The 112626-nt window shown below is 61.8% G+C and carries 109 protein-coding genes and 2 tRNA genes (2 of these 111 only partly in view); 44 read left to right on the top strand and 67 right to left on the bottom strand.

Annotated features, from left to right (window positions below; all coding sequences use genetic code 11):
* The 4 genes in view from dnaQ to AB7783_RS23100 are tightly spaced (at most 32 nt apart) and all read right to left on the bottom strand, a layout consistent with a single transcriptional unit that may run on beyond the window.
* Nucleotides 1-174: the 5' portion of a DNA polymerase III subunit epsilon gene (gene dnaQ, locus AB7783_RS23115; protein ID WP_089263111.1), read on the bottom strand. It extends 528 nt beyond the left edge of the window; 174 of the gene's 702 nt are visible here — the first part of the coding sequence; its start codon is at nt 172-174; its stop codon lies off the left edge, out of view.
* A gap of 32 nt (nt 175-206) precedes the next feature.
* A complete protein-coding gene (coaE, locus tag AB7783_RS23110; protein ID WP_439060250.1) occupies nt 207-806 on the bottom strand; it encodes a dephospho-CoA kinase in 600 nt (199 codons plus the stop codon).
* 16 nt (nt 807-822) lie between these two features.
* Nucleotides 823-1431: a Maf family protein gene (locus AB7783_RS23105; protein ID WP_439060249.1), complete on the bottom strand. Its 609-nt coding sequence runs from the start codon at nt 1429-1431 to the stop codon at nt 823-825.
* A complete protein-coding gene (locus AB7783_RS23100; RefSeq protein ID WP_089263669.1) occupies nt 1428-2267 on the bottom strand; it encodes a pyruvate, water dikinase regulatory protein in 840 nt (279 codons plus the stop codon). The genes AB7783_RS23105 and AB7783_RS23100 overlap by 4 nt, the downstream gene beginning before the upstream one ends.
* Before the next feature lie 472 nt (nt 2268-2739).
* On the opposite strand from AB7783_RS23100, the gene hemJ reads away from it, so the two are divergent.
* The 4 genes from hemJ (at nt 2740) to mnmG (ending at nt 8443) form a co-directional block, all read left to right on the top strand.
* Complete coding sequence (gene hemJ / locus AB7783_RS23095; protein WP_116659673.1) at nt 2740-3162, top strand: protoporphyrinogen oxidase HemJ; 423 nt, start codon at nt 2740-2742, stop codon at nt 3160-3162.
* Between the two features lie 274 nt (nt 3163-3436).
* Nucleotides 3437-4702, top strand: coding sequence for a transcription termination factor Rho (rho, locus tag AB7783_RS23090; RefSeq protein ID WP_068730228.1), 1266 nt, complete (start codon nt 3437-3439; stop codon nt 4700-4702).
* Nucleotides 4703-4935: 233 nt separating this feature from the next.
* A complete protein-coding gene (gene mnmE / locus AB7783_RS23085; RefSeq protein ID WP_441278887.1) occupies nt 4936-6270 on the top strand; it encodes a tRNA uridine-5-carboxymethylaminomethyl(34) synthesis GTPase MnmE in 1335 nt (444 codons plus the stop codon).
* Between the two features lie 301 nt (nt 6271-6571).
* A complete protein-coding gene (gene mnmG, locus AB7783_RS23080; RefSeq protein WP_441278886.1) occupies nt 6572-8443 on the top strand; it encodes a tRNA uridine-5-carboxymethylaminomethyl(34) synthesis enzyme MnmG in 1872 nt (623 codons plus the stop codon).
* A gap of 32 nt (nt 8444-8475) precedes the next feature.
* Here the strand turns inward: mnmG and AB7783_RS23075 are convergent, their stop codons facing one another.
* Nucleotides 8476-8664 carry a hypothetical protein gene (locus AB7783_RS23075; protein ID WP_441278885.1) on the bottom strand — a complete coding sequence of 63 codons (189 nt, stop codon included), beginning with the start codon at nt 8662-8664 and terminating at the stop codon, nt 8476-8478.
* A gap of 86 nt (nt 8665-8750) precedes the next feature.
* Nucleotides 8751-9284 (bottom strand): DUF4269 domain-containing protein, encoded by a 534-nt coding sequence (locus AB7783_RS23070; protein ID WP_441278884.1) that lies wholly within the window; start codon nt 9282-9284, stop codon nt 8751-8753.
* Between the two features lie 102 nt (nt 9285-9386).
* On the opposite strand from AB7783_RS23070, the gene rsmG reads away from it, so the two are divergent.
* From rsmG to AB7783_RS23055, 3 genes are all read left to right on the top strand, one after another.
* Nucleotides 9387-10097 (top strand): 16S rRNA (guanine(527)-N(7))-methyltransferase RsmG, encoded by a 711-nt coding sequence (gene rsmG / locus AB7783_RS23065; protein ID WP_093757800.1) that lies wholly within the window; start codon nt 9387-9389, stop codon nt 10095-10097.
* A complete protein-coding gene (locus tag AB7783_RS23060; protein ID WP_068730223.1) occupies nt 10084-10938 on the top strand; it encodes a ParA family protein in 855 nt (284 codons plus the stop codon). The genes rsmG and AB7783_RS23060 overlap by 14 nt, the downstream gene beginning before the upstream one ends.
* A gap of 148 nt (nt 10939-11086) precedes the next feature.
* The gene (locus AB7783_RS23055; protein ID WP_441279753.1) at nt 11087-11977 is read left to right on the top strand and encodes a ParB/RepB/Spo0J family partition protein; all 891 of its coding nucleotides are present in this window, start codon (nt 11087-11089) and stop codon (nt 11975-11977) included.
* Here AB7783_RS23055 and holA read toward each other — a convergent pair.
* The 4 genes from holA to AB7783_RS23035 all read right to left on the bottom strand — a co-directional run bounded on the left by holA (nt 11974) and on the right by AB7783_RS23035 (nt 18037).
* Entirely contained in the window at nt 11974-13002 is a 1029-nt protein-coding gene (gene holA / locus AB7783_RS23050; RefSeq protein WP_441278883.1) for a DNA polymerase III subunit delta, read from the bottom strand. The two genes, AB7783_RS23055 and holA, sit on opposite strands and share 4 nt — an antisense overlap.
* Nucleotides 13003-13010: 8 nt before the next feature.
* On the bottom strand, nt 13011-13562 hold the full coding sequence (locus AB7783_RS23045; RefSeq protein WP_089263131.1) for an LPS assembly lipoprotein LptE: 552 nt from the start codon (nt 13560-13562) through the stop codon (nt 13011-13013).
* On the bottom strand, nt 13549-16158 hold the full coding sequence (gene leuS / locus AB7783_RS23040) for a leucine--tRNA ligase (RefSeq protein WP_441278882.1): 2610 nt from the start codon (nt 16156-16158) through the stop codon (nt 13549-13551). The genes AB7783_RS23045 and leuS overlap by 14 nt, the downstream gene beginning before the upstream one ends.
* A gap of 181 nt (nt 16159-16339) precedes the next feature.
* Nucleotides 16340-18037, bottom strand: coding sequence for a diguanylate cyclase domain-containing protein (locus tag AB7783_RS23035; RefSeq protein WP_184512500.1), 1698 nt, complete (start codon nt 18035-18037; stop codon nt 16340-16342).
* Between the two features lie 75 nt (nt 18038-18112).
* On the opposite strand from AB7783_RS23035, the gene AB7783_RS23030 reads away from it, so the two are divergent.
* Nucleotides 18113-18841, top strand: a complete 729-nt coding sequence (locus tag AB7783_RS23030) for a YggS family pyridoxal phosphate-dependent enzyme (protein ID WP_089263137.1) — start codon at nt 18113-18115, stop codon at nt 18839-18841.
* A gap of 9 nt (nt 18842-18850) precedes the next feature.
* On the opposite strand, the gene AB7783_RS23025 is transcribed toward AB7783_RS23030, so the two are convergent.
* Complete coding sequence (locus AB7783_RS23025; protein ID WP_441278881.1) at nt 18851-19360, bottom strand: L,D-transpeptidase family protein; 510 nt, start codon at nt 19358-19360, stop codon at nt 18851-18853.
* Nucleotides 19361-19609: 249 nt separating this feature from the next.
* On the opposite strand from AB7783_RS23025, the gene AB7783_RS23020 reads away from it, so the two are divergent.
* Complete coding sequence (locus tag AB7783_RS23020; protein WP_068730214.1) at nt 19610-20296, top strand: response regulator transcription factor; 687 nt, start codon at nt 19610-19612, stop codon at nt 20294-20296.
* Between the two features lie 72 nt (nt 20297-20368).
* Entirely contained in the window at nt 20369-20818 is a 450-nt protein-coding gene (locus AB7783_RS23015; protein ID WP_439078823.1) for a cyclic nucleotide-binding domain-containing protein, read from the top strand.
* A 6-nt stretch (nt 20819-20824) separates the two neighbouring features.
* On the opposite strand, the gene AB7783_RS23010 is transcribed toward AB7783_RS23015, so the two are convergent.
* The 8 genes from AB7783_RS23010 to tesB all read right to left on the bottom strand — a co-directional run bounded on the left by AB7783_RS23010 (nt 20825) and on the right by tesB (nt 30491).
* Entirely contained in the window at nt 20825-21640 is an 816-nt protein-coding gene (locus tag AB7783_RS23010; RefSeq protein ID WP_441278880.1) for an exodeoxyribonuclease III, read from the bottom strand.
* Between the two features lie 66 nt (nt 21641-21706).
* Nucleotides 21707-22561 (bottom strand): outer membrane lipoprotein carrier protein LolA, encoded by an 855-nt coding sequence (locus AB7783_RS23005; protein WP_349633095.1) that lies wholly within the window; start codon nt 22559-22561, stop codon nt 21707-21709.
* Between the two features lie 193 nt (nt 22562-22754).
* The gene (locus AB7783_RS23000; RefSeq protein WP_441278879.1) at nt 22755-25241 is read right to left on the bottom strand and encodes a DNA translocase FtsK; all 2487 of its coding nucleotides are present in this window, start codon (nt 25239-25241) and stop codon (nt 22755-22757) included.
* Between the two features lie 38 nt (nt 25242-25279).
* Entirely contained in the window at nt 25280-26509 is a 1230-nt protein-coding gene (locus tag AB7783_RS22995) for an aminotransferase class I/II-fold pyridoxal phosphate-dependent enzyme (protein WP_441278878.1), read from the bottom strand.
* A gap of 296 nt (nt 26510-26805) precedes the next feature.
* Nucleotides 26806-28245, bottom strand: a complete 1440-nt coding sequence (locus AB7783_RS22990) for an ammonium transporter (protein WP_089263149.1) — start codon at nt 28243-28245, stop codon at nt 26806-26808.
* Nucleotides 28246-28299: 54 nt separating this feature from the next.
* Entirely contained in the window at nt 28300-28638 is a 339-nt protein-coding gene (locus AB7783_RS22985) for a P-II family nitrogen regulator (protein ID WP_068730208.1), read from the bottom strand.
* A 469-nt stretch (nt 28639-29107) separates the two neighbouring features.
* Nucleotides 29108-29446: a P-II family nitrogen regulator gene (locus AB7783_RS22980; RefSeq protein WP_089263151.1), complete on the bottom strand. Its 339-nt coding sequence runs from the start codon at nt 29444-29446 to the stop codon at nt 29108-29110.
* A gap of 169 nt (nt 29447-29615) precedes the next feature.
* On the bottom strand, nt 29616-30491 hold the full coding sequence (tesB, locus tag AB7783_RS22975; RefSeq protein WP_089263153.1) for an acyl-CoA thioesterase II: 876 nt from the start codon (nt 30489-30491) through the stop codon (nt 29616-29618).
* A 142-nt stretch (nt 30492-30633) separates the two neighbouring features.
* On the opposite strand from tesB, the gene AB7783_RS22970 reads away from it, so the two are divergent.
* Nucleotides 30634-31854, top strand: a complete 1221-nt coding sequence (locus AB7783_RS22970) for a ubiquinone biosynthesis hydroxylase (RefSeq protein ID WP_120287663.1) — start codon at nt 30634-30636, stop codon at nt 31852-31854.
* 25 nt (nt 31855-31879) lie between these two features.
* Here AB7783_RS22970 and AB7783_RS22965 read toward each other — a convergent pair whose 3' ends face one another.
* Complete coding sequence (locus AB7783_RS22965) at nt 31880-32842, bottom strand: LysR family transcriptional regulator (RefSeq protein WP_441278877.1); 963 nt, start codon at nt 32840-32842, stop codon at nt 31880-31882.
* On the opposite strand from AB7783_RS22965, the gene gstA reads away from it, so the two are divergent.
* From gstA to AB7783_RS22950, 3 genes are read left to right on the top strand one after another with little or no spacing between them, the layout of a single operon-like run.
* On the top strand, nt 32823-33569 hold the full coding sequence (gene gstA, locus AB7783_RS22960) for a glutathione transferase GstA (RefSeq protein ID WP_441278876.1): 747 nt from the start codon (nt 32823-32825) through the stop codon (nt 33567-33569). The genes AB7783_RS22965 and gstA overlap by 20 nt on opposite strands.
* Complete coding sequence (locus AB7783_RS22955; protein ID WP_441278875.1) at nt 33566-34264, top strand: glutathione S-transferase family protein; 699 nt, start codon at nt 33566-33568, stop codon at nt 34262-34264. The genes gstA and AB7783_RS22955 overlap by 4 nt, the downstream gene beginning before the upstream one ends.
* A 7-nt stretch (nt 34265-34271) precedes the next feature.
* A complete protein-coding gene (locus AB7783_RS22950; protein ID WP_231078656.1) occupies nt 34272-34601 on the top strand; it encodes a DMT family transporter in 330 nt (109 codons plus the stop codon).
* Between the two features lie 17 nt (nt 34602-34618).
* Here the strand turns inward: AB7783_RS22950 and AB7783_RS22945 are convergent, their stop codons facing one another.
* From AB7783_RS22945 to trxA, 3 genes are read right to left on the bottom strand one after another with little or no spacing between them, the layout of a single operon-like run.
* Nucleotides 34619-34819: a Trm112 family protein gene (locus AB7783_RS22945; protein ID WP_068730204.1), complete on the bottom strand. Its 201-nt coding sequence runs from the start codon at nt 34817-34819 to the stop codon at nt 34619-34621.
* 47 nt (nt 34820-34866) lie between these two features.
* A complete protein-coding gene (locus tag AB7783_RS22940) occupies nt 34867-35541 on the bottom strand; it encodes an LON peptidase substrate-binding domain-containing protein (protein WP_089263165.1) in 675 nt (224 codons plus the stop codon).
* Between the two features lie 30 nt (nt 35542-35571).
* Complete coding sequence (trxA, locus tag AB7783_RS22935) at nt 35572-36510, bottom strand: thioredoxin (RefSeq protein WP_414716828.1); 939 nt, start codon at nt 36508-36510, stop codon at nt 35572-35574.
* A gap of 298 nt (nt 36511-36808) precedes the next feature.
* On the opposite strand from trxA, the gene AB7783_RS22930 reads away from it, so the two are divergent.
* From AB7783_RS22930 to AB7783_RS22915, 4 genes are all read left to right on the top strand, one after another.
* Nucleotides 36809-36883, top strand: a tRNA-Gly gene (locus AB7783_RS22930).
* A 160-nt stretch (nt 36884-37043) separates the two neighbouring features.
* Nucleotides 37044-37493, top strand: a complete 450-nt coding sequence (locus tag AB7783_RS22925) for a hypothetical protein (protein WP_170849625.1) — start codon at nt 37044-37046, stop codon at nt 37491-37493.
* A 258-nt stretch (nt 37494-37751) separates the two neighbouring features.
* Nucleotides 37752-39020 (top strand): PQQ-dependent sugar dehydrogenase, encoded by a 1269-nt coding sequence (locus AB7783_RS22920; RefSeq protein ID WP_441278874.1) that lies wholly within the window; start codon nt 37752-37754, stop codon nt 39018-39020.
* Between the two features lie 76 nt (nt 39021-39096).
* Entirely contained in the window at nt 39097-39687 is a 591-nt protein-coding gene (locus tag AB7783_RS22915; RefSeq protein WP_441278873.1) for a c-type cytochrome, read from the top strand.
* A gap of 55 nt (nt 39688-39742) precedes the next feature.
* On the opposite strand, the gene panE is transcribed toward AB7783_RS22915, so the two are convergent.
* The 5 genes from panE to AB7783_RS22890 form a co-directional block, all read right to left on the bottom strand.
* Complete coding sequence (gene panE, locus AB7783_RS22910) at nt 39743-40666, bottom strand: 2-dehydropantoate 2-reductase (RefSeq protein WP_441278872.1); 924 nt, start codon at nt 40664-40666, stop codon at nt 39743-39745.
* 152 nt (nt 40667-40818) lie between these two features.
* Nucleotides 40819-41556 carry an SDR family oxidoreductase gene (locus AB7783_RS22905; RefSeq protein ID WP_120287656.1) on the bottom strand — a complete coding sequence of 246 codons (738 nt, stop codon included), beginning with the start codon at nt 41554-41556 and terminating at the stop codon, nt 40819-40821.
* Between the two features lie 13 nt (nt 41557-41569).
* The gene (locus tag AB7783_RS22900; protein ID WP_184512485.1) at nt 41570-42184 is read right to left on the bottom strand and encodes a 2-hydroxychromene-2-carboxylate isomerase; all 615 of its coding nucleotides are present in this window, start codon (nt 42182-42184) and stop codon (nt 41570-41572) included.
* Nucleotides 42185-42287: 103 nt separating this feature from the next.
* Nucleotides 42288-43643 carry an MATE family efflux transporter gene (locus tag AB7783_RS22895; RefSeq protein ID WP_441278871.1) on the bottom strand — a complete coding sequence of 452 codons (1356 nt, stop codon included), beginning with the start codon at nt 43641-43643 and terminating at the stop codon, nt 42288-42290.
* A gap of 26 nt (nt 43644-43669) precedes the next feature.
* Entirely contained in the window at nt 43670-44275 is a 606-nt protein-coding gene (locus tag AB7783_RS22890; RefSeq protein ID WP_441278870.1) for a DUF2239 family protein, read from the bottom strand.
* Between the two features lie 109 nt (nt 44276-44384).
* On the opposite strand from AB7783_RS22890, the gene AB7783_RS22885 reads away from it, so the two are divergent.
* Entirely contained in the window at nt 44385-45050 is a 666-nt protein-coding gene (locus AB7783_RS22885) for a glutathione S-transferase family protein (RefSeq protein ID WP_441278869.1), read from the top strand.
* On the opposite strand, the gene AB7783_RS22880 is transcribed toward AB7783_RS22885, so the two are convergent.
* The 3 genes from AB7783_RS22880 to ggt all read right to left on the bottom strand — a co-directional run bounded on the left by AB7783_RS22880 (nt 45047) and on the right by ggt (nt 49064).
* On the bottom strand, nt 45047-45946 hold the full coding sequence (locus AB7783_RS22880) for an amidohydrolase family protein (protein ID WP_441278868.1): 900 nt from the start codon (nt 45944-45946) through the stop codon (nt 45047-45049). The genes AB7783_RS22885 and AB7783_RS22880 overlap by 4 nt on opposite strands.
* Entirely contained in the window at nt 45933-47237 is a 1305-nt protein-coding gene (locus tag AB7783_RS22875) for an MFS transporter (protein WP_089263183.1), read from the bottom strand. Before AB7783_RS22875 ends, AB7783_RS22880 begins: the two co-directional genes overlap by 14 nt.
* A gap of 81 nt (nt 47238-47318) precedes the next feature.
* Nucleotides 47319-49064, bottom strand: a complete 1746-nt coding sequence (gene ggt, locus AB7783_RS22870) for a gamma-glutamyltransferase (RefSeq protein WP_441278867.1) — start codon at nt 49062-49064, stop codon at nt 47319-47321.
* Between the two features lie 106 nt (nt 49065-49170).
* On the opposite strand from ggt, the gene AB7783_RS22865 reads away from it, so the two are divergent.
* Nucleotides 49171-50562 carry an MFS transporter gene (locus tag AB7783_RS22865; RefSeq protein WP_120287649.1) on the top strand — a complete coding sequence of 464 codons (1392 nt, stop codon included), beginning with the start codon at nt 49171-49173 and terminating at the stop codon, nt 50560-50562.
* A 12-nt stretch (nt 50563-50574) separates the two neighbouring features.
* On the opposite strand, the gene purH is transcribed toward AB7783_RS22865, so the two are convergent.
* The 3 genes from purH to AB7783_RS22850 form a co-directional block, all read right to left on the bottom strand.
* Nucleotides 50575-52167, bottom strand: coding sequence for a bifunctional phosphoribosylaminoimidazolecarboxamide formyltransferase/IMP cyclohydrolase (gene purH / locus AB7783_RS22860; RefSeq protein WP_441278866.1), 1593 nt, complete (start codon nt 52165-52167; stop codon nt 50575-50577).
* A gap of 99 nt (nt 52168-52266) precedes the next feature.
* A complete protein-coding gene (locus tag AB7783_RS22855) occupies nt 52267-53958 on the bottom strand; it encodes a heparinase II/III family protein (protein WP_093758202.1) in 1692 nt (563 codons plus the stop codon).
* Nucleotides 53959-54141: 183 nt separating this feature from the next.
* A complete protein-coding gene (locus AB7783_RS22850) occupies nt 54142-55482 on the bottom strand; it encodes an RsmB/NOP family class I SAM-dependent RNA methyltransferase (protein WP_441278865.1) in 1341 nt (446 codons plus the stop codon).
* A 195-nt stretch (nt 55483-55677) separates the two neighbouring features.
* Here AB7783_RS22850 and AB7783_RS22845 point away from each other — a divergent pair, with 195 nt between their 5' ends.
* Nucleotides 55678-55908: a DUF1674 domain-containing protein gene (locus tag AB7783_RS22845; RefSeq protein ID WP_441278864.1), complete on the top strand. Its 231-nt coding sequence runs from the start codon at nt 55678-55680 to the stop codon at nt 55906-55908.
* Between the two features lie 111 nt (nt 55909-56019).
* The gene (locus tag AB7783_RS22840) at nt 56020-56535 is read left to right on the top strand and encodes a thermonuclease family protein (RefSeq protein WP_244628355.1); all 516 of its coding nucleotides are present in this window, start codon (nt 56020-56022) and stop codon (nt 56533-56535) included.
* Nucleotides 56536-56598: 63 nt separating this feature from the next.
* Here the strand turns inward: AB7783_RS22840 and AB7783_RS22835 are convergent, their stop codons facing one another.
* From AB7783_RS22835 to acs, 3 genes are all read right to left on the bottom strand, one after another.
* Entirely contained in the window at nt 56599-57114 is a 516-nt protein-coding gene (locus AB7783_RS22835) for a L,D-transpeptidase (RefSeq protein ID WP_093757775.1), read from the bottom strand.
* 273 nt (nt 57115-57387) lie between these two features.
* The gene (locus tag AB7783_RS22830; RefSeq protein ID WP_439060210.1) at nt 57388-58509 is read right to left on the bottom strand and encodes a Kelch repeat-containing protein; all 1122 of its coding nucleotides are present in this window, start codon (nt 58507-58509) and stop codon (nt 57388-57390) included.
* Nucleotides 58510-58549: 40 nt separating this feature from the next.
* Nucleotides 58550-60499, bottom strand: coding sequence for an acetate--CoA ligase (gene acs, locus AB7783_RS22825; protein WP_441279752.1), 1950 nt, complete (start codon nt 60497-60499; stop codon nt 58550-58552).
* Between the two features lie 351 nt (nt 60500-60850).
* Between acs and AB7783_RS22820 the strand changes: the two genes are divergently transcribed.
* Complete coding sequence (locus AB7783_RS22820; protein WP_089263196.1) at nt 60851-61957, top strand: DNA topoisomerase IB; 1107 nt, start codon at nt 60851-60853, stop codon at nt 61955-61957.
* Here AB7783_RS22820 and AB7783_RS22815 read toward each other — a convergent pair whose 3' ends face one another.
* Genes AB7783_RS22815 through tsaD form a run of 5 tightly spaced genes read right to left on the bottom strand, consistent with a single transcriptional unit; the run spans nt 61958 to nt 65673 of the window.
* Nucleotides 61958-62665: a class I SAM-dependent methyltransferase gene (locus AB7783_RS22815; protein WP_441278863.1), complete on the bottom strand. Its 708-nt coding sequence runs from the start codon at nt 62663-62665 to the stop codon at nt 61958-61960.
* The gene (locus tag AB7783_RS22810) at nt 62632-63048 is read right to left on the bottom strand and encodes an EVE domain-containing protein (protein ID WP_441278862.1); all 417 of its coding nucleotides are present in this window, start codon (nt 63046-63048) and stop codon (nt 62632-62634) included. The genes AB7783_RS22815 and AB7783_RS22810 overlap by 34 nt, the downstream gene beginning before the upstream one ends.
* A 12-nt stretch (nt 63049-63060) precedes the next feature.
* Nucleotides 63061-63612 (bottom strand): L,D-transpeptidase family protein, encoded by a 552-nt coding sequence (locus AB7783_RS22805; protein WP_439074172.1) that lies wholly within the window; start codon nt 63610-63612, stop codon nt 63061-63063.
* Entirely contained in the window at nt 63609-64589 is a 981-nt protein-coding gene (locus tag AB7783_RS22800; protein ID WP_441278861.1) for an NAD(P)H-dependent glycerol-3-phosphate dehydrogenase, read from the bottom strand. Before AB7783_RS22800 ends, AB7783_RS22805 begins: the two co-directional genes overlap by 4 nt.
* A 10-nt stretch (nt 64590-64599) precedes the next feature.
* Nucleotides 64600-65673: a tRNA (adenosine(37)-N6)-threonylcarbamoyltransferase complex transferase subunit TsaD gene (tsaD, locus tag AB7783_RS22795; RefSeq protein ID WP_441279751.1), complete on the bottom strand. Its 1074-nt coding sequence runs from the start codon at nt 65671-65673 to the stop codon at nt 64600-64602.
* A gap of 146 nt (nt 65674-65819) precedes the next feature.
* On the opposite strand from tsaD, the gene AB7783_RS22790 reads away from it, so the two are divergent.
* The 4 genes from AB7783_RS22790 (at nt 65820) to AB7783_RS22775 (ending at nt 69739) form a co-directional block, all read left to right on the top strand.
* Complete coding sequence (locus tag AB7783_RS22790) at nt 65820-66566, top strand: uroporphyrinogen-III synthase (protein WP_441278860.1); 747 nt, start codon at nt 65820-65822, stop codon at nt 66564-66566.
* Nucleotides 66567-66622: 56 nt separating this feature from the next.
* On the top strand, nt 66623-67786 hold the full coding sequence (locus AB7783_RS22785; protein ID WP_441278859.1) for a COG4223 family protein: 1164 nt from the start codon (nt 66623-66625) through the stop codon (nt 67784-67786).
* Between the two features lie 7 nt (nt 67787-67793).
* On the top strand, nt 67794-69509 hold the full coding sequence (locus AB7783_RS22780) for a heme biosynthesis protein HemY (RefSeq protein WP_441278858.1): 1716 nt from the start codon (nt 67794-67796) through the stop codon (nt 69507-69509).
* A gap of 154 nt (nt 69510-69663) precedes the next feature.
* Nucleotides 69664-69739: transfer RNA gene (locus AB7783_RS22775), tRNA-Thr, on the top strand.
* A 56-nt stretch (nt 69740-69795) separates the two neighbouring features.
* Here AB7783_RS22775 and AB7783_RS22770 read toward each other — a convergent pair.
* Genes AB7783_RS22770 through AB7783_RS22745 form a run of 6 tightly spaced genes read right to left on the bottom strand, consistent with a single transcriptional unit; the run spans nt 69796 to nt 74368 of the window.
* Nucleotides 69796-70611 carry an ABC transporter ATP-binding protein gene (locus tag AB7783_RS22770; protein ID WP_439060196.1) on the bottom strand — a complete coding sequence of 272 codons (816 nt, stop codon included), beginning with the start codon at nt 70609-70611 and terminating at the stop codon, nt 69796-69798.
* On the bottom strand, nt 70608-71408 hold the full coding sequence (rutD, locus tag AB7783_RS22765) for a pyrimidine utilization protein D (protein WP_093757766.1): 801 nt from the start codon (nt 71406-71408) through the stop codon (nt 70608-70610). The genes AB7783_RS22770 and rutD overlap by 4 nt, the downstream gene beginning before the upstream one ends.
* Before the next feature lie 31 nt (nt 71409-71439).
* Nucleotides 71440-72231, bottom strand: a complete 792-nt coding sequence (locus AB7783_RS22760; protein ID WP_439060194.1) for an ABC transporter permease — start codon at nt 72229-72231, stop codon at nt 71440-71442.
* 1 nt (nt 72232) lies between these two features.
* A complete protein-coding gene (gene rutC, locus AB7783_RS22755) occupies nt 72233-72619 on the bottom strand; it encodes a pyrimidine utilization protein C (protein ID WP_093757765.1) in 387 nt (128 codons plus the stop codon).
* A gap of 7 nt (nt 72620-72626) precedes the next feature.
* Complete coding sequence (rutB, locus tag AB7783_RS22750; RefSeq protein WP_089263220.1) at nt 72627-73355, bottom strand: pyrimidine utilization protein B; 729 nt, start codon at nt 73353-73355, stop codon at nt 72627-72629.
* Nucleotides 73355-74368, bottom strand: coding sequence for an ABC transporter substrate-binding protein (locus AB7783_RS22745; RefSeq protein WP_231078678.1), 1014 nt, complete (start codon nt 74366-74368; stop codon nt 73355-73357). The genes rutB and AB7783_RS22745 overlap by 1 nt, the downstream gene beginning before the upstream one ends.
* Before the next feature lie 82 nt (nt 74369-74450).
* On the opposite strand from AB7783_RS22745, the gene AB7783_RS22740 reads away from it, so the two are divergent.
* From AB7783_RS22740 to AB7783_RS22695, 10 genes are all read left to right on the top strand, one after another.
* On the top strand, nt 74451-75425 hold the full coding sequence (locus tag AB7783_RS22740) for a LysR family transcriptional regulator (protein WP_175369300.1): 975 nt from the start codon (nt 74451-74453) through the stop codon (nt 75423-75425).
* 77 nt (nt 75426-75502) lie between these two features.
* On the top strand, nt 75503-76795 hold the full coding sequence (locus tag AB7783_RS22735; protein ID WP_441278857.1) for a glutamate-5-semialdehyde dehydrogenase: 1293 nt from the start codon (nt 75503-75505) through the stop codon (nt 76793-76795).
* A 30-nt stretch (nt 76796-76825) separates the two neighbouring features.
* Nucleotides 76826-77455 (top strand): nicotinate-nucleotide adenylyltransferase, encoded by a 630-nt coding sequence (locus AB7783_RS22730; RefSeq protein WP_256461223.1) that lies wholly within the window; start codon nt 76826-76828, stop codon nt 77453-77455.
* A 360-nt stretch (nt 77456-77815) separates the two neighbouring features.
* Complete coding sequence (gene rsfS / locus AB7783_RS22725; RefSeq protein ID WP_244558251.1) at nt 77816-78181, top strand: ribosome silencing factor; 366 nt, start codon at nt 77816-77818, stop codon at nt 78179-78181.
* A 46-nt stretch (nt 78182-78227) separates the two neighbouring features.
* The gene (gene rlmH / locus AB7783_RS22720; RefSeq protein ID WP_089263230.1) at nt 78228-78710 is read left to right on the top strand and encodes a 23S rRNA (pseudouridine(1915)-N(3))-methyltransferase RlmH; all 483 of its coding nucleotides are present in this window, start codon (nt 78228-78230) and stop codon (nt 78708-78710) included.
* Nucleotides 78711-78895: 185 nt separating this feature from the next.
* On the top strand, nt 78896-80167 hold the full coding sequence (locus tag AB7783_RS22715; protein ID WP_441278856.1) for a murein hydrolase activator EnvC family protein: 1272 nt from the start codon (nt 78896-78898) through the stop codon (nt 80165-80167).
* Nucleotides 80164-81540, top strand: a complete 1377-nt coding sequence (locus tag AB7783_RS22710) for a S41 family peptidase (RefSeq protein ID WP_120287632.1) — start codon at nt 80164-80166, stop codon at nt 81538-81540. The genes AB7783_RS22715 and AB7783_RS22710 overlap by 4 nt, the downstream gene beginning before the upstream one ends.
* Nucleotides 81541-81686: 146 nt before the next feature.
* A complete protein-coding gene (locus AB7783_RS22705) occupies nt 81687-82892 on the top strand; it encodes a divergent polysaccharide deacetylase family protein (RefSeq protein WP_441278855.1) in 1206 nt (401 codons plus the stop codon).
* Nucleotides 82893-82997: 105 nt separating this feature from the next.
* Complete coding sequence (locus AB7783_RS22700) at nt 82998-83501, top strand: RNA pyrophosphohydrolase (protein WP_068730156.1); 504 nt, start codon at nt 82998-83000, stop codon at nt 83499-83501.
* A gap of 7 nt (nt 83502-83508) precedes the next feature.
* Nucleotides 83509-84003 carry an RNA pyrophosphohydrolase gene (locus AB7783_RS22695; RefSeq protein ID WP_439078783.1) on the top strand — a complete coding sequence of 165 codons (495 nt, stop codon included), beginning with the start codon at nt 83509-83511 and terminating at the stop codon, nt 84001-84003.
* Between the two features lie 43 nt (nt 84004-84046).
* On the opposite strand, the gene AB7783_RS22690 is transcribed toward AB7783_RS22695, so the two are convergent.
* From AB7783_RS22690 to AB7783_RS22670, 5 genes are all read right to left on the bottom strand, one after another.
* A complete protein-coding gene (locus tag AB7783_RS22690; protein ID WP_093757757.1) occupies nt 84047-84454 on the bottom strand; it encodes a F0F1 ATP synthase subunit epsilon in 408 nt (135 codons plus the stop codon).
* A 120-nt stretch (nt 84455-84574) separates the two neighbouring features.
* Nucleotides 84575-86017, bottom strand: coding sequence for a F0F1 ATP synthase subunit beta (atpD, locus tag AB7783_RS22685; RefSeq protein WP_089263243.1), 1443 nt, complete (start codon nt 86015-86017; stop codon nt 84575-84577).
* A 76-nt stretch (nt 86018-86093) separates the two neighbouring features.
* A complete protein-coding gene (locus tag AB7783_RS22680; protein WP_068730146.1) occupies nt 86094-86969 on the bottom strand; it encodes a F0F1 ATP synthase subunit gamma in 876 nt (291 codons plus the stop codon).
* 121 nt (nt 86970-87090) lie between these two features.
* Nucleotides 87091-88626: a F0F1 ATP synthase subunit alpha gene (gene atpA / locus AB7783_RS22675; protein WP_068730144.1), complete on the bottom strand. Its 1536-nt coding sequence runs from the start codon at nt 88624-88626 to the stop codon at nt 87091-87093.
* A complete protein-coding gene (locus AB7783_RS22670; protein ID WP_089263247.1) occupies nt 88626-89186 on the bottom strand; it encodes a F0F1 ATP synthase subunit delta in 561 nt (186 codons plus the stop codon). Before AB7783_RS22670 ends, atpA begins: the two co-directional genes overlap by 1 nt.
* 693 nt (nt 89187-89879) lie before the next feature.
* On the opposite strand from AB7783_RS22670, the gene AB7783_RS22665 reads away from it, so the two are divergent.
* Entirely contained in the window at nt 89880-90371 is a 492-nt protein-coding gene (locus AB7783_RS22665) for a septal ring lytic transglycosylase RlpA family protein (RefSeq protein ID WP_175369293.1), read from the top strand.
* 190 nt (nt 90372-90561) lie between these two features.
* Here AB7783_RS22665 and AB7783_RS22660 read toward each other — a convergent pair whose 3' ends face one another.
* Complete coding sequence (locus AB7783_RS22660; RefSeq protein WP_441278854.1) at nt 90562-92760, bottom strand: primosomal protein N'; 2199 nt, start codon at nt 92758-92760, stop codon at nt 90562-90564.
* 145 nt (nt 92761-92905) lie between these two features.
* On the opposite strand from AB7783_RS22660, the gene AB7783_RS22655 reads away from it, so the two are divergent.
* The 3 genes from AB7783_RS22655 to AB7783_RS22645 all read left to right on the top strand — a co-directional run bounded on the left by AB7783_RS22655 (nt 92906) and on the right by AB7783_RS22645 (nt 95118).
* Entirely contained in the window at nt 92906-93382 is a 477-nt protein-coding gene (locus tag AB7783_RS22655; RefSeq protein WP_441278853.1) for a hypothetical protein, read from the top strand.
* 43 nt (nt 93383-93425) lie between these two features.
* A complete protein-coding gene (locus AB7783_RS22650) occupies nt 93426-94424 on the top strand; it encodes a tyrosine recombinase XerC (protein ID WP_441228288.1) in 999 nt (332 codons plus the stop codon).
* Nucleotides 94425-94527: 103 nt separating this feature from the next.
* A complete protein-coding gene (locus tag AB7783_RS22645; RefSeq protein WP_068730131.1) occupies nt 94528-95118 on the top strand; it encodes a DUF4337 domain-containing protein in 591 nt (196 codons plus the stop codon).
* A 4-nt stretch (nt 95119-95122) separates the two neighbouring features.
* On the opposite strand, the gene AB7783_RS22640 is transcribed toward AB7783_RS22645, so the two are convergent.
* From AB7783_RS22640 to AB7783_RS22605, 8 genes are all read right to left on the bottom strand, one after another.
* Nucleotides 95123-96016 (bottom strand): alpha/beta fold hydrolase, encoded by an 894-nt coding sequence (locus AB7783_RS22640; protein ID WP_441228979.1) that lies wholly within the window; start codon nt 96014-96016, stop codon nt 95123-95125.
* A gap of 27 nt (nt 96017-96043) precedes the next feature.
* Nucleotides 96044-96574, bottom strand: coding sequence for a hypothetical protein (locus AB7783_RS22635; protein WP_441278852.1), 531 nt, complete (start codon nt 96572-96574; stop codon nt 96044-96046).
* Nucleotides 96575-96612: 38 nt separating this feature from the next.
* Nucleotides 96613-98016, bottom strand: a complete 1404-nt coding sequence (gene lpdA, locus AB7783_RS22630) for a dihydrolipoyl dehydrogenase (protein ID WP_120287627.1) — start codon at nt 98014-98016, stop codon at nt 96613-96615.
* A gap of 45 nt (nt 98017-98061) precedes the next feature.
* Nucleotides 98062-98808, bottom strand: coding sequence for an SDR family oxidoreductase (locus AB7783_RS22625; RefSeq protein ID WP_441231050.1), 747 nt, complete (start codon nt 98806-98808; stop codon nt 98062-98064).
* Complete coding sequence (locus AB7783_RS22620) at nt 98805-99236, bottom strand: VOC family protein (protein WP_441231049.1); 432 nt, start codon at nt 99234-99236, stop codon at nt 98805-98807. The genes AB7783_RS22625 and AB7783_RS22620 overlap by 4 nt, the downstream gene beginning before the upstream one ends.
* Nucleotides 99237-99248: 12 nt before the next feature.
* The gene (gene odhB, locus AB7783_RS22615; RefSeq protein ID WP_441231048.1) at nt 99249-100493 is read right to left on the bottom strand and encodes a 2-oxoglutarate dehydrogenase complex dihydrolipoyllysine-residue succinyltransferase; all 1245 of its coding nucleotides are present in this window, start codon (nt 100491-100493) and stop codon (nt 99249-99251) included.
* Nucleotides 100494-100609: 116 nt separating this feature from the next.
* The gene (locus AB7783_RS22610; protein ID WP_093757752.1) at nt 100610-103567 is read right to left on the bottom strand and encodes a 2-oxoglutarate dehydrogenase E1 component; all 2958 of its coding nucleotides are present in this window, start codon (nt 103565-103567) and stop codon (nt 100610-100612) included.
* 174 nt (nt 103568-103741) lie between these two features.
* Nucleotides 103742-104425, bottom strand: a complete 684-nt coding sequence (locus tag AB7783_RS22605) for a TetR/AcrR family transcriptional regulator (RefSeq protein WP_120287622.1) — start codon at nt 104423-104425, stop codon at nt 103742-103744.
* A 235-nt stretch (nt 104426-104660) separates the two neighbouring features.
* Here AB7783_RS22605 and AB7783_RS22600 point away from each other — a divergent pair, with 235 nt between their 5' ends.
* The 3 genes from AB7783_RS22600 to AB7783_RS22590 all read left to right on the top strand — a co-directional run bounded on the left by AB7783_RS22600 (nt 104661) and on the right by AB7783_RS22590 (nt 107416).
* Complete coding sequence (locus tag AB7783_RS22600; RefSeq protein WP_441278851.1) at nt 104661-105203, top strand: OsmC family protein; 543 nt, start codon at nt 104661-104663, stop codon at nt 105201-105203.
* Nucleotides 105204-105272: 69 nt separating this feature from the next.
* Nucleotides 105273-106412 (top strand): acyl-CoA dehydrogenase family protein, encoded by a 1140-nt coding sequence (locus AB7783_RS22595; RefSeq protein ID WP_158596731.1) that lies wholly within the window; start codon nt 105273-105275, stop codon nt 106410-106412.
* A gap of 125 nt (nt 106413-106537) precedes the next feature.
* Nucleotides 106538-107416: a sulfurtransferase gene (locus AB7783_RS22590; protein WP_441278850.1), complete on the top strand. Its 879-nt coding sequence runs from the start codon at nt 106538-106540 to the stop codon at nt 107414-107416.
* Nucleotides 107417-107538: 122 nt separating this feature from the next.
* On the opposite strand, the gene sucD is transcribed toward AB7783_RS22590, so the two are convergent.
* The 5 genes from sucD to thpR all read right to left on the bottom strand — a co-directional run.
* The gene (sucD, locus tag AB7783_RS22585; RefSeq protein ID WP_093757749.1) at nt 107539-108423 is read right to left on the bottom strand and encodes a succinate--CoA ligase subunit alpha; all 885 of its coding nucleotides are present in this window, start codon (nt 108421-108423) and stop codon (nt 107539-107541) included.
* A gap of 4 nt (nt 108424-108427) precedes the next feature.
* The gene (gene sucC, locus AB7783_RS22580) at nt 108428-109624 is read right to left on the bottom strand and encodes an ADP-forming succinate--CoA ligase subunit beta (protein ID WP_089263274.1); all 1197 of its coding nucleotides are present in this window, start codon (nt 109622-109624) and stop codon (nt 108428-108430) included.
* Nucleotides 109625-109830: 206 nt separating this feature from the next.
* A complete protein-coding gene (gene mdh / locus AB7783_RS22575; protein ID WP_175369281.1) occupies nt 109831-110796 on the bottom strand; it encodes a malate dehydrogenase in 966 nt (321 codons plus the stop codon).
* A 207-nt stretch (nt 110797-111003) separates the two neighbouring features.
* The gene (gene zapE, locus AB7783_RS22570; RefSeq protein WP_120287618.1) at nt 111004-112188 is read right to left on the bottom strand and encodes a cell division protein ZapE; all 1185 of its coding nucleotides are present in this window, start codon (nt 112186-112188) and stop codon (nt 111004-111006) included.
* A 65-nt stretch (nt 112189-112253) separates the two neighbouring features.
* A protein-coding gene (thpR, locus tag AB7783_RS22565; RefSeq protein WP_231078692.1) for an RNA 2',3'-cyclic phosphodiesterase crosses the window boundary here: on the bottom strand, nt 112254-112626 show its 3' portion. The gene runs 164 nt beyond the window's last position; only the last 373 of its 537 coding nucleotides appear in the window; its start codon lies off the right edge, out of view — the gene reads right to left on this strand; it ends in the stop codon at nt 112254-112256.

The following is a 112626-nucleotide window of genomic DNA, read 5'->3' as shown; positions in this document are numbered from 1 at the left end:
CCCGTGCACGTTGAATGCTTCCTGAGGCATGTCACGCTCGGGATTGACGTAGACATGGAAGGTCTGGCCGGTCGGCATCCGGTTGAAAATTTCGAGGCAACCGATTTCCACCAGCCGATCGCCCCGGAGGGGATCGAGGCCGGTTGTTTCGGTATCCATGACGATTTCGCGCATCGCAGTAAGCCGGTTGTCGAATCAGGGGGCGGTTACGGTCGCCGTTGCGGCATCTTAACAGCCTCGGCGAGAATTTCACGGATCTGCTCCCGCACGGGATCCAATCCGTTCGATGTATCCACCACGAAGTCGGCGCGCTTGCGCTTTTCGGCGTCAGGCAGCTGCCGCGCCAGAATGGCGTCGAGTTTCTCGGCCGTCATACCCTCGCGCGCCAGGATACGCTCGCGCTGCTGCTCGGGATTGGTGGACACGACGACTACAGCATCGACCCGCTTTTCTCCGCCGGTTTCATAGAGCAGGGGCACATCGACGACTGCCACCGGCGCACCCGACTTCTCTGCATCGTCCAGGAATTTTCTGTGATAGGCGCCGAGCAGCGGATGCACGATCTGCTCGAGCCTCTTCATCGCGGCGGCATCGTGCACCACCAGCGGCGATAGCTTCGCGCGGTCGACCTTGCCATTCACGGTGGTTCCGGGAAACGCCGCCTCGATCAGCGGTGCAGCTTCGCCCTCATAGATCATGTGCACGGTGGCGTCGGCGTCATAGACCGGCACGCCGGCTTCCATGAACAACTTCGCCGTGGTGGATTTCCCCATTCCGATCGAACCGGTCAGCCCCAATACGCGCATCAAGTCCTCATCAAAATCAGATCGCGATCATCTCTTCGCCGCGCAGGAAACTCAGCAGTGGCAGTAGTGGCAGACCAAGAATGGTGAAGTGATCGCCTTCAATCAGCTCGAACAGATGCACACCCAGACCTTCGAGCTGATAGGCGCCGACACTCGTCGTCACCTTGTCGCCCGCAGCGTCCAGATAGGCATTGATCGCCGTACCATCCAGCTTGCGCATGGTCATATGCGCCACGGAGACATTGGAGAACAACGTCGCACCATCGCAAACGACGGCAAGCGCTGAATGCAATTCGTGGGTCCGACCGGCGAGGATCGCAAGTTGTTCGGCCGCCTGTTCGCGTCCGGCGGGTTTGCTGAACATCCGATCACCGAGCGCCAGGATTTGATCGGCGCCAAGAACATAGCGGCCGGGATGACGCAGCGAGATAAAGGCCGCCTTCCGCTCGGCGAGCAAGGCTGCGATCTCGCCCGGCGCCTTCAACCCGGATTTCTGCTGGATGCCGCGCTCGTCGATATCCGCCGGCATCGCGTCAAACGTAATGCCAGCATTCGCCAGCAACTCACGACGCGCCAAACTTTGCGACGCCAGGATCAGCGGTTGCACGCCACGCCAAATGGTCATTCGGACATCCTCTGACGCTGGCGATCGGCCAACAGTTTCATGATGGCCGCCGCGGTTTCCTCGATGGAGCGACGTGTCACTTCCAACAAAGCCCAGCCGTATTTGGCGCTAAGCTTGCGCGCATAGGTGACTTCGTCCGTGACCGACTGGCGATCGATATAATCGTCATTGGCCGTATCGCTGCCAATGCTGAGAAGCCGGTTCTGGCGAATCTGAATCAAGCGCTCCGGCGTCGCGTGCAGGCTGACCACCAGCGGATTTTTCAACGTCTCAAGCTGATGGGGAATGGGGATGCCCGGGACGAGCGGCACATTGGCCGTGCGCACACCACGATTGGCAAGATAGATCGATGTTGGTGTCTTCGATGTGCGCGAAACGCCGACCAGAACCACGTCCGCTTCTTCGAGGCCTTCCACATGCTGGCCGTCGTCATGCATCATCGAATAATTCAGCGCGTCGATACGCTTGAAATATTCGGCGTTGAGCGTGTGCTGCGCACCGACGCGGCCGGTGGTCGACGCACCGAGATAGGCCTGAAAAAGCTGCATCACCGGCCCGATGATCGACAGGCTCGGGCTGTTGATCTCCTGGCACTTGGCTTCCAGCCGGCCGACCAGATCTTTTTCCAGCAGCGTGAAGAGAACAATGCCCGGCGCTTCCTCGATTTCGGAAAGCACACGATCGAGTTGCTTTTGGCTGCGGACCAGTGGGTAGACATGTTCGACCGGGGTGACGTTGGCATATTGCGCCGCGACGGCGCGGGCCACCGTGATCAACGTCTCACCGGTCGAATCGGAGACCAGATGAAGATGAAAATAGCTGCCGGTGGTGGGCACCATGATCGTGTATGTCCTGTGAATCTCTGTGGAGCTTTTCCGGGAAATCGACCATCGCCTCGGCGGGCCCGGGATAACTCGGTTTTTTCTTCACAGGGCTCATGAAGAGGAAAAGCTCTGAGGCTGCTCTGAATGATAATGGGGTTATCCGGGTTTGTCTTGGGATAATCCAGTGCACAGCGAGGGTAAGCCTTTGCGCTGCATATCGAACTTGGATGCAGGCCCCTTTGGGGAAATCACGTGGCCATGTGCATAAGCGTGGGACAGTTCCGGGATTGTTTTGGGCGGCTGAAATCCACTGTCACTTAGACTCAAACCTAAGATTCTATAAATATTATTTAAGAGAAGGATGCCTTGCGGATAGTGCGGTGATCCGCTCTGTATCGGCGCGTCCTGCAACGCGGCTTTCCGGTGAAATGTTCCGGTGTCTGCACGTGCGGTGTGACGCAGTGATGCTGGAAAGAACTTTCGAATGTATGAATGGGCCAAGGCGCTGCATGTGATCGCCGTCATCTCCTGGATGGCGGGGATGCTCTATCTGCCGCGACTGTTCGTCTATCACTGCGATGCGGAGATCGGCTCGAAGCAATCCGAAACCTTCAAGGTGATGGAGCGTCGTCTGCTCAAGGCGATCATCAATCCGGCGATGATCGCCACCTGGATCCTCGGCCTGTATCTCGCCTGGGCCGGTCACTGGTTCAGCTCGGGCTGGTTTCACGCCAAACTGACGCTGGTGCTGCTGATGTCTGGCGTTCATGGCTTCCTGAGTGCCCGGGTGCGTGATTTTGCTCAGGACAAAAATACGCGGACTTCGAAATTTTATCGAATTATCAACGAGGTACCGACAATTTTGATGATCCTGATCGTCATTTTGGTGATCGTGAAGCCGTTCTAGGCCAAATTTGTCATCGCAACCGCCGTTTCGGCTCCTTGCGCGACACCCTGCGATTTTCTATATTCGCGTTATCCCACCCCACGCAGGCGGATGTGGTTTGTACCGGTTTCGCTTTTTGAACCGGCCACCGCATCAGGTTTGAAGCTCCTTCAGCACCTTCCTCGCTCAAGACTTCCTGGCCAGAGACCTGCGGACTTTCCTGATCTTTTCCAGCGTCCGCATCCGTCTTGGCTACCTCGCGCTCCCTCCCCGACTTTCCACAGGATCCCTCCCAATGCGGGAAATGAAACTCCAGGACCTCAAGGCCAAGACGCCAGCCGAGCTTGTCTCGTTTGCGGAAGAGCTCGGGGTCGAAAATGCCAGCACCATGCGCAAGCAGGAGCTGATGTTCGCGAGCTTGAAGCAGCTGGCGATCAAGGAAACCGACATCATCGGTGAAGGCGTCGTCGAGGTTCTCTCCGACGGCTTCGGCTTCTTGCGGTCGCCCGATGCGAACTACCTGCCAGGTCCGGACGATATCTATGTCTCGCCCTCGCAGATCCGCCGCTTCGGCTTGCGCACTGGTGATACGGTCGAAGGCCATATCCGCAGCCCAAAGGAAGGCGAACGTTATTTCGCTTTGCTCAAGGTCAATACGCTCAACTTCGAAGATCCCGAGAAGTCGAAGCACAAGGTCAATTTCGACAACCTCACCCCGCTGTTTCCGGACCAGCGCTTCCGCCTCGAGCTGGAAGATTCGACCCGCCGCGATCTCTCGGCGCGTGTCATCGACATCGTCGCGCCGATCGGCAAGGGTCAACGCGCACTGATCGTTGCGCCGCCGCGTACGGGTAAGACCGTGCTGATGCAGAACATCGCGCATTCGATCACCGCCAACCACCCGGAATGCTATCTGATCGTTCTTCTGATCGACGAACGTCCGGAGGAAGTCACGGACATGCAGCGTTCGGTGAAGGGTGAGGTCGTTTCCTCGACCTTCGACGAACCGGCGGTGCGTCACGTTCAGGTCGCCGAAATGGTGATCGAGAAGGCCAAGCGCCTGGTCGAACATGGCCGCGATGTGGTCATTCTGCTGGATTCGATTACCCGCCTCGGCCGCGCCTACAACACGGTGGTCCCGTCGTCCGGCAAGGTGCTGACCGGTGGTGTCGACGCCAACGCGCTGCAGCGTCCGAAGCGCTTCTTCGGTGCTGCTCGTAATGTGGAGGAAGGTGGTTCGCTGACCATCATCGCCACCGCGCTGGTCGATACCGGCAGCCGTATGGACGAAGTTATCTTCGAAGAATTCAAGGGCACCGGTAACTCGGAACTCATCCTGGACCGCAAGGTCTCGGACAAGCGGACTTTCCCGGCGATCGATATCTCGCGCTCGGGCACCCGCAAGGAAGAGCTCATCACCGATCCGCAGCTGCTCAAGAAGATGTATGTGCTCCGCCGGATCCTCAATCCGATGGGTACGATGGACGCTATCGACTTCCTGCTCGACAAGCTTCGCAACACGAAGAACAACTCGGAATTCTTCGATTCGATGAATACGTAAGTTTCGAGGCTGTTCGAGCGAACAGCTTCAGGACTGCAAACGCGCCGTTGCGAAAGCAGCGGCGCTTTTTTGTGTCGGTTCTTTGTACTGACCGTTGACCGTCATTCCGGGATGTACGGAGGTCGGCGAAGACGCCTGATGCACAGACCCGGAATCACGGATTGTTTAAATATCTCGGGATTCTGGGTTCAGAATCCCCATTGCATCGCATCGCCCCCATCGGCAAATAGGCGATGCATCCACGCGACCAGACGATCTACGCTTTGTCCTCCGGCCGCCCGCCGACGGCGATTGCGATTGTCCGCGTGTCAGGTCCTCAGGCAGGTGAGGCGCTGACGCGTCTGGCAAGGAAGCTGCCGGCGCCGCGGATGGCCACCCATGTTCTCCTCTCGGATGACCGGCGCGGCCCGATCGACGATGCGGTGGTGCTGTGGTTTCCGGGGCCAGCGAGCGCGACCGGCGAGGACATTGCCGAGTTTCATATCCACGGTGGGCGCGCGGTACTGGCCTCCTTGTTCGAGGTGCTGGGCGCTATCGACGGCTTGCGGCCGGCGGAGCCCGGCGAATTTACACGCCGAGCGTTTGAGAACGGCAAGCTCGATCTGACCGAGGCGGAAGGCCTCGACGATCTGATTCACGCGGACACTGACCGGCAGCGGCGTCAGGCGCTGCGGCAGCTCAAGGGACTGCTCGGCGACAAGGCGCGCAACTGGCGACAGCAGATCATCGAGGCGCTGGCCCTGGTCGAAGTCGGCATCGATTTTTCTGACGAAGGCGACGTATCCGCCGAATTGCTGGCGCCGGCTTTGGCGAAAGCATCGGCGCTGCATCGGGAGATCGAGGAGGTGCTGGCGGCGCAGGGTCGAAGCGAGCGGTTGCGCGACGGTCTGGTGGTGGCGATCGCGGGTCAGCCTAATGTCGGCAAATCGACGCTGATGAATCAGCTCGCCCGGCGCGACGTGGCAATTGTTTCACCGCATGCCGGCACCACCCGGGACGTTATCGAGGTGCAGCTGGACCTCGACGGTTATCCGGTGACGATCATCGACACCGCCGGCATCCGCGAGACAGCGGATCCGGTGGAAGAGGAGGGCGTGCGCCGGGCGCGGGCTCGGGCGGCCGAAGCGGATCTGGTGCTATGGCTGGTCGACTCCGGCGCGGAGGCGTCCAATCCGGGGCAATGGTTGGCGGAATCTGAAACGCCGGTCTGGGTGGTCCGGAACAAGGTCGATCTGATCCAGGGTGCGTCGGCCGGGCCAGACTTGTTGATCGCGATCTCTGCAGAGCGCGGCGATGGCCTCGCACAATTGTTAGCCCTGCTGGTCGATTTCGCCGGTCGGTACTTCGGGAGCGGTGAGGCCGGGCTGATTACCCGGGAGCGGCAGCGTCTTTTGCTGCGCAACACATCGGATTTGCTGCGGCATGCTGCAGCATCGGCTGAGCAAGGCGAAGAATTCGTTGCCGAAGATATGCGTGCTGCGGCGCAGCAATTGGGGCGGTTGCTTGGCCGTGTCGATGTGGAAGATATCCTCGATAGCATCTTCCGGGATTTTTGTATAGGTAAGTAATATTTCTTTGTTCATTTTTTAATGAAATGAATATTGAATCAACTCGGGCGTGGAACTCGGTAAAGCATAGAGATTTCAGCCATCATTGCGAGCGGAGCGAAGCAATCCAGAAGGGTAGCTGACTTGGAAAAGACAAGACTGCTTCGTTGCAATATGCCCCTCGCAATGATGGCCGAAGAAGGATGTGTTTCACGTGAAACAGTCCGGCCTCCATTCTTCCAAAGACACTGTTGTTTCACGTGAAACAGTGCCTGTGGATTTCTCTTCAATCCCGGCGGCGCCCGCGCTAGAAGCTGCGGCCATGCAGGACAAGTTTGACGTCATCGTAATCGGGGGAGGCCATGCCGGCTGCGAGGCCGCGGCTGGTGCTGCGCGCATGGGCGCGCTGACGGCGCTGGTCACACACCAGTTCGCGACTATTGGCGCGATGTCCTGCAACCCCGCCATCGGCGGTCTGGGCAAGGGTCATCTGGTCCGCGAAGTCGATGCGCTGGACGGCTTGATGGGCCGCATCGCCGATGCCGGTGGCATCCAGTTCCGCATGCTCAACCGCAAGAAGGGTCCGGCCGTTCGTGGCCCGCGCACCCAGGCGGACCGCAAGCTTTACGCTGCAGCGATGCAGGCAGCGATCGTGGCGACCGAGAATCTGAGCGTGATCGAGGGCGAAGCCGACGATCTGCTCACGGCCAATGGTCGAGTCACCGGCATCCGTCTGGCCGACGGCCGCGAACTCTCCGCCGGATCGGTGGTCATCACCACTGGGACGTTTCTGCGCGGCCTGATCCATCTCGGCGAGAAGAGCTGGCCCGCTGGCCGGATCGATGAAGCTCCCGCACTCGGCCTGTCCAAGGCGTTCGAGCGCGTCGGTTTTACCCTCGGACGGCTCAAGACCGGTACGCCACCGCGGCTCGATGGGACCACCATCGACTGGGCGGGGGTAGAGATGCAGTCCGCCGATGATCCGCCGGAGCCGTTCTCGGTCATGACCGAGCGGATCACCAATCCGCAGATTCAGTGCGGCATCACGCGCACCACACCGGCGACCCATGAGGTGATCCGGGCCAATGTGCATCGCTCGCCGATGTATTCCGGCCAGATCAAGAGCTCAGGGCCGCGCTATTGCCCGTCCATCGAGGACAAGATCGTCCGCTTTGGCGATCGCGATGGTCACCAGATCTTCCTGGAGCCGGAAGGCCTCGATGACTCCACGGTCTATCCCAACGGCATCTCTACCTCACTGCCCGAGGAGGTTCAGGCTGCGATCCTGGCCTCGATCCCCGGTCTTGAGCGGGTCCGAATGGTCCGCCCCGGTTATGCGATCGAATATGACCACGTCAATCCCCGCGAACTCGATCCGACGCTGCAGACCAAGCGCGTCCCCGGCCTGTTTCTGGCCGGGCAGATCAATGGCACCACAGGATACGAAGAGGCCGCCGCCCAGGGTCTGGTCGCCGGTCTGAATGCGGCCCTGGCTGCGAGTGGGAGCCAGTTGACCGTGTTCGACCGGGCTGACGGTTATCTCGGCGTGATGATTGACGATCTGGTCACCCGCGGAATTACCGAGCCCTATCGAATGTTCACGTCGCGGGCCGAATATCGTCTCACGCTGCGTGCCGACAACGCCGATCAACGCCTGACCGACAAGGGTATCAGCCTGGGATGTGTCGGCAGCGCTCGTTCGGTCCGGCATGGCGCCAAGATGGAAGCCCTCATCGTCGGTAAGACGCTCACGCAGGCGCTTTCGATCACTCCTAACGGGGCGGCGAAGCATGGTCTGGTGCTCAATCACGACGGTCAGCGTCGCTCTGCCTTCGATCTCCTGTCCTACCCCGAGACCGAATGGGCCACTGTGACCCGGATCTGGCCAGAATTGTCGGCCATTGACCCAGCGATCGGCACCCATATCGAGATCGACGCCAAATATGATGTCTATCTGAAGCGTCAGACCGCGGATGTGGAGGCTTTTCGCCGTGACGAGGGTCTCTCGCTGGTGGATGTCGACTATGATGCGGTCCCCGGCCTATCCAATGAGGCCCGGGCGAAGCTCAAGGCAGCGCTTCCTCACACGGTGGGGCAGGCGGGACGTCTGGATGGTATGACTCCGGCCGCATTGGCCATTCTCGCGGCCTATCTCCGCCGCGAAGCACGCAAGCCGAAGGCTGCTTTGGCCTAGCTGGTTGTTTCACGTGAAACAGGAAGCTGAAATCAACGCGGCTCTGTTGAAGATGGCTTCGCTGGCCGGCTGGGCCAGAAGGCAGCAGCTGCTACGGCCAATGTAAAGAGAATCACGGCGACGATTGTCTGGACCACGTCGAAATTGAGTGCATCACGCGAGACGAATAGCGCAGTGACGGGTGCTGCCAGCATCAGGAAAAGCCGTACGATCACACTCATGGTCAATCTGCCTCCAACGATGATTCATTGGAGGCCGGACTCGTCCTGCTCGCATTGATCCTGGTCAACTCACTGTCCTGAATCCTCTATACTGCAAACCCTTGCGCCCCCAGGACGGCATTCAGCTGGTTATCAGAGGTGCTGAACAGGTCGTACAGGACGGCGTAAGGATCGCCTTCAAGCTTGAGCGCACGCGCAAAGGCAGGCTCTGTCTTTGCTCCTCCGGCCCGTAACGCGCAGATGGCGGTGTGGAAGGCGGGTCCGCCCAGGGTCAGCAGTCGCTTCTCGACTTCGAAGTGCCGCCAGCCAGCTTGATCCTGTACGGGAGTCGAGCTGACAAAGATCTCGAACGGCCATCCATACGCTTCGAATGTCGCGATCACCGGTCGGCCTTTGGCCGACCATTGATAGATGGCAAAGCTTTCGGACTCTCCGAAGTGCTTCCAGACAAGTTCAACAGCCGCGGACAGGTCGGCGGTGCAACAGACGATATCGATGTCACTGTCGGGCCGGGCGACACCGAGCGGCAGCGTGCCGATCACATGCGGGTCAAATGGCTCGAGGATACGGAGCAGGCCGGTGCGTCGAAGGACATCCTGATAGGTCGGGCGCTCATTCATCGGCAATTCCCGCCCGGATTCGTCGCCTCAATCCGGCAATTTGATAGCGGCTGTAATGGACTCAGAGTATGGATGGGTCCCAATAGCTTTTCAGACAATCCAATGGCGCAACGATCCCAGCAAGCGGCTCCCGCTCCCCGGCTCGATGCCGATAAGGCTGCGGCCTTGCGGCTGACACCTGTTTCACGTGAAACGGAAGACAGGCTCGATCGCTATGTCGACCTGTTGCTGCAGTGGCAGGCCAAGACAAATCTGATTTCGCCGGCCACGCTTCCAAATCTCTGGACGCGCCATATCTCGGATTCGCTGCAGCTTCTGAACCTCGCGCCTTCAGCCATGACCTGGCTCGACTTCGGCAGCGGCGGAGGTTTCCCAGGCGTGGTTCTGGCCTGTGCCATGGGTGATGTTGCTGGCGGGCATGTTCATCTCGTCGAGCGAAACGCCAAGAAGGCGGCGTTCCTGCGCGAAGCGTTACGTGTGACGCAAGCCCCCGGCACGATTCATCTGGCTGACATCGGGGATAATGTGGATAGATTTCCCGAGCATGTCGATTGCATCACCGCGCGTGCCGTTGCCTCGTTACATATCGTTATCGGTTTCGCCGAGCCCCTGATGAAGCCGGGCACAAAAGCCTTATTTCTCAAGGGTCAAGATGTAGAATCGGAATTGACCGAAGCTACTAGATATTGGAATATAAGCCCGCGCCTGCATGCCAGCCTGACCGGCGGACAAGGCTGGATCGTCGAACTCGACCGGATCGAGCGACTGACCCCGTCCGTAAACCAAAATGGCCACACCAATGACCGTAATTGATCAGCAATATCAAGAGCATACGTCAAATACGGTGCCCGGCCATCCGCGCATCCTGGCGCTGGCGAATCAGAAGGGCGGCGTTGGCAAGACCACCACCGCGATTAATCTCGGCACCGCACTCGCCGCGATCGGCGAGCGCGTGTTGATCGTCGATCTCGATCCGCAGGGCAATGCATCCACCGGTCTCGGCATCGATCGTCGCAATCGCAACTGCTCAACCTACGACGTCCTGATCGGCGAAGCGCCGCTGCGCGATGCGGTCGTTGTCACCGCCGTGCCGCGTCTGCACATAGCCGCCTCGACCATGGATCTGTCGGGCCTCGAGCTTGAACTCGGTTCGGCCCGCGACCGCGCCTTCCGGCTGCGCGATGCGATCGGCGAGTTGAACAACAATGTCTCGCCGGGCTCCGACTATACTTACGTGCTGATCGATTGCCCGCCATCGCTCAACCTTCTCACCGTCAATGCCATGGCCGCGTCGGATGCGATTCTCGTTCCGCTGCAGTGTGAGTTCTTCGCGCTCGAAGGTTTGTCTCAATTGTTGCAGACCGTGGAGCAGGTACGCTCGACGCTGAATCCGAACCTGTCGATCCATGGCATCGTGCTGACCATGTTCGACTCGCGCAACAACCTGTCAAACCAGGTGGTTGCCGACGTACGCGAATTCATGGGCAGCAAGGTCTACGAGACCATGATTCCGCGCAACGTCCGCATTTCGGAAGCGCCGTCCTACGGCAAGCCGGTACTGGTCTATGACCTGAAGTGCTCGGGCTCTGAAGCCTATCTGCGGCTCGCGACCGAAGTGATCCAGCGCGAGCGCGACCTGCGCACCGCTCACTGAGCAAGTAGGGTGGGCAAAGCACAGCGTGCCCACAACAGCGGATCGCAAACGATAATGGCAGGCACGGCGCAAGTACGCCTTTGCCCAGCCTGCAACCGAATTTCAAGTTTGAGTACGGAGTGGCGCGATGAGTTCGAAGGGATTGGCGATGGCTGATGAAGCGCGTTCGCGGCTGGGCCGCGGTCTTGCAAGTCTGATCGGCGATGTCGGCGGCGAAGCCGCGCATGTCGAGCGTCCTTCGCGTAACCAGCGCAAGGTGCCTATCGAATTTCTCAAGGCCAATCCGCGCAATCCGCGGCGGGTCTTTGCGGATGCGGAACTCAGCGAACTCGCGGCGTCGATCAAGCAGCATGGCGTGATCCAGCCGATCGTGGTGCGGCCGGTGAAGGGTAGCAACGATCGCTTCGAGATTATCGCCGGCGAACGTCGCTGGCGCGCGTCGCAGATCGCCGGTCTACATGAAGTGCCGATCGTGCCGCTCGACGTGACGGATTCGGCCGCGATGGAAATCGCGATCATCGAGAACGTCCAGCGCGAAGATCTCAATGCGATGGAAGAGGCGCAGGGCTATCACGCGCTCGCCGAGACCTACAAACACAGCCAGGACGAGATCGCGAAAATCGTCGGCAAGAGCCGCAGCCATGTCGCCAACATGATGCGCCTCACCAAGCTGCCGGAGGACGTGCAGGGCCTGATCGCTTCCGGTCAGTTGTCCAACGGTCACGCTCGCGCGCTGATCAACCTGCCGGACGCATCGGGCGCTGCGAAGCGGATCATCGCCGAGGGACTGAACGTTCGTCAGACCGAAGCACTCGCGCACGAAGAGGGCGTACCGGAACGCGCGCCGCAGAAGCCCCGCACGTCTTCTCCCAAGGCGGCGAAGGATGCCGACACGATCGCGCTGGAGAAACGGGTCAGCGATGTGCTCGGGCTGAAAGTGTCGGTGGATCACCGTGATCCCGGCGGCACCGTGATCATCAAGTATCGTGATCTCGATCAGCTCGACGAAATTCTGAAGCGGCTGGATTCGGAGAACTAACCGCGCCGCCTTGCATTCACGGCAATCGACATCAACGCCCTCTGTGCGATCACCGCGCCGAGGGCGTTTTGCTTGCGGACATCGAGGGCGGCAACGGCGAGCTGGTCGATGATGTTGACCAACCGTTGTGCGGAGAAATTTCGCAGCGCTGCTTCCACCGTTCCCTTGCGGGAAAAATGCAGCCGCGGAAATCCGCTTTCCACGGCTGCTGATGCCGAACTACCAGCCTCCACCAGCAGGCTGGCTTTGTGCAGCAATGCGGCCTGGCGCTGCGCGGCCATCATGATCATGCCCGGATAAGTTCCGGCGATCATCGCCTTGTTGAACTCGACTTCCACTGCGGCGGGATTTCCGGCAAAGGCGCCATCGACGATCGGGTCGATCTTCAGTTCGGACGCGTCGGCGACGACGGCCATCACGTCGTCGAGCGTGACTTCGCCGGTACCATGCGCATAGAGCGTGAGCTTGCGGAGCTCGTTACGCGATGCCTGCCGATCGCCGCCGAGCAGCGACATTAGTGTGGCGCGTGCATCCGGCGCCATGCGGAGATTGGAGACGCGGAGCTCTTCATCGATAAGCTTTGCGAGATCGCGCTCAGTGTCTGGATAGCAGGCGATGGCCACCGCGGTCCTGGCCTTCTCGCAGACTTTCCGCAATGGCGATTCCGGCCGAAGCTCACCAGCCTCGATGACGATGCGGCAATCCTTGATATCGGAGTTAGCGAGCGTGTCGACGCCGCTGGAAAAATTCTTCGAGCCTGCGCGCACACGGATCGCCCGCCGCCCACCGAACAGCGGCACCGTCATAGCTTCTTCGACGAGACGCGACGGCTCGGCGGCCAAATCATCGCCGTCCATGCGAACCAGCGAAAATGGATCATTGGGATCGTCGACCGCGGATTTCATCAGCGCGTCGGCGCGCTCGCGGACGAGTCCAGCGTCAGCTCCGTAGAGCAGAATGATCGGCCGGCCGGCATCCGGCCGCGCCAGAAACGTGTCGATGTCTTTTCCGCGAAGCGCGACCACGCGACGGCTTAGGTGCCGGCGTAGAAGAACGACGCCAGACGGGTATTGATGTTGTCGGCGATCTCACCGGCCGCACGGTCTTCGGCGTCCCGATAGGCGCGGGCTCGGGCGAAGCGCTGCAACTGGCCCGGGATGTCATAAGTGACGCGGGAGAAGGTGCTGCCGGTCAGGACCTGTTTGCCGGTGGCGATCTCGATCAGACCATAGGTCGCATCGATGCCGTAGTTTTCGCTGGTCGGCAGCGCGGTATTCGGATCGACGATCAGCGAGGTCCGGCTCGGATTGAAGCGAATCTTCAGCTGATAGGTCGGCGGCAGGCCGGTGGCGCTGCCGTACATCTTGAACATCAGTGCATTGCGGATATTCACGCCGACGCGGGCTTGCGGCGACGCGTTGGGATAGTCTAGCGGCGGCACCTCGACGCCCTGCAGCTTCTCGCGCAGGCCGGGTTTACCGTCGCCACGCTCGGCATACATCGGCTGGAAGCAGCCGGCCGTCAGCGCCGCCAGGGTGGCGACGACCATGAGCCGGGCGGCGATACGGGATTTAGCCGACAACATTCACGATCCTCTGGGCGACGACGATGACCTTCTTGACGGGTTTGCCGTCGAGAGCTTGTTTTACAGCATCGAGCGCCAGAGCGGCAGCCTCAATTTCCGGGTTCGTCGCTTCCCGGGCCACTGTGACTTCTCCGCGCTTCTTGCCGTTGACCTGTACCGGCAGGGTCATGGTGTCTTCAACCAGCAGATTGGGCTCGATTTGCGGCCAACGGGCTTCCGAGATCATGCCCGGTTGCCCCAGTACGCCCCAGCATTCCTCGGCCAGATGCGGCATCATCGGCGCAAACAGTTGAACAAGAATGACCGAGGCCTCGTGCAGCGCCCAGCAGACGTCCGGGGCCAGAGTTCCCGGTTTCGCTAAAGCTTCGCCCAGCACATTAGAAAATTCGCGGATATGGGCGAGGCAGACATTGAAATGCAGCTTTTCGATCTCGATCGAGACCTTGCTGAGCGCGCCATGGGCCGCCTTGCGGATCGCCAAGGCATCGGGGCCGAATTCAGCCGGCCGGGCTGCCGGCGCCGATTTGCCGTGCGCGGCTGATTCGTTGATCTGCCGCCACAGACGCTGCACGAAGCGCGAGGCGCCTTTGACGCCTTCTTCGCTCCAGATGACGTCGCGGTCGGGCGGCGAATCCGACAGCATGAACCAACGGGCGGTATCGGCGCCGTAGGTGCCCATGATGTCGTCGGGGTCGACTGTGTTGCGCTTCGACTTCGACATCTTTTCGATCGGGCCGATGGTGATGTCTTCGCCAGTGGCGATCAGCGTAGCGCGTTGGCCGTTACCGCCGATCTCGATGTTGATCTCGGCCGGTGAGGCGAAGGTGCCGTCCTGTTTCTTGTAGGTCTCGTGCACCACCATGCCCTGCGTGAACATGCCGGCGAACGGTTCGTCGAAATTGACGTGACCGGTGGCCTTCATGGCGCGGGTGAAGAAGCGGCTGTACAGCAGATGCAGGATCGCGTGTTCGACGCCGCCGATATACTGATCGACCGGCATCATTCGATTGGCAACGGCGGTCGTCGTGGGTGCCGACGTGTTCCATGGATCCGTGAAGCGCGTGAAGTACCAGGACGAATCCACGAAGGTGTCCATGGTATCGGTTTCGCGCCGCGCATCCGCGCCGCAGTTCGGGCACTTCACATGCTTCCAGGTCGGATGATGATCCAGTGCATTGCCCGGCTTGTCGAAGGAAACGTCCTCCGGCAGCACGACCGGCAGATCCTTGTCCGGCACCGGCACGATATCGCAGCTCGGGCAGTGGATGATCGGGATCGGGCAACCCCAATAGCGCTGACGCGAGATGCCCCAGTCGCGCAGGCGGAAATTGATCTCGCGCTTGCCCCAGCCGTCCTTCTCGAAAATCTCGAGCGACTTCTTCATCGCTTCTTCGCAGGTCATCACACCGGGTGCACCCACCCAACGGACATACTGCACAGTCTCACTTTTCGCCGGAGCGAAAGCGATGTTACCAACGCGCTCATCGCTACCGACGGGCACGAACACGTCGAGCACCGGCAGATCGTACTTGCGCGCAAAATCCAGGTCGCGTTGATCGTGTGCCGGGCAACCGATGATGGCGCCGGTGCCGTAATCCATCAGCACGAAGTTTGCGATATAGAGTGGCAGTGTCCATGACGCGTCGGCGGGATGCGTGACCTTGATGCCGGTGTCAAAGCCGAGCTTCTCGGCTGTGTCGATCTCGGCCTGCGAGGTGCCCATGCGATGGCATTCCTCGATGAAGGCGACAACGTTGGGGTCTTTTTCTGCCAGCGCTTTCGCCAGCGGATGATCCGGCGAGATCGCAGCGAAAGTCGGGCCATACATGGTGTCCGGGCGTGTCGTGAACACCGGCAGTTTGTCGAATCCCGCGGGTGCGCCGATCAGTCCGAACTGGAAATGCAGACCTTCCGACTTGCCGATCCAGTTGCGCTGCATCAGGCGCACCTTGTCGGGCCAGCGATCCAGCGTATCCAGCGCAGACAGCAGCTCGTCGGAATATTTACTGATCTTGAAGAACCACTGGGTCAGCTCGCGCTGCTCGACCAGCGCCCCTGAGCGCCAGCCGCGGCCGTCTATCACCTGCTCATTGGCCAGCACAGTGTGATCGACCGGATCCCAATTCACCTTGGACTTCTTGCGCTCGGCCAAACCTGCCCGCATGAAATCGAGAAACATCTTCTGCTGATGCTTGTAGTAGGTGGGATCGCAAGTTGCGAATTCGCGCGACCAGTCCAGCGACAGACCCATGGTCTGCAGCTGCTTTTTCATCGACGCGATGTTCTCATAGGTCCACGCTTTCGGAGCGACCTTGCGTTCGATCGCGGCGTTCTCGGCGGGCAGGCCGAACGCATCCCAGCCCATCGGATGCAGCACGTTCTTGCCTTGCGCGCGCTGGAAGCGCGCAACCACGTCGCCCATCGTATAGTTGCGGACATGGCCCATATGGATGCGCCCCGACGGATACGGGAACATCTCGAGCACGTAATACTTCTCGCGCGGATCGTCGTTCTTGGTGGCGAAGATCGCCTTGTTGTCCCAGACGCGCTGCCAGCGCGGTTCGGTCTCGCGGGCGTTGTAACGTTCGTTGCTCATGGTGCTTTTGAAATCCGCCGGCCGGTTCGAGCGCTTCTCAGATCATGGACGCGCGAACGAGGTCGCAAACCGGTGCTTGCTCGGGCTGAATTCGCGCTGAGGCGGGGGACTAGGCCATAAAAGGCCGCGTTAGGTCAATGGTTTAAGACAAGAAACGGGCCAGGGGCGGGGGCCCGCCGTCTCACCCCGCCAGCGACACGGCCGTGCCATATGCCCGGACGAAGCCGTGCTCCACCACGGTGTTGCGGCCACGCCGTTTGGCGGCGTAGAGCGAGGCATCGGCTGCCTCGATCAAATCGTTCGCCGTCTCCAGCGTAGCTGGCATCGTCGAGGCCACGCCGACACTGACCGTGACCCGCTGATGTGCGCTGGTGGCATGGGAGACCGCCAGGTTCCAGATTGCCGCGCGTACCATTTCGCCGATTTGGACGCCGCGGGCGACCTCGGTGCCCGGCAGCAGCAGGCAGAATTCCTCGCCGCCATAGCGTCCGGCAAAGCCCGAGCAGCGATCGGCCAGGCTGGAGAGAGCTTCGCCGACGCGCGCCAGGCAGGCATCGCCTTCGGGATGGCCATAGGTGTCGTTGAAGAGTTTGAAGTGATCGACGTCGATCATCAGCAGCGTCAGATGGTCGCCGGATTGCTGGGCCTTCAGCCATTCGAAATCGAGGCGGCTCTGGAAGCCGCGCCGATTGGCAAGGCCAGACAGCATATCGATGGAGGCAAGCACCGTGAGCTGCTCGTTGCTGGCGCGCAATTCGCGTTCGCGACCACGCAACTGCGCCGCCATGCCGTAAAATGCGCGTGCCAGCGGTACGAACTCGGCCGGCAGCTTGTTCCGCGCTACGCGGGCCGACCAGTCGCCGCGACCGAAGCGCTGCGCCATGGTCTCCATCATCTGGATCGGCTTGATGATTAGTCGCTCCGCAACCACCAGCGCGCCAAGCAGAACGAACAGGCAAACGAAGGCGAGCTGCAAATAGGCGGTGCGGATCTCGCGATCGGCAACCGCCGAGACTCGGGCCTCGTCGATGCTGACGATCAATTGCGCGCCGGTACCGGGGATTGTCGCGAATGATACGGTGCGCTGTGAACCGTCACTGGCGCTGAATGACAGCGAACCGGTCTGCTTATCCGTATTGCGCAGATGCGCTTCGATCATCGGCAATAGAGCAAGGTCTTCCATCGGCCGACCAATCGCGCTGGCGTTTGTCGGCGGCGCTGCAAGCACGGTGCCGGCATGATCGACCAGCAGTGTCGTGACACCGGGCCGGTCGCCGAGATTGCCCATGATCTTCGACATCCAGTCGAGATTCACCGCCGCCAGTACCACGGCATCGTCGCCCTTAGTCAGGCCCGGTGCGAGATAGGCAGCCATCACTGTCGGCTGGTTCGTTAAACGGCTGAACAGATAATCGCTGACGACAAACTCACCGGTCGCTATCGCTCTCTTGAAATAGGGGCGATCGCTGAAATCGAATCTCTGCTCGATGACTTCCGGCCAGGTCGAGCACATGGCGATGCCATCCGCGCCGGCCACCGTCAGGCTGCGCAGCCACGGCATATCGCCGCGGAGGCTCGCCCGCATGATGGCGCAGCTCCGATTCACCTGAGCGGCCGACGTATAGATGTAGGCGGATGATTTCAGCACGGCCTCGATCGAGGCGAAGACTTCGCGCTGTGCATCGGCGCTGTGCTGGGCGACGCCAGCGAAATCACGCGCGGCCGTCGCGATCTGGTGGGTACGCGTCGCATCGAGTGAGCGAATTCGCTCCGCCATTAATGGCCCGACCAGAATGAGGGCCAACAGGACCAGTCGAGCGCGAATACCGAGAGCTCCCCTAAGCCTCGCTTTATTGCGGTTAATACCGATGCGTGACATCTTCGATCCCTAAGCCCCGCGGACATAGGTACTCCAAAGCCTTCAAAAAGCCTTTCCCGGATTCGTTAAACTGCAATGGATCTCAAGAAAGTTCGCGCCTTGGTTGAAAATAAATCCGTGCAAGAGTCGTCGGGCGTAACGTCTTCTTTACCAACCGACGGACTCGCTTCGGTCGAGTACGATATCTTCCGCGCATGTAACGAAGCGCGGCGGGACCGCAGTTCTGTGACGTTGATCGCGGTGTCGAAGACGTTCGAGGCTGACGCAATTGCGCCCGTGATCCAGTCCGGTCAGCGTGTGTTCGGCGAAAATCGCGTCCAGGAGGCAAAATCCAAATGGCCGGCGCTGATCGCCACTCAACCCGCGATTGCGTTGCATTTGATAGGGCCTTTGCAGTCCAACAAGGCCAAGGAGGCGGTCGCCTTGTTCGATGCGATTCACTCGGTCGATCGACCGAGCATTTGCGAAGCGTTAAGCAAGGAGATGAAGGCGCAGCAGCGGACGCCGCAGCTCTTCGTACAGCTCAACACTGGTGAGGAGCCGCAAAAGGCCGGTATCGCGCCGGGCGAGGCTGATGATTTCTTGGCGCGTTGCCGCGATACCTATGGGCTGACGATTTCCGGACTGATGTGCATTCCGCCGGTTAACGATGCGCCGGCACCGCATTTCGCGCTGACAGCGAAGATCGCTGCACGCAACGGGCTCACGCAATTATCCATGGGAATGAGCGCCGACTTCGCCATCGCCATCCAGTTCGGCGCAACTCATGTGCGCGTCGGCTCGGCGATTTTCGGACGTCGCTAGGCCATCGGCCTAGCCGATAACGATCTTCGTCTTCGGTCCGATCCGGGCCAGCAGCCGCAGCATGGCTGGCTTGGTCATGGCCACACAGCCCGCGGTCGGTGCGAATTTCGGGCGGGCCAGATGCAGGAACACTGCACTGCCTCGCCCTGCGATCCGTGGTCGGGTGTTCTGGTCGATCTCGATGATGAAATCGTAGAGATGATCCTCGCGGGCCAGTCGGTCGCCGTCATTTCCATGATCGAGCCGGACCGGCCGATTGTAATGCCGGTCTGATGGATCTTCGCACCAGCCATCCATCGGCGTGATGGGGCGGATCGGCAGGAAGCTACGCGGACGTGGATTACGGTCGGCCCGCCACCACAGCCGGATGGGGCGAAACGTCCCACGCGGCGTTCCGCCATCGCCTTCGCGTTTGTTCGCCTTGATTCCGCCGCGGCCGAGCGCGACGGGTATGGTTGTGTGGTCGGTCGTCAGCCATCCACGGAGTCTGTCTCCGGCTGACGCGCGAATGTGAACCATAGTTAGCGGTCGATCACGCAAGCTTGTTCGATAAGTGTCTGAAATAACGAGACTTCCCATCCGAATCGCGAACTCCGCCTTGCTATTTACCGCAAATGTTCTATTTCGCGCTGCAGCAGTACATTCGCCGGGAATGTCGCTGATTTTGCGCTAGAATATGCGGTAACGGCGAAGCCTGTCACGATTTCTGACCCACTGTTTCAGCGCGGCAAACAACGCTCCGCCGCAGCCGTTCAAAGGATTGTCGCAATGCCCAATGCCCGCAAGATCTTGATCGTGGATGACGATACTGATTTGCGCGAGGCGCTGGTCGAGCAGCTATCGCTGCACGAAGAGTTCGAGGCCTCCGCTGTCGACACCGGCGCCAAGGGCGCTACTGCAGCCAAGGCCAATTCCCCCGATCTGGTGCTGATGGATGTCGGCCTGCCCGACACGGACGGTCGCGAAGTCGTGCGCAGCCTGCGCAAGGGTGGCTTCAAGGCGCCGATCATCATGCTGACCGGCCACGACACCGATTCCGACACCATTCTCGGTCTGGAATCCGGCGCCAATGATTACGTCGCCAAGCCGTTCCGCTTCGCCGTGCTGCTGGCGCGTATTCGCGCGCAGCTCCGTCAGCACGAAGCCAGCGAAGATGCCGTCTTCACCGTCGGTCCCTATAGTTTCCGGCCCGGCTCCAAGATGCTCACCGGCGCCAATGCTAAGAAGGTCCGCCTGACCGAGAAGGAAACCGCGATTCTGCGCTTCCTGTACCGCGCCGGCCAGTTGCCGGTGTCGCGCGAAACGCTGCTGCAGGAAGTCTGGGGCTACAATTCCGGCGTCACCACGCACACCTTGGAAACGCATATCTATCGGCTGCGCCAGAAGATCGAGAAGGATGCCGCCAATCCTGAAATCCTGGTGACGGAAGCCGGTGGCTACAAGTTGGTGCCGTGATACGATTGGGGAGCCGATTCGCCATTAGCTGTTCGGTGCCCTCCTTTGCGCGTCCCGATCACACGGTTCTACATGTCGATCGATGATGATGTAGCCCTGCTTGAGCGCGTCCCGACATTGCGCCTGTTGGGTATCGCCGCTTTGCGCGTGATCGCGATCGGCTCCGAACAGCAGGAATTTGCGCGGGGCTCCGTGTTGTTCCGGCAGGGCGACGATGCCGATTGCGGCTATGTCGTCCAGAACGGCGCATTCCGCATCAGCCTCGACAACGGCAGCGATCATGAGGTGATCGCGGGGCCCGGCACATTGATGGGCGAACTTGCACTGCTGGTAGCGATGCAGCGGCCATCGACGGCGGTCGCCACGGAATATTCCAGCACGATCCGGATCACGCGCAGCCTGTTTCAGCGCGTGCTCGACAGCGATCCCGCAGCCGCTCGCCGTCTGCGTGACGACATGGCGACTCGCGTCAGCCAGCTTGCCAGCGATGTGACGCTGATCGGCGCCAAGCTCAGCCAGTAACTGATATCAAAGCTCCAGCACCGTCGTGACCGGTACGTGGTCCGATGGCCGCTCCCAGCCGCGTGCATCTGACGTGACGGTGAAGTCGCGGATCGAATCTTTCAGCGCAGACGACACCCAGATGTGATCGAGGCGGCGGCCGCGATTCGACGCCACCCAGTCGGCGGCGCGGTAGCTCCACCACGTGTAGATCTTTTCCGACAGTGGAATGCGTTCGCGCGCGACGTCGATCCAGTTGCCCTCGCTTTGCACGGCGAGCAGCTTTTCGCACTCGATCGGCGTATGCGACACGATTTTCAGCATCTGCTTGTGCGACCACACGTCATTCTCATGCGGTGCCACATTGAGATCGCCGACCAGGATGTGACGCGCATCGCCGCGCGGATGCAGCGGCTCGCAGGTCTTCATCTCGTCGAGGAACGAGAGCTTGTGCGCGAACTTCGCATTCACGTCCGGATCCGGTACGTCGCCGCCGGCAGGCACATAGAAATCATGCACGATCAGCGGCACGGTCATGCCGGCCTTTTCGCCGAACGATACCGAGATGTGGCGTGAGTCCAGATTGTTGCAGAACACGCGGATGTCGCTGCTCTCGAATGGAAGTTTCGAGACGATGGCGACGCCGTGATAACCCTTCTGCCCGTTCAGCACGACATGGTCATAGCCGAGCTGTTTGAAGCGCTTGAGCGGAAAGGCATCGTCCGGGCACTTGGTTTCCTGCAGACACAGCACATCCGGCTGCATCTCTTCGAGAAACTTGGCGACAAGGTCGATGCGCAATCGCACCGAATTGATATTCCAGGTGGTCAGGGAAAAACGCATGGAAATCCGATGGTGAGACGGCGCAAGCGCGCCTGCTCATCATGAGGGCATCACCTGCAGCGAAAACTAATTCGCGCCGCTGGTGGGATACTTGGTGAAGTCGATTTTGAACAGCCCCGGGTCGGGCTTTTTCGCGGTATCGAGATTGTAGATCGCGACCGTGGTGTCATAGCCCTGCGGGTCGGTGACGGTCCACTGCTTGAGCTGTCCATCCTTGGTGCCGACCATCAGCATCAGGCGCGAGGTGCCGACCAGCGCGTTCTTTTCCTCAATGGTCACCGACGTATAGAGGTCGTCAGCGCTGACGGCGACCACATTGGTGTCCTTCATCAGATCGATGCGATCGGACAGCAGATAGCGCAACGGTGTCTGCGACAGCGGGTAGATGTCCTGGGTTGCCAGCTTGGAATCGCGGACGGCGAGCGACTGGCCGTCGGACACCATGGCGATGGTCGTCGGCGCATCATATTCGAAACGGACCTTGCCGGGCTTCTGGATGAAGAAGTCACCGGTGGTGCGGCTGCCGTCCGGGCCCACTTGAACAAAGTTACCGCTTAGATTGCTGAGCGATGACAGATAGCTGCTGACCTTGCTCGCCTGCGCCTTCTGATTGGCGTCGAAGCTCATGAAAATGCTGGCGGGAACGTTGCGGCGCGGATCCGGAATGATTGGATTCGGTGGCGTGGATGTCGTCGCCGATGTCTTGGGTGCGATTGCAACTGGCGGCCGAACGGCCTGGGGCTCGGAGGCCGACATCTGGAAACTGCCATTGCTGCGCGCTTGCGGTGCAGGTCGCGGCAATGGGATTGACTGGGCATAGGCCGAGGGCGCCACAATGGCGGCGACAAACGTCGCGACGAGGCCGGCTGCGCCGATGCGCAGGAAAGACCGGTCTGCGGCGTGATGGGTCGGGCGTCTCATCAAGGCGTCGTCCTGCTCGGCGGGTTCGGCGCATTTTACCGCGCTTTGCGTCAGAATGGGTACCGGTTTTGCGGTCCGGCCGGTGGTCTCTTGCGCCCCCGCCGCGGCTGGCGCCGCCAGCGCAGGCGCTAACCCGGAGGTGTGGCGATTTCGCGACTCAAAAGCGGGATTGTCCATCGGCGGGGTCAAACTCTCAGAACCCGCTTTCTTCTTCTTCGATCAGAATCTCGCGTTTACCGGCATGGTTGGGCTGACCGACGATGCCTTCATTTTCCATGCGCTCGATCAGCGACGCTGCGCGATTGTAACCGATCTGCAGCCGGCGCTGGATGTAGCTGGTCGATGCCTTCCGGTCGCGCTTCACGATGGCAACGGCTTGCTGGAACAGATCGCCACCACCGCCATCGGCGCCCATGCCGGTCGAATCGAATACCGCGCCGTCCTCGCCTTCCTCCGGTTCTTCGGCGGTGACCGCCTCGAGATATTCCGGCTCGCCCTGCGTCTTCAGGTGGCGCACCACCTTCTCGACTTCCTCGTCCGACACGAAAGGACCGTGTACGCGCGAGATGCGGCCGCCGCCAGCCATATAGAGCATGTCGCCGCGGCCGAGCAGTTGCTCGGCGCCCATCTCGCCCAGGATGGTGCGGCTGTCGATCTTCGACGTGACCTGGAAGGAAATGCGCGTCGGGAAGTTGGCCTTGATCGTGCCGGTGATGACGTCCACCGACGGACGCTGCGTCGCGAGGACGACGTGGAGACCGGCGGCGCGTGCCATCTGCGCGAGACGCTGCACCAGGCCTTCGATGTCCTTGCCGGCGACCATCATCAGGTCGGCCATTTCGTCGACAATGATGACGATATAGGGCAACGGCGCGAGATCGAGTTTCTCTTCCTCGTAGATCGCCTTGCCGGTTTCCTTGTCGAAGCCGGTGTGAACGGTGCGCGAGAGCTCCTCGCCCTTGGCCTTGGCTTCCACGAGGCGCGCATTATAGCCGTCGATGTTGCGGACGCCGAGCTTGGCCATGCGCTTGTAGCGCTCTTCCATCTCGCGCACGGCCCATTTCAGCGCGACCACGGCCTTCTTCGGATCGGTCACGACCGGCGTCAGCAGATGCGGGATGCCGTCATAGACGGAGAGTTCGAGCATCTTCGGATCGACCATGATCAGGCGACACTGATCCGGCCGCAGCCGGTAGACCAGGCTGAGAATCATGGTGTTGATCGCGACCGACTTGCCCGATCCGGTGGTACCGGCGATCAGCATATGCGGCGTACGCGCAAGATCGATGATGATCGACTCGCCGCCGATATTCTTGCCGAGGCAGAGCGGCAGCTTGATGCTGCCGTCATTGGTGTCCTGCACGGTCAGCAGTTCGCGCAAGTAGACGTTTTCGCGATGGGCGTTCGGCAGCTCGATGCCGATGGCGTTGCGACCGGGGACGACGGCGACGCGGGCGGACAGCGCGCTCATGGAGCGTGCGATGTCGTCGGCAAGGCCGATCACGCGCGACGACTTGATGCCGGGTGCGGGTTCGAGTTCGTACAGCGTGACGACGGGGCCGGGATTGGCTTTGACGATTTCGCCGCGCACGCCGAAGTCCTGCAGCACGCCTTCCAGCGCGCGCGAATTGGCTTCGAGTTCGGCCTTGCTGAGCGGCTTGCGATCGGCGGCCTTCGGCGCGGTGAGCATGCCGACGGAGGGCAGTTCGAACTTGCCGTTGGATTTGCGCACCGGCTCCTTGGCCGAGGATTTCTTGCGCGCCTTCGGGGCGGGCTCCTCTTCCTCTTCTTCTTCCTCGTAGTCGTGCTCTTCGTCTTCGTCGTGATCGCTCTCGTCTTCGTCGCGCGGCGCAATTGACGGGCTGTTACGACGACCGCCGAGGTTCGGTTCCTGACGTTCGAAGGAGGGCGCGCGCGCCTTGGGCTCGCTTGCAACCATCTTGCCATAGACCAACGAGAGGAAACGGCCGAGACGCGCCTTCGCGCTCATCACGGCATGCGCGGCCCAGCCAAGCGAGACCGAGATCGAGCTGCGATCGCGGGTTTCGTCTTCCTCGAATGGCTCGTCGTCTTCCTCGATGTCGATCTCGGCAAACTCTTCCTTCGCCTGCGCACCATAACCGCAGGCGATGAAGAAGGTCACGATCATCGCCGCGCAGAGAATAAAGCCGAGGACGAATCGATAGATGAAGCCGACGGGACCGAAGACTACCGCGGGCGCGCGAAACAGCGCGTCGCCGACCACGCCACCGACGCCGGTCGGCAGGGGCCACGACCCGCCATGCTGCCAGCAGCTGGCAAAGCCTGATGCGATGATGGTGCAAAGGACCCAGCAACCGATACGCAGCGCTTCGCGATCGAAATGCCGATGCGTCATCATCCGCCAGCCCCAGACGGCGATGGTGAGAATCATCATGATCGCGCCGAGGCCGAGGATCTGCATCAACAGATCGGCACCGATCGCGCCGGGATAACCGGCGACATTGCGGATCGCACGCGAGGTGGCATGGCTCAGGCTGGGATCCTGCACGGACCAGGTCATCATCGCTGCCGCCGCGACACCTGCGGCGCAGACCAGGCCAAAGCCTGCCAGTTCGCGCAGCCGTCGTCCCAGCATCTCGCGAATCGACGCGGGCAGATGGCCGACGAGAGGAATGACGCGTTCGATCGTGGTGCTCATACCGGAGTGCTCATGCGCCCTGCATCAATCCAGGATCTTCAATTCAAAATCTTCACCAGCCGATGCAAAGCCTCGGCTGTCGTTTCACTGTCCTGCACCATGGCCAAACGAATATAGCCGGCGCCGGGATTGCTGCCGTCGGCCTGCGGGCGCGCCAGATAACTTCCGGGCACCACGCGCACGCCGCCATCGCGATACAGTCTCACGGTTGCCTCTTCGTCGCCGCCATATGCGGAGACATCGAGCCACAGACAGAAGCCTCCGGCCGGTCGCTTGTAGCCGTAGCGATTGCCGAGGATCTGATCCGCAAGATCGAACTTCAAGCGGTAGAGCCTGCGATTCTCTTCCACATGTGCTTCGTCGCTATAGGCGGCAACCGCGACCTGCTGCAGCGGTACCGGAACCTGCGGCGCGGCCACATTGCGCAATTCGTGAAACGCGCTCAGGAATTTCTTGTCGCCGGCGACGAAGCCGACGCGCATGCCAGGCAGGTTCGAGCGCTTTGATAGCGATTGAAACGCAACGACATTGGCATAGTCGGGTCCGGCTGACGCCAGCATGCTGCCGGGCGCGGCCTGCGTGTAGATTTCCGAATAGCATTCGTCTGATAGCACGATGAAACCGTAGCGCAGCGCGAGGTCGTGCAGCTTCTTGAAGTAAGCGGGCGTCGCGACGGCGCCTTGCGGGTTGGCCGGGGATGCGACGTACATCGCCACCGTGCGCGCCAGCGTGGCCTCATCGAGTGCGTCGAGATCGGGAAGGAAGCCGTTGGCCACTGTGGTCGGCATGAAGATCGGCTCGCAACCCGCCGCGCGCGCACCGGCGCCGTAGGCTGGATAGAACGGATTTGGCAGCAGGATCGCTGGCGTGCCTTTGCGCGGGCCGACAAAGCGCGCGGCCGTGATCGCGGCGAAGAACAGGCCTTCTCGGCTGCCGTTCAGCACCAGCACTTCGGTTTCGGGATCGAGTGCGCGCGGGAGATTGAAGCGCGTACCCATCCACGTCGCGGCGGCGCGACGGAACGGCTCAATGCCCTTGGCGATCGGATAGCGGCCGAAATCGGCGGTGTGTTTGGCGAGGACCGGTCCGACGAAATCCGGCACCGGGTGCTGCGGTTCGCCCAATGACAGTGTGATCAGCGGTTGGCCGGGCTGATACGGCGCCAGCAATTCCGTCAGCCGCGCAAACGGCGAACGCTCGCCATCGGGCCCAGCCGAGGTCCGGCTGCCAGCGCCTTGCGCCGCGGAAGGAGGAGCGGTGAGTGCCATCAGGAAAACGCCAGTACTTTCAAGGCAGCCGATCGCCCCATGAGATCGGCCGAAACGAGATCAAACCACCATAGATACGGCGAGGTTAAGACGCGATTAACCATCGAGGGGCCGGCTTTGCTATCACGCGTTTAGCGCCCGTCCAGGCCTACGCGGGGATCAGAATGGCACCCCAAAAAGTGAAAGGCCCCAGCTTGCGCTGGAGCCCTTCGACGGTTGGGACATTGCCGGGTAGTGCCCCAACCGATCCCTTTGTGAGCCATCCCGGACCGATGATCCGGGATGGCTCGTGACGCTTACATGTTGTAGGCGCGTTCGGTGTGCTCGGTGACGTCGAGGCCTTCGCGCTCGACTTCAACATTGACGCGGAGACCGACGATCACGTCGACGACCTTGAACAGGATCGCCGAACCGACGCCCGACCACACCAGCGTGGTCGCGACAGCCTTACACTGCGCGATCATCTGGGTGACCATGTCGTAGTCGCCGATCTTGCCGGCGACGTAGTCCATGACACCCGTGCCGCCGAGGGCCGGGTTGACCAGGATGCCGGTGCCAAGCGCGCCGATGATGCCGCCGACGCAATGGACGCCGAACACATCGAGCGAGTCGTCATAGCCGAGCGAGTTCTTCACGACGGTGCAGAAGAACAGGCAAACGACGCCTGCGACCAGACCGAGAACCATCGCGCCCATCGGGCCCGAGAAGCCGCAAGCCGGGGTGACGGCGACGAGGCCGGCAACCGCGCCCGATGCTGCGCCGAGCAGCGACGGGTGACCCTTGGTCATCCACTCCGCGAACATCCAGGCCATCGCCGCAACCGCAGTTGCGAGGAAGGTGTTGGTCATCGCGAGAGCGGCAGTGCCCGAGGCTTCGAGGTTCGAACCGACGTTGAAGCCGAACCAGCCAACCCACAGCAGGGACGCGCCGATCATGGTCATGGTCAGCGAGTGCGGAGCCATCAGCTCCTTGCCGTAGCCGGTGCGCTTGCCGATGATCAGGCAGCCCACGAGGCCAGCAATGCCGGCGTTGATGTGAACGACGGTGCCGCCAGCGAAGTCGAGAGCGCCCCACAGGAACACCTGGCCGGCATCGGCCATGACTTCATCAAGCTTGGCCTGAGCCGCAGCCTTCGCATCGGGAGCCGCGGCCGCAACAGCCTTGGCGGCTGCAACGATGGCGTCCGGACCAGCCCAGTACCAGACCATGTGCGCGATCGGGAAGTAGATCAACGTCACCCAGAGCGGGATGAACAGTGCAATCGCGGCGAACTTGGTGCGTTCTGCGAAGGCGCCGACGATCAGGCCGGGGGTAATGGCGGCAAAGGTCATCTGGAAGCAGAAGTAGACGAGTTCCGAGATGTTGGCGTCTGCGGTGAACGAAGCAGCCATCGAGTCAGGCGTCACGCCGGCGAGGAACGCCTTCGAGAAGCCACCGATATAAGCCGAACCGCCAGTGAACGTGATGCTGTAGCCGTAGAGAGCCCAGATCACCATCACGATGCAAGCGGTGTAGAGGACCTGCATCAACACAGAGAGCATGTTCTTGGAACGAACGAGGCCGCCATAGAACAGGGCGAGGCCGGGGACGGTCATCAACAGAACCAGCACCGTCGAGGTCATCATCCAGGCGTTATCGCCCTTGTTGACCGTCGGATCGGCGTAAGCCGCAGTTGCGGCGAACAGGCCAACGGCGAGTGCCGCCAATCCCGCGCCAGAGGGACGCTTAAACGTCATTGTGTTTGACTCCTGATTGAAGAATGGGTGAGCGCGAAATCCGAGGAATTCGACTTAGAGGGCTGCAGCATCGGCCTCGCCGGTGCGGATGCGAACCGCGTGGTCGAGGTTGATGACGAAGATCTTGCCGTCGCCGATCTGGCCGGTCTTGGCGGCCGTGGTGATGGCTTCGATGGTCTTGTCGACCTGATCGGAAGCGACAGCCACCTCGATCTTGATCTTGGGCAGGAAGCTCACCGCATATTCAGCGCCGCGATAAATTTCCGTATGGCCCTTCTGTCGGCCATATCCTTTGACTTCCGTCACCGTCAAACCATGAACGCCAATGGCGGTCAGGGCATCACGGACTTCCTCAAGCTTGAATGGCTTGATGATCGCCATAACAATTTTCATGGGTCCTATCCCCGCTTGGGCCCGACCGAAAACCGACCGGGCGATCTCGACTGAGGTTCACCACGCGGAGAAGTTCACTACGCGGGCACAGCCAGACCAGATAGAATCAAATGCCGTGCCAGATCGGCGGAATTCTCTAACGGTTTATGAATCCCCAGCTTTTCGCGTTTCTCACGTGATGAGACAGAGTGCGCTATTCGGTCGCGCCCAAACTCTAGCCAATCCTGCCCAAAATGGAAGCATGACAGGCTCTCGACATATTCCTGCTTAGGCGGCGGGCAGCCCAGAGGTGCCCAAATACGTCAATCCGAGGCAAAAAACTCGAAATTGTCTAATCTGCAGGCCTTCCAACTGGCGCGCGTGGAATTGCCATGGCTCAACCGGGCAAGGCCGTAGAGCCCTTCGGGCGTATTCGAGCGGACTGTGAGAGCGGCTCTGGCTGAAAGCCCAGTGGGCGCTGGCTTATTGCCTAAAGCGCGTCGCTGTCGGTCTCGCCGGTGCGGATACGCAGGGCGTGGTCGATCGGGGTTACGAAGATCTTGCCGTCGCCGATCTGGCCGGTCCGGGCTCCGGTGGAGATGACCTCGACCGCCTTGGCCGCGAGGTCGGACGCCACAGCGATTTCGAGGCGCAGTTTGGGCAGGAAGTTCACAATATACTCGGCGCCGCGATACATCTCGGTATGGCCCTTCTGCCGGCCATAGCCCTTCACTTCGGTCACCGTCATGCCGTGGACGCCGATGGCCGTCAGAGCCTGACGCACTTCATCGAGCTTGAAGGGTTTGATGATCGCGACCACGAGCTTCATGCAGGATTCCTCTTCGGGGGCGGTGTACGACCCTGCTTACGCAATCAGACAGCTTTATGCCATCCCCGTTGGCATGGCGCGTGGAAATTGGGCGGCGATCCTGCCTTCGGGGCGGGCCGTTTGCACGCCAAGACGGCGAAGCGGGATTCATGGCTGGAAGCGGAGCAACTTACGTCGCCGGCTTCTCGCGGCGCTCGCGCACTGAGCCTTCCTGCGCCACGGTCGCCACCAGCGTGCCGTCGGGCTTGAAGATCAGGCCGCGCGCGAGGCCGCGACCGTTCTGGGCGCTCGGCGAATCCTGACTGTAGAGCAGCCATTCGTCGGCGCGGAACGGGCGGTGAAACCACATGGCGTGATCGAGACTGGCCGCCATCGCCTGACCGTCGAACAAAGTGCGGCCATAGCGGGCCATGATGGAATCGAGCAGCGAAAAGTCCGACGCATAGGCCAGCGCGCACATATGGAGCGCCGGATCGTCCGGCAGCTTCGCGGCGGTACGAATCCAGAAATTAATCCGCCCCTCCGGAATCTTCTCGCCAGCATAACGCTGGAATTCCACCGGACGCAGCTCGATCGGGCGATCGGACTCGTAATAGCGGCGGATGAAATCGGGCATCTTCTCGATGATCGGATGTTTCGACAGCTCTTCCGCAGTGAGCTTGTCCGGCGGCGGCACGTCCGGCATCGGATCCTGGTGGTTGAACGAGTCCTCCTCCTCGGCGTGGAACGACACCATCATCGAGAAGATCGCATGGCCGTGCTGGATCGCGGTGACACGCCGGGTCGAATAGCTCTTGCCGTCGCGCAGGCGCTCGACCTCGTAGACGATCGGAATCTGCGGGTCGCCGGGCAGAATGAAATAACAATGCAGCGAATGCGGCATGCGGCCTTCGACGGTGCGGCACGAAGCCACCATGGCCTGGCCGATCACCTGGCCGCCGAACACCCGCTGCCAGCGCGTTTTCGGGCTGCGCCCGCGGAACATGTTCACCTCGATGGTCTCGAGATCGAGGATATCGATCAGATCGATCAGGCTCTTGGACATGTCGGCATCTTTCGCTCAGCGGCAATATTAAGGGAGGTTTACCAAGACCTTGGCCGTGCAGGCCCCGGTCCCATTGCCGCCCTTGTTTCGCGATCCTGTTTCGCCCAGCTATAAGCGCGTGGCAACAGCGAGAACGGATATCATGGCGGCACAACGAGGCATTGTCATCGGCGGCGGAGCCTTCGCCGGACTGGCGCTGGCTTTGGCGTTGCGCCAGGGGCTTGGCCCCGATCTGCCGATTATTGTCGCCGATCCCGCGCTGGCGAACCGGCCAAGCCGCGATCCGCGTGCCACGGCCATCGTTGCTGCCTGTCGGCGGCTGTTCGATGCTCTCGGTGTCTGGGATGCTGTGGCTGCCGAAAGCCAGCCGATCCTCGACATGGTCGTCACCGATTCCAAGCTGGAAGACGCCACCCGCCCGACCTTCCTGACCTTCGGCGGCCATGTGGAGCCGGGCGAGCCGTTCGCACATATGGTCGAAAATCGCCGGCTGATCGACGAACTGGTGATCCGCGCCGAAGCGGCGGGCGTTGATCTGCGTGCGACCGCGGTGACGACATTCGATTCACGGGCCGATGGTGTCAGTGTCACGCTTGGGGATGGCAGTGTGATCGAGGCGGCTCTTCTTGTCGCCGCCGATGGCGCGCGCTCGAAGCTGCGCGAGCGTGCGGGCATCGCGACCCATGGCTGGGATTATGACCAGTCCGGTATCGTCGTCACCGTCGGCCATGAGCGCGATCATGACGGACGTGCCGAAGAACACTTCCTGCCCGCCGGGCCGTTTGCAATTCTGCCTCTGACCGGCAAGCGTTCGTCGCTGGTGTGGACCGAGAAGCGCACGGAAGCCGCACGCATCGTTGCGTTGCCGGACGATGAATTCCATGCCGAGCTCGAGCAGCGTTTCGGCCTGCACCTCGGCGAGGTCAAAGCGCTCGACAAGCCGCGGGCCTTTCCGCTCGGCTACTTCGTCGCGCGCTCCTTCATCGGCGAACGGTTGGCGCTGATCGGCGACGCTGCGCATGTGATTCATCCGATCGCGGGGCAGGGACTCAATATGGGTCTGAAGGATGTCGCGGCATTGGCAGAGACCATCGTCGATGCTGCGCGGCTGGGCATGGATTTCGGCCAGAGCGATGTCTTGGAGCGCTACCAGCGCTGGCGCCGCTTCGACACCATGACGATGGGTGTCGCCACCAATGTGCTGAACGTCCTGTTCTCGAACGATCTGCCATTCGTGCGTAGCATCCGCGACATCGGTCTCGGCATCGTCGATCGACTGCCGCCGCTGAAGGGTGCTTTCATCAAGCAGGCTGCGGGATTGTCGGGGGAAGTGCCGCGGCTTTTGAAGGGTGAGGCGCTGTAGTCAGCATGTCATGCGGTTACGCCGCTCAACGTGGTGAAGATGTCTGCTTCTTCTCGCCTTCGAACAGTGGGCGCTCGCGGATCAATCCTTCGCCGACGAGATCGAAGAAGGCCCTGACGCGCGCCGTATTCTTCAAACCCGCATGAGTCACGATCCAGAGTTCACCCTCAAGTTCCTTGAGGGGCTCAGATAGTGCTCTTGCCACCCCGGCGTCGTGATCTGCGAGATAGCACGGCATCAGCGCGAGCCCGATGCCGGCTTTCGCTGCGACGAGCTGGTTGACCAGACTGTTCGTCCGATAGACGAAGGCGTTCGATGGCGCTGCGCGTGACAACCAGTCGGCAGCCCCGATGCCTGATGTCGTTTCCTCCCAGCCGATCAAGGAATGGCGATCGATCTCGGATGGATTCGATAACGGGCCGCCAATTGCCTCGAGATAGGCTGGGGCGGCATAGAGCCCCCACGCGATGGCCGACAGTCTGCGTCCCCAAAGATCGCCTTCCTTCGGACGGATAGGGCGCAATGCAATGTCGGCTTCGCGGCGCGACAGGCTCAGTACGCGGTTGTCGATCACCAACTCCACGACAATGCCGGGGTGAGTCTGCTGGAAGGCGGCGAGAAGCGGCGTCAGCCGGCTATAGGCCAGCGTTTCGGACGACGTGACCGTCAGGCGGCCCGACAAACGATGGTCACGACCTGATATGTCGCGATCAAGCGCCAGCGCCTCGTCCTCCATGCGCTCCGCGCCGGCAGCCATCCGCGCACCGGCCTCCGTCGCCTGGTAGGCGCCGCCTGGAAGTCGCTCGAATAGCCGCACACCAACCTTGTCCTCCAACGCTTTCAGGCGGCGGAAGGCCGTGGAGTGATCGACGCCGAGTGTTATCGCCGCCGCCGTCAGGCTGCCCGCGCGTTGGATGGCGAGCGCCAGCCGAAGTTCGTTCCAATCATCCATGTTGACGAAGATAGCAGTGGGTTTGCTTGCAGTCACGCAAGCGCCGCTGGCGAAATGCCAATGGGACTTGCGTCTGTGCGCGCACTACCTTGCTGGTGCGATAGCGCCCACGACGGATGCAATGAAAGATCCAATTATGAAACTCTATTACGCCACCGGTACCTGTTCGCTCTCGCCGCACATTGTTGCGAACGAGGCGGGTATCCCGCTTGAACTCGTGCGGGTGGATATCCGGAAGTCGCCCCACGTCACCGAGGCAGGCAGCGACTATTCGGTGGTGAACCCGAACGGCTATGTGCCGGCGCTGGCGCTCGATGATGGGACAGTGCTGACCGAGGGCACCGCGATCGTTCAATACCTTGCGGACCTCAAACCCGAAAGCAGGTTGGTGCCACCTGCGGGCACACCGCAGCGTGTCGAGCTGCAATCCTGGCTCAACTTCATCGCCACTGAACTCCACAAGATGTTCAGCCCGTGGCTGTTTCACCCCGAATATGGCGCGCAGTCAGCAGATGTCGCGCGCGCAAAGATTGCAGAGCGGCTGGCGTCGGTTGAACGCCATCTGGCGGCGGGCAGGCCGTTCCTGCTCGCAGAAAGCTTCACGGCGGCCGACGCCTATCTGTTCACGATCGTCGGGTGGTCCAACTTCGCCAAGGTTGATCTGTCCAACTTTCCGCATCTGCGCGACTTCATGGCCCGCGTCGAAGCGCGGCCCGCCGTACAGCAGGCCATGCGCGCCGAGAGAATAAAGGTGAGCGCATGACCGTGGATCAGCCAGACGCGACAGCACTGACGCTCGTCAGCCATCATCTTTGCCCTTACGTGCAGCGAGCGGCCATCGTGCTTGCCGAAAAGGGTGTCCGTTTCGAGCGGTGCTATATCGATCTCGCGCACAAGCCGGACTGGTTTCACGCGATCTCACCGCTGGGCAAGGTTCCGCTTCTGCTTGTCCGGCGCGACGGCAATGACACTGCCGTGCTCTTCGAAAGTGCGGTGATCTGCGAATACATCGAAGAGACGCAGACGGGCGTGCGGCTTCACCCATCCGATCCGCTCGAGCGAGCCGGGCACCGTGGCTGGATCGAGTTCGGCTCGTCGATCCTCGCCGATCTGTGGGGGTTCGAGACGGCCACTGAAGCGAACAGCTATGAAGCGAAGCGGAAGATGTTGGCCGGCAAATTCGGTCGCATCGAGAACGTGCTAACCGCAGCGCCGTTTTTCGCGGGGCAGCACTTCAGTATGGTCGATGCGGTTTACGCGCCGATCTTCCGCTACTTCGATGTGTTCGATAGCATCGCTGACACGGAAGTCTTCGCCCAAACGCCCAAGGTTCGGGCATGGCGCGCAGCGTTACGCGGACGTCCGAGCGTAGCGAATGCCGTCACGGCCGACTACGCCGACCGGCTGCGCGCATTTCTCGCCGAGCGCGACGCACATCTTCTCAAGATCGCAGCATGAGGCAGCCATGAGCCAGGGCGTCGCATGGCTGCTACTGATCGTGGCCGGGCTTCTGGATGTGGGGTGGGCGATTTCGATGAAATATGCCACGGGTTACACCCGACCGGGCTGGACCATCCTGTCGCTGATTTTCCTCGCCGCGTTCGTCTATCTGCTCGGCCGGGTTCTGGAGGTTTTGCCGGTGGGGTCCGCCTACGCGGTATGGGTCGGGATCGGCGCAGCCGGGACGGTCCTGTTCGGAAGCGTGCTGTTTGGCGAGTCGATGAGTCTGCTGCGTGGCGGCGGGGTCGTCCTCATCGTCGCGGGAATCGTCGCCTTGAGATTTGCGCCGGCATGAGCCGCCACATCAGAAATTCAGTCGATCTTCCGCGCTTCTTCCGGCAGCATGATCGGAATGCCATCGCGGATCGGATAAGCAAGCTTGGCCTGGCGCGAGATCAGCTCCTGGCGGGCGGCATCGAATTCGAGTTGCCCCTTGGTCAGCGGGCACACCAGAATCTCCAGCAGCTTGGCGTCGACGGTGCTTTCGGCGCGCTCGATTGGCGGTGTGGTCATGGGTGCGCTCCGGTGATGCGGTCGTTGATCATGGTTATTTATCAGAATTACTGCAGCGGTGGGTCGCCGCTGGTGCGCTTCTTGGCCAGATCCATTTCAGTGACAGCGATCAGGATCTCGGCGCGGGTCTTGAGATCGGGCGCTTCGAGCATCGCCTGCTTCTCTGGCGGACCATAGGGCGACATCATCGCCAGCGCGTTCACCAGGGCCTCGTTGGGAGCCTTGTCGATGCCTTCCCAATCCACTTTCAGGTTGTTGGCCTTGAGGAAATCGGTGAGCACCGCGAGCAGCGCGGCCCGGTCGACATCATCTTCGCCCTTGCGTGCGGTGAAATCGTCGATGAAGGGGAAGTAGTCGACCTTGCACTGCCGATATGCCGTCAGCACCGAGAGTTCCCGCACCACTTCGAAACGGGAAACGCCGGTCAGTTCGAGGATATAGCGGCCGTCACCGGATTCGGCGAGCTGGGTGATGCGCCCGACACAGCCGACTTTGAACAGTGCCGGCTTGGCCTCATCCGGCGAATGCGCCGCATCGGGCTGGATCATGCCAATCAGCCGGTGCCCGTCGCGAAGCGAATCGTCGATCATCGCGAGGTAGCGCTGCTCGAAAATGTTCAGCGGCATCTGGCCGCGCGGCAGCAGCAGCGCGCCCGGCAGCGGAAACACCGGGATCACCTCGGGAAGTTCGGCAGGCCCGCGATAGTCGGCATTGATGGGCATGTCCGGTTCCGATTCGTCACGCGAGGAGAATTACGAGAACAGGATAGTCGATAACCGCCTGCGACCGTCAACCGTGGCCTCATCCGTCGGTCCCCAGGCGTCGAAGAACTGGATCAATTGCTTGCGGGCGCCGTCGTCATCCCATTTGCGATCACGCTTGACGATTTCAAGCAGGTGACCCGTGGCCTCACTGCGCTGATTGGCGCCATTGAGCGCGATCGCAAGGTCGAAGCGGGCTTGATGGTCGAGCGGATTCGCGGCGACCTTCTGTTCCAGTTCGGTGACCGGACCGAGCGCACTGGCCTGTTCGACCAGATCGATCTTGGCCTGCACGGCCTTGACCGCAGCGTCCTCACGCTTCGCGACCGGGACGAGCTCAAGGGTCTGCTTGGCCTGTTCGATGGCGCCGGTCTCGACGTAACAGCGGGCAAGGCCAGCAATGGCGGCGATATTGCCGGCATCGGCGGCAATCACCTCGCCATAGATCGAAGCGGCGGTGGCCGGATCGCCCTCAGCCAGAATCGCTTCGGCTTCCTGAAGCAATTCGGCAGCCGTGGGCTCGGCGCCGGGCATGCCGGCTGTCAGCTTGTCGATGAACGCATTAACCTGGCTCTCCGGAACCGCACCCATGAAGCCATCGGCCGGCTGGCCGTTGACGAAGGCGATCACGGCGGGGATCGACTGGATGCCCATCTGGCCGGGAATCTCCGGATTCTCGTCGATGTTCATCTTGACCAGCTTCACCTTGCCCTTGGCGGCGGTCACGGCTTTCTCGATGACAGGAGTCAGCTGGCGGCACGGACCACACCAAGGCGCCCAGAAGTCGATCAGGACCGGCTGGCGTTTGGATTCCTCGATAACGTCCTGCACGAAGGTGCGGGTGGTCGTGTCCTTGATGAGAGCGGTTGCTGCCTGCGGCGTCGAACCTGCCTGCGGCGCCTGTGCGCCGCCCTGATCCATGATGGTCACGTGAACCTCGCTCGATGTCTGAAAAATTTGGCTGCTTCTAGCATGGCCTGAGCGATTAAATGGCGTCCGTGACAGTAATTTGCAATCCGGTGAAATAGGTCCGGCAGGGACCGATTCGACCCGAGAGGCGACATTTCGCTGTTTTGACCCATTTTCTGGGCAAAATCGGGCTCAAAGGGCCATAAACCGCGATTAACTCGCCGCGATCCGAGATGCAGTCTAGCTGTTGCATTCGCCACCGGCATTTGGCATAGGTCTGCGCGTCGGCGGCGAGCAATCGCCGCCTGTCTTCTCGGATGCGGGTGTAGCTCAGTGGTAGAGCACGACCTTGCCAAGGTCGGGGTCGAGGGTTCGAATCCCTTCGCCCGCTCCAGAATTTTCCTGGTTTTTTGGCATCAGTTTTATCGATCACAGGCCGCCGTCCGGCGGCCTTGTCGTTTGTGATCCGCAGGCACGTAGATCCGCCCCGCATCGCTTGAAATCATCGGGCGTTGGGCAGACAATCCACGGGCGAAGCGGGTACGAGACTGACGATGCCGTCGACCACTGATTCCAACCTGGAAATTGCCAAGCGTGCCAATGACGAGGCGCGGGCGGATTTTGCGACCTGGGTGATGATGGCGAAGCTGAAAAGCCTCGACGCGCTGCCGCAGGAAGCCCAGACATTCTATGCGGGCTATCTCGCGCTGCTGGCGCGTGGCAAACAATCCGAGCCAGCCGCGGCCGAAGCCACCATCCAGACTGTCTACCGCAGCTATTATTCCCGCATGGGCGGCACCGGCATCGCGCCCATCATCAAGACGGCTTCGAGATCAAGACCAATGCCCGACGACAACAATAACAACGTCACGCCTTTTCGCCGGATCAAGCCCAACACGCCACCGCCCCCGCGCGAAAAGAAGAAGCTGCCGGTCGCGTTGATCTTCATCGGGTTGATCTTGCTGGCCGTGGCCTGGCGCTATCTCACCAAGGGTAGCCTTTAAAAAAACGTAGCAGTGATCGCGCGATGATGCGGTGCGATGCGCCAATTGCATCAGGCTACTGGAACTAACTTTCAAAATTTTTTTCAAGATGTCGTCGTGATGGCGACGTCTTTCATTTGCGCGAGCGTTAGTTGCGCTTTTCACCTGCGACATTTGTGCTAGCATCTCACTGTCTGAGAAAATCACAGACCAATAAAGTTCGTCTCGAACGTTCAATAAGACATAGCAGCCGCAACAAGCTGCACAGGGAGTGACGCGATGAAATCGATGACTGGTCGATCCGTTGTTGCGTGCGCCGCCATCCTCGCTACGGCGATCGGCATGGCCTCGCTCAATCAAGCGAGCGCACAGCAAAAGCTCAAGAGCTACAAATCCGATACCAAGGAATTCTGGACCAATCCGCCAGACGACTGGTTCCTCGGCGACGAAACTGAAGCGCAAAAGGGCCTCGCGCCGCCGTCGGGCCCGCCGACCGGTGCGTCCGATGCCGAACTCGCAGCCATGATGAAGAAGATCAAGCTGCCTGCCGGGTTCAAGATCGAGGTCTATGCATCCGGCGTGCTGGCGGCGCGGCAGATGGCCTGGGGCGATAAAGGCACACTCTTTGTCGGATCGTTCGGCCTCGGCAACGTCTATGCGATCACCGACAAGGGCGGCAAGAAAGAGGTCAAGACCGTCATCAAGGGCATGAAGATGCCGACGGGCATCGCCTTTCAGGACGGTGCGCTCTATGTGATCGATATCAACAAACTGATCAAATACGAGAATGCTGAGGCAAATATCGACAAGCTCGGTGACGGCAAGGTGGTCTATGACGATATGCCGTCATTCGCGGCACATGGCTGGAAGTATCTCGCGCCGGACAAGGACGGCTGGTTCTACGTTCCGTTTGGACCTCCCTTCAACATCGGCATTCCGCCGACCAGCCTCTCGCAGATCCGCCGTGTCGATCCCAAGACCGGCAATGCCGAAATCGTGGCGCTCGGCGTTCGCAATTCGGTGGGCGGCGACGTCGATCCCCGCACCGGCAAATACTGGTTCACCGAAAATGCGCGCGACTGGATCAGCGACGATATGCCGAGCGACAAGCTCAACATGATCTCGAAGCTTGGTGAGCATTTCGGCTATCCGCATTGCCATCAAGGCAACATGCCGGATCCGAAATTCGCCATGGGTCACAAGTGTTCGGAATTCACGCCGCCGGTGTTGAATCTCGGCGCCCATGTCGCGCCCCTGGGGATGAAGTTCTATACCGGCAGCATGTTTCCTGCCGAGTACAAGAACAACATCTTCATTGCCGAACACGGCTCGTGGAACCGGCACAAGTATCAGGGCGCACGTATCAAGCGTGTGATCGCCGGGCCGGATGGGAAGAACGCCAAGCAGGAGATCTTTGCCTCCGGCTGGATCGAGGGTGACCAGGGTTATCTCGGCCGCCCTGCCGATATCGTTCTAGCCAAGGATGGATCGCTGCTGATTGCCGACGATTGGGCAGGCGCAATCTATCGCATCAGCTACGCGAAGTAAGTCGCGAATTGCGTGAGGCTGGAGTTGCGTCATCCGCAGCTCCAGCCTCATGTATTCTGGAATGGGAATGTGGCTCATGCATCGTTCTGCAATCGCGGCTGTTCTTGTCTTTCTAGTTCTTGGTTCTGGGTCCAGTCCGGCTGATGCCGCCGATATCGCCGCGGGTAAGGAGAAAGCCGAGCTCTGCAGCGGCTGTCACGGCGAAAACGGCATCTCGCAAATGGAGAACATCCCTTCGCTCGCCGCACAGCCGGATCTGTTTATCCAGTGGCAGCTGGTGTTCTTTCGTTCAGGCACCCGCAAGAACGAACAGATGCAGCCGATCTTGGAGCAGATCGACAACAACGACATCCGTAATCTCGGCGCCTATTTCGCCTCGCTGAAGCCGCCGGAGGGCAAAAAGCCCGATGACAATCCGGATCTGTCGGCCAAGGGCGCGCAAGCGGCGGCCGGCCGTCGCTGTGCGTCGTGCCACACGGAAAGTTATGGTGGCACGAAGGCGGTGTCGCGTATCGCCGGACAGCGCGAGGACTATCTCGTCAAGGCGCTGCGCGATTACAAGTCCGGCGTCCGCGCCGGTGGCGGCATGGCAGCGATGGCTGAGGTTGCCTATTCGCTCAGTGAAGAAGAGATCACTGCGCTGGCGCATTATCTGGCGCATCTATGAGGGGAAATCCGTAGCCCGGATTGCGATTGGCCTGATCCGGGCTACGTCCCGATGCTTACGCTACCCGCTGATGCTCATACGCCTTGAGATGCGTATAGATCATCCGCAGTCGCGGCACGGCAACCTTGGCGGCATCGGCGCGGGCGATGACATCGCCGACGATCTGGTCGGCCTCGATCTGCGCCTTGTTGAGGATGTCGCGATACATCGAGGCGGTCATCTTCGAACCCTCTGCTGTCAGCATGCCCTCGGTGCGTTCGAGGAAGGCTGCCCGCGGTGCGAAGCCGTTGGCCTTGGCGACGCCGCTCATCTCATCGCGCACGCCGAGGATGAAGTCCCGACCGCCAGGTGCCGCGACGATGTCACCGACAGCGCCGCGCATGGCGCTGGTGGAGCCGGCGATTGTCGCCAGGAACACCCATTTCTCCCACATGTCCTGCATGATGTTGTCGGAGGCCGAGCCGCCGAAATTGCCGGTCGCCATGATCGCGGCGATCGCCTTCACGCGATCTGAACTGCCGCCCTTGCGTTCGCCGAAGCTGAGCACCTGCATCGGCGCCATCTGGACGACCTCGCGCGCGTCGTTGAGCGTTGCAGCGATCTGGCATTGGCCGCCCATGACGTTCTTGGCGCCGAACTTCTTCTCCAGTACGTCGAGATGCTTCATGCCGTTGAGCAGCGGAATGATCGCCGTGTTTGGCCCAACCGCGGGTGCAAAGGACGCGATGGCGTCGTCGAGGTCGAAGGCCTTGCAGCTCAGCAGCACGACATCGAATTTCTCCTTGATCGCATCTGCCTGCACCGTCGGCGGATTCTTCAGGGTCACGTCGCCGTGCGGGCTCTTGATGACAAGGCCGGCGCTTGCCAGCTCACCGGCGCGCTTCGGGCGAACCAGGAAAGTGATGTCATTGCCGGCCTGCAACAGCCTGCCGCCGAAATAGCCGCCGATGGCACCGGCGCCGACCACGAGAATACGCATTGGGATGAGTCCATGTTGGATTGGAACGTGAAGCTGTCAAACAGTAGCCCGTCATTGCGAGCGAAGCGAAGCAATCCAGTTCCTTGTCGATGCAGGGCTGGATTGCTTCGTCGCAAGAGCTACCTGCAATGACGGCTGCGAGAAGGTGCTCGCTACCACTTCTCCCCGAACGGGCGAATCTCCAGTTCAAACGTCCAGGCGCTACGCGGCTGCTGATAGAGCTGCCAGTATGACTGGGCGACCGACGCGGGCGGCATCAACAAATCGGGATTGTTGAGCGCCTCCTTGCCCCACATCTGCTCGCGGCGTTCGCGCACCCAGGCGGTGTCGACGCCGCTGTCGATAATCAGATGGGCGACATGAATGTTCTTCGGGCCGAGCTCGCGGGCCATCGCCTGAGCTACTGCACGCAACCCGAATTTGGCCGATGCAAAAGCGGCAAAACCACTGCCGCCACGCAAGCTCGCGGTGGCGCCTGTGAAGAAGATGTTGCCCTGGCCGCGCGGCATCATCAGCCGTGCAGCTTCGCGCCCGGCCAGAAAACCGGAATAGCAGGCCATCTCCCAGACCTTGCGAAACACCCGCTCGGTCGTCTCCAGAATTGGAAAATTGACGTTGGCGCCGACATTGAAGATGCAGACTTCCAATGGCGCGTGCGCATCTGCGTCGTTGAGAAAGGCGGCGATCTCGTCTTCCTTGCGGGCATCGAGCGAACGCGCCACGATCGTGCCACCCATGGCCTCGATCTCTGCCACCAAAGGCGCCAGCTTGTCGCCGTTACGGCGCCCGGCGAACACCGTAAAACCTTCAGCGGCGAATTTCTTGGCGATCTCCGAGCCGATAAAATCACCGGCGCCGATGACTGCGACAGTCGCGTTGCGCTTCTGCATGATGTGCTCTCCGCTATTTGCTGGCGCCGGTGATCAGTTCCTCGACTTCGCGCAACTGCTCCTTGCCGAAGAACATCTCGTTACCCACGAAGAAGGTCGGCGAGCCGAAGGCGCCGCGCTCCACGGCGGTCTGTGTGTTCGCCACCAGTACTGCCTTCACCTCGGGCTCCTGTCCGCGTGCGAACAGTCTTGCGCCATCGAGACCCGACTCGGTCAGCGCTTTGATGGCCACGTCGGGGTCATCCATCTTCTTTGGCTCACCCCACATATGATGGAATGCCGCCTCGACGTATTTCTCGAACACGCCGTCAAGCTGTGCCGCAACGGCGACGCGCATCAGGTTCAGCGTGTTGACCGGGAAGAACGGATTCATCGTGTAGGGCTTGACGCTGAAGCGCTTCACGAACCGCTCGGTCTCGATTTGATGAAATTCACGTTTGTTCTTGACGCCGGCATAGGTCTCCGCCGGCGAGCGATTATTGGTCGCCTTGAAGATGCCCCCCAGCAGGACCGGGACGTATTCGAATGTCACGCCGGTGCGCGCTTCGATCGCCGGGATCGCCAGATGGCTGAGATAGGCGTTGGGGCTGCCGAAATCGAACAGGAATTGTGGCGACGTCTTGGTCAAGGCGGTCTCCCGAATTTTTATTGGGTGCAGTGTGGCGCAGCACGTGCGATGCGTCCACATCTTTTATGATGACCGTAATGCTATGGCTTGACGGCGCACAGTGTCAGATCAGACGCTGTACGGTCCGTTTGCGCCACACCAGCATGTAATAGCTCATCTGCAGAACAAACATGGCGCAGAAGGTGATGGGGTAGGCGGCCCAGACGCCATCGAGACCGATAGTGCGGCTGAGGATGACGGCCGAGGGCACTTCGATGGCAACGATGGCGAAAACCAGAAGCGCCAATGGTGCGAATACCGTTCCGCTGGCACGCATCATTCCGGAGAAGGTTGTGGCCATGCCGAACAGGACCGAACTCCACAGTACAATGTGAAGCGATCGTTGTGCGAGTTCGAGGACCGCGGGATCGACAATGAAAAAGCTCATGAGAGTGCGGGAGAACAGGTAGGCGATCGCCACCAGTCCGCCGGTCAGGACGAGGTTCATCAGCAATCCGGTGCGGACGATGGCGCCGAGCCGGTCGGCCTGGCCGCGGCCGATGGCCTGCGCGCCGAAGATCGAGACCGTAATCGAGATCGAAATGGCCGGAAACTGCACATAGCTCAAAATCTGGTTGACCGCGCCATAAGCGGCGGTCGCGTTGGAGCCGAAGCCGTTGACCAGGCCGAGCAGCACAAGTTCGGCCACCGACATGACCGCCATGCCGATCGCGGAAGGGATACCGATCCGCAACACCTTGCGCAGCAGCGCGGGGTCAAGCCGTATTCTGCGCAGGAGCTCCGCGTCGGGCGCGAGCGCGTGTTTCTTGCGGCGCAGGTATATGGCGAGCCAGAGCAGCGTGAACGCGCTCGACGCGGCCGCGGCGCAGGCAGCGCTGGCCACGCCAAGTCGCGGCAGGCCAAACCAGCCCTGGATCAGCGCCGGTGTGACGGTGAGGCCTATGAATGTGGATAGTGCCAGCGCCCATAGCGGCGTCACGGTGTCGCCGACGCCGCGCATCATCGATGTCATCAGAATGAAGATGAAGGTCGCCGGCATCGCCAGCATCATGATCCGGGCATAGGCGCTGGCCTGGTCGAGAACATCTGCCGGTGTCGCAAGCGCAACCATCATTGGTCGGCTCAACAGGGCGCCGAACACCGCGATGATGACCGCTAGCAGAAGGGCGACAGCGAGAGTCGTGCCGGCCACCGCCTTTACCTTGTGGCGCTCGCCCGCGCCCCAGGCCTGGCCAATCAGCACCGACGCGCCCGCTCCCAATCCCACGACGAAGGAGATGAAGAAAAACATTATCGGAAAGAACACCGATGCCGCCGCGAGCGCATCGACGCCGATCATCTGGCCGACATAGATGCTGTTGATGGTGCCGAACAGCGATTGCAGAATATTGCTCAGCATCATCGGTGCAAGGAAGACGAGAAAGGTCTTCCAGAGGGGCGGAACGTTCGACACGGGCATTTCCTTGGGATGGACGTGACGGCCGATCAGGCCGAGGTCGATTCGGCGCGATCACTGAAGGCAAGCTTGATGACGTGGTCGCGAATATCTTCGGGCCATGGGGCGATCAGGCCGGCAAAGCGTCGCCGGTCGTCAGCGAACAAGGCCCGCGACGCTTCCTCGAAACCGGGCCGGTCGCCCGCCATGGTCGACATGAAGTGATAAGCGGCGTCACGCGCCGCACGAAGCCGATCCCGGTCACCATGGACGCGGCGCGCCTCCTCGACCAGTTTTCGTAATGCGACGGAAGCGCCGCCGGGTTGGGTGCCAAGCCACTCCCAATGGCGCGGCAACAGCGTTACCTCGCGGGCGACAACGCCAAGCTTCGGCCGGCCACGGCCACGGGGCTCGGTCGACGCCTCGACGTGGGGCTCGACCGCGGATAGCTGGGGCAGGCGGGCGACGACCTCGCGATGGCTGCCGCGCAAATCGATATCGAGTGACTTGCCGGTGGCATTGTCGAAAATGACGATCGGATCGGCGATTGCGCTGGTCGCGATCTTGATTGCGATCGCCACCTCGGCCAATGGCCCAGAAGCCAGCAGCTTCGGACCGGCAAAGGCGCTAAACGGAGGAACACTCATTTCAGTCATGGGAATAAGCCCGTCTCATCATCAAGATCGATGCTAATTATACCCGGATAATATATCTGTCAATATTACCCGGGCAATAATTAGGCGTGCCAGCCCGCAAAGGATCGCCATGCTCACTGTCCATCATCTCAATAACTCGCGCTCCCAGCGCGTCCTGTGGCTGCTCGAGGAGCTCGGCACTCCCTATGAGATCATCAGGTACAATCGGCAGCCCAACATGCTGGCGCCGCCGGAGCTGCGGGCGATCCATCCGCTCGGCAAGTCGCCTGTCATCACCGACAATGGCAACACGATCGCCGAGTCCGGTGCGATCGTCGAATATCTCGTCAAGACCTATGGCAATGGCCGGCTGATCCCCGCCGACAATACCCCGGAGCGTCTGCGCTTCGCCTATTGGCTGCACTATGCCGAGGGATCGGCGATGCCGCCGCTACTGTTGAAGCTCATCTTCATGATGCTGCCGAAGCGCGCGCCGCTACTGATGCGTCCGGTGGTCAATGCCATCGCCGCGAAAGCGCTGAACACGTTGGTGGATCCGCAGCTCAAACAGCATATGGCCTTCTGGGAAGGCGAGCTGTCGAAGAGCGAGTGGTTCGCGGGCAACGAATTCACCGCCGCCGATATCCAGATGAGCTTCCCGCTCGAAGCGGCCTCCGCGCGCGCCGGGCTGGAGCAAGGCCATCCGAAAGCGATGGCCTGGCTGGCAAAGATCCACGCGCGGCCCGCCTATCAGTGTGCGCTGGAGAAGGGCGGGCCGTATTCGGTGGGGCGCTAGACCGCGGGGAAGCCGAACAGCTTCTGCGGATTGTTCGTGAGGATACGATTGCGCGTCGCCTCATCCGGCACCCACTCTGCAAGCAGGTCGAGCAGCTCGCTCACGCCCATCATCACGTCCCAGTTTGCCACATGCGGCCAGTCCGAGCCCCAGATGCAACGATCCGGATTGGCGGCGACTAGCTTCTGCGCGAACGGAATCGTATCGCTATAGGGCGGGCCACCCTGAATGCTGGTGCGATAGGCGCCGGACAGCCGCACCCATGCGCCGTCACGAACGAGTCCGACCAGAGCGTCGAAGCCCGGATCGTTGATGCCGCGTGAGGTCGGGAAGTGTCCCATATGGTCAACGAGGAACGGCACCGGCAGTTTCGCAAAGCGCGAGGCGAGAGCCGGAATATCCTTGGCATCGATCAGGAATTGCAGATGCCAGCCCATCTCGCGGCAGAGCGACGCGTAGTCCTCAAGCTGCGCGAAGCCCATCCCGCCGCCATAAAGCACGTTGAGCCGAAGGCCGACGACGCCGGCTTCTTTCAGCGTCACCTTCTCCTTCTCGGGGCAATCCAGCCCGATCACCGCGATGCCACGCAACCGCTGGCGATTGGCGGTGAGCGCGTTCACCAGCAGGCGGTTGTCGGTGCCATGCACGCTGACTTGCGTTAGCACGCCGTAAGTCATGCCGGTCGCATCGAGCATCGATAGATAAGATGCCGCCGTGGCCTCCGGCGGCGTGTAACTCCGCCCGGCGACGAACGGATAGTCCGGCGGCAGACCGATCACATGGGCATGCGTATCAACGGCACCACGCGGCACGGTGAACCGTGTCGCGCTGCGCTGGGTCGGTTGCGGCCCCGGGCAAGCCCGGGGTTCGCTGGGGGATGAGTCAGGCGTCGGCATAGAGAATACGTCCGCGGGTTTCGGGCAACGCATAGGCTGCGAGGAAGAATAGGCCGTAAGCCAGCACTGCGAAGATCGCGATGGCATTGCCGAGGCTGGTGGTGTTGGACAGAGCGCCGACCAGGAACGGGAACAGAGCGCCGATGCCACGGCCGAAATTGTAGCAGAAGCCCTGGCCCGATCCGCGCAGACGTGTTGGATAGAGCTCCGTGAGGAACGCGCCCATGCCGGAGAAGTAGCCCGACGCAAAGAAGCCGAGCGGGAAGCCGAGGATCCACAGAACTTCGTTGGTGAGCGTCACCTGTGTGTAGATCAGGATGACTGCGATGGCGCCGAGCGAGAAGGTCAGGAACAGGTTGCGGCGACCGATGCGGTCGGCGAGCCAGGCGCCGACGAGATAGCCGATGAAGGAGCCGACGATCAGCGCCGAGAGATAGCCGGTCGATGAGACGATCGACAGCTTGCGCTCGGTGGTGAGGAAGCGCGGCACCCAGAAGGTGATGGCGTAATAGCCACCCTGGCAACCGGTCGCAGCAAGCGACGCAAGGATCGTGGTCTTCAGCATCGGGCCGGCAAAGATTTCGCTGAGCTTGGGGCGATCGCCGCTGGCGTTCTGCTTGGCGCGGGTCTCCGCGGCGATGACCGGCTCTTCGACGTAGCGGCGCAGATACAGCACCAGCAAAGCCGGCAGTGCACCGATGGCGAACATCCAGCGCCACGCTGTCTCTGGTGGAAGCCATGAGAACAAGACCGCTTGTGACAGCACGGCGAGACCCCAGCCGATCGCCCACCCGGATTGCACCGAGCCGACAGCACGGCCGCGATATTGCGGACGGATGGCTTCGCCCATCAGCACTGCGCCTGCGGCCCATTCACCGCCAAAGCCGATGCCGAGCAGCGCACGCGCCACCAGCAGCTGATCGAAATTCTGCACGAAGGCACAGATCAGCGAGAAGAACGAGAACCACAGGATGGTCAGCTGCAGCGTGCGGACGCGGCCGATACGGTCGGCAAGATAACCGCCGAGCCAGCCGCCGATGGCGGATGCGAGCAGTGTCACCGTGCCGGCGAGTCCGGCGGTGCCGGGATCGACCTTCCACATCACGATGATGGTGCCGATCACCAGCGGATAGATCATGAAATCCATGCCATCGAGCGCCCAGCCTGTGGCGCAGGCCCAGAATGTGCGGCGCTCCGGCGGGTTCATGTCGCGATAGAAGGCCAGAAGGCTGGTGTCTTCGATTTCCGCGCGCTCAATGGCGCCGGGATCGGTTGGTCGGTTGCCGCTCATGGTTGTTTCCCCCGTTTGTCATCTTGGTTCGGGGGGCGCTCACCCGCGCGCCCCTGGGGGCACCGGATATGTCATTGGACGTCAGTACCCAGATGCCTCAGCGCCACGCGTACGCGGATCAGGGGCACCAAGCAAGCCGTCTGGCGTCACCAGAATAGAATTGGCCGAAGTCTGGCCCATGGGCTCGACCACCTTGTGGCCCATGGCACGCAGGGCATTGAGGGTCTCTTCGCTAAAGCCGCGTTCGATGCGCACTTCATCAGGCAGCCACTGGTGATGCAGGCGAGAGGTCGCGACGGCCGACATCACATCCATTCTGTAGTCGATCACATTGACGATCACCTGCAGCACTGTCGAGATGATGCGGCTGCCGCCGGGCGAACCGGTGACGAGTACCGGCTTGCCGTCCTTCAGGACAATGGTCGGCGACATCGATGACAGTGGCCGCTTGCCTGGGCCGGGCAGGTTGGCTTCGAAGCCGACGAGACCATAGGCATTGGATGCGCCGGGTGCGGCGGTGAAGTCGTCAAGCTCGTTGTTGAGCAATACGCCGGTGCCGTCGGCGATCAGGCCAACACCATAACTGAAGTTCAGCGTGTAAGTGTTGCTCACCGCATTGCCGGCGCTGTCGACCACCGAATAGTGCGTCGTATTCTGTCCTTCGCGCGGCGGTACGGCCGAGAGGGCATCGGTCCACGGCGTTGCCTTGTTGGGATCGATCGAGGCGCGCTGCCCGGTAGCGTAGTCCTTCGAAGTCAGCGTCGCGATCGGCGCGTTGACAAAAGCGGGATCGCCCAGATAGCGCGCGCGATCCGCATAAGCACGCTTCATGGCCTCGACCAGCAGATGCAGCGACGGTGCGGAGGCCTGCCGCATCTCGCCCAGCGGAAAGCCTTCGAGAATATTCAGTGTCTCCAGCAGCACCGTTCCGCCGGATGACGGCAGCGGCATTGAGATGATGTCGTAGCCGCGATAGCTGCCGCGGACCGGCGTGCGAACCACGGGCTGATAGATCTTGAGGTCGTCTGCCGTGAAAATGCCGCCTGCCGCATTGATGCTGCTGACCAGCTTCTCGGCGACGGGGCCTTCATAGAAGCCGCGGGGTCCCTGCGCGGCAATCGCCGTGAGCGTTGTTGCGAGGTCTGTCTGGATCAACCGGTCGCCCTCGCGCAGCGAGGTGCCGTCGTCACGCGAAAAGATCTTCTTCGTCGCGGGCCAGCGCGCCAGGCGTCTGTGCCAATCCGGCAGCGTATCTGCGCCATCGTCAGTCAGGATGAAGCCGTCGCGGGCCAGCGCAATCGCGGGCTGTAACAGATCCGACAGCGTGAACTTGCCCGAGCCATATTTTTCCAGCGCCAGCGCCAGCCCTGCGACCGTGCCGGGGATGCCGATGCCCAAAGCGGAATCGCGGGATTTCGCGGTGTCCGGTTTGCCGTCGCTGCCGAGAAACATGGTGCGGGTGGCAGCGGCCGGCGCGGTCTCGCGATAGTCGATGGTGACGTCTTCGCCGGAGGCTGTGTGGATCACCATGAAACCGCCGCCGCCGATATTACCGGCGCGGGGATAGGTGACAGCCATGGCGAAACCGCTCGCAACAGCCGCATCGATCGCATTGCCACTGCGCGCCATGACATCCGCACCGACCTTGGCGGAGATCTTCTCCTGGGCGACGACCATGCCATGCTTGGCCGCGATGGGTTTGAGCGTGCCTGACGGTGCGGGGGTATAGAGGTCACGCGCCTGCTGCGCGTTTGTCGATGCCGGGACGACGAGTATAAATGCGAGTGCTGCGACGCACGTACAACGCAGGAAAGCAAACGGTACCATCGATCACTCCGGCTGACAGCGGACATGATCGCATCGCCGTCTCGAATGCTATATGGCTTGTGAAACGTACGAGACAACACTCTGTGATTCGCGGGGGATACCACGCATGGCGGTCGCCGCCGCTTCATCAGCCTCTGTGACAGCGGCGCCAAAGACCTATCCACCGCGCTCTGCGGTGATCAGCTGGATGTTTTTCGACTGGGCGGCCCAGCCTTACTTCAGTCTCATCACCACCTTTGTCTTCGCGCCCTATTTCGCCACGCGTGTGGCATCCGATGCCGCCACGGGACAATCGCTGTGGGGTTTCGCTACCGCTGCGGCCGGGTTGATCATCGCGCTGGCATCGCCGATGCTTGGCGCGATTGCCGATGCGAGCGGCCGCCGCAAGCCTTGGATCGCAAGCTTCGGTGCGATCTTCGTGATCGGCGCCTGCATCATGTGGATCGGCAAGCCCGGCGATCCCGCTATCATCCTGCCGCTGCTGATTGCCTATGGCTTGGCGACCATCGGCGTGGAATTTGCCACCGTGTTCAACAATGCGATGATGCCGACGTTGGTGCCGCCGGATAAAATCGGCCGCCTGTCCGGTTCGGGCTGGGCGCTCGGCTATGTCGGCGGCATTCTCAGCCTGATCATCGTGCTCGGCTTCATGGCTGCGAACCCGACCACGGGGCGCACATTGTTCGGTCTGGTCCCGATCCTCGGTCTCGACCCCGCGACGTTCCAGGGCGATCGCATTTCGGCGCCGCTGTCGGGCCTGTGGTTCGTCGTCTTCGTGCTGCCGATGTTTCTGCTGACGCCGGATTTTCCTGCAAAGGTTTCGCCCGGTCACGCCGTGCGTGCAGGTCTGACCGATCTCAGGCACACGCTAAGTGATCTGCCGAAGCATCGCTCGATGATGGCATTCCTGATTGCCAACATGATCTACACGGACGGGCTGGTGTCGCTGTTTGCTTTCGGTGGCATCTATGCGGCCGGCACGTTCGGTTGGAATACGATTCAGATCGGCACGTTCGGTATCATCCTGGCCATTGCCGGAACGTTCGGCGCCTTCGTCGGCGGCAAGCTCGACGATGCGTTCGGACCGAAGCGTGTGATCACCGGCAGCATCCTGCTGCTGCTGACCTCGATCATTGCGATCCTGCTGATTGATCGCGAAACCATCTTCTTCATCAAGGTCACGCCGCCAGTGCCTGGTGGCGGCCTGTTCGCGGCGCCCGCGGAAAAGGCCTATCTCGCGCTGGGTTGCCTGATCGGCATGGCGGGCGGTCCGCTGCAGGCGGCATCGCGCACGCTGTTGATCCGGCTGGCACCGCAGGACCGCATCGCGCAGTTCTTCGGCCTGTTCGCGCTAACCGGAAAGGTAACGTCCTTCATGGGGCCGCTATTGATCGGCCTCGTCACCGCAGTCACCGCCAGCCAGAAGGCTGGCATGGCAGTGCTGGTGCTGTTCTTTGTCGGAGGCCTCGGCCTGCTCGCGCGCGTGCGGGAAGCCTGAGCCTCGAAAGTCTCAGTGCTTGAAGTGGCGGACGCCGGTGAACACCATGGCGATGCCGGCATCATCGGCAGCCTTGATCACTTCGTCGTCGCGGATCGAACCGCCTGGCTGAATCACGGCCGTGGCTCCGGCCTCGATCGCCACCAATAGTCCGTCGGCGAAGGGGAAGAACGCATCTGATGCGACGACCGATCCTTTGGTCATAGGCTCGGCGAGTTTCAGTTCGGCAGCAGCATCCTGCGCCTTACGTGCGGCAATCCGAGCGGAATCGACCCGGCTCATCTGGCCTGCACCGATACCGACGGTGGCAAGGTCCTTCGCGTAAATGATCGTGTTCGATTTGACATGCTTGGCCACACGGAATGCAAATTTGAGATCGCGCAATTCAGCTTCCGTCGGCTGCCGTTTTGTAACCGGCTTCAGGATCATGTCATCGACCACCGCGTTGTCACGGCTCTGCACCAGTAGGCCGCCGGCCACCGTCTTGTAGGTCAGGCCCGGCGCGCGGGGATCAGGCAGACTGCCTGCCAGCAGCAGGCGGATATTCCGTCGTTTGGCGATGATGGCGATTGCTTCTTCGGTGGCGTCCGGCGCGATGATCACCTCGGTCAGGATCTCGGTGATGGTCTGCGCGGTCTCCGCGTCCAGCGTGCGATTCATGGCAATGATGCCGCCGAAGGCCGAAGTAGAATCGCAGGCCAGTGCCGTGCGATAGGCGTCGATCAGGTTGCTGCCTTCGGCCACGCCGCAGGGGTTGGCGTGCTTGACGATGACGCAGGCTGCGGTGCGCTTTGGATCGAACTCGGCGATGCATTCATAGGCCGCATCGGTGTCGTTGATATTGTTGTAGGAAAGTTGCTTGCCCTGCACCTGCCGCGCCGAGGATACGCCGGGGCGCAGTTCGGGCGTGCGATAGAATGCAGCGGTCTGATGCGGGTTCTCGCCGTAACGCAACGCTTCGACGAGCTTGCCGCCAACAGCCCGGAAATCCGGCGCATCGATTTTCAACTGATCGGCAAACCAGTTCGAGATCGCGGCGTCATAGGCCGCAGTGCGGGCATAAGCCTTGGCTGCCAGACGGCGGCGCAGCGTCAGCGTGGTCGCGCCCTTGTTGGTGGCGAGTTCGTCGAGCACCGACTGATAATCGGAGGGCTCAACCACGACGGTGACGTCGTCATGGTTCTTGGAGGCTGCGCGGATCATTGCCGGACCGCCGATATCGATATTCTCGATACAGTCCTCGTAGGACGCGTTCTTCGCGACGGTCTCCTCGAACGGGTAGAGGTTCACGACGAGCAGATCGATCTGCGAAATTCCGTGATCCTTCATTGCCTTGGCGTGTTCGGCATTGTCGCGGATCGCGAGCAGGCCGCCATGAACCTTGGGATGCAGCGTCTTGACCCGGCCATCCATCATTTCCGGGAAGCCGGTGAGATCGGACACGTCGGAGACTTTCAGGCCCGCCGCAGCGATCGCCTTGGCGGTACCGCCGGTGGAGACGAGGTCGATGCCGTGAGCAGACAGCGCGCGAGCAAATTCGATCAGCCCGGACTTGTCGGAAACGGACAATAGAGCGCGAGTAACCTTGCGCGGATGGTCGGTCATGATGCGTATCCCGTGGGAGAAGGACGCCGCGTAGCATGGTTTCGCGGTCCAAGAAACCGCAAGGGCTTGCATGCCAGCAATTCGTCGTGAAGGCCTGATTTACAACGGCAATTCCGGCTCGCGGCGGGCGTTGCGGCGGGCCGTGGTCTGCGACGGCGAGGAGGCCGAGCGGGCAAAACTCCAGCGGATGCTGGAGGTCTGCTGGGCGTTCTGGTGGATCACGATCTGGGCGGTTCGGCGCGGTCCGTCATTGCCGGCCAGGAACACGCTGTCCTCCAGCTCGACTTTGTCGTCGAGGGCTTCGAAGGTCCAGACGTCGCGGTTCGGCAATACCAGCATGACACCGCGGGCGTCGCTGAGCCGGCTGGCCTTTACCGACGGGTGCAGATGGAAGCGCAAGGCGTAGTCGGTATTACTGCCTTTCAGCCGCGCGCCGGGCGCGGCCGCGACGATGTCCTCGCCCTCGAGTTTCGATCCGTCCTCGGAGATCATCAGCACGCGCCGATGCGTGACACCGAAGCGTGGGTGATAGCCGTCATGCGAGGTGGTCAGGATGGTGCCGTTAGAGGTGATCTCGCGATAGCTCTCCACCACATGCGGGCCGTTGACGATCGGCGCACCCTGCAGAAACTTCTTCATCGCGCTGCGTTCGACGAACTGGCACGATGAGGTGTTGTGATAGGTCATCGTCGAATGCGCCGGCGTGCCCCGCGCGAAAGCGCGCCAGTTGTCGCGCCCGGTCGACGGCATGCCGCAATTGATGACGATGCGGCTCGGGCCGGACGACAGTTCGAACGACAACGTACCGGCATGGGCGTCGTGGCTCACACTGGACGGCGGTGGCGGGCCGGTGTCGATGATCACGGTCATCTGACCGGCCTCGAGACGCTGGAAGCCGGTATGCGGCATATGCGCCATCGGCACGCCATGCGTGTCGTCATAGGCCAGCAGCGTCGCCAGCAGATGCGATGGCGCATTGCTCATACCGTTGAACAGTGCGAACGAGCCGTCGCCATGACGGAAGAATCGCAGCATCGGCATCATGCGATCGATCGCATTCAGTAGCGCCGGCGGTGGCGCGATGTTGCGGGCGGCAAAGGTCTGCCGCAGCGGTAGCAGATCGATCAGCAATTCGATCAGCGCGCCGGGGTTGCGCGAGATATGTCCGCCATCGGGCAGGATCTGGCGCTGCAATTCGTCGGAGAGTTTGCGTGTGGCGGTACGGATGTGGCGCGCTTGATTGGCGAGGCAGAGCGATGCGTAGCACAGAGCAATGAGCACTTGCAGCTTTGGCACGCCGTCGGGTGCATGCGACAGCGCGTAGCGTAGCGAGCGAATCTCGCGGCTGAGCGAGCGCAGATAGCGGCGATAGAATTTGCCGTCGGTATCGCCGAGTACCAGCGGCGCCTGCGATAGCAGCGAGATCACGCGGCGGGCGATGACGTCGGCGCGGCGTCCGACCGGGCGCTTGCGCGACGTATTCGACATCCAGTCGTCGATCAGCGAGCGCGCATTGGCGCGGGTGATGGCAGTGTCGGCGGCGCGCAGATGCCTCAGCCAGCCAAAGCCGAGCAGTGAAACTTCCCAGTCCTCCGATGGCGGTTCCAGATCGAAGATCGAGCGACCGTGGCAGGTGACGATCTTGCCGGCGAAGACGAAGCGCCCGGCATAGATTTCGGCGGCGCGGGTGGCGTCGGTGGTGCGCAGATCATGCGGCGCGATGATCAGGCGATCAGTGCGTCCGGGCCACAGCCGGGCCAGCGCCGCCGATCCACCGGACGCGCGCGACATCGCGCTCCGCGCGAAGCGGCCGAGGATCAGCCCCGAGATACGTCTGCGATGTGCGACCACGCGCGCCTTGAACTGGAAGAGAAAGGGTTGTTGCGAATCCTTTTAGCCGGAAACGCGATCCGCACACAGTACAAGGAAGCTCCCTGTGGAAGCCTCGCGAATCGGGAGATTACTCTGTGAATATCAGGATTTAATGAGTCGCGCCGCATAGAAGCCGTCGAGCCCGCCGAGCCGAGGATCGGCATGGGGCAGATGGCTCGGCAAAGTGCGCAGATCGCCCTCGGGGGTGACGATCTCGGCCAGGCCGGCAACTTCACTGGCGTCGGCGGGGGCGCGGCGCATGCTGGAATCCTTGGCCAGCAGGTCGGCGATGGCTTGTTCGCCTTCTTCAGGCTCCAGCGAACAGGTGCAATAGACCAAGGTTCCGCCGGGCTTCAGGATGGAAGCCGCCTTCTGCAGCAGGCGCCGTTGCAGCGCCGTCAGCATGACGATGTCGGAGTCCTGTTTCAGCCAGGCGACGTCGGGGTGCCGCCGGATCGTGCCGGTGGAGGAGCAGGGCGCATCCAGCAACACGCCGTCAAAACCCTCGCCGGGATATTCGGTGCCGTCGACGACGACGGTTTCGGCCTCGAGCGACAGCCGCGCCAGATTTTCGCGCAGCCGCGCCACACGATTCGGCGAGCGGTCGATAGCAGTGACCTGTGCGCCGCCCTGGACCAATTGCGCAGTCTTGCCGCCCGGCGCGGCGCAGAGATCGACGATGCGTTTGCCCTTGAGGTCGCCGAATAGTCGTGCCGGCAGTGCCGCCGCGGCGTCCTGCACCCACCACTGGCCGTCATCGAAACCGGGCAACATGGTCACCGAGCCCTGCAGCAAGGTTCGGACGGAACCGGTTGGAAGCACTTCGCCGTGCAGGCGCGTGGCCCAGGCATCGGCTTCGGATTTGACGGTGAGATCGAGCGACGGCTCATGGCTCAGCGCCACGGCCATTTCCTTGGCTGCCGTCCCGCCGTAATGGACCGTCCAGCGCGCCATCAGCCAGGGCGGGATGTCGAGAGTCTGGGCGGCAACTTCGTCGATCAGCGGCTGGCCTTCACGGGCGCAGCGTCGCAACACGGCATTGACCAGTCCGGCATATTTCGCGGCGCGGCGGTCGGATTGCACCATGCGGACCGAGAGGTCGACGGCGGCGTGATCCGGCACATCCATCCAGAGGATCTGGGCAGCACCAATCAGGAGCGCGCTCTGCGCACGCGGGGCATCGGTGGGGACACCGCGGTCGAGCAGGCGGGAGAGAATATGGCCGAGCGTACCGAGCCGGCGCAGGATCGTCGCAACCAGACGTCGCATCAGCGCGCGGTCGCGGTCGGACAGCGTTTTCAGGCCGGGATGGGCCGCGGCGCCTTCGAGCTGGTCGTCGAGGGTCCGATGCTTGTGCAATACGCCGTCGAGAATATCCGCCGCAATCCGTCGCGCGGCGAGGCCGGGGACCTCGGTTGGCGGTGCGTATCTTACTTGCGACATGCGAAAACATCACGACGGAGGGCGGGCAATGGCGCGGGCAGGCTCAGCATGCGGCCACTGGATGGGAGCGATTCTGTCGCATGCGAATATGCCAAATGTAAGAATCGCCCTTATATGCTCACAGTCGAACGGCAACTGTTCGACATTGATTTATGTAACGCGTGCCGCCCTTGCCGGTTCAGCAGGAAACCTGAGATGAACGACATTCCTTCCGAGTCCGCAACGTCTTTGCCGGAGCCTGAGCCGGCACCGAAGAAAGTTTTGACGCCCCCCGCGCAGCGCGCGCTGGCCGAGGCAGAAGAACGTCGGGCTGCAGCTGCAGCAGCACATACTGCGGCAAAAGCGAAAGAGTTCCAGGGACCTGAAGGCCCGGAGCCCACGCGCTTTGGCGACTGGGAGCGTAAGGGCATTGCGTCCGACTTCTAACTCTTCGGATCACTGAGCCAGATTCTTCTGGCTGGTTGTTTCGACTCACATTATCGCAGGACGATGACCCCAGCATCGCGCATTCACCGTGCGTCGCCGTGGCGATCCCGCATGTCCGCGGCCATGCCGTGGGTATTCGTGCTTGGCCTGGCCGCCGGCACCATGCTGCCGGTGAAGCGTTGGCTGCCGTTCCTGCCCGGCGCGGATCAGACCGAGGCCGCCCGCGATTCCGAGGCGATCGTCAGGCGCGCCGGCAATGCTGAGGCGCGCTACCCGATCGAGATGCGCTACGCCATCGACGGCGATACTTTTGGCGCGCGCGTGCATCTTGGGTCGGGTGAAGACGTCAGCGTGCGCATTCGTTTGCGTGGCATCGATGCGCCAGAGCTGAAGGGGCAATGCGCGCGTGAGATTCAGAAAGCAGAAACCGCGACGGCTGCACTGACCAAGTTGCTCCGCGAGGGAAGTCTCACGATCTACAATATCGGGCCTGACAAATATCCCGGCCGCGTGGTCGCCGATGTCGCGACCAGGCAAACGCCCAACGTGTCTGCAGCAATGCTCAACGCAGGGCACGCGCGCCCGTATGGTGGCGGTCATCGCAACGGCTGGTGCGATAGCCGATGAGATCAGCAAAACAAAAAGCCGCGCATCATGCGCGGCTTTTCAGAATAGCGAAGCTGCCAGCGATCAGCGCTGGGTGACGATCACCGGCGTGCCGACCGAGACGCGCGAATAGAGGTCGGTGATGTCTTCGTTGTACATGCGGACGCAACCGTAAGAGACATAGCCGCCGATCGAATTGGGGCGGTTGGTGCCGTGGATGGCATATTCGCCGCCGGCGAGGGTCATCGCAGCAACGCCCATCGGATTAGCTGGCGAACCGCCCGCAATCACATCGGGGATATTCGGATTGTCACGCTTGACGTCGGCGGGCGGAGCCCAGGCCGGCTGGCGGTACTTGCCGTCGATCTTGGTGGCGCCGGCCCACTGTTTGCCGGGCTTGCCGACACCGACGGGATAGCGCACGGCCTGACCCTGTTCGAGCACGAGATACAGCTTACGCTCATTGGTCTTCACGACGATGGTGCCGGGGGCATAGTCGCCGTGGAAGCCGACCACATTGGGCGCTGCCTGCGCGGTGGGGGACATCAGGACGCCAACGACAACGGTGGCTGCCAGCGCACGAGCAATCTTCAAGGACATCGATCTCTCCAGTTCGGCCCGGCCGGTAGCGGCCGACGAGGTCGTGCCGCCTCTCAAGGCGACGAAAACAATTGCACACGGGAAATTCTCAACCAGTCGCGTAAACAACCGGTCTCTGCCAGCGCGGGGGAGTGCGCCAACGAGCGCCTAAAGAGGAAATCCGCTGAACAAAGTAAATGCCCGGAAAACAACACTCGCTCTAAATTGGCCGGGGGTGGCCATCCGGCCCTGACAATCGCGTGAGGCCAGCCAGATGCAATGCGTTGGAGGTCACTAGGCCAGCGTAAAGGCCTCATGGACGGCGGATTGTACCGCGCCGCCGAGGACAGCACCGCCACCAGCCACATAGATCCAGTCGCCAATAACCGTGGCGCCGACCGCATGGCGCGGGGTCAGCATCGGCGCGTGGCTCTGCCAGGTGTCGGAGGCCGGGTCGTAGCTTTCCATCTGTCCGTACACCTTGCCTTGGGTGAGCTGGCCGTTCTGCACCACGCCGGATTCGCCGCCCATGGCGAACAGCCGGTCGCGATACACCACAAGGCCATGGCCCGAACGGGTCGTCGGCAGTGCGGCGCGCAGCTCCCATGTGTCGCGCTCGGGCAGATACACATGGTGCAGATCGGTATTGTACTCGAACGTATTGAAGCGCCCGCCGATCACGTGGATCACGCCGCGCGTGGCGACGCAGCCGACATGGTCGCGCGCACCGGGCAGTGCCTTGCGGGTCTCCCATTTGTCGGTCTTGGGATCGTAGACTTCGTGCCAGCTGACACTGGCGCGCTCTGCCGCGGGTTCCGACGCGCCGCCGATCAGATGGATCTTGCCGTTCAGCGCGACCGCAGCGCCGGCACCGCGCGGTCTCGGCAACGGCGCGATCGTATCCCAGCGATTGGCAGCGACATCATAGGCATAGGCGTTCTGGTCCGAGCCGCGGTTCTGCTGCATGAAGCCGCCGAGCGCATAGACGCGGCCGGCATCGGCAGCGACCGAGACATGGTTGGCGCCGCGCGGCAGGGGCGCTGCGTCGAGCCACTGATCTGAAGCGGGATCGTAGACATGGTGATAGGGGCGGTCGACACGGCCTTCGCCGTAGCCGCCGACGATATGCATGCGATCGGCCCATGACGTCGCCCAAGCCATCTCGCTGCGCGGTAATGGCAATGCAGCGCGCGATATCCACTTGCCCTGCGGTCCCTTCGGTGCGGGACTCTCAGTGACGCGCTGTGCTTCCTGCTCAGGCGTCATGTGATGTGGCACACCGCCTTGCAATTTGGCGTAGGGCTCTTTCGACGACGGCGCCCCAGGCAATGCGGGATGACCGGCATGTTGCGCACGGGCGGAGGCTCCGCCCGCGACAACTGCAACACTTCCCAACACGAATGACCGACGATCCATCACATCACTCCGCGCCTGCCGATAGACGAGGGGTGAGTTGTTACGCCCCCGGCTTCTTGTTCTGCCGATGCTCGACGAGGTCGGTGACCACGGCGGGATCGGCCAGTGTCGATGTATCACCCAGAGATGACGGCTCGTCTTCGGCGATCTTGCGCAGGATGCGGCGCATGATCTTGCCGGAACGGGTCTTTGGTAGACCCGGGGCGAACTGGATCAGGTCAGGCGAGGCGATCGGGCCGATGTCCTTGCGGACCCAGGCCACCAGCTCCTTGCGGAGCTCTTCAGTCGGCTCGACGCCGTTCATCAGCGTGACGTAAGCGTAGATGCCCTGGCCCTTGATGTCGTGCGGATAGCCGACCACGGCGGCTTCCGACACTTTCTCATGTGCGACCAGCGACGATTCCACTTCCGCGGTGCCCATGCGGTGGCCGGAGACATTGATGACGTCGTCGACGCGGCCGGTGATCCAGTAATAGCCGTCGGCATCGCGGCGGCAGCCGTCGCCGGTGAAGTACTTGTTCTTGTAGGTCGAGAAATAGGTCTGTTCGAAACGGGCGTGATCGCCATAGACCGTCCGCATCTGGCCCGGCCACGACTTGGCAATGCAGAGATTGCCCGAGGTCTCGCCGTCGAGCACCTTGCCGTCGGCATCGACGATCTCGGGCACGACACCAAAGAACGGCCGCGTCGCCGAGCCGGGCTTGAGTTTCGTCGCGCCGGGCAGCGGCGTGATGAGAATGCCGCCGGTCTCGGTCTGCCACCAGGTATCGACGATCGGCGCACGCGCCTCGCCGACGACGTGATAGTACCACTCCCAGGCTTCCGGATTGATCGGCTCGCCGACCGAGCCGAGCAATCGCAGGCTCTTGCGCGAGGTTTTCTTCACCGGCTCGTCGCCGGCCTGCATCAGCGCGCGGATCGCGGTTGGCGCGGTGTAGAAGATGTTGACCTGATGCTTGTCGATGACTTCCCAGAAGCGCGACATCGACGGATAGTTCGGCACGCCTTCGAACATCAGCGTGGTCGCGCCGTTGGCCAGCGGCCCATAGAGAATGTAGCTGTGACCGGTCACCCAGCCGACGTCGGCGGTGCACCAGTAGATGTCACCCTCGTGATAGTCGAACACATATTGATGCGTCATCGAGGCGAACAGCAGATAGCCGCCGGTGGTGTGCAGCACGCCCTTGGGCTGGCCGGTGGAGCCCGACGTATAAAGGATGAACAGCGGATCTTCCGCATTCATCGGCTCGCAGGGGCATTCGGTGGTGACGACTTCGGCGGCTTCGCGGTACCAGAAGTCACGGGCCGGATCCATGTTCACCGGTGTGCCGGTGTGCTTGACCACGACGACCCAGTCGACGCCGCCGGCTTTCGCGACGGCCGCATCGACATTGTTCTTTAGCGGCACTTTCTTGCCGCCGCGCAGGCCTTCATCGGCGGTGATGATGATCTTCGACTGGCAGTCAGTGATGCGCTGCGCCAGCGAGTCCGGCGAGAAGCCGGCGAAGACCACCGAATGGACCGCGCCGATGCGCGCGCAGGCCAGCATCGCGTAGGCGGCTTCCGGAATCATCGGCAGATAGATGGTGACGCGGTCGCCTTTGCCGACATTGCGGTTGCGCAACACGTTGGCCATCTTGCAGACTTCGTCGTGCAGTTCCTGATAGCTGATGTGCTTCGACTGCGAGGGGTCGTCGCCTTCCCAGATGATCGCGGTCTGGTTGGCGCGCTTCGGTAGATGGCGGTCGATGCAATTATAGGCGGCGTTCAATATGCCATCCTCGAACCACTTGATCGAAATCTTGCCTGGGGCAAAGGACGTGTTTTCGATCTTGGTGGGGGCGTGGCTCCAGTTGAGGCGCTTGGCCTGCTCGGCCCAGAAGCCGTTGGAATCGCTGATCGAGCGCGCATACATCTCGTTGTATTTTGCGTCATCGACGAAGGCGCGCGTCGTCCACTCAGCCGGTACGTCGTAAATCTTGTCGGACATCGTCCCCTCCACCACCGTGCGACCGCTGCGCGAATTCGCCGCCAGCCGGTTCTCGTTGCGCGCAATATGCGCCGGCGCGAGATAGCTGGACAAGCGGGGCCGGACTAGGCCTTTGGTCGGTCCGCAAGGTCGCAGCCCCGATCACGTTCGCGTTTTGACGGCTCGGAAACTTCATCATAAAGCCAATTCAGGCGCTAAACGGTAACCAGTAACCGAAATTGCGTGCCTGTGGACTCGCAATAGTTGTGGGAAGCCCCTAAATCGCCCTCGCAGGGACGGCCAAGCGGCCCGGAACCAAAAATCAATAAACGGCATTAGCAGAGACACAGGGCCGACGAGGCAGATAACACTATGATGGAACAGCAGAATTTCGCGCCTTCCCGGGCCGTTTCCGCCCGTTCCGTCGCGCGGCCAGCCCGTATGGCCAAGCCAAGCCCCGCGAGTGTGGAGGTTTTGGCCCGTGAAATGGGCCTGAAGCTTGGAGATCAGTCTGAGCTGACGATCCGCCGGCTCAAGCGCGGAAAATCTTACTCCTTCGTCAGGGCCAACGGCACCCCGATCAAGCATATTGGGACGATCAAGCGGCTGAACTCCATGGCAGTGCCCCCGGCCTATGCCGAGGTCCGCTATGCCGCTGATCCTACGTCGCATTTGCAGGCCGTAGGTCGCGACGCGGCCGGTCGCCTGCAATACCGCTATCACTCGGATTGGGAGAAGGTCCGCGAGCAACGCAAGGCGCATCGGCTGGCGAAGCTGGTGGCGGCACTGCCGAAGATCCGCCGCAACGTCTCGGCGCTTCTGGCTGGCGACGAGCCGACGCGTGAGTTCGCGCTCGCCGCTGTCATCGAACTCGTCACGCGCACCGCGATCCGTGCCGGCAATGAGAGCTATATGAAACTGTCAGGCACGCGCGGCGCCACCACGCTGATGAAGTCGAACGTGCAGCTCGAAGACGATTGCATCGTGCTCACCTTCAAGGCCAAGGGCGGCAAGGCAGTGCGCAAGGAGTCCAATGCGTCGAAGCTCGTCCGCGCGATTGGTATCCTGCACGACGTGCCGGGCAAACGCCTGTTCCAGTATCGCGACAATGCTGGCCGCATTCACAAGGTCAACACGGCAGCAGTGAACGCCTTCCTGCGCGATATCGCCGGCATCAAGATTTCACTGAAGGATTTCCGCACTCTGATGGCGTCGGCGACGGTGGCTGAAACCCTGTCACGGATAGAGCCGGCAGCCAGTGAGCGCGGACGCAGGAAGCAGGTGCTCGAAGCCGTGCGGTCGGCGGCGGACGAATTGCAGAACACGGCGGCGATCTGCCGCAAGAGCTATGTGCACGATACCATCGTCACCGCCTTCGAGGACGGCGTCCTCGCGCGCATCGCCGCGACGCAAACGGGCTATCGCTCGCAATCGAAGCGCGAGCAGCTTCTGGCGCAGGTGGTGGCTGAGGCGGGGTAGTTAGGCCAGCGTCCACACCGCCGTGTTCTTGATCTCTGCATCTTCAAGATCGCGCGTCACGGGCACTCTGTATTCCGCGAGCTTGCGCAATTTGTCCTTCGGCAGATAGCTGCGACCGGGATCGCCGATCAGGACCGTCGCGCCGCGCACCGCCTGCGCTGAAAGAAATGCAAAGGCGCGCTCGGCGGTGTCGCGTTCATAGAAAATATCGCCTGCCAGAATCGTTTGTGCGGGCGGGAAAGATGAGCCGCCGAGCAGATCGTCACCGCGAGCATTGATCGTAACGCCATTTTCAGCCGCGTTCAGTGCGATGGCCGTGCGCGCAAAGGCGTCGATGTCATAGGCGAAGACGCTGCTTGCCCCGGCTTTCATCGCGGCGATAGCCACCAGCCCCGATCCTGTTGCGAAATCGATGATGGTCTTTTCAGCAACATGCCCGGGATGATCGATAACAAAGCGCGCCAGTGCCTGTCCGCCGGCCCAGGCGAAGGCCCAGAACGGTGGCGGCAGTCCGGCTTCGCCGAGTTCTTCCTCAGTCTTGCTCCACAGCGGTACGGCCTCGTCGGCTGTGTGCAGCACAATGTTCGGCACCAGTGGCACCGGTCGCAGGCGCGTATTGGCGCGGATGAAAGCTACGGGATCAGTGATTGCAAGATTGGCCGCGCCGTCGGCGCTCACAATCCGCCCATTTTGCAGAGCAGCTTCCATTCCTCGGCAGTGATCGGCGGCACCGACAGGCGGGACTGCTTCAGGATCGCGACGTCAGCAAGCTTCCGCTCAGCCTTGATTGCCGCTAGCGACACCGGCTTTGGCAGGTCTTGCACGGCCTTGACGTCGACGCAGACCCAGGGCGTTCCCGGCTCGGCGGTGGGATCGGGATGATGCTCCCTGATGATCTCTGCGATACCCACGATCTCCTTGCCGATATTCGAATGATAGAAGAAGGCGCGGTCGCCCTTCTTCATCTTCATCATGTTCAGCTTGGCGGTGTGGTTACGGATGCCGGTCCATTCGGTGCCCTTGGCACCGGCCTTTTTCTGCTTGTCCCACGACCAGGCGTCGGGCTCCGATTTGATCAGCCAATAGGCCATGCCTGCTATCCTTTATAGTCTGATATCGATGGGCGTCCCCGGTGCGACCCGTGCCCAGATGTCCTCAATTTCGCGATTTGTCACGGCGACGCAACCATCCGTCCAGTCGCGGAGTAGATGGAGCTTGCCGAGCCAGCTCATGCCGTTGCGCAGGCCGTGGATCATAATGTCGCCGCCCGGCGCCACGCCTTGCTGTCGCGCGCTCTCGCTGTCTTCAGTATTCGGATAGGAGACATGGAGCGCGAGGTGAAAGCGGCTGCGGCCGTTCTTGGAATCGATGACGTAGCGTCCTTGGGGCGTGCGCCCGTCCCCTTCACGCGTCTTGTGGCCGGCCGGCGTGGAGCCCAGCGACACCGGATAGGTCGCGAGCACGGTGCCGCCGCGCGATAGCGTCAGCGTACGGGCACTCTTGTCGACGGTGATGAGATCGGCTCGCTCTTCTGCCGCGACCAGTTCGGGAAGTCGGCGATTGAGCTGCAGGAAGTCCCAACCGACGAAAAATGCACCCGCTGACAGCAGGAGCATCGCAGCGGCCAGCACATAGTTCCGAACCGACAGACTCATCCTTCTGCCTTGAATGGCCGTGTGAGCAGGCCATCGATTGCCTGATCGATGGTTGCCTGGCCAGCCAGAATTGCCGCCACGGCTCTTGCCACCGGCATATCGACGCCCTTCGACGTCGCAAGTTCGATCAGCACCGGCGCCGTGAACTCACCTTCGGCAAGTTTGCCGCGCGCCGGCTGCTCGCCGCGGCCGAGTGCCACGCCGAGTGAAAAATTGCGCGACTGCGCGCTCGAACAGCTCAGGATCAGGTCGCCCAATCCTGACAGGCCCGACAGCGTCTCGGTGCGCGCGCCGCATGCGATGCCTAGTCGCAGTAATTCGCTGAAGCCGCGCGTGGTGAGTGCCGCGAGGGCCGAGGCGCCCAGTTCCTTGCCGGCGACGATGCCTGCGGCAATCGCCAGTACGTTCTTCGCCGCGCCGCCGATCTCGACGCCGCGCACATCGGTGGAGTGATAGGGACGGAACGTCGCCGAACCCAGGGCCTGCACGAGTGCGACAGCGATATCCTCGTCGGCGCAGGCCAGCGTCACTGCTGTCGGTAGGCCGGCGGCAACATCGTCAGCGAAATTCGGTCCCGACAGAATGGCGGGGATCACATGCGGTGCGACGTCGGTGATGACTTCCGTCATGAATTTGTGGCTGCCGCGCTCGATGCCCTTCGCGCAGGCGACCACCGGAACGCCTGCCGGCAATTGCGGCGCAAGCGCCGTCAATGCCTCGCGCAACTGCTGCGACGGGACGGCGAGCAGAATGATATCGGCGCGCGCTGCCAGCGAAAGATCGGCGGTGACGAAGACAGAGTCATCGATGGCAGCGCCGGGCAGTCGCGGATTGGCGCGCGACGACTGCATCAGTTCGGCGGCTGCAGTCGAGCGTGCATAAAGCACGGTTTCGCGGCCGGCGCGCGCCGCGACATCGGCCAGCGCCGTGCCGTAAGCACCAGCGCCGATCACCGCCACAGAGTTGAAGTCGGCCATGATGTTCCCGTCAGTAAGCCGCGCGGGATTTGGAATGGCCTGCCGGCGCCTTGGCGTCAGCATCGAGCAGCCAGCGCGCGCGGGGCGGTGCTTCCATCGTGTCGGTGAGTCCTAACGCAAGACGTTCCGCGCCGGCCCAGGCGATCATCGCGCCGTTGTCGGTGCACAGTGCCGGCGGCGGGATGATCAGCGTGGTCTGCGCTTTTGCGGCGACGGCCTGCAGCGCGCCGCGGATCGCCTGGTTGGAGGCGACACCGCCGGCTGCGACCAGCGCATGCGGCGGGCCGAATTGCGCTTCGAACAGTCTGAGGCCGACGCTCAATCGATCTGCCGTCGATTCCAGCGCGGCCGCCTGGAAGCTGGCGCAGAGATCGGCGATGTCCTGTTCTTCCAGCGGGATCAGCCGACTGGCCTCGTTGCGCACGGCGGTCTTGAGACCTGACAGCGAAAAATTCGCATCGGGCCGGCCAAGCATCGGCCGCGGAAAGGCAAAGCGCTTGGGATCGCCACCGGCAGCGGCCCGCTCCACTTGCGGACCGCCGGGATAGGGCAGTCCGAGCATCTTGGCGACCTTGTCGAAGGCTTCGCCCATGGCGTCATCGACGGTGGTGCCGAGCCGGACATAGTGGCCGACGCCGAGCACCGCGACGATCTGGGTATGACCGCCGGACACGAGAAACAGGCAATACGGAAACGCCAAGGAAGTGGTCAGCCGCGGCGTCAGCGCATGGGCTTCGAGATGATTCACGGCCACCAGCGGGGTGTCATGCACCATGGCTATGGCTTTTGCGGTGGTGAGACCAACAATGACGCCGCCGATCAGGCCGGGTCCGGCGGCTGCGGCCACACCGCTCAGTTGCGCGAAATTGACGTCGGCGTCCTTCATGGCGCGACCGACGATGCCGTCGAGCAAGTCGATATGGGCGCGCGCGGCGATCTCGGGCACCACGCCGCCATAGGGCGCATGGTCGCTGATCTGCGAATGGACGATATTGGACAGGATCTTGCCGCTGCCGTCGGGCTGGCGTTCTATGACGGCGGCCGCGGTCTCATCGCAGGTCGTCTCGATTCCCAGCACCAGCATCGGTTGGTCGGTGGTCACTATCGGTCCTTGCTAAATCAGCCAAATCCGGGCTTTTCCTATCCCCGGCGTAGCATTGCGGGGTCGCAAGGTGCAATCACTCGATGCCCTGCGTGGCATGCGAGACCCCCCGAAACCGGACCTCAGATATGGCTATTCTCGTCACTCGCCCGCAGCCGGACACTACCAGCACCGCCGCCGCCTTGCGCGCGCGGGGCTTCGAGGTGCTGGCGGCGCCGATGCTGCGCTTCGAAAAGGTGATGCTGTCCATCGATTCGGATGCGGATTTCGGCGCGGTGATCGTGACGTCGGCGAATGCGCTACGCGCACTCGCCGATCAGCCGGTGCAAGCAACCCTGCTTCACCTGCCGCTGTTCGCGGTCGGTGACCGGACCGCAGAGGCCGCGCGCAATCTCGGCTTTGCCCAGGTCATGTCCGCCGAAGGTGATGCTGCGGCGCTGCGGAACCTGTTGACGGAGAGCAGCAAGAGCAAGCTGCTGAACAACACCCGCCCGCTCCTTTATCTGGCCGGCGCCGATCTTGCGCGGGATCTCGCTGGCGAACTCGGCGCGCGCGGTTTCACGGTGGTGACACAAACCACCTACCGGATGATGCCGGTAGCCGATCTGCCGGATGATGTTGCTGCGGCCTTCGTGGCCGGCAGAATCGAGGCCGTGCTGCATTATTCGCGGCGGAGCGCGCGGGCATTCTTCCAGGCGGTGGGCTTATCGGGCGTCGAGATCGCTGCCCTCGCAGTTCCACACTATTGCCTTTCAGCTGCGGTCGGCACGATTGCGCATGATGCCGGAGCCAGCCAGGTCGTGGTGGCGCAGACCCCGGACGAAAATGCCCTGTTCGCGGCGCTGGACCGTGCCATCGCGCCATTATCGCGTTAAGACTGCTGTGACCAAATCCCGGTAGGGATCGGGCATGTCACGAGGGAACCGACGCCATGGCCGACGATAATGAGACGGGATCGTCTCCGGATGCCGATCGGCCCAAACGGCCGCCGCCAACCATCGAATTGACGGCTGCCGAGGTTACCGAGCGTCCGGCTGCAGCGGAGCCTGCGGTACCGGAAACAGCATCGGAGTCCGTCGATACCGCACCGTCGGACATGCCGCCGTCCGAGCCCGCCGCGGAGGCTGCGGTTGAAAAGCAGGCGCCCGTCTCGCCTGCGCGTGCACCTGTCCTGGTTCCCGCCGCTGTTGGCGCGGTTGCCGGTGCGCTTGTCGCCGGAATTGCATGGTTCGGCCTGAGCGGCATTGCATCGAGCGATAAGGCAGATGTCGATGCGCTGACCTCTCGCATTGCGCAGATCGAAGCGCGCCCGGTCGCTGCGCCGGATACGGGGCTGGCAACGCGGATCGATACGCTCGAGAAATCCATCGCGGGATTGCGCGGCGATCTCACTGCCGCGAAGACACAATCGGATCGTGTCGTCGCCGACATCAATCAACTCAAATCCGCGCCGCGCACCGCGACCGGTGTGGTCGATCTCGGGCCGATCAATGAGCGGCTCGGGCAGATCGAACGTGCAGCCGGCGAGTTGAAGTCTTCGGCCGCCCAACAGAATACCAAACCTTTCGATGACACGGTCTTGCGCCGTGTCGTTGCGGCATCACTGCTCGATACGTCGGTGCGTCAAGGTGAACCCTTTGCGGCGGCGCTTGCGGTGGTCAAACCGCTTGCCGGCAATGCCAATCAGCTGAAGCCGCTCGATGCGTTTGCAACGACGGGCGTACCAAACGCAGTCGCGCTCAGCCGTGAACTGCTTGCAGTGTTACCGAAGCTCACACCCGCTCCGGCGGACACGCCTGCGGTAGGCGCAGGTTTCATGGATCGTCTGCAGGCCGGCGCGGCCAAGCTGGTGCGCATCGAGCGCACCGATGCTGTCGGCGCAGGTAGCAACAGCGGCGCCGTGTCACGCGCGTCCGCGGCTGCGCGCAGCAACGATATCGCCACGGCCAGGCGTGAATTGCTGACGCTGTCGCCAGCGGATCGTGCCGTGGTTCAGCCCTGGCTCGATAGAGTCGATATGCGCGATGCAGCGCTGGCGGCTTCACGTCAATTCGCAGCCGACGCGATGGCGGCGCTTTCCAAACCAGCGCCATAGGAATCCGATGTTCCGCATCATTCTGTTTCTTGTGTTGATAGCACTTGCGGCCGCTGGCGCCGCCTGGGTCGCCGATCAGCCCGGCGATGTCGTTATATCCTGGGGCGTCTGGCGCGCTTCGCCGTCGGTGCCGGTGTTTGTGCTGGTGCTCGGCCTGACAATCGTCGCGGTGGTGTTCGCCTGGTCGCTCCTGCGTGGTTTGTGGGGCGCGCCGAAGCGAATGCGCCGTCGTCGCCATGAAAAGCGTCAGGCGCGCGGACGTCAGGCCATCACGCATGGTCTGCTGGCGATCGGGCAGGGCGATGGCCACGCCGCGCGGCGTCATGCCGATATCGCCAAACGTTTGACGACTGACGATCCGCTCGCTCTGTTGCTGCATGCCCAGTCCGCCCAGCTCGATGGCGATCGCGCCGGTGCGCATCGTGCGTTTCAGGCGATGGCTGAGCGTGGCGATACGCGGCTGCTGGGTCTGCGCGGTCTGTTCATCGAAGCGCAGCGCAGCGACGATCCCGTTGCCGCCGTAACGATTGCCGAAGAAGCGCTTAAATTATCGCCGGCATCGACATGGGCGTCGCAAGCCGTTCTTGGCTTCCGCTGCGCGCAGAGCGATTGGACCGGCGCGCTGAAAATCCTCGACAACAATTTTGCCTCTGGCCTGATCGATCGCGCGGCGTTTCGTCGGCAGCGCGGCGTGCTGCTCACCGCGCGTGCGCTGGAGCTTGAGACACAAGATCGCGATCTGTCCCGCGACAGCGTGACCGAGGCGATCAAGCTTGCGCCAACTTTGGTGCCGGCCGCCGTTCTCGCCAGCCGATTTCAGAGCGAGGCGCATCAGACCCGTCGGGCAATGAAGATCATCGAGACAGCGTGGCTGGCGCAGCCGCATCCGGATCTCGCCGACGCCTATGCTCATGTGAAGCTCGGCGATTCCGCGCGGCAGCGGCTGGTGCGTGTCGAGACGCTGGCGTCCAAAGCGCCAGGCCATGTCGAAGGCGCGCTGGCGATCGCCCGTGCGGCCATCGATGCCGCCGAATTCACGCGCGCCCGCGAAACACTGGCGCCGTTCACGACCGACTCCACCCAGCGCGTTGCGATGCTGATGGCGGAAATCGAACGTACCGAACATGGCGACAGCGGCCGCGCCCGCGCCTGGACATTGCGTGCCGTGCGCGCGTTGCATGATCCGGTCTGGACGGCGGACGGCTATGTGTCGGATCGCTGGCGGCCGGTGTCGCCGGTTACCGGCCGAATTGATGCGTTCCAGTGGCAGACGCCGCTGGCCGCACTGCCGTCGGACAGGGCCTCGACGATCGAGACCGAGATTTTGCGCGAAACCGTGCTGGCTCCGCCGCCCGCGATGCCAAAACCCGTGGTGCCCGTGCCGGTCGAAGTCACACCCTCCGCGCCGGCTCAGGACCTCGCGGTGGAACCTGAAGTACCAGCACAGCCCGAGCCGGTGGCCGATGCCGCGCCCGAGCCCGCCGAAGCGCCGCCGCCGCTCCCGAAACCGGCCCCCGCGCCGCCACCGCTGTTCCGCGACCGCAGCGATATCGCCAGCGCCGCGAAGCCCGCGGTGGCTATTCCGGCCGTCATTCCCATCGTCAGGCCCCCGGACGATCCGGGCGTGGACGAGGCGGACGATTATCGCGATGAATTCGCCGAGCTGAATGCAGGCCAGCAACAGGGCGGTTGGCGCGGGTTTCTACGGCGCTGGGGCGGATAACAGCCCCGATTCAGGCCCAAATGGCCGGTTTCAGTGGGTGGTTGGTCGCGCTTTTCGGTCGCCAGATTCGCCGCCGCTTCTTGCAAAGCAACGCCCCGGGCGATATCAGATGCCCCAGCGTTTTCGGCCGAAAAGCCGAATCGCCGCTTGGTTCGCCGCAATAGCTCAGTTGGTAGAGCACGTCATTCGTAATGACGGGGTCACAGGTTCGAGTCCTGTTTGCGGCACCAATTGCGCTCCGGCGCGATCCGTTTCAGTCGCAACAGTCAGTCGCAGCTTTGGTGCCTTACGCGGCGGTGGCAGGCATTTCCAGGTCGGCCCAGATCTTGGCGAAATAGGCCTGGAAGGCAGCGTCGGTGCGCAGCGCTACGGGATCGCGGCCTGCTTTGGGCAGATCGATGACATGCAGCGCCCGCACGGTCGCCGGGCGTGCGCTGAGCACCAGAACGCGGTCGGCCATGGCGATGGCTTCGCCGATGTCATGGGTGACCAGAATGGCGCTCTTGCCGTTTTCGGCGATGATGCGTGATACGTCGGCCTGCAGCAGCAGCCGGGTCTGGAAATCCAGCGCCGAGAACGGCTCATCCAGCAGGATCACCTGCGGATCGAATGCCAGCGTGCGCATGATGGCCACGCGCTGGCGCATGCCGCCTGACAAGGTTGCGGGCTTGGCGTTCTCGAAACCGGCTAGGCCGTAGGCGCGGATCAATTTCATGGCGATGTCGCGCGACGTCTGCCGCGGCACGCCGCGTACCTCCAAGCCGAGCATCACATTGTCGATGACGGAACGCCACGGCAGCAACAGATCCTTCTGAAGCATGTAGCCGACATGTCCTGCAGCATCGTCGACGCGGATGCCTGCGACCTCCACATGGCCGCGGGTCGGTTTCAGCAAACCGGCGATGACATTGAACAATGTGGACTTGCCACAGCCGGACGGGCCGACGATGGCCAAGGTTTCGCCTTGTCGCAGTTCAAAGCTGACGTCGCGGATGGCTTCAACATACTGCTTGCCGCTTCCGAAGGATGCGCCGACCTGTTCGGCCTTGAGCACAGCGGATGTGGACGACGACGACGTGGCGATTGGTGTCATGGCGTTCATGCGTCCACCTCACTGCAGAAGCCGAGTAGCATGTTATTGAAAACATCGGGGGTCACGGCGGTGAAGGCATGGGCGCCCCATTCCACTTCGTGAACGCGCGCGCCGGGAATGGCGGCAGCCAGTTGTTGCGAGAGATAGGCCGGCACTAGGCTGTCGTCCCGCGATGAGGCCAGCAGTGTCGGCGTTGCAATGGTCGCGAGAGCGTCGCCGGGGTCGAAGGCGAGAAACATGTCGATCCGCGCATTCATCGTCGCCGCTGTCGGGAAGTGCGCGAGGATGCGCTCTTCTTCCGCGTCGAGCTGCGCGGCATTGTCGGAAATCCATCGCGGCGGATAGAGAAACAGTGGCTGCGCACGCACATAGGCTTTCGGGCCGGACTGATTCAGGATCTGTTTGCGCACTTCGAAACAGCGCCGCAGGAACGGATCGGCGCGACCCCAGCCGTTCACCACCACCAGGCTGCGCAAGCGCGCGGGGTCGCGCAGGGCAAGTTCAATTCCGACGATGCCGCCGATGGCATGGCCCACCACATGTGCATTGCTGACACCGGCATGGTCGAGCACATGCGCGATGTCGTCGGCCATGCCCGAGATTGATCGTGGCGGCGCGGTGTTATCAGCGCTGCGGCCGGTGCCGACGTGGTCGTAGAGGATGACCTGGTGGCGCTGCGCGAGTGCTGCGACCTGCGGCGCCCAGAACGATCCGCTGCCGCCCATGCCGGCCGACATGAGGATCGCCGTTCCGTGTCCATGAGTTTCGTAATAGATGTCGGCGTCACCGCCGCTTGCATAGGGCATGGGTTGTCTTGCGGGTTCGAGCGATGGAAAGTCAGAAGCGCAGGCGGCGTTCGAGAATGTCGATCGCGCCGTACATCAGTAGCGCCACGGCCATGAGCGCGGCGATGCCGACCCACACGGCGTTCAAATCGTAGAGCACGCCGGCATAATAGATCATGTAGCCGAGGCCCTCTTTCGAGGCGATGTATTCGCCGACGACTGCGCCGATCAGCGCGAAGCCGACATTGAGACGGAAGGCGGACACGATCCACGGCATGGCGCCCGGAATGACGACAGTACGCCAGGTCTTCCATCGGCTGGCACCGAGCGAGCGCATCAACTTGATCAGGTCGCTATCGACTTCCTTGGCGCCCTGTTGCGCGGTGATCACCGCGACGATGAAGGTAATGATGGCGGCGATGGCGATCTTCGACGAGATGCCGATTCCGAACCACACGATAATCAAGGGTGCGAGTGCGATCTTCGGCAAGCCGTTGAGCGCGATGAGATAGGGGCGCAGCACCGCCGCGCTGGTGGGAAACAGCCAGAGCAGCAGCCCGACGGCGCTGCCGGCAATAGTGCCGATCAGGAATCCGGCGATGGCTTCCCAGGCAGTCAGCGCAGCATCGCGCAGGAGTTCTCCGTTGGCGATCAGAATAGAGGCCTTGGCGAAGATGCCGCTTGGCCGTCCGTAGAGATAGACCGCGATCCATTTGAAGCTGATCGCAATTTCCCAGGCAGCAAGTAACAGAGCTAGCAGTGCCACTTGCAGCAGCGCGATCCGCAGGACCGGCGGTATCAGCCGCCGCGCGACATTGGCTTGGGTGGCTTCGATGGTCGTCACATCAAGCTCGCTTGTGTGCGATCGACGCGATCTCGACGAGGCAATCCGGTTTCACCAGTCCGCACTGGATGCAGTAGCGAGCCGGCTTCTCGCCGGGGAAGTATTCGGCATAGACCTTATTGACGGCGCCGTAATTGGCCCAATCGGTTACGAAGATGGAGTTGAAGGTGACATCGGCCATCGTGGCGCCTGCGGCAGTCAGCACGCTCTTGATCGTCTCAAGGATGTGCCGGGTCTGCGCCGCCGCATCGCCGACATGAACGACGTCGTTGTTCTTGTCGAAGGCCAGCGTGCCGGACACATAGATCACGCCGTCGGCCATCATGCCGGGCGAGTAAGGTGCGAGCGGCGGATGAGTGCCGGGCGGAATAATCGCGCGATCTGTCATGGGATCCTCAGGCTTTCGTGGAGGTTTCAGTCTGCGCGAATGCGCGGCGGAAATCGGCTGTGCTGGAAACCCAGCCGAAGAAGGTTTCGATGTTGAAGACAGCCGCCTTCTGGACGTAGTCGGGGCCGGCCTGATGCGTCGCGTCTTCGAGCATCACGCCGAAATATTCGAGATGGAAGCCGTCGCGCAGAGTCGATTCCACGCAAACATTGGTGGCAACTCCGCAGAAGACGAGATTGCGGATGCCGCGCGCGCGCAGGATGCTGTCGAACTGGCTGTTGAAGAAGCCGCTGTAGCGCGGCTTCGGTACCACGATGTCGCCGGGCTGCGGCTGGAGTTCATCGACGAGCGCGTAGTCCCAGCCACCCTTGGCGAGCAGGCTGCCTTGCAATTCCGGGCGCGCGCGCATGGTCTTGAGTGCGTTCGATTTGTGCCAGTTCGGGGAGCCCGGACCGCCGGCCTCGACATAGTCGGCGTCCCAGCCGTTCTGGAAATAGATCACAGTGACGCCGGCCTCGCGCGCGACCTCCAGCGTCTCCTTGACGGCCACGATCGCTGCCTTGGCGCCGGTCACGTCGAAGCCCGCGAGATCCAGATAGCCGTTCGGCGACGCGTAGGCGTTCTGCATGTCGACCACGATGACTGCGGTCTCCTCGACCGCGAGCCGCAACGGCTCGGGGCGTGCGGGCAAGGTGACGTAGCGCCGTTCAGGCGGAAAGCTGGTTGAGACCGACATCACGCCAATCCGAATTCTTTGGTCGCTTTCTCGGCGAAGCGATTGTCGACCATTTGTGCATAGGGAAGCGTCGTTGAGACTGCGCCGCCGCCTTGTTCCAGCAACATCGCGCGATCCCATTCCTCGGCGGAGATGGTGGGGTTTTTCGGGATAGCCGTCTTGCTGCCAAAGAAGTTCTTCGTCGCATTTCCGACCACCGACGGCGAGACTTTCGGAAAGTACTTCTCTGCGACCTCGGTGAAGACAGCATTGTTCTCGTGCATCATCTTCTGCGCCTCGGCGATGGCGTTACAGAAGCCTTGCACCGCCTCCGGGTTGGAGGCGATCACGTCTTCGGTGGCCATGGCCGTCGTGAAACACAGCGGACCAAGCAGATCGGCGAATGATAGCGACGGTACGAGGCCAAACTGTTCGGCGCCGATGCTGATGTCCCATTCGAATGCGGTGGCGATGTCGGCACGGCCATCCTTGACGGCTGCGGCCTGGGCGCCCGGTGGCAATTCCAGGAAGGTGACGCCCGCTTCCTTGGGGTCGAACTTGCCAACCGTCTTCATCGCGTAAGTCGGGACCTGGATCGTCGAGGACGGAAATTTCAGCGTCGCGATGGTCTTGCCGCGGAGATCATCGATGGTGGTGATCTTGGTGTCCGGGCGGGTCATTCCCCACATCGATACGCCGCCGACGATCTTGGCGATATTCTTGAGCTTGCCGCCTTCACGCGTGGCGTTGACCGACATGCCAGGGCTGGTGACGCCGATCTGGCCGCGGCCGGACAGCAGGATCGGCACCGGCAGGGCGATGCCGCCCGCGGTCGACAGGTCGGTGTCGAGGCCGTGCTTGGTGAACAAGCCTTTGTCGGTTGCGACATAGAGCGAGGCATACATGCCGAGCCGGATGGCTTCCGACACCAGCACCTTGCGGCCGGCGGCAAAGGCCGGGCCTCCCAGGCCAGCAAACGGGGCCGCTGCGGCGCCAATGAGCGAATATTTGAGTAGGTTGCGCCTGTCGATCATGCCTCTGTCCCTCGCCGCCATTGCCGATGTCAGATGGTGTGCTGCATAGTTTTTAGCCGCAGCTGGTTTTCGCATAAAATTCTTGCACCCGTTAATTTCATTAACAAGTCGGGAAAAACAGATATATTTATCTGTAATGCTTATGAATATTGACCTCCGGCAACTCCGTGCCTTCGCCGAGGTGGTTCAGGCCGGCAGCTTCAGCCGGGCTGCGCGGAAACTTGGCGTCTCCCAGTCCGCCCTCAGCCAGGCCGTTCGCCAGCTCGAGGACGAGCTGCAGGTCCGGCTGCTGGACCGGACGACGCGCAGCGTTCAACTCAGCAAGGTCGGTGCCGAATTCCTGCCGGGGATCCAACGCCTGCTGGCGGATCTCGATCACCAAATTCAGGATTTACGCGATCTGCGCGAGCATCGCCGCGGCCATGTTACGGTGGCCTGCGTGCCGTCGGTGGCGTTGCGTCTGATGCCGGTGGTGTTGGCGAACTTCCAGCGCGAATATCCCATGGTGAGCGTGACGCTCAAGGAAGTGTCACGGCATCAGATCATTGCCGGGCTGCGCAGCGGCGACGCCGAGCTCGGCATCGCCAATGTGCCGGGTGAGGATGCGGATCTTGACGCGACGAAGCTGCTGACGGATCGTTTTGCGCTGGTAATGCGGCGGGATCATCAGCTGGCGTCACAAAGCACCGTGAACTGGATGGACGGCGTCGCTGCAGGCATGATCGCAATGGCGACCGGCACCGGGATCCGGCTGGAAATGGAACGCGGCCTGCAGGAACTGGGGCGTAGCAACCCGCTGCATGAGGCCGAACACCCGGCGACCCTGCTCGCCATGGTCGAGGCCGGCGTCGGCGTGGCGCCATTGCCAGGTCTGGCGTTGCCGGCGACGGACCACCCCGTGCTGACCTTCCGCAGGCTGCTTGATCCGGTCATCGAGCGCGATCTGTATCTGATCCGTCGCGTCGGGCGTGACCTGTCGCCGGCCGGTCGCGCGCTTTACCGCGGCATCCAGCTCGTGGCGCAATCGATCCGCGAGCGCACAGCGGCAGGATGGTAGCGAACACGCTTTGACCTTGCTCCCGTGAATCCCTATTTTGGGGTCGTGAATTCCCATTCCGCCCATTTGAGCCCGCCATGACCGCCTCGCTGAAAGCCATCGACGGATCGGCTGATCTGCCTGTCCTGATGAACGACCTCGCCCGGAGCGCCCGTGCGGCTGCGCGTGCGTTGGCGGTGGCCCCAACGGAACAGAAGAACCGGGCGCTTGCGGCCATGGAGCGCGCTATCCGTGCCGGTGTGCCTGCGATTCTGGCGGCCAATGCCGAGGATGTCGCCGAGGTGCGCGCCAATGGCGCCACATCGGCCTTTATCGATCGGCTGACCCTGACCGAAGCCCGCGTGCATGCGATGGCCGATGGCATCCGTGTGATCCATGACATCGCCGATCCCGTCGGCGCCGTCACCGAAAGCTGGCAGCGGCCGAATGGCATGACCATCGAGCGCGTGCGCGTACCGCTCGGCGTCGTTGCGGTGATTTTCGAAAGCCGTCCGAATGTTGCGGCGGATGCCGGCGTACTGTGTCTGAAGTCCGGAAATGCCGTGATCCTGCGCGGCGGTTCGGACAGTTTCCGCTCCTGCCGCGCGATTCACGAATGTCTGGTGCAGGGCCTGCGCGAGGCCGGTCTGCCTGAGGCTGCGATTACGCTGGTGCCAACCCGCGATCGTGCGGCGGTGGGGTTGCTACTGACCGGACTCAATGGTGGCGTCGATGTGATCGTGCCGCGGGGCGGCAAGAGCTTGGTTGCGCGTGTCGAGGCCGAAGCGCGTGTGCCGGTATTTGCGCATCTCGAAGGCGTCAATCACACCTATGTCGATCATGCCGCGAAGCTCGATATGGCGAAGTCGATCGTGCTGAATGCGAAGATGCGCCGGCCCGGTGTCTGCGGCGCGACGGAAACGTTGCTGATTGACCGCGCAGTCGTGGGCACGCATCTGAAGCCGCTGGTGGAGATGCTGATTGATGCCGGCTGCGAGGTGCGCGGTGACGCCGCCGTGCAGCAGGCCGATGCGCGCGTCAAGCCTGCAACGGACGAGGACTGGGACACCGAATACGAAGACGCGATCATTTCGGCCAGGGTCGTCGATGGTGTCGATGATGCGCTCGCGCATATTCGCGATCACGGTTCGCATCACACCGATGCCATCGTGACCGAGGACGTCGCGGTGGCCACGAAGTTTCTCAACGAGGTGGATTCGGCGATTGTACTGCATAACGCCTCGACGCAGTTTGCCGATGGCGGTGAATTCGGCTTCGGTGCAGAAATCGGAATCGCCACCGGCAAATTCCATGCGCGCGGCCCGGTCGGTGCCGAGCAGCTCACCAGTTTCAAATATCGCATTCACGGCACCGGACAGACCCGGCCGTGATGATGTGCGTTTCGGCGCGTGGAGACTGAATTGGATTTGCATTCAGTCCCGCCGGCGCAGGGCATACCGCCACATAGTCCCGGGATGCGGATCGGTCTGCTGGGCGGATCGTTCAATCCGCCGCATGCCGCGCATCGGGCTATCAGCCTGTTCGCGATGAAACGGCTGCAGCTGGATCGCGTCTGGTGGCTGGTGTCGCCGGGCAATCCGCTGAAGGATCAACGCAATCTGCACGATCTCGCCGAGCGCGCGGCGGCTGCGAAGGCGATGGCCGATCATCCGCGCATCGATATCACCTGTCTCGAGAGTGTCATCGGTACGCGCTATACCGTCGACACCATCAGCTACCTCCGACGTCGATGTTCGCAAGCACGATTTGTCTGGATCATGGGTGCCGACAATCTCGCCCAGTTTCATCGCTGGGAGAGCTGGCAGGTGATTGCCGGAGAGGTTCCCTTTGCGGTCATCGACCGGCCGCCGCAGAGCTTCCAGGGACTGGCATCGACCGCCGCCCAGGCCCTCGGCCGTTACCGGATACCGGAGCAGGACGCTGGGTCATTGGCCGACCTGAAGCCCCCCGCATGGGTATTTTTGACCGGTTTGAAGCTGAATCTGTCCTCCACCCGGCTGCGGAACCCGGATGGCAGCTGGAAGACGTAATTCCACAACACTCACCCGATAAGTGCTATAGGGCGGGCGCTGGAATATTGAATCCGGCATTCCCACATGCATACTTGATCTCACCGGGCGTCGGATTCGGCGTCCCAATACAGTGAAAGGAATGGTCCTCTGGCCACTTCTGTATTGTCCAAGACGGGCGCCAAGAAAGCCCCGTCAAAGGTTGCCCCACCCAAGAAGTCCGCTTCGGTAAAGAAGGCTGCCGCGCCTAAAAAGGCTGCCGCAACCAAAACCGCAAAGCCGAAGGCTGCAGCCAAGACACCCGCTGCTGCAAAAGCTGCACCGAAGGCTGTCATTCCGAAGAAGGTTGCTTCGCCCAAGGCAAAGAAATCTGCTGCGGTAGTGCGCGATAGCGCGACCGAAACGCTCAATCTCGTTCTCGCCCGCCTTGACGACATGAAGGCCGAGGAAACGGTGACCATCGACCTGCGCGGCAAGTCGGCTTTCTCCGATTACATGGTTGTGACCACCGGCCGGTCGAACCGCCATGTCGGCGCGGTGGCCGAAAATGTCGCCAAAGGTCTCAAGGAAGCCGGTCAGAAGAAGCTGCATGTCGAAGGCCTGTCCAATTGCGATTGGGTGCTGATCGATACCGGCGAAGTCATCCTGCATGTCTTCCGGCCTGAAGTTCGCGAATTCTACAATCTGGAACGTCTGTGGACGCAGAGTCCGTCGGATGAACCGCGGATCGACCTGAAGGCTGTTTGAGCCAGCGGCCATTCGGCAACGGCGCGACGCGTGCTAGTCTGTGCTGATGCATCTTCTTGTGATCTCCATCGGCAAGCTCAAGCAGGGTCCGGAACGCGAGCTCGCGGAACGGTACCGTGATCGCTTCGACGATATTGGCCGCAAGCTCGGTTTTCGCGGCCTTGCGATTCATGAAATTTCGGAAAGCCGCGCACGCGATGCGGCGACCCGGATCAATGAGGAAGCAGCGGCGATTTCGGCGCTGATTCCGGAAAAGGCTGTATTAGTAGCGCTCGACGAGCGTGGCAGCAGCGTCGACAGCGCCAGTTTTGCTCGCCATATCGGGAAGTGGCGGGACGAATCGGTGCCACATAATGTTTTTGTCATCGGCGGGGCGGACGGACTTTCGCCCGAATTGCGGCGCAAAGCCAAACTGAGCATTGCATTCGGCTCGGCGACCTGGCCGCATCAAATGGTTCGCGTCATGCTTCTGGAACAGATTTACCGGGCCGCTACAATTTTAGCTGGCCACCCGTATCACCGCGTTTAGCCCGCTGTGTTAGCTTAACGCGTTTGAAAGAAGGCGCTGTCGAAACCACGATGCTGTCACCGCGGTCCATTCCATCTGCACACGACGCCGTTCGCCGCGGGATGTCGAACGCATCGTCGTTGTCGATGATGGCACTATCAGCAACTCTTGTACCTGCGACTGTTGCAGGTTTTCTTGCAGGTTTGATGACGACCTCGGTCCGGGCGCAAACCGCTACGCCGATCCAGCAGGTCAATGCGCCGTCACCCGATATCATTCGTCAACGCGAGCAGGAGCTTGAAGCGGTCCGCGCGCAGCAGAAGAGCGCTGCGGAGCTGCAGGCGAAATTGAAAGCCGATATCGCGGCGATCGGACAGGATCGCGGCAAGCTCAGTCAGCAGCTCATCGATATTGCCGCCCGCGTCCGCAGCGTCGAAACCCGGATCGACGATGCCGAAGTACGATTGCGGCCGTTGGATGCGCGCGAGCAGAAGATCCGCGGTACGCTGGAATCGCGCCGCGGCGAAATCGTCGAAGTGTTGTCCGCCTTGCAGCGCGCCGGCCGCCGTGCGCCGCCGGCTTTGCTGGTGCGTCCCGAAGACGCGCTGAAGTCGCTGCGCACCGCGATGCTGCTCGGCTCCGTTGTGCCCGAGATGCGCGCGCGCGCCGAGCAACTGGTGGCTGACCTCAGCGAACTCGTGAATTTGCGCAAGGCGATCTCGACCGAGCGCGATCAGCTTGCCGGCGATCGCGACAAGCTGAAGGAAGAACAGACACGCCTCGCGTCCTTTACCGAGGAGCGCCAGAAGCAGCAGTCGGCTGCGGAAAAGGACATGGAAGCGGAAGCCGCGCGCGCGCTGACGTTGTCCCGTCAGGTCGACAGTCTGCAGGGCCTGATCGCGAAGATGGAGCAGGACTCCAAGGCGGCGGCGAAGGCAGCGGCCACAGCCAGTCTGCAGGGCACGCCGGCGGCGCTCAGCAACGGCAAGCCAAATATCGGCGCCTTCAAGGATCCCGGCCGGCTCAGTCCGGCGATCGCCTTTGCGTCGGCAAAGGGCATGCTCGCACTTCCGGTCAACGGGGTTAAAATTCGCAATTTCGGCGGTTCCGACGGTGTGGGTGGCGTCGAAAAGGGCATGTCACTGGCCGCACGGGCGGGTGCGCAGGTCACAACACCGTGTGACGGCTGGGTTGTTTATTCCGGTCCGTTCCGTAGCTATGGACAACTCTTGATCCTCAATGCCGGGGGCGGGTATCATGTCTTGATCGCCGGGATGGAGCGTATTTCGGTGAACATTGGTCAGTTCGTCCTTACCGGGGAACCGATCGCTGTCATGGGATCAACATCCCGGGTAGCATCCGTCCTTGCGGCCAATGCCAGCCAGCCTGTGCTTTATATCGAGTTCCGGAAAGACGGGACTCCCATTGATCCAGGCCCATGGTGGGCCGCTAACGAAGGCGAAAAGGTTCGCGGATGATGCGCAAGACTTCCATAATTCTGCTGAGTGCTGCCACTGGCGCCGCCTTGACGCTCTTCGTGACTCAGCCACGCGCCGTGTTCATGGGCACCAGTGCCCGCGCAGCGACCTCGGATACCTACCGCCAGCTCAACCTGTTCGGCGACGTGTTTGAGCGCGTCCGCAGCGACTATGTCGAGAAGCCCGACGACAGCAAGCTGGTCGAGTCGGCGATCTCCGGCATGCTCACCGGTCTCGATCCGCATTCCAGCTACATGGACGCCAAGAGCTTCCGCGACATGCAGGTGCAGACCCGCGGTGAGTTCGGCGGTCTCGGCATCGAAGTCACCATGGAAGACGGCCTGATCAAGGTGGTGTCGCCGATCGACGATACCCCGGCATCGAAGGCCGGTATCATGGCCAACGACATCATCACCAGTCTCGACGAGGAAGCCGTGCAGGGGCTCACCCTGAACCAGGCCGTCGAGAAGATGCGCGGTCCGGTCAATACGAAGATCAAGCTGAAGATCATCCGCAAGGGTCAGGACAATCCGCTCGACGTCACCCTCGTGCGCGACAACATCCGTGTTCGCTCGGTGCGTGCTCGCGTTGAAAGCGACGATATCGCTTACATCCGCATCACGACCTTCAACGAGCAGACCACCGAAGGCCTGAAGCGCGAGATCGCGGCCCAGACCGCGGCGATCGGTGCTGACAAGGTCAAGGGTTACATCATCGACCTCCGCAACAATCCCGGCGGTCTGCTTGAAGAAGCCGTCACCGTTTCCGACGCGTTCCTCGAGCGTGGCGAGATCGTCTCGACCCGCGGTCGTAACGCTGAAGAAACCCAGCGCCGCACGGCGCATGCTGGCGATCTGACCAAGGGCAAGCCGGTGGTCGTGCTGATCAATGGCGGTTCGGCTTCGGCATCGGAAATCGTCGCTGGCGCGCTGCAGGATCACAAGCGTGCGACCACGATCGGTACGCGCTCGTTTGGTAAGGGCTCGGTGCAGACCATCATCCCGCTGGGCTCCGGCAACGGTGCGCTGCGTCTGACCACGGCGCGTTACTTCACGCCGTCGGGTAAGTCGATCCAGGCCAAGGGTATCGTCCCGGACATCGAGATCGTGCAGGATGTGCCGGATGAGCTGAAGTCCCGCGACATCAAGGGCGAGGCTTCGCTCCGTGGCCATCTGAAGAACGATGGCGACGAGAAGACCGGTTCGCAGTCCTATGTGCCGCCGGATGCCAAGAATGACAAGGCGTTGAAGGCCGCTGCCGATTTGCTCCATGGCATCAAGGTGACGTCGAACGCAATCATCACGCCGCCGCCGGGAGCCGCTGCTGCTGCGGACAAGCCAGCAGACGATAAGGCGGCCGCCAAGCCGAACTGATCGGCGAATACGCATCAATTCTGCGGAAAGGGCGGCCTTCGGGTCGCCCTTTTTGTTGGAATCCTCCCAAAGGTATCCGATGTCCTTCCGGCTGCCGTGGCCACGACCGGGCGTGTTATTGTCCGGTCGGCTGATTCGGGAGATCCATGGCAGTGTCGGCGGACGATCTAAGCGCCCCGCTTGGACAAAAATCGACGCGTAAGCGGCGGTTCCGGCTGCCTTTTTCCGGAACACAGGCGCTTGCCACGATCCTTGCCCTGCTGCTGCTCGGTTTTGGCGGCGTTGCCATCTTCAACAATAACCCGATGGGCGGCGAGCCGGTTGCGCGTGTCGCGATCAAGGCGCCCGCCGCGACCGAGGACAAGGCTGCTGCGAAGCCTCCGGTCGAGGTCAAGCACGGTACGCCCGAGACGGCCAAGGCGCCTGAGGCTCCCGGCCAGAAGACCATCACCATCATTGATGGCTCCAGCGGCGCTCGTAAGGACGTCGTGGTGTCCAGCGAGGGCTCGGACAGCGCTGCGGTCGATGCACCGCCGCCGGTTATGACGGGTATTGATCAGAAACTATTGGAGAAATCCCGCCACGGCATGGTGCCGATCGCCATCGGCGCGCTGAAGCCGGTGACGGCCTATGCCGCCGGTTCCGAGGCCGAGCGCGCCAGGGCGATGAAGATGCCGAGCATTTCCATCGTCATTGGGGGCCTCGGCGTTGGTGCAGCCAAGACCACCGATGCCATCATGAAGCTGCCGCCGGCCGTGACGCTGGGCTTCACGCCCTATGGCTCGGATCCCGGCAAACTGGTCGAGCGCGCCCGTGCGCAGCGCCACGAGGTGCTGCTGCAGCTGCCGATGGAGCCGTTCGACTATCCTGACAACGATCCCGGCCCGCAGACGCTGTTGTCCTCGGCTACGGCCGAGCAGAACCTCGATCGCATGATGTGGCATATGAGCCGCTTCCAGGGCTATGTCGGCGTGGCCAATTTCATGGGCGCGCGCTTCATCGCCACGGATACGGCCATGCAGCCGATTGCACGCGAGGCCAGCAAGCGCGGGCTTGCATTGTTCGACGATGGCTCGACGCCGCGCAGCGTTGCCGCCGCAGCCGCCGAAGGGCAGGGCATGCCCTTCGCACGCTCCGATGTCGCCATCGACGCGGTCCCGACCTCCGCAGACATCGACAAGGCGCTGGCGCGGCTCGAGGGGCTGGCCAAGGAGCGGGGTGTGGCTGTCGGCGTCGCTTCGGCGCTGCCGATCTCGATCGAACGTATCAGCGCCTGGGCAAAAACCCTTGAAAGCCGCGGGGTCATGCTGGTGCCATTGACAACCGCGATGCTGAAATCAAAATCAAGCTAGCGTCTTTGGGCTAGGGTGAATTCGGCACGGCCGAATCGCTGCGATTCAGCAAGGTCGAATCGCTGCGTAAAGAGTGCTCGAACGGACGCGAGAGGCATTGACGGAATGGCGCGCTACGAAGACCTGCCCTATCGAACTTGTGTCGGAATGATGCTGATCAACCCGCAAGGGCTCGTCTTTATCGGTCGACGTGCCGGCGGTATCGAGCACGTCGATGACATGCATGTCTGGCAGATGCCGCAGGGCGGCGTCGATCCCGGTGAGGACACCTGGGAGGCAGCCAAGCGCGAGCTCTATGAAGAAACCAGTGTCCAATCGGTCGAGAAGCTCGGCGAAGTGCCGGACTGGTTGATCTACGACATTCCCCGCACGGTGGCCGGGCGGGCCTGGAAGGGTCGCTATCGCGGCCAGCGGCAGAAATGGTTCGCCGTACGCTTCACCGGCGATGACAAGGAAATCAACGTCACGCATCCCCCGGGTGGCCACAAGGCCGAGTTCATCAATTGGCGCTGGGAGCCGATGAAGAACCTTCCGGAGCTGATCGTGCCGTTCAAGCGCCCCGTCTATGAGCGGGTGGTGAAGGAATTTGCCGGTCTGGCGGACGGCTAGTACTGGAATGACGGACAACCGGCCCTATCGCCCCAATGTGGGCGTCGCACTGTTCAATGCCGACGGCAAAGTTCTGATCGGCCGCCGTTTCAAGGATGACGGGCCAGAGATCATCCTGCCGGGCCTGGAATGGCAGATGCCTCAGGGTGGTATCGATCCCGACGAAGATCCTCGCGTCGCCGTGATGCGCGAATTATGGGAAGAGACTGGCGTCAGCCATGCCGACTATCTCGGCGAGACCGGCTGGATGACCTACGACTTCATCCCGTTCGAGAACCCCAGCCATCGCTTTGCGCAGTTCCGCGGGCAACGGCAGAAGTGGTTTGCACTGAAATTCACCGGGGATGATGCCGAAGTCGATCCGCTCACGCCGCGCAACGGTCAACCGCCTGAATTCGACGCCTGGCGTTGGGAGCGGCTGGATCGCGTCGCGGATCTCGTGGTGCCGTTCCGGCGGGAGGTCTATCGCGCCGTGGCCGAGAGTTTCGCGAAATTTGTCTGAAGCCAAGCCCTGACGAAACGAAGCGCTACCCGGGCTATAGCGCTTAGTGCATCGCCGTTGAGGTGATGTGCTGCTGGATGACCTTGAAGTGGTCGAGGCGCTCGATGGCGCGGTCCAGAGCGGAGCCTTCCTTCTCGGCCAGCTTCTCTTCCATCTCGGCGATGTCCTTGGCGAAAGCTTCGCGGTCCAGCTCGGCGATCGACGTCGCGACGTCAGCAAGAACCGTCAAGCCCTTGTCCGAGACTTCGGCAAGGCCGCCGAGCACAATGATCTTCTCATGCTTGCCACCGTTGGTGACAGTCATGATGCCCGGACGCAACGCAATCACCACAGGTGCGTGGCCGGCCATCACGCCGACATCACCCTCAGCGCCCGGGATATCGACCTGCTCGACTTCGCCTGTGAAAGCGAGCTTTTCCGGCGAGACGAGATCGAAGTGGAACGTGGCCATCGGTAGCTACTCTCTTGGCTGTCACCCGCGAACACGGTCCGCGGTCTATCAGTCAGAATCTGCAGTCGGAACAATTCAATCCGCTGCCGGGCAGAGCCCGACAGCGGCAATCTTCTTTGATCAAGCGGCTTCCGCAGCCAGCTTCTTGCCCTTCTCGACGGCTTCTTCGATCGCACCGACCATGTAGAAGGCGGCTTCCGGCAGATGATCGTACTTGCCTTCGCAGATCGCGCGGAAACCCTTGATGGTGTCGGCGAGCTCGACGAACTTGCCCGGCGAACCCGTGAAGATTTCAGCGACGAAGAACGGCTGCGACAGGAAGCGCTCGATCTTGCGGGCGCGGGCCACGGCCAGCTTGTCCTCTTCCGACAGTTCGTCCATGCCGAGAATGGCGATGATGTCCTGCAGCGACTTGTACTTCTGCAGCACCTGCTGAACCATACGCGCGGTCTCGTAGTGCTCCTGGCCGACGATCAGCGGGGACAGCATGCGCGAGGTGGAGTCGAGCGGATCCACTGCGGGGTAGATGCCCTTTTCCGAAATCGCACGGTTGAGCACGGTCGTCGCGTCCAAATGGGCGAACGAGGTCGCGGGCGCCGGATCGGTCAAGTCGTCGGCCGGAACGTAGATGGCCTGCACCGAGGTGATCGAACCCTTATGCGTGGTGGTGATACGCTCCTGCAGCGCGCCCATGTCGGTCGCGAGAGTTGGCTGGTAACCCACCGCCGAAGGAATGCGGCCGAGCAGCGCCGACACTTCCGAACCTGCCTGGGTGAAGCGGAAGATATTGTCGATAAAGAACAGCACGTCCTGGCCCTGATCGCGGAAGTGCTCGGCGACGGTCAGACCGGACAGAGCAACGCGCATGCGGGCGCCCGGAGGCTCGTTCATCTGGCCGAACACGAGAGCGCACTTCGACTTCACGGCCGGATCCGGATTGTGCGGATCGGCGTTCACCTTGGACTCGATGAACTCGTGATAGAGATCGTTACCTTCGCGGGTACGCTCGCCGACGCCGGCGAACACCGAGTTGCCGCCGTGCGCCTTCGCGACGTTGTTGATCAGTTCCTGAATGAGAACCGTCTTGCCGACGCCGGCGCCGCCGAACAGGCCGATCTTGCCGCCCTTGGCGTAAGGCGCAAGCAGATCGACGACCTTGATGCCCGTGACGAGAATTTCAGCCTCGGTGGACTGCTCGGTATACATCGGCGCTTCCTGATGGATAGCGCGGTTGCCTTCCGAAGCGATCGGACCGCCTTCATCGATCGGCTCGCCGATCACGTTCATGATACGGCCAAGGGTGCCGACGCCAACTGGAACCTGGATCGGCGAGCCAGTGTCGGTGACTTCCTGACCGCGGACCAGACCTTCAGTGGTGTCCATCGCGATGGTGCGGACGGTCGATTCGCCGAGATGCTGGGCGACTTCGAGAACCAGGCGGTTGCCACCGTTCTTGGTTTCGATCGCGTTCAGAATTGCGGGCAGGTAGCCTTCGAACTGCACGTCGACGACGGCGCCGATGACCTGGGTGATACGTCCGGTCTGGTTGGCGGATGCGGCCATGAAAACTTCTCCATAAACTTCAAGGACTCGGAAGTCCGAAACTTGAACGGCGGCCCATGAGGCCGGAAGGTTGTTGTTAGATCGCCTCGGCGCCGGAGATGATTTCGATCAGCTCCTTCGTAATCATCGCCTGGCGGGTGCGGTTGTAGATCAATGTCTGCTTGCGGATCATGTCGCCGGCGTTGCGCGTAGCGTTGTCCATCGAGCTCATCTGCGCGCCGTAGAACGAAGCGTTGTTCTCGAGCAGAGCGCGGAAGATCTGCACCGCAAGATTGCGCGGCAGCAGGCCGTCGAGGATCTCATCTTCGGCAGGCTCGTAGTCGTAGCTCGGCGTTGGGCCGGCATCGGCTTTAGGCGCCTCGACCACCAGGGGAATGATCTGCTGGGCGGTCGGGATTTGCGCGATCACCGACTTGAAGCGGGAATAGAACAGCGTGCAGACGTCGAATTCGCCAGTGTTGAAGAGTTCGAGAACCTTCTTGGCGATGTCGTTGGCATTGACGAAGCCGAGCTGACGCACCGAACGCAGTTCGAGATGACCGACGATCTGCTTGTCGAAGTTACGGCGCAGTTGCTCGTAGCCCTTGCGGCCAACGCAGAAGAATTTGACCGTCTTGCCCTGGTTCATCAGCGCCAGTGCGCGTTCGCGCGCCAGACGGACGATCGAGGAATTGAAAGCGCCGCACAGGCCACGCTCGCCGGTGCAGACCAGCAGCAGATGAACCTGATCCTTGCCGGTGCCGACGAGCAGCGCCGGGCCGGAGCCTGCCGTTGTAGCGCCGGCAATGCTGGCGATCACGGTATCCATCTTCTCGGCGTAAGGACGTGCAGCTTCGGCAGCGGTCTGCGCACGACGCAGCTTCGACGCTGCGACCATCTGCATCGCCTTGGTGATCTTCTGCGTCGCCTTGGTCGAGGCGATGCGGACGCGCATGTCTTTAAGTGAGGCCATTCTCAGTCCACCCCGGCGATCTGGCCGTTTGGCCGATCGCGAACCTCTCGTTCGAAACGCCCGACCTCGTGCCGGACATCAACGCGAATGGCCGGCGGGAGCCGGCCATTCATTGACAGTATTAAGCAGCGTAGGTCTTCGCGAAGCCTTCGACGACGGCCTTGAGCTGGGCGGCGACGTCATCCTTGAGATCGCGGCTGTCGCGGATCGCGTTGAGGATCTCGACGTTCTTGCCGCGCAGCAGCGACAGAAGACCGTCTTCGAAGCCCCGAACCTTGGCGATCGGCAGAGTGTCGAGATAGCCGTTGGTGCCGGCCCAGATCACGCAAACCTGCTCTTCCATCTTCAGCGGCGAGAACTGCGGCTGCTTCAGGAGTTCGGTCAGACGTGCGCCGCGGTTCAGCAGGCGCTGGGTCGAAGCGTCGAGGTCCGAGCCGAACTGCGCAAAGGCCGCCATCTCGCGGTACTGCGCGAGCTCACCCTTGATCTTGCCGGCGACCTTCTTCATCGCCTTGGTCTGCGCGGCGGAGCCGACGCGCGACACGGACAGACCGACGTTCACGGCAGGGCGGATGCCCTGGAAGAACAGATCGGTTTCAAGGAAGATCTGACCGTCAGTGATCGAAATCACGTTGGTCGGAATGTAGGCGGACACGTCGTTGGCCTGGGTTTCGATGACCGGCAGCGCCGTCAGCGAACCATTGCCCTGGGAATCATTGAGCTTCGCAGCGCGTTCGAGCAGACGCGAGTGAAGATAGAACACGTCGCCCGGATAGGCTTCGCGGCCTGGCGGACGGCGCAGCAGCAGCGACATCTGGCGGTAAGCAACGGCCTGCTTCGAGAGATCATCATAGATGATGACGGCGTGCATGCCGTTGTCGCGGAAGAATTCGCCGATCGTGCAGCCGGTGAACGGCGCGATATACTGCATCGGAGCCGGATCGGAAGCGGTCGCAGCGACGACGACGGAGTATTCCATCGCACCCTGCTCTTCGAGCACCTTCACGAACTGAGCGACGGTCGAACGCTTCTGACCGACGGCGACGTACACGCAGTACAGCTTCTGGCTCTCGGGAGCGCCAGCAACGTTCAGCGACTTCTGATTCAGGATGGTGTCGAGCGCGATTGCGGTCTTGCCGGTCTGACGGTCACCGATGATCAGCTCGCGCTGGCCACGGCCGACCGGGATCAGAGCGTCGACCGACTTCAGGCCGGTTGCCATCGGCTCGTTGACCGACTTGCGCGGAATGATGCCCGGTGCCTTGACGTCGACGCGCATACGCTTGTCGGCCTGGATCGGACCCTTGCCATCGATCGGATTGCCGAGCGCGTCGACCACGCGGCCGAGCAGACCCTTGCCAACCGGCGCGTCCACGATCGAACGGGTGCGCTTAACAGTCTGGCCTTCTTTAATTTCGCGGTCAGCGCCGAAAATAACGACACCGACGTTGTCGGTTTCGAGGTTCAGCGCCATGCCGCGGGTGCCGTTCTCGAATTCGACCATTTCACCAGCCTGGACGTTGTCGAGGCCGTAGACGCGGGCAATGCCGTCGCCGACGGACAACACCTGTCCGACTTCAGAAACTTCAGCTTCCTGGCCGAAATTCTTGATCTGGTCTTTGAGGATCGCGGAAATTTCTGCGGCGCGGATGTCCATCAGCCTGCCTCTTTCATCGAGTGCTTGATCGAGTTGAGTTTGGTGCGAAGCGAGCTGTCCACCATGCGGCTGCCGAGCTTAACGACAAGCCCGCCGATGATGGACGGATCGACTTTCACGTTGAGCGCGACGTCCTTGCCCGTCACTGACTTCAGCGCGGTCTTGAGAGCGTCGAGATTCTTGTCACTGAGCGGCTCGGCGACGGTGACGTCAGCCGTGGCTTCGCCCTTAAACTTGGCTACCAGCGCATTGAAGCCGCGGGCCACGTCGCCAATGGCGAACAGGCGGCGGTTGGCGGTGAGGACCTTGAGAAAGTTGGCGGTGATGCCGGTAATTCCGGCTTTCTCCAGAACCGAAGCGAGGGCCTTGCCCTGAATCTCGGCAGAGAACACCGGACTGCGAACCAGTCGCGCCAGGTCGGCGCTGTCGGCCAGCATCGCTGCGAATTTGTCGAGATCGGCCTTCACCGCATCGACGGACTTTTCGTCACGCGCCAGCTCAAACAGAGCCGTTGCATAACGACCGGACATTCCCGAAACCGACGGATCTTGTGTTGCCACGAATTGCGCTCTTCAGGCTGTCAAACTCGCAAGGGAATAACTATCGCCTGAATGTGGCGCCTAGCGATCCAAGTCCTTGGAATTCAAGCGGGACTTCGATTTTTAGGTCACAACAAAATGTCGTGACCCGTTCAAATCGCGGCTTTGCTAACATAGCCCGCGCGCTGGTGCAACGCGACGAAAGCGTTTGATGATGCCTTGTCGCAGGCCCTCGCAAAGAATCATTTCAGGGAGATGTGACGCGCCAATCGGGTCGCTGACGGAGTGTTCATCGTCCATCTCCGAGGCGGAATTTCTTATTCCGCATGACGGTACACGGTGCCGATTCTTTTGAATCACGCAACGTCGAGTACGGTGAGTCGGCAATTGAAATCGCGGCGGGCAGCGCGGCGTGCGCGTTTCATGTCACCGTTTCGGACTGCTTAACATTTACTTACCGAATGCTATCCATGCACGGCGATCACTTAGCTATTCAGTATAGTTATGTAATGTGCAGTATATTTAATAGTTAAAAATTCATTAAAGCGGCTCATTAGGCATGTTCTGTTCCATCACAAGATATTTCATCTGGTCATGGAACGATTGCGTTGCCTATTTTACGCCTCATTACGTCGTCAAACGCTCAGCCAATGAAATTGGGACGGGGGTCCACTTGCCACATTTGTGGCAATACTGTCTGAGGGACAACAACTTATGCTGCGTTACGGAAAATCGACGCTGGGCGCTATCGCCCGGCCGCGTACGGCAATCGCTGTCATGACTGCCGCTCTTGTTCTCGGGGGAACGGTTTCAGAGGCTTCGGCCAAATCCCGGCACCATCGCCATCACCACAAGCACCATCACGTCGCCAAGGCTTCGCCGTCGCTGTTCGATGCCAATGCGTCGATCGCGCCGACCACCGGCGGCCGTAGCTTCTCTGGCGTTGCGTCTTATTACGGCAATGAGTCCGGCAGCCGCACCGCGTCGGGTCAGCGCTTCAATCAGAATGCGATGACCGCCGCGCATCGTTCGCTGCCGTTCGGCACCAAGCTGCGCGTGACCCATGGCGGTCGCAGCGTTGTCGTCACCGTCAATGATCGCGGACCATTCATCCGTGGCCGCGTACTCGACCTGTCGAAAGGCGCAGCGAGCGCGATCGGTTTGACTGGGCGTGGCGTCGGCCGCGTCGTTGCGGAAGTCATGTAAGCAAGACAAACGCGTCGCGTCCCTGATCTTCCAAGTTCAGTAGCGTTGTGTGTGTATTGAGTAGAGTAAGCGTTGAGTAAAAGAGCCTGCTGTCATCAAAAGACAGCAGGCTTTTTTTGTTTTTGCGTTGTCAATTCACACCGTCATTCCAGGTTCGCTCGCAAGAGTGAGCCTTCCGGAATGACGAAGCTCAAAGAAAGCTCTGCGGATCGACATCGACTTCGAGCTTTAGGTTGCCTGTAGGCTTTGGGCCGTGCGCCAGCCAGTCGCGGAGATAGTGCGACAGGTCGACATTGCGCGCCGACTTCACCAGCAGGCGAAAACGATAGCGGCCTTTGATCACGGCGAGCGGTGCTTCGGCGGGGCCGAGCACCATGATGCGCTCGTCGATCGGTGCTACGGCGGCGAGCTTGCGCGCATAGCCCTCCGTGGTTGGCCGCTCCCCGCCTGAGATGATCAGGCTCGCCAGTCGACCGAAGGGTGGATAGCCCGCGCGCTCGCGGGCCTCGATCTCGCTGGCGTAAAACGCTTCGCGGTCGTTTGCGATCAGCGCCTTCATCACCGGATGTTCCGGCTGATGGGTCTGCAGATAGCCGATGCCGCGGCCCTGTTCACGTCCGGCGCGGCCGATGACCTGATTGAGCATCTGATAGGTGCGCTCCGCGGCGCGCGGATCGCCATTGCCGAGGCCTAGATCGGCGTCGATGACGCCAACCAGATTGAGCCGCGGGAAGTTATGGCCCTTGGCCACGAGTTGCGTGCCGATGATGACATCGACACGGCCCTCTGCGATCTCGGCCAGCTCCGTGCGCATCGCATCGATCGACGTAATAAGATCGCTCGACAGCACCATGGTGCGCGCGTCCGGGAACAGGCTCGCCGCTTCCTCCTGCAAGCGCTCGACGCCCGGGCCAACGGCGACCAGCGATTCTTCGGCCTGGCAATGCGGGCATTGATGCGGGCGATGCATCGAGAAACCGCAGTGGTGGCACACCAACCGCTGCCGAAAGCGATGATCGACCAACCACGCATCGCAGATCGTGCAGGCAAACCGGTGTCCGCAGCCGCGGCACAGCGTCAGCGGCGCATAACCGCGGCGATTGAGGAACAGCAGCGCCTGTTCCTTGCGCTCGATGGCGATCTGGATTTTCCCGGCGAGGCGCGGTGCGATGAAGCGGCCGCGCATCGGCCCTTCGCGGCGCAGGTCGATGGCTTCGATATGCGGCATGTGCTGGCCGCCGAAGCGCGATGGCAGAGCGATGCGCTGATAGCGCCCCTTGCGCGCGTTGACCTCGGACTCGACCGATGGCGTGGCAGAAGCGAGCACGATGGGGATCTTCGCAATCGATGCGCGCACCACCGCCATATCGCGGGCGTGGTAATGCGCGCCTTCGTCCTGCTTGTAGGCTTGGTCATGTTCCTCATCGACGATGATCAGGCCGAGTTTCGCGTAAGGCAGAAACAGCGCCGAACGCGCACCGACGATGACATGGGCCTCGCCATTGGCGATCGACGCCCAGTTGCGCGCGCGGGTGCGCGGTGTCAGTTCGGAATGCCACTCCAGCGGCCGCACGCCGAAGCGTTTTGAGAAGCGCTCCAGGAATTGCCCCGTCAGCGCAATTTCGGGCATCAGGATCAGCACCTGTTCGCCGCGCCTGATCACCTCGGCAACCGCCTCGAAATACACCTCGGTCTTGCCGGAGCCGGTGACACCGTCGAGCAGGGCGGCGTGAAAATCTCCCTTGGCGGCGAAGGTCCGCATCGCCTCAGCCGCGACGGCCTGGTCATCTGAAAAGTCTGGTTCGGCGAAGGTGGGATCAGGCGCTGGCGGCGGCAGCGCGCGGGGCATGGCTTCAATAGCAAGCGTGCCTTCATCGACGAGGCCGTCGATTACGCCTGCGCTGACGCCGGCCTCCTTGGCTGCCTCAGACTTCGCGTGCAGCAACCCGTCCGATAGGATCTCGATCAGCCGTGCGCGTGCCGAGGTCATGCGCTTGGGCACTTCGCCGACCAGGCGGACGCCCATGCGCACTCGCTCTGGGCCGAGATGCTCGCCCATCCGCAGCGTCATCTTCATGACCATGCCGCGTGCGGACAGAGTGTAATTCGCCACCCAGTCGACCAGGCTGCGCAATTCCTGCTTCAGCGGGGGGACATCGAATTTTTCGCCAACCTCTTTCAGGCGGTTGTGCAGGCGGGGGTCGGGATTGGCATTTTCTGCCCAGACCACGCCGATCACCTCGCGGGCGCCGAGTGGCACGCTGACGACATCGCCGGGCTGCAGATCGAGGCCACGAGGCACGCGATAGGAATAAGCCTGGTTCAGCGCGACCGGCACCAGCACGTCAACGACGCCAGACGATGTTTTGGTGCGCGCAGCTTCGTCCATCGGCGGAATCAGACTCGAAATGGGGTATCCGCTAACCTAAGCTCGCGGTGCGGGCCGGACCAGTGCCGGCCGTGTGGCCCGGTCTTATGACCGATGGGCCGCCGCGACAATGAAACAAAAACAATAAGCCAAAGGGAGACCCTTCATGGGCCACAGGCTCGCCGGGGCAATCGCCTCATTCGTTATGTTTTCCGCCGTCGTGATACCTGCCCTGGCGCAGGACCGGATGCCGCCGATCCCGGCCGACAAATACACCGAAGCGCAGAAGAGAGCCGCCGAGGAGTTCGCCGGCGGCCGGGGCTACGAGGTCCGTGGCCCCTTCGTGCCGCTGATTCGCAGCCCGGAAGTGATGCTGCGCGCCAAGGCGATGGGCGATCATCTCAGGTTCAAGAGCGTACTGGCGCCGCGGCTCAGCGAAATGATCATCCTGATCACCGCACGCGAATGGACCCAGCAATATGAGTGGGTTGCGCATCATGACATCGCGATCAAGGCCGGCCTGCGCAACGACATCGCCGATGCGATTGCCGATGGCCGGCGTCCTGTTGGCATGGCCGAGGACGAAGAGGCCGCCTACGACATGTCGATCGAAATTCACCAAAGTGAAACGAGCAGGGTGTGATAATCTCCGCCCGTTCGCGTACCGCGAACTGCAAGGCATCCCGATGGCCAAGCTTTCCGACAAGAAACCAGCCGAAGCCAAATCAGGTGGGCCGGCGCCGATCGACCTCATCTGTGCGGATGCCGACGTCTCGCTGCAGATGACGCGGTGGCTGTCACATCTCCGCGCCGAGCGGCGGCTGTCGCCAAAGACGCTCGAAGCCTATGCGCGCGACGTCCGGCAGTTTCTGACATTTCTCGCCGAACACTGGGGCGCGCTCGTCTCGCTGCCGCGTTTCGCCAAGCTGGAGACCAGCGATGTCCGTGCCTTCATGGCGGCGCGGCGCGGCGATGATATCGGCGGCCGCTCGCTGATGCGCGCGCTGGCCGGTCTACGGTCATTCGGTCGTTTTCTAGAGCGCGAAGGCAAGGGCAATGTCGGTGCGTTGTCCGCGATTCGCGCGCCGAAAATCGGCAAGAGCCTGCCGAAACCGTTGCAGATGGTCTCGGCCAAGCGCCTCGCCGATGCGGATGAGCGCGCGGGCGAAAATCGCGATCCGTGGATCTGGGCGCGCGACGCCGCAGTCATGGCATTGCTGTATGGTTCGGGCTTGCGTATCTCCGAAGCCCTTGGTCTGTCGCGCCGCGATGTGCCGGCACCCGGTGCCGGTGACGTACTGATCGTCAATGGCAAAGGCAACAAGACCCGCATGGTACCCGTGTTGCAGAATGTGCTGGAGCTCATCGCCGACTATGCGGCGCAGTGTCCGCACCCGCTGCCTGCCGAAGGACCGATGTTTGTCGGTGCGCGGGGCGGCCCGCTCAGTCCCCGGATCATCCAGTTGACCATGGAGCGGATGCGCGGCGCGCTCGGCCTGCCCGACAGCGCCACGCCGCACGCGCTGCGCCATTCCTTTGCCACCCATCTGCTGACTCGCGGTGGTGACCTCCGCGCGATCCAGGAATTGCTCGGCCACGCCTCGCTGTCGACCACACAGATCTATACCGGCATCGACACCGAGCGGTTGTTCGAGGTCTACAAGACCGCACACCCGCGAGCGTAGGGCCAGGCAAACCCCAGCTGTAGTAGAAGTGTCATGAGCTGCCCCTTGCGAAGTCGCCGCGGTTCGGTCAAATCGACACATCGACCAACCGGAGGGGATTACGATGGGTGCGCACGAAAGTATGGAGCACGCGGAGCATGCCGAGCATGCGTCCGGCTCGAACAAGAATATTGCACTGCTGATTGCCGTGATCGCGCTGTTTCTGGCGTTCTCGGAAACCCTCGGCAAGGGCGCGCAAACCGAATCCATCAGCAAGAACGTCGAGGCATCCAACCTCTGGGCGTTCTTCCAGGCCAAAAGCATCCGCCGCACCGTCGTTCAGGCGACATCGGACCAGGCCAGGCTCAGCCTCGGCCTGATGGGTGACGATGCCGCCAAGGCCGCACTGTCCAAGCAGATCGACGACTGGAAGAAGACCGCGGATCGTTACCGCTCCGAGCCGGAGACTGGCGAAGGCTCCGAACAACTCGCCGCCCGTGCCAAGGAAGCCGAGCACGCGCGCGACCTCGCAATGGCGCGTTATCATCACTATGAAGTGGCCTCCGCCGCATTCCAGATCGGCATTGTGCTGGCGTCGGCCACGATCATCACCGGCATGATCGCGCTGGCCTGGGTATCAGGTGCACTGGCAATTGCCGGCGTCGCCTTTACCGCGATCGGCCTGTTCGCGCCGCATGCGGTTCATCTCATGTAACGACTTAAGCCGAAGCGGTCCGGCATAGCTGCAGGACCGCTTCGGAAAAGGCCTTGGGCGCTTCCTGCGGTACATTGTGGCCAACGCCCGCGATGACGCGGCGCTCGTAAGGGCCCGTAAAATACTGGCCGTGATTCTCGGAATTCCTTACGGGTCCAATACCATCGTCAGCGCCGTGCAGAACGATAGTCGGGACATCGATCTTCGGCTGCGCCGCAAGCTGGGTCTCCAGAAAAGCATAATTCGGATCGCCGGCGACGCTGCCGGTACGGTGCATATAAGAGTGCACGACCACATCGACGAAGTCATCGTTGTCGAAGGCCGATGCCGAGCGCTCGAATGTCGCGTCGTCGAACGCCCAGCTCGGCGACCACATCTTCCAGAGCAGTTTGGCTAGTGCGTCGCGGTTCTGGATCAGGCCGTTGCGGCCGCGTTCGGTATGGAAATAATACTGATACCACTGTCGCGCTTCCTGCTCGGGAGCGGATGGCCGCGCCGCATTCGTCAGGTCCTGGATGTTGTAGCCGGTGCAACTGACGAGACCGTGTACGCGTTCGGGCCATAGCGCGGAGACGACGCAGGCCGCGCGCCCGCCCCAGTCATAGCCTGCGACAACAGCCTTGCCGATACGCAGCGCGTTCATCAGCTCCAGCAGATCCTGTCCGAGCGCAGCCTGTTGCCCCGAGCGGATGGTCGCGCTGGAAAGAAACCGCGTTGGCCCATAGCCACGCAGATAGGGCACGATGGTGCGGAAGCCAGCGGCGTTGATGATGTCGACCGCGTCGTCATAGCCTCTGATGTCATAGGGAAAACCATGCATCAGCAGGACGGGTAGGCCGTCATTCGGTCCGCTATGTTCATAAGCAATATCGAGAAGGGGAGTTTGGATGCGTGCCAGTTCAGCCAAGTTGCTCTCCCGTTCGGTCTACCGCGCCGAATGCGCCCGATGACGCAGCCGTTGTACCAGCCGCATCCAACGCGATGATGAATTGGAGCGGAACACCGCCATCGCCGCCTTGATTCTTGCAGTCACAGGCGCGACCAATTCGCCAGCCCGGCGGCGGATGTCGAGAACGAATTCGTAGAGCTTCCGAAACCAGTTCATCTGCAGCAGCTTCGGCCGCGTCACATCGAAGATGAACGCGGCGACGCCGACGCCGAGAAACTTGCTGAACACGATGAGCGCGAAAGCGCTGATCCAATACTGATGCATGAGCAGCCAGGCGCCGGCCAGCTTCAACGGAAACAGCAGGATCGCCGGAATAATAAACACGGCCAGCGTCAACATCGGCGACAGCCGCGCGATCCGCGCGGCCAGCCATTCCTTGAATGCGCGCAGCGGAATCGCTGCAACGATGCGTGCGACGACCGGTTCGAGATGATCCCACAGCCACGCCTCGATCAGGAAGATCAAGGCCAGGAAGAACCATAGCGGCTGCAGCACGCGTCGCATCATGGCGTTTGTCTCCCAGCCGGCGTCGCGCCGGCCGTGACTCACATATGGATAGCGCGCTTGGCTACTGCAAATGCAGCTTCCTTCACCGCCTCGGAGCGGGTCGGATGGGCATGGCAGGTGCGGGCCAGATCTTCGGCGGAACCGCCGAATTCCATCAGCACGCAGGCCTCGTGGATCATTTCGCCGACTTCGCGGCCGATCATATGCACGCCGAGCACGCGATCGGTCTTCGCATCTGCGAGAATCTTCACGAAACCATCGGTGGTCTGGTTGACCTTGGAGCGGCCATTGGCCGTGAACGGGAACTTGCCGACATTGTAAGCGATACCGGCAGCCTTGAGCTCTTCCTCGGTCTTGCCGACGGCGGCGACTTCCGGCGTGGTGTAGACGACGCCCGGGATTACGTCATAGTTCACATGACCAGCCTGACCTGCAAGAATCTCGGCGCAGGCAACGCCTTCGTCTTCCGCCTTGTGCGCCAGCATCGGGCCCGCGACGACGTCGCCGATAGCGTAGACGCCCTTCACATTGCTTGAGAAGTGATGGTCGATCTTGACGCGGCCGCGCTCGTCGAGTTCGACGCCAGCTTCCTTGAGGCCAAGTGCTTCGGTGTAAGCCACGCGTCCGATCGCCACGAGAATCACGTCGGCTTCGATGGACTCGGCAGCGCCGCCCGCGGCTGGCTCGATCTGCGCCTTCAGTTTCTTACCGGACGTATCGACGCCGGTGACCTTGGCGCCGAGCTTGAAGGTCATGCCCTGCTTCTCGAGCATGCGCTGGAACTGCTTAGCGACTTCGCCATCCATGCCGGGCAGGATACGGTCGAGGAATTCCACGACGGTGACTTCGGCGCCGAGGCGGCGCCACACCGAGCCGAGTTCGAGGCCGATCACGCCGGCGCCGACCACGATCATCTTCTCCGGCACCTTGTCGAGGGACAGTGCGCCGGTCGACGACACGATGCGCTTCTCGTCGATCTCGATGCCCTTCAGCTTGGCGACGTCAGAGCCGGTAGCGATGACAATGTTCTTTGTCTCCAGCGTCTGGGCCTTGCCGTCGGCGCCGCTGACTTCGACCTTGCCGGTGCCGAGCACACGGCCGGTGCCCATCACGACGTCGATCTTGTTCTTCTTCATCAGGAATTCGACACCCTTGACGTTGCCGTCGATGCCTTGCTGCTTGAAGTTCATCAGCGCCGGAAGATCGAGCGTCGGGGCGGACACCTTGATGCCCATCTTGGCGAAGGAGTGGCCGGCTTCCTCAAAAAGCTCCGACGAATAGAGCAAAGCCTTCGAGGGCATGCAGCCGATGTTCAGGCACGTACCGCCCAGCGTGCTGTTCTTCTCGACGACGGCGACCTTCATGCCGAGCTGGGCCGCGCGAATCGCGCAGACATAACCACCGGGTCCGGTGCCGATAACAACGAGGTCGTAAGAAGCCATGATGCAGTCCTGTATTGTCTTCAGATGATATGGGGCGTCAGGGCCTCAGCGGCCACCGGACACGTCGAGAATGGTGGATGTAACGTAAGAAGCCTCGTCCGAGAGCAACCAGACGATGGCATTGGCAACTTCATCCGCAGTACCGACGCGCTTCATCGGGACGTTGACGGACAGACGATGCGCGCGATCCGGCTCGCCGCCTGATGCGTGGATATCAGTATCGATCAGACCGGGCCGAATGCCGGCAACGCGAATCCCTTCGGCTGCGACTTCGTATCCCAATCCGATGGTGAAGGAATCGATCGCGCCTTTCGACGCGGCATAGTCGACATAAGTGTTCGGCGCACCCAGTTTGGCGGCTACCGATGACAGATTGACGATGACGCCACCCTTGCCGCCATGCTTGGTCGACATCCGCTTCACGGCTTCGCGGGCGCAGAGAATGCTTCCGGTGACATTCACCGTCATCATGTTGGCGATGCGTTCGGCAGTCATCTGATCGACGCGGATGGAAGGGCCGACAATGCCGGCATTGTTGACCAGGGCGCCGAGAGGACCAAAGGCGTCCGCTGCCTTGAACAGCGCAAGAATGTCAGCCTCGGAGCCGACATCGCATTTCACCGCGATGGCCTTGCCGTTGGTCGCTTCGATCTTTGAAACAACCTCATTCGCGGCCGCTTCGTTGCTGGCATAGCCGACCACGACCTTGAAGCCACGTGAGGCCGCCAGCAGCGCGGTGGAACGACCGATGCCGCGGCTTCCGCCGGTAATGATGATGACGTTGTCGCTCATGCGTCGCTCCCGGTGAGTGCGGCGTTGAAGGACCAGATGTGTCCGAATGGATCGCGAATGGTACCGTAGCGGGCACCCCAAAAAACATCCTGAGGCGCCATCACGACTTCTGCTCCCGATGTTTCCGCGCGGGCGATCGCGGCGTCGACATCTTCAGGCTTGGGCAGATTGATATTGATCGTCATGCCAGCGCCGCCGCGGGTCTGCGGCGACAGGATGTGGCCACCAAACTCGGGAAATTCGTCATGCAGCATAACTTCGCTGCCGAACATTTCGAGATTGGCGTGCATGACCCGCTTGCCGTCGTCGGCCATTGCGTGGAACGAACACTTCGCGCCAAGCGCCTTCTCATAGAAGGCAATGGCCTCAAGCCCACCCTTGACGCAAAGGTGGGCCTGAATTGGCGGAGGGGTCGGTCCGAACGCCATGGCGACCTCGGGTTAGAGATCCAGAACGAGACGGGCTGGATCTTCCAGGCTTTCCTTGACGCGGACGAGGAAGGTCACGGCTTCCTTGCCGTCGATCACGCGGTGATCGTAGGACACCGCCAGATACATCATCGGGCGGATCTCGATCTTGCCGCCGACCACGACCGGACGTTCCTGGATCTTGTGCATGCCGAGGATGGCCGACTGCGGTGCGTTCAGGATCGGCGTCGACATCAGCGAGCCGTAGATGCCGCCATTGGTGATGGTGAAGGTGCCACCTTGCATTTCGTCGATCTTGAGTTGACCGTCACGGGCGCGCTTGCCGAAATCTGCAATGGTCTTTTCGATGTCGGAGATCGACTTGGTATCGCAATCGCGCACCACGGGGACCACGAGGCCCTTGTCGGTGCCGACGGCGACGCCGACGTGATAGTAGTTCTTGTAGATCAGGTCGGAGCCATCGATCTCGGCGTTCACGGCCGGAATATCCTTCAACGCCTGCACGCAGGCCTTGGTGAAGAAGCCCATGAAGCCGAGCTTGGTGCCGTGCTTCTTCTCGAACACATCCTTGTACTGCGAGCGCAGCGCCATCACGTTGGTCATGTCGACCTCGTTGAAAGTCGTCAGCATCGCGGCGGTGTTCTGCACGTCCTTGAGGCGGCGCGCGATGGTCTGACGCAGGCGCGTCATTTTCACGCGCTCTTCGCGGGCAGCATCGTCAGCGGGTGACGGCGCACGTACCTGCACGGCGGCGGCAGACTGATTGATCGGCGTCGGTGCCGACGCAGCCTTTTCGATCGCAGCGAGCATGTCGCCCTTGGTCACGCGGCCATCCTTGCCCGAGCCGGGGACGGTGGCGGCATCGATGCCGCTCTCTGCCGAGATCTTGCGGACCGACGGCGCCAGTGGCGCATCGACGGGTGCGGACTTCTGAGCGGGAGCAGGCGCAGCAGCGGCAGGTGCAGCGGCCGGAGTCGGGGCAGCGGGCTTCGCAGGAGCAGCAGCCGGTTTGGCGCCACCGGCGCCATCGGTGATCTGGCCGAGCAGTGCGCCGACAGCGACGGTCTCGCCATCCTTGGCAACGATTTCGCCGAGTACGCCAGCGGACGGCGCGGGCACTTCGATCGTGACCTTGTCGGTCTCGAGTTCGACCAACGGCTCGTCAACGGCGACGGCATCGCCAGCCTTCTTGAACCAGCGGCCGATGGTGGCTTCCGTCACGGATTCGCCGAGCGTGGGAACGCGAATTTCAGTCATTGTCTATTTCCTCTTGTGGCGTGGCGACCCGCTCGGTCATCCCTGCCTGAACTTAAAATCAATGGGGATATGCGAATGCCCCGCGGGTGCGGGGCATTCGCCAACAGAATGGAGGCTTAGCCGAGCGCTTCGTCGAGGAAGGCCTTGAGCTGGGCGAGATGCTTGGACATCAGGCCGGTGGCGGTCGCCGCAGATGCGGCGCGGCCGGCGTAACGCGGACGCTTGTGGGTGGCGTTGATCTGGTTGAGCACCCATTCGAGATACGGCTCGATGAAGTGCCAACCGCCCATGTTGCGCGGCTCTTCCTGACACCAGACGAATTCCGCACCCTTGAAGCGGGTCAGCTCCTGCACCAGCGTCTTCAGCGGCACCGGATAGAGCTGCTCGATGCGCATCAGGTAGACATCGTCGATGCCGCGCTTCTCGCGCTCCTCGTAGAGGTCGTAATAGACCTTGCCGGAGCACAGAACGACGCGACGGATCTTGTTGTCGGCGGTGAGCTTGATCTTCTCGTCCGGCAGCTTCTCCGCATCGTCGAACAACACGCGATGGAACGATGTGTCGGCACCGAGTTCGCTCAGCTTCGACACCGCACGCTTGTGGCGCAGCAGCGACTTCGGCGTCATGACGATCAGCGGCTTGCGAATCTCACGCTTCAACTGACGACGCAGCATGTGGAAGTAGTTGGCCGGAGTAGTCGGATAGACCACCTGCATGTTGTCTTCGGCGCACATCTGGAGGAAACGCTCAAGGCGTGCGGAGGAATGCTCCGGGCCCTGGCCTTCATAGCCATGCGGCAGCAGGCAGACGAGGCCCGACATACGCAGCCACTTGCGTTCGCCCGAGGAGATGAACTGGTCGAACAGCACCTGTGCGCCGTTGGCGAAGTCGCCGAACTGCGCTTCCCAGATGGTCAGCGCCTTCGGCTCGGCCAGCGAGTAGCCGTATTCGAATCCGAGCACGGCTTCTTCGGACAGCAGCGAGTTGATGACCTCGTAGTGACCCTGGTCGGGCTTGAGGTGGTTGAACGGCGTGTAGCGGCTTTCGTCTTCCTGGTCGAACAGCACCGAATGGCGCTGCGAGAAGGTGCCGCGCTCCGAGTCCTGGCCGGACAGCCGGACATGGTGGCCTTCTTCCATCAGGGTACAGAATGCCAGCGCCTCGCCGGTCGCCCAGTCGATGCCTTCGCCACTGTCGATCGCCTTGGCGCGGGTGTCGAGGAAACGCTGCACCGTGCGGTGAACGCGGAAACCATCGGGCACCTTGGTGATCTTGGCGCCGATCTCCTTCAGCGTCTTGACGTCGACGCCGGTCACGCCGCGACGGGGATCTTCCTCCTGGTCGGCATATTTGAAGCCGGCCCACTTGCCGTCGAGCCAGTCAGCCTTGTTCGGCTTGTAGCCGGCGCCGGCTTCGAGTTCGGCATCGAGACGGGCGCGCCAGTCGGCCTTCGCCTTATCGACTTCGCCCTCGGTCATCACGCCATCGGCGATGATGCGCTTGGCATAGATATCCAGCGTCGACTGATGCGCGCCGATCTTCTTGTACATCACCGGCTGGGTGAACGCCGGCTCATCGCCTTCGTTATGGCCGTGGCGGCGATAGCAGAACATGTCGATGACGACAGGCTTGTGGAACTTCTGCCGGAACTCGATCGCGATCTTGGCGGCGAACACCACCGCTTCCGGATCGTCGCCGTTCACATGGAAGATCGGAGCATCGATCATCTTCGCGACGTCGGACGGATAGGGCGACGAACGGGAGTAACGCGGATAGGTGGTGAAGCCGATCTGGTTGTTGACGATGAAGTGGATCGAACCGCCGGTGCGATAGCCCTTCAGGTCCGACAGCGCGAAGCATTCCGCGACCACGCCCTGACCTGCGAAGGCCGCATCGCCATGCATCAGCAGAGGCAGCACGGAAATGCGCTGGTCTGGCGGATCACCATTCTGGTCCTGCTTGGCGCGGACCTTTCCGAGCACCACGGGATCGACGATTTCAAGATGCGACGGATTCGCCGTCAGCGACAGATGGATATTGTTGTTGTCGAACTCGCGATCCGACGAGGCGCCGAGGTGATACTTGACGTCACCCGAGCCTTCGACCTCGTCCGGATTGGCCGAGCCGCCCTTGAATTCATGGAACAGCGCGCGGTGCGGCTTACCCATCACCTGGGTCAACACATTCAGGCGACCGCGATGTGGCATGCCGACGACGATGTCACGGACACCGAGGCTGCCGCCGCGCTTGATAATCTGTTCCAGCGCCGGGATCAGTGATTCGCCGCCGTCGAGGCCGAAGCGCTTGGTACCGGTGAACTTGACGTCGCAAAACTTCTCGAAGCCGTCGGCCTCGACCAGCTTCTGGAGGATGGCGCGGCGGCCTTCCGGCGTGAAGCTGATTTCCTTGTCCGGGCCTTCGATGCGTTCCTGGATCCACGCCTTCTGCGCGCGGTTGGAAATGTGCATGAACTCGACGCCGAGGGTCTGGCAGTAGGTGCGCTGCAGGATCGCAACGATCTCACGAAGCGTGCCGTATTCGAGGCCGATGACGTTATCGAGGAAGATCTTGCGGTCGTAGTCGGCATCGGTGAAGCCGTAGGAGCGCGGATCGAGCTCCTCGTGATCCTTCTGGCCTTCGATGCCCAGCGGATCGAGATTGGCGTGGAAATGGCCGCGCATGCGGAAGGCACGGATCAGCATCAAGGCGCGCACCGAATCGCGGGTCGCCTGATTGATGTCGCCGGTCGGGGCGGCAGCACCGGGCTGCGCGGTCTTGGCGGCGAGCTTGGCACCCATCACCTTCTCGACCTGGGCCCAGTTGCCGTCCATGGCGGAGGTCAGGTCGTCCTTCGGCGTCAGCGGCCAGTTGGCCTTCTCCCAGGACGGGCCTTCGGCGTTCTTCTGAACGTCGGCGGGCGAGTCCTTCAGGCTCTTGAAGAACTCCTGCCACTCGGCATCGACCGAGGAGGGGTCCTTTTCGTAACGGGCATAGAGTTCGTCGATGTAAGTGGCGTTTGCGCCTTGCAGAAATGAGGAGAGTGCAAAGGCGGCGTTCGCGTCCTGGCGAGACATGATGGCGTCCTGATTTGGTATCGCGCGGAAATTTTAACGAGGGCTGATCCGGTTGCCGGACCATCCTAAAGTCGAGCGAGCTTCTACCCTATTTAATCCGAATGTGCGCCCTGAAAAGCACGAAGAACTGAATATTTCGTCAATTCTTTGTGCGCGAGATTTTGTCCGCTGATTTCAGTCGACGACACTGAGGTCTTCCTTGGCCAAAGCGGCGGCGCCGCCTTGCAGTCCGGCGCGTCGGGTGCGGCGGATTTTGGGCGGTCCGCAGGCCTCGTCGAGCAGGGCATTGGCGGCCATGCCGGCGGCGTCTGCCACGGTCGGATCGCGGGTCACCATGGCGGCGACGATGGCGCCGTCCATCAAGAGGCCGATCTGGTGCGCGAGAAAGTCCGGCTTCTTGGCGCCGGCGGCCTCGGCCAGTCCGGAGATGTGCTTGAGAATGAATGATTTATGCCGGATCGTGATGTCGCGCAGCCGGGTCTCGTCCTTGGCGTGCTCGCCGACTGCATTGATGAAAACACAGCCATAATAGGTCTCTTCGGCAAACCAGCTCTTCAGCGCGGGGAAGATCGAATCCAGCTTTTCGCGCGGGGTTTTGGCGCGTTCCACGGCCGCAATGAACCAGCCGCGCCAGGTCTCGCTCTCAGCCCTGAGCACGGCGTCGACCAGATCGTCCTTGGATTTGAAGTTCTTGTAGAGCGTGGTTTTGGCCGTGCCGGCCTCGCTGACGATGGCGTCGATACCGGTGGCATTGATGCCATTTTTGCAGAACAGCCTTGTCGCCGCGACCATCAGCCGCTCGCGCGGCGTCACCTGCGGAACACTGCTTTCGACGGCCTGCGGCATCGCATCGGTCATGCCCTGTCATATGTCATGCCGCGCGCGACGTGCAAGCGATCATCGGTTCCTGACCAATATTCGAGCGGGCAAACGCCGGCTTGGCGCGTTAAGAGGCAGTCTGGCCGTCGACCTATTTTGCGCCATTCACCCAACCAACTGATATCGCGTTGCTTTCAGGCTTCGCGCTCACTGGCATGCTTTCTGCAAAGCTACAGAACGTTCTGTATCTATCATTGTCCAAGGGAGAAACCAAATGACTGCTGTTGCCGCCAAACCCGCCCTGACCGGCTGCCTTGCGCCGATCGACAAAGGCGGGCTCGAACAGCTGATCGCCAACGGCAAAGCCAATCCCAATGTCATCAAGACGCTGAAGTGCAAGACGGTGGCCGAGGGCAAGTTCCGCCACGCCAACTACATCCGCAACCTGCCGCCTTACATCGTCGATGAGCCGCCGGCGCTGCTCGGCGACGACACTGCGCCGAATCCGTCAGAGGCGTCATTGGCGGCGCTTGGCTCCTGCATCGCCGTCGGTCTGCACGCCAATGCCGTGCATCGTGGCTGGACCGTCAACAAACTCGAACTGCAGCTCGAAGGCGATCTCAACATCACAGCTGTCTGGGGCACCGGCGATATCAGCGAGAAGCCGGTCGGTTTTACCGATGTGCGTATCAAGGTCGACATGGAATGCGAAGGCGTTCCGCAGGCCGAGATCGATGCGCTGATCGATCATGTCAAGAAGTGGTCGCCCGTCGCCAACACCTTCACGCGTCCGGTCAATCTCGAAGTCTCTGCCTGAATGTGAGGTCGCGCGGTCGCAGCGATGCGGCCGCAACTTCTCTCTTCCTTGCGCGTGACGGAGATCGACATGACCACGACGGCAGTGCTGCGGAAATCGGATGATGTTGAGGTGACGGATGACACGCCGTCGCTTGTCGAACGAATGGCCGCCGTCGCGCGCACGGATCTTTCACCGATCGCTTTGGAGATCGATGAAGGCACGATCTATCCCGATCGGGCGCTGCGCCGTCTCGGGGAGGTCGGTGCCTGGTCCGCACATGCTGATCTCGGTGAAACCATCGCGGGCATCACCACCATCGGCGAGACCTGCGGCTCCACGGCCTTCATGGCGTGGTGCCAGAACACGCTGGTCTGGTACATTCTCAACTCCGACAACGCCGCGCTGAAGGCGAAGTATCTGAGCGATGCCGCAAGCGGCAAACTGCTCGGCGGCACCGGCCTCTCCAATCCGATGAAGAGCTTCTTTGGCATCGAGAAGCTCAAGCTGAAAGGTCGCCGCACGGATGGCGGCTATATCGTGCGCGGTGCGCTGCCATGGGTGTCGAATCTCGGCCCCGACCATATGTTCGGCACCATCTTCGAACTCGATGACGGCTCCGGCGAGAAGGTGATGTTCCTCGCCGAATGCGCCGACGAGAATCTCTCGCTGACGCCATGCAAGCCGTTCCTCGCGATGGATGGCACCGGCACCTACGCCGTGCAATTTCGCGACGTCTTCATTCCAGACGATCAGGTGCTCGCGGCGCCGGCGATGCCTTTCGTGAAGAGAATTCGCGCCGGGTTCATCCTGATGCAGATGGGCATGGGCCTCGGGCTGGTGCGCGATTGCGTTGCTATCATGCATAGCGTCAAGCCGTCGCTCGCCCACGTCAATTGCTTCCTGCCGCAGCAGCCCGAGGATTTCGCCGGGCTTCTCGCGAAAATGGAGGCTGAGACGATGATGCTCGCCGCCACACCCTTTGACACGAGCAATGCCTATTGGCGCAGCGTCGTCGAACTGCGTCTGCGCGCCGGCGACGCCGCCGTCGCCGCAGCCCATGCAGCGATGCTGCATTGTGGCGCGCGCGGCTATCTCAAATCGCACCGCGCCCAGCGCCGACTGCGCGAAGCCTATTTCGTGGCGATCGTCACCCCCGCCACCAAGCAGCTCAGAAAAATGCTCGCAGACAATGCGCGCGAATATCAGGGAGACCAGGGCGGGGCGTGATCCCGATCATGCAAATGATCCCGATCACGCGAACGGAAAGCGAATTGACTTAAGTCACGGTGAAACGACAGGCGATCCAGCACAAACGACTCAACAACGACGGTTCAACACAGTGGAGGCTTTCAATGGCTGAAGTTCTCATTTCCGCAGACGACCTCGTCACGTTCATGAAGTCAGAACCTTGTGTCATCATCGACACGCGCAATCCCGACGCCTATGCGGCCGGGCATATCCCCGGCGCCGTCAATCTCCATGAGATCTTTACGTTCCTCGCCACCTCGACGCCCGAAGGTATGGACGAGTTGAAGAAGAAGTTCGCTGCGGCCTTCGGCGGTGCCGGCCTGTCCGGCAACGAGACTGCGGTGATCTACGAACAGTCGATGAATTCGGGCTTCGGCCAGTCCTGCCGCGGCTACTTCCTGCTGGAGTTTCTTGGCTATCCCAAGATCAAGGTCCTGCATGGCGGCTTTGAAGCCTGGACCATGAAGGGCCTGCCGACCACCACGGATGTTCCGACGCCGACAACAGCATCCTTCGTTATCAAGCCGGAAGCCGGTTCGATCCTGATCGATGCGGGCACCATGCAGGGCGCGCTCGGCAATCCGTCGATCGCCATCCTCGACGTACGCGATGTCGATGAATGGATCGGCGAAAGCTCGTCGCCTTACGGCAAGGATTTCTGCCCGCGCATGGGCCGCATCCCCGGTGCGGTCTGGATCGAGTGGTACCGCATGATGAAACCGACATCGGAAGGACCGCGCTTCAAGTCGAAGAACGAGATCCTCGCCGAATGCGCGACCGTCGGCATCACGCCGTCGACCACGGTGTATCTCTACTGCTTCAAGGGTGCGCGGGCGTCGAACACGTTTCTCGCGCTGAAGAACGCAGGCGTGTCTGATGTCCGGATGTATTTTGGTTCGTGGAACGAATGGTCGCGCGATACGAAGTATCCAATCGAGGAAGGTTTGCCGCTGGTTGGCGAGAAGCAGGCGCAGGCGGCGTAGAACTCCAGTGTCCTCGCCCGGCCGAGCGCGCACTTGGACCGGGCGATGACAGTCAAAGTGTCAAAACAAAAGGCCCGCTCTCGCGAGCGGGCCTTTCTTATTCTCAACTCCTCGAGCTCAGCTTAGCCCTTCAGCACATCCACCAGCGTGGTGCCGAGGCGCGCGGGCGATGGCGAGACGCGGATGCCGGCGGCTTCCATGGCTGCGATCTTCGACTGGGCGTCGCCCTTGCCGCCCGACACGATGGCGCCGGCATGACCCATGCGACGGCCGGGAGGTGCGGTGACGCCGCCGATGAAGCCGACCATCGGCTTCTTGCGGCCGCGCTTGGCTTCGTCCTTGATGAACTGTGCCGCGTCCTCTTCCGCCGAACCACCGATTTCGCCGATCATGATGATCGAGGTGGTCTTGGGGTCGGCCAGGAACATCTCGAGCACGTCGATGAATTCGGTGCCCTTGACCGGATCGCCGCCGATGCCAACCGCCGAGCTCTGGCCGAGGCCGGCCTGGGTGGTCTGGAACACGGCTTCATAGGTCAGCGTGCCGGAGCGCGACAGGATGCCGACGCTGCCGGGCTTGAAGATGTTGGCCGGCATGATGCCGATCTTCGATTCGCCAGCGGTGACGACGCCCGGGCAGTTCGGCCCGATCAGGCGTGACTTGGAGCCGGACAGCGAACGCTTGACGCGCACCATGTCGAGCACCGGAATGCCTTCGGTGATGCAGACGATAAGCGGGATTTCCGCATCGATCGCTTCGCAGATCGCATCGGCTGCGCCCGGCGGCGGCACGTAGATCACGGATGCATCGGCGCCGGTCTTGTCGCGGGCTTCGGCCACGGTGTCGAACACCGGCAGGCCGATATGCGTGGAGCCACCTTTGCCTGGCGAAGTGCCGCCGACCATCTTGGTGCCGTAGGCAATCGCCTGTTCGGAGTGGAAGGTGCCGTTCTTGCCGGTAAAGCCCTGGCAGATGACCTTGGTGTTCTTGTCGATCAGGACGGACATCGGCTTACTTTCCCTTCACGGCGTTGACGATCTTCTGAGCGGCGTCGTCGAGATCGTCGGCGGGCAGAACGTTGAGACCGGATTCACGGATGATCTTCTTGCCTTCCTCGACATTGGTACCTTCGAGGCGGACAACCAGTGGCACCTGAAGGCCGACAGCCTTCACTGCGGCGACAACGCCGGCAGCGATGACGTCGCATTTCATAATGCCGCCGAAGATGTTGACCAGGATGCCCTTCACGTTCGGATCGGCAGTGATGATCTTGAACGCTGCGGTTACCTTCTCCTCGGAAGCACCGCCACCGACGTCGAGGAAGTTGGCCGGGCTTTCGCCATACAGCTTGATGATGTCGAGCGTGGCCATTGCGAGGCCCGCGCCGTTGACCATGCAGCCGATGGTGCCGTCGAGCGCGATGTAAGCGAGGTCATATTTCGACGCCTCGATTTCCTTGGCGTCTTCTTCGGTCGTGTCGCGCAGCGCGACGATTTCCGGGTGACGATACAGCGCGTTCGAGTCGAACGACATCTTGGCATCGAGGCACTTCAGCTCGCCCTGCTTGGAGATGATCAGCGGATTGATCTCCAGCATGTCCATGTCCTTGGCGATGAATGCGGTGTAGAGCTGCGACACCAGCTTCTCGGCCTGCTTGGCGAGATCGCCCTTGAGGCCAAGCGCCTGAGCCACGGTGCGGCCGTGGTGGCCCATCACGCCGGTGGCCGGATCGACCGAAAAGGTCACGATCTTGTCCGGGGTGTTGTGCGCGACTTCCTCGATGTTCATGCCGCCTTCGGTGGAAACCACGAAAGCAACGCGCGAGGTCTCACGGTCGACGAGGAGGGAGAGATAGAACTCCTTCTCAATGTCCGAGCCGTCTTCCAGATAGATCCGGTTGACCTGCTTGCCGGCCGGGCCGGTCTGTTCGGTGACGAGGGTTGCGCCGAGCATTTCCTTGACGAACTGCTTGGTCTCGTCGATCGACTTGGCGAGGCGGACGCCGCCCTTGTCGCCGGCCGATGCTTCCTTGAACTTGCCCTTGCCGCGGCCGCCGGCGTGGATTTGGCTCTTCACCACCCACAACGGACCGCCCAGCTGCTTGGCGGCAGCTTCAGCTTCCTCGGCCTTGAGGATTGGCACGCCCTTGGAAACGGGCACGCCGAATTCCTTCAGCACGGCCTTCGCCTGATATTCATGGATATTCATAAGTTGCTCCCGAACCCCGGATGGTGAACTTGGAATTCACGTCGTTTTCTTCGAACTGGCATACCGTATACCAAGCATGCTGCATGTCAAAGTCGACGATAATTCCGCGTGACGGACGAATTGGCTGAGGGGTTCGTTGCAGTGTTTGCCAACGTCGTCAAATGCAAAACCGGCACCCCTAGGGTGCCGGTGAAGTGATCTTGATCTTAGCCGAGCAGGTCGGGTGCGATCTTCTTGCAGGCGTCCATCAGGCCGACCACCGAAGCGACCGACTTGTCGAAGCCTTCCTTGTCCTTGCCGAGGAGTTCGATCTCGACGATGCGCTCGACACCCTTGGCGCCGATGACAACGGGAACGCCGACATACATGTCCTTGACGCCGTATTCACCGTTCAGGTGAACGGCGCAGGGCAGAACGCGCTTCTTGTCCTTGAGATAGCTCTCAGCCATCGCGATGGCCGACGCGGCCGGAGCGTAGAAGGCCGAACCGGTCTTCAGCAGGTTGACGATCTCGGCGCCGCCGTTACGGGTACGGTCGACGATTTCGTCGATGCGGGCCTGCGAGGTCCAGCCCATCTTGACGAGGTCGGGCAGCGGGATGCCGGCAACGGTCGAATACTTGACCAGCGGAACCATGGTGTCGCCGTGGCCACCGAGCACGAAGGCGGTGACGTCTTCGACCGACACATTGAATTCATCGGCCAGGAAGTAGCGAAAGCGCGCCGAGTCCAGCACGCCGGCCATGCCGACGACCTTGTTCGCCGGCAGGCCGCAGGCCTTCTGCAGCGCCCAGACCATCGCGTCGAGCGGGTTGGTGATGCAGATGACGAAGGCGTTCGGGGCGTACTTCTTGATGCCTGCGCCAACCTGCTCCATCACCTTGAGGTTGATCGAGAGCAAGTCGTCGCGGCTCATGCCCGGCTTGCGCGGCACGCCGGCGGTGACGATGATGACGTCCGAACTTTCGATCGCCTCATAGGAGTTGGCGCCGGTCAGCTTGGCGTCGAAGCCGTCAACCGGCGAGGATTGCGCGAGATCGAGCGATTTGCCCTGCGGCACACCTTCCGCAATGTCGAACATCACGACGTCGCCGAGTTCTTTCAGGCCGACGAGGTGAGCAAGTGTTCCGCCGATCTGACCAGAACCAATCAATGCGATTTTGTTACGCGCCATGGGAAATCTATCCTTTAAGCCCGAAGGGGTAGGGAGGGAGCAGGAAATGCTGACAGGCTGGTTATCCCTTTCGCGGACACCGTTCAAGTCGGAGCCTGCCCAATTGTCGAGCGCCGGCCTGCAATGCAAATTATTATGAGTGAACTGGAAATTGGAATCGCTCGTGAAAGTACCGATTCCGCTTTGATATCGATCTGATCGCGCGCGTCAGGTTTCGACCAGGCCCGTGGTGGCGCCTGACGCCGTGGAATCGCTGCGGCCATGGGGCAGGGCCAGATATGTTTCTGAACCCATCTCGAACAGCCGCGACGCGGTCCGCGCGAATTCCATTGCCTCGAAACCTTCGCTGGCCTGATACAGCGCGTGCGGTTCGCCGGCGGCCGAGGCCATCAGCTTCACGGCATTGTCATAGAGCGTGTCGATGAGAGCGATGAAGCGTTTGGCGGCGTTGCGGTCGCCGTAGTCCATCATCGGAATATGTTCGATGAACAGCGTGTGATAGTCGTGCGCCAGTTTCAGATAGTCTGACGCGCCAAGCGGCTTCTCGCAGAGGTCGCCAAATGAAAACCGGGCCACGCCCTGCGCTTCCAGGGGAACACGCAGCGTGCGGCCCTTGATCGAGATATCACGCGACTTTGCGGGTGCGCCGCCCGTGAGCTTTGCCCAAGCCTTGTCGAGCGCAGCCTTTGCTGCATCATCGTCCGGCACCAGCCAGCTCTTTACGCCGGCCAGTTTTTCCAATCGATAGTCGGTGCGTGAATCCAGCTTGCGCACCTCCATATGATCTTCGATCTGTTTGATGAACGGCAAGAACAGCGCGCGGTTGAGCCCGCCTTTGTAGAGATTGACGGGTTCGACATTGGACGTCGCGAAGACGACGGTGCCGAGTTCGAACAGCCGTGCGAACAGTCGGCCGAGGATCATCGCATCGGCGATGTCGGTGACGTGAAATTCGTCGAAGCAGAGGAGCCAGGCTTCGTCGAAGATCGAATTCGCCGTCAGCGCGATGACATCGCCGTCGGGGAGCTCGCCGCTCGCGATTTTCTGGCGAAAATTATAGATGCGCTCATGGGTGTCGGCCATGAACTCATGGAAATGAGCGCGACGCTTGTGCGTGACCGCGCTGGCTTCGAAGAACAGGTCCATCAGCATGGTCTTGCCGCGGCCGACCTCGCCATGGACGTAGAGACCGCGCGGCGGTTGCATATCCTTGTCGCCGAACAGGCGTCCAAAGAAGCCCTGCTTGCGCGGTGGCTTATAAGTGGACAGCGCAACGTCGAGCGCCGCGATGGCCTCGACGGCGCCGGCCTGCGCCGGGTCAGCCTCGATAGCGCCGGAGGCTACGAGGGCTTGATATTGTTCGCGGAAGGATTGCGGAGGGCTGGACGACATGGGGCCCTAACGGCCCCATGCGCCCGGAAAATGCAAGATACGAATTGGTCGAAGCGGATATGCGCTCATGCGCAGAGCGCGTAGGAATCCTCGACCAGATAAGGGCCGCCGCCCGTGGATGCCCGCGAGGAGAACAGCACGAAGCGCGAGGCGGTGAAGATCTTCGTCGGGAAGTAGCCCCGCACCGAAAGATAGTCGGCGACGTCGCGGTCGCAGGAGTCGCGCAACCGGGCCAGCGTGACATGCGGCGTGAATTTGCGGCCCTCGGGCTCGAGCCCGCAGCGGCGCACCAGCCGTTCCAGTTCGGATTGCAGTTCAAGCAGCGGACGGCTCGGATCAACCGAGGCGACGACAGCGCGGGGCTTCTTGCCGCCGAAGCTCGACAGGCCGCGCACCGCGACCTCGAAGGGGCGGCGTTCCACGCGCGACATCAGATCG

It is taken from the genome of Tardiphaga sp. 172_B4_N1_3 (genome assembly GCF_052076035.1).
Taxonomy (GTDB): domain Bacteria; phylum Pseudomonadota; class Alphaproteobacteria; order Rhizobiales; family Xanthobacteraceae; genus Tardiphaga; species Tardiphaga robiniae.
Note: the sequence above shows the minus strand (reverse complement) of the source record. Positions and strands in the feature narration are given on the sequence as shown.

Coding starts and splice junctions, on each gene's coding strand:
- AB7783_RS22980 (WP_089263151.1), bottom strand. CDS start 29,446: ATGAAGCTCGTGGTCGCGATCATCAAACCCTTCAAGCTCGATGAAGTG.
- AB7783_RS22790 (WP_441278860.1), top strand. CDS start 65,820: ATGGCTATTCTCGTCACTCGCCCGCAGCCGGACACTACCAGCACCGCC.
- mdh (WP_175369281.1), bottom strand. CDS start 110,796: ATGGCGCGTAACAAAATCGCATTGATTGGTTCTGGTCAGATCGGCGGA.
- AB7783_RS22835 (WP_093757775.1), bottom strand. CDS start 57,114: ATGTCCTTGAAGATTGCTCGTGCGCTGGCAGCCACCGTTGTCGTTGGC.
- AB7783_RS22915 (WP_441278873.1), top strand. CDS start 39,097: ATGCATCGTTCTGCAATCGCGGCTGTTCTTGTCTTTCTAGTTCTTGGT.
- AB7783_RS22810 (WP_441278862.1), bottom strand. CDS start 63,048: ATGGCCTATTGGCTGATCAAATCGGAGCCCGACGCCTGGTCGTGGGAC.
- AB7783_RS22955 (WP_441278875.1), top strand. CDS start 33,566: ATGACCGTGGATCAGCCAGACGCGACAGCACTGACGCTCGTCAGCCAT.
- AB7783_RS22710 (WP_120287632.1), top strand. CDS start 80,164: ATGATGCGCAAGACTTCCATAATTCTGCTGAGTGCTGCCACTGGCGCC.
- mnmE (WP_441278887.1), top strand. CDS start 4,936: ATGCATCCACGCGACCAGACGATCTACGCTTTGTCCTCCGGCCGCCCG.
- acs (WP_441279752.1), bottom strand. CDS start 60,499: ATGTCCGACAAGATTTACGACGTACCGGCTGAGTGGACGACGCGCGCC.
- rutC (WP_093757765.1), bottom strand. CDS start 72,619: ATGACAGATCGCGCGATTATTCCGCCCGGCACTCATCCGCCGCTCGCA.
- AB7783_RS23030 (WP_089263137.1), top strand. CDS start 18,113: ATGGATCTCAAGAAAGTTCGCGCCTTGGTTGAAAATAAATCCGTGCAA.
- AB7783_RS22950 (WP_231078656.1), top strand. CDS start 34,272: ATGAGCCAGGGCGTCGCATGGCTGCTACTGATCGTGGCCGGGCTTCTG.
- tsaD (WP_441279751.1), bottom strand. CDS start 65,673: ATGCTGGTGCTGGGAATCGAGACGACCTGCGATGAGACCGCGGCCGCC.
- AB7783_RS22995 (WP_441278878.1), bottom strand. CDS start 26,509: ATGGCACTCACCGCTCCTCCTTCCGCGGCGCAAGGCGCTGGCAGCCGG.
- AB7783_RS23005 (WP_349633095.1), bottom strand. CDS start 22,561: ATGAGACGCCCGACCCATCACGCCGCAGACCGGTCTTTCCTGCGCATC.
- AB7783_RS23060 (WP_068730223.1), top strand. CDS start 10,084: ATGACCGTAATTGATCAGCAATATCAAGAGCATACGTCAAATACGGTG.
- atpD (WP_089263243.1), bottom strand. CDS start 86,017: ATGGCCGCATCCGCCAACCAGACCGGACGTATCACCCAGGTCATCGGC.
- AB7783_RS23015 (WP_439078823.1), top strand. CDS start 20,369: ATGTCGATCGATGATGATGTAGCCCTGCTTGAGCGCGTCCCGACATTG.
- odhB (WP_441231048.1), bottom strand. CDS start 100,493: ATGACTGAAATTCGCGTTCCCACGCTCGGCGAATCCGTGACGGAAGCC.
- rlmH (WP_089263230.1), top strand. CDS start 78,228: ATGCATCTTCTTGTGATCTCCATCGGCAAGCTCAAGCAGGGTCCGGAA.
- lpdA (WP_120287627.1), bottom strand. CDS start 98,016: ATGGCTTCTTACGACCTCGTTGTTATCGGCACCGGACCCGGTGGTTAT.
- AB7783_RS22850 (WP_441278865.1), bottom strand. CDS start 55,482: ATGTCGCAAGTAAGATACGCACCGCCAACCGAGGTCCCCGGCCTCGCC.
- panE (WP_441278872.1), bottom strand. CDS start 40,666: ATGCGTATTCTCGTGGTCGGCGCCGGTGCCATCGGCGGCTATTTCGGC.
- AB7783_RS22855 (WP_093758202.1), bottom strand. CDS start 53,958: ATGTCGCGCGCGTCCGGTGGATCGGCGGCGCTGGCCCGGCTGTGGCCC.
- AB7783_RS22865 (WP_120287649.1), top strand. CDS start 49,171: ATGGCGGTCGCCGCCGCTTCATCAGCCTCTGTGACAGCGGCGCCAAAG.
- zapE (WP_120287618.1), bottom strand. CDS start 112,188: ATGTCGTCCAGCCCTCCGCAATCCTTCCGCGAACAATATCAAGCCCTC.
- AB7783_RS22610 (WP_093757752.1), bottom strand. CDS start 103,567: ATGTCTCGCCAGGACGCGAACGCCGCCTTTGCACTCTCCTCATTTCTG.
- AB7783_RS22600 (WP_441278851.1), top strand. CDS start 104,661: ATGACTGCTGTTGCCGCCAAACCCGCCCTGACCGGCTGCCTTGCGCCG.
- coaE (WP_439060250.1), bottom strand. CDS start 806: ATGCGCGTATTGGGGCTGACCGGTTCGATCGGAATGGGGAAATCCACC.
- AB7783_RS23055 (WP_441279753.1), top strand. CDS start 11,087: ATGGCTGATGAAGCGCGTTCGCGGCTGGGCCGCGGTCTTGCAAGTCTG.
- atpA (WP_068730144.1), bottom strand. CDS start 88,626: ATGGACATCCGCGCCGCAGAAATTTCCGCGATCCTCAAAGACCAGATC.
- AB7783_RS22885 (WP_441278869.1), top strand. CDS start 44,385: ATGCTCACTGTCCATCATCTCAATAACTCGCGCTCCCAGCGCGTCCTG.
- AB7783_RS22735 (WP_441278857.1), top strand. CDS start 75,503: ATGACCGCCTCGCTGAAAGCCATCGACGGATCGGCTGATCTGCCTGTC.
- ggt (WP_441278867.1), bottom strand. CDS start 49,064: ATGGTACCGTTTGCTTTCCTGCGTTGTACGTGCGTCGCAGCACTCGCA.
- AB7783_RS22985 (WP_068730208.1), bottom strand. CDS start 28,638: ATGAAAATTGTTATGGCGATCATCAAGCCATTCAAGCTTGAGGAAGTC.
- AB7783_RS22660 (WP_441278854.1), bottom strand. CDS start 92,760: ATGGACGAAGCTGCGCGCACCAAAACATCGTCTGGCGTCGTTGACGTG.
- AB7783_RS23105 (WP_439060249.1), bottom strand. CDS start 1,431: ATGACCATTTGGCGTGGCGTGCAACCGCTGATCCTGGCGTCGCAAAGT.
- AB7783_RS23045 (WP_089263131.1), bottom strand. CDS start 13,562: ATGTTGTCGGCTAAATCCCGTATCGCCGCCCGGCTCATGGTCGTCGCC.
- AB7783_RS23010 (WP_441278880.1), bottom strand. CDS start 21,640: ATGCGTTTTTCCCTGACCACCTGGAATATCAATTCGGTGCGATTGCGC.
- rutB (WP_089263220.1), bottom strand. CDS start 73,355: ATGTCGGTCTCAACCAGCTTTCCGCCTGAACGGCGCTACGTCACCTTG.
- AB7783_RS22905 (WP_120287656.1), bottom strand. CDS start 41,556: ATGCAGAAGCGCAACGCGACTGTCGCAGTCATCGGCGCCGGTGATTTT.
- AB7783_RS22715 (WP_441278856.1), top strand. CDS start 78,896: ATGACGACCTCGGTCCGGGCGCAAACCGCTACGCCGATCCAGCAGGTC.
- AB7783_RS22680 (WP_068730146.1), bottom strand. CDS start 86,969: ATGGCCTCACTTAAAGACATGCGCGTCCGCATCGCCTCGACCAAGGCG.
- rho (WP_068730228.1), top strand. CDS start 3,437: ATGCGGGAAATGAAACTCCAGGACCTCAAGGCCAAGACGCCAGCCGAG.
- AB7783_RS22745 (WP_231078678.1), bottom strand. CDS start 74,368: ATGATCGACAGGCGCAACCTACTCAAATATTCGCTCATTGGCGCCGCA.
- AB7783_RS22665 (WP_175369293.1), top strand. CDS start 89,880: ATGCTGCGTTACGGAAAATCGACGCTGGGCGCTATCGCCCGGCCGCGT.
- AB7783_RS23020 (WP_068730214.1), top strand. CDS start 19,610: ATGCCCAATGCCCGCAAGATCTTGATCGTGGATGACGATACTGATTTG.
- AB7783_RS23075 (WP_441278885.1), bottom strand. CDS start 8,664: ATGAGTGTGATCGTACGGCTTTTCCTGATGCTGGCAGCACCCGTCACT.
- AB7783_RS22840 (WP_244628355.1), top strand. CDS start 56,020: ATGTCCGCGGCCATGCCGTGGGTATTCGTGCTTGGCCTGGCCGCCGGC.
- AB7783_RS22830 (WP_439060210.1), bottom strand. CDS start 58,509: ATGGATCGTCGGTCATTCGTGTTGGGAAGTGTTGCAGTTGTCGCGGGC.
- AB7783_RS22945 (WP_068730204.1), bottom strand. CDS start 34,819: ATGACCACACCGCCAATCGAGCGCGCCGAAAGCACCGTCGACGCCAAG.
- leuS (WP_441278882.1), bottom strand. CDS start 16,158: ATGAGCAACGAACGTTACAACGCCCGCGAGACCGAACCGCGCTGGCAG.
- AB7783_RS23025 (WP_441278881.1), bottom strand. CDS start 19,360: ATGGTTCACATTCGCGCGTCAGCCGGAGACAGACTCCGTGGATGGCTG.
- AB7783_RS22695 (WP_439078783.1), top strand. CDS start 83,509: ATGACGGACAACCGGCCCTATCGCCCCAATGTGGGCGTCGCACTGTTC.
- AB7783_RS22895 (WP_441278871.1), bottom strand. CDS start 43,643: ATGCCCGTGTCGAACGTTCCGCCCCTCTGGAAGACCTTTCTCGTCTTC.
- AB7783_RS23000 (WP_441278879.1), bottom strand. CDS start 25,241: ATGAGCACCACGATCGAACGCGTCATTCCTCTCGTCGGCCATCTGCCC.
- AB7783_RS22700 (WP_068730156.1), top strand. CDS start 82,998: ATGGCGCGCTACGAAGACCTGCCCTATCGAACTTGTGTCGGAATGATG.
- AB7783_RS22625 (WP_441231050.1), bottom strand. CDS start 98,808: ATGAGCGACAACGTCATCATCATTACCGGCGGAAGCCGCGGCATCGGT.
- AB7783_RS22650 (WP_441228288.1), top strand. CDS start 93,426: ATGGCCAAGCTTTCCGACAAGAAACCAGCCGAAGCCAAATCAGGTGGG.
- AB7783_RS22620 (WP_441231049.1), bottom strand. CDS start 99,236: ATGGCGTTCGGACCGACCCCTCCGCCAATTCAGGCCCACCTTTGCGTC.
- AB7783_RS22815 (WP_441278863.1), bottom strand. CDS start 62,665: ATGGAAGCTGCTCTGCAAAATGGGCGGATTGTGAGCGCCGACGGCGCG.
- AB7783_RS22875 (WP_089263183.1), bottom strand. CDS start 47,237: ATGAGCGGCAACCGACCAACCGATCCCGGCGCCATTGAGCGCGCGGAA.
- AB7783_RS22805 (WP_439074172.1), bottom strand. CDS start 63,612: ATGAGTCTGTCGGTTCGGAACTATGTGCTGGCCGCTGCGATGCTCCTG.
- AB7783_RS22920 (WP_441278874.1), top strand. CDS start 37,752: ATGAAATCGATGACTGGTCGATCCGTTGTTGCGTGCGCCGCCATCCTC.
- purH (WP_441278866.1), bottom strand. CDS start 52,167: ATGACCGACCATCCGCGCAAGGTTACTCGCGCTCTATTGTCCGTTTCC.
- AB7783_RS22970 (WP_120287663.1), top strand. CDS start 30,634: ATGGCGGCACAACGAGGCATTGTCATCGGCGGCGGAGCCTTCGCCGGA.
- AB7783_RS22780 (WP_441278858.1), top strand. CDS start 67,794: ATGTTCCGCATCATTCTGTTTCTTGTGTTGATAGCACTTGCGGCCGCT.
- AB7783_RS22800 (WP_441278861.1), bottom strand. CDS start 64,589: ATGGCCGACTTCAACTCTGTGGCGGTGATCGGCGCTGGTGCTTACGGC.
- AB7783_RS22990 (WP_089263149.1), bottom strand. CDS start 28,245: ATGACGTTTAAGCGTCCCTCTGGCGCGGGATTGGCGGCACTCGCCGTT.
- AB7783_RS22690 (WP_093757757.1), bottom strand. CDS start 84,454: ATGGCCACGTTCCACTTCGATCTCGTCTCGCCGGAAAAGCTCGCTTTC.
- AB7783_RS22785 (WP_441278859.1), top strand. CDS start 66,623: ATGGCCGACGATAATGAGACGGGATCGTCTCCGGATGCCGATCGGCCC.
- AB7783_RS22635 (WP_441278852.1), bottom strand. CDS start 96,574: ATGATGCGACGCGTGCTGCAGCCGCTATGGTTCTTCCTGGCCTTGATC.
- AB7783_RS22880 (WP_441278868.1), bottom strand. CDS start 45,946: ATGCCGACGCCTGACTCATCCCCCAGCGAACCCCGGGCTTGCCCGGGG.
- AB7783_RS22770 (WP_439060196.1), bottom strand. CDS start 70,611: ATGAACGCCATGACACCAATCGCCACGTCGTCGTCGTCCACATCCGCT.
- AB7783_RS22925 (WP_170849625.1), top strand. CDS start 37,044: ATGCCGTCGACCACTGATTCCAACCTGGAAATTGCCAAGCGTGCCAAT.
- AB7783_RS23035 (WP_184512500.1), bottom strand. CDS start 18,037: ATGTCACGCATCGGTATTAACCGCAATAAAGCGAGGCTTAGGGGAGCT.
- tesB (WP_089263153.1), bottom strand. CDS start 30,491: ATGTCCAAGAGCCTGATCGATCTGATCGATATCCTCGATCTCGAGACC.
- AB7783_RS22845 (WP_441278864.1), top strand. CDS start 55,678: ATGAACGACATTCCTTCCGAGTCCGCAACGTCTTTGCCGGAGCCTGAG.
- AB7783_RS22655 (WP_441278853.1), top strand. CDS start 92,906: ATGGGCCACAGGCTCGCCGGGGCAATCGCCTCATTCGTTATGTTTTCC.
- rsmG (WP_093757800.1), top strand. CDS start 9,387: ATGGCGCAACGATCCCAGCAAGCGGCTCCCGCTCCCCGGCTCGATGCC.
- mnmG (WP_441278886.1), top strand. CDS start 6,572: ATGCAGGACAAGTTTGACGTCATCGTAATCGGGGGAGGCCATGCCGGC.
- AB7783_RS22595 (WP_158596731.1), top strand. CDS start 105,273: ATGACCACGACGGCAGTGCTGCGGAAATCGGATGATGTTGAGGTGACG.
- AB7783_RS22890 (WP_441278870.1), bottom strand. CDS start 44,275: ATGACTGAAATGAGTGTTCCTCCGTTTAGCGCCTTTGCCGGTCCGAAG.
- hemJ (WP_116659673.1), top strand. CDS start 2,740: ATGTATGAATGGGCCAAGGCGCTGCATGTGATCGCCGTCATCTCCTGG.
- AB7783_RS23070 (WP_441278884.1), bottom strand. CDS start 9,284: ATGAATGAGCGCCCGACCTATCAGGATGTCCTTCGACGCACCGGCCTG.
- AB7783_RS22605 (WP_120287622.1), bottom strand. CDS start 104,425: ATGACCGATGCGATGCCGCAGGCCGTCGAAAGCAGTGTTCCGCAGGTG.
- sucD (WP_093757749.1), bottom strand. CDS start 108,423: ATGTCCGTCCTGATCGACAAGAACACCAAGGTCATCTGCCAGGGCTTT.
- sucC (WP_089263274.1), bottom strand. CDS start 109,624: ATGAATATCCATGAATATCAGGCGAAGGCCGTGCTGAAGGAATTCGGC.
- AB7783_RS22645 (WP_068730131.1), top strand. CDS start 94,528: ATGGGTGCGCACGAAAGTATGGAGCACGCGGAGCATGCCGAGCATGCG.
- AB7783_RS22820 (WP_089263196.1), top strand. CDS start 60,851: ATGATGGAACAGCAGAATTTCGCGCCTTCCCGGGCCGTTTCCGCCCGT.
- AB7783_RS22940 (WP_089263165.1), bottom strand. CDS start 35,541: ATGCCCATCAATGCCGACTATCGCGGGCCTGCCGAACTTCCCGAGGTG.
- rutD (WP_093757766.1), bottom strand. CDS start 71,408: ATGCCCTATGCAAGCGGCGGTGACGCCGACATCTATTACGAAACTCAT.
- AB7783_RS22705 (WP_441278855.1), top strand. CDS start 81,687: ATGGCAGTGTCGGCGGACGATCTAAGCGCCCCGCTTGGACAAAAATCG.
- AB7783_RS22590 (WP_441278850.1), top strand. CDS start 106,538: ATGGCTGAAGTTCTCATTTCCGCAGACGACCTCGTCACGTTCATGAAG.